119 protein-coding genes, 3 tRNA genes and 2 pseudogenes (1 of these 124 cut by a window edge) are annotated in these 111130 nt (G+C 73.4%); 28 read left to right on the top strand and 96 right to left on the bottom strand.

From position 1 onward, the window contains the following. Together WJX68_RS15160 and WJX68_RS15155 are read right to left on the bottom strand one after the other, a co-directional pair. On the bottom strand, positions 1-319 hold the 5' portion of the coding sequence (locus WJX68_RS15160) for a response regulator transcription factor (RefSeq protein ID WP_010225624.1). The gene continues 278 nt to the left of window position 1, outside the view; 319 of the gene's 597 nt are visible here — the first part of the coding sequence; its start codon is at positions 317-319; its stop codon lies beyond the left edge, outside the window. A 202-nt stretch (positions 320-521) separates the two neighbouring features. Next, positions 522-1559 carry a hypothetical protein gene (locus tag WJX68_RS15155; RefSeq protein WP_340291248.1) on the bottom strand — a complete coding sequence of 346 codons (1038 nt, stop codon included), beginning with the start codon at positions 1557-1559 and terminating at the stop codon, positions 522-524. Between the two features lie 87 nt (positions 1560-1646). Between WJX68_RS15155 and WJX68_RS15150 the strand changes: the two genes are divergently transcribed. Beyond that, complete coding sequence (locus WJX68_RS15150) at positions 1647-1982, top strand: WhiB family transcriptional regulator (RefSeq protein WP_340291369.1); 336 nt, start codon at positions 1647-1649, stop codon at positions 1980-1982. A gap of 127 nt (positions 1983-2109) precedes the next feature. Here WJX68_RS15150 and groL read toward each other — a convergent pair whose 3' ends face one another. Together groL and groES are read right to left on the bottom strand one after the other, a co-directional pair. Continuing rightward, positions 2110-3732 carry a chaperonin GroEL gene (gene groL / locus WJX68_RS15145; RefSeq protein ID WP_340291246.1) on the bottom strand — a complete coding sequence of 541 codons (1623 nt, stop codon included), beginning with the start codon at positions 3730-3732 and terminating at the stop codon, positions 2110-2112. Between the two features lie 107 nt (positions 3733-3839). Further along, a complete protein-coding gene (gene groES / locus WJX68_RS15140) occupies positions 3840-4130 on the bottom strand; it encodes a co-chaperone GroES (RefSeq protein WP_422785708.1) in 291 nt (96 codons plus the stop codon). A gap of 276 nt (positions 4131-4406) precedes the next feature. Between groES and WJX68_RS15135 the strand changes: the two genes are divergently transcribed. Both WJX68_RS15135 and WJX68_RS15130 read left to right on the top strand, forming a co-directional pair. After that, on the top strand, positions 4407-5996 hold the full coding sequence (locus tag WJX68_RS15135) for an alkaline phosphatase D family protein (RefSeq protein ID WP_340291244.1): 1590 nt from the start codon (positions 4407-4409) through the stop codon (positions 5994-5996). A gap of 16 nt (positions 5997-6012) precedes the next feature. Next, the gene (locus WJX68_RS15130; protein ID WP_340291242.1) at positions 6013-6924 is read left to right on the top strand and encodes an aldo/keto reductase; all 912 of its coding nucleotides are present in this window, start codon (positions 6013-6015) and stop codon (positions 6922-6924) included. Here WJX68_RS15130 and rimI read toward each other — a convergent pair. The 8 genes from rimI to glmS all read right to left on the bottom strand — a co-directional run bounded on the left by rimI (position 6903) and on the right by glmS (position 15965). Continuing rightward, complete coding sequence (gene rimI / locus WJX68_RS15125) at positions 6903-7388, bottom strand: ribosomal protein S18-alanine N-acetyltransferase (RefSeq protein WP_340291240.1); 486 nt, start codon at positions 7386-7388, stop codon at positions 6903-6905. The two genes, WJX68_RS15130 and rimI, sit on opposite strands and share 22 nt — an antisense overlap. Then, positions 7385-8104, bottom strand: coding sequence for a tRNA (adenosine(37)-N6)-threonylcarbamoyltransferase complex dimerization subunit type 1 TsaB (tsaB, locus tag WJX68_RS15120; RefSeq protein WP_340291238.1), 720 nt, complete (start codon positions 8102-8104; stop codon positions 7385-7387). The genes rimI and tsaB overlap by 4 nt, the downstream gene beginning before the upstream one ends. Positions 8105-8114: 10 nt before the next feature. Next, positions 8115-8591, bottom strand: a complete 477-nt coding sequence (tsaE, locus tag WJX68_RS15115) for a tRNA (adenosine(37)-N6)-threonylcarbamoyltransferase complex ATPase subunit type 1 TsaE (RefSeq protein WP_340291236.1) — start codon at positions 8589-8591, stop codon at positions 8115-8117. Further along, on the bottom strand, positions 8588-9853 hold the full coding sequence (locus WJX68_RS15110; protein ID WP_340291234.1) for an alpha/beta fold hydrolase: 1266 nt from the start codon (positions 9851-9853) through the stop codon (positions 8588-8590). Before WJX68_RS15110 ends, tsaE begins: the two co-directional genes overlap by 4 nt. After that, complete coding sequence (gene alr / locus WJX68_RS15105; protein ID WP_340291231.1) at positions 9850-11043, bottom strand: alanine racemase; 1194 nt, start codon at positions 11041-11043, stop codon at positions 9850-9852. Before alr ends, WJX68_RS15110 begins: the two co-directional genes overlap by 4 nt. Positions 11044-11083: 40 nt before the next feature. After that, entirely contained in the window at positions 11084-12508 is a 1425-nt protein-coding gene (argG, locus tag WJX68_RS15100; RefSeq protein ID WP_340291229.1) for an argininosuccinate synthase, read from the bottom strand. Between the two features lie 34 nt (positions 12509-12542). Next, entirely contained in the window at positions 12543-14018 is a 1476-nt protein-coding gene (locus tag WJX68_RS15095; RefSeq protein ID WP_340291227.1) for an NAD(P)H-hydrate dehydratase, read from the bottom strand. Positions 14019-14105: 87 nt separating this feature from the next. Continuing rightward, positions 14106-15965, bottom strand: a complete 1860-nt coding sequence (gene glmS / locus WJX68_RS15090; protein ID WP_340291225.1) for a glutamine--fructose-6-phosphate transaminase (isomerizing) — start codon at positions 15963-15965, stop codon at positions 14106-14108. 117 nt (positions 15966-16082) lie between these two features. Here glmS and WJX68_RS15085 point away from each other — a divergent pair, with 117 nt between their 5' ends. Beyond that, positions 16083-16973, top strand: coding sequence for a dienelactone hydrolase family protein (locus tag WJX68_RS15085; RefSeq protein WP_340291223.1), 891 nt, complete (start codon positions 16083-16085; stop codon positions 16971-16973). A gap of 17 nt (positions 16974-16990) precedes the next feature. Here the strand turns inward: WJX68_RS15085 and WJX68_RS15080 are convergent, their stop codons facing one another. Next, positions 16991-18001 (bottom strand): zinc-dependent alcohol dehydrogenase, encoded by a 1011-nt coding sequence (locus WJX68_RS15080; protein ID WP_340291221.1) that lies wholly within the window; start codon positions 17999-18001, stop codon positions 16991-16993. Positions 18002-18030: 29 nt separating this feature from the next. Then, positions 18031-19371 carry a shikimate transporter gene (gene shiA, locus WJX68_RS15075; RefSeq protein WP_340291219.1) on the bottom strand — a complete coding sequence of 447 codons (1341 nt, stop codon included), beginning with the start codon at positions 19369-19371 and terminating at the stop codon, positions 18031-18033. Between the two features lie 149 nt (positions 19372-19520). Between shiA and WJX68_RS15070 the strand changes: the two genes are divergently transcribed. Beyond that, the gene (locus WJX68_RS15070; protein ID WP_340291217.1) at positions 19521-20309 is read left to right on the top strand and encodes an IclR family transcriptional regulator domain-containing protein; all 789 of its coding nucleotides are present in this window, start codon (positions 19521-19523) and stop codon (positions 20307-20309) included. A 16-nt stretch (positions 20310-20325) separates the two neighbouring features. On the opposite strand, the gene WJX68_RS15065 is transcribed toward WJX68_RS15070, so the two are convergent. From WJX68_RS15065 to eccCa, 9 genes are all read right to left on the bottom strand, one after another. After that, the gene (locus WJX68_RS15065) at positions 20326-20742 is read right to left on the bottom strand and encodes a hypothetical protein (protein ID WP_340291215.1); all 417 of its coding nucleotides are present in this window, start codon (positions 20740-20742) and stop codon (positions 20326-20328) included. Then, on the bottom strand, positions 20739-20996 hold the full coding sequence (locus tag WJX68_RS15060) for a hypothetical protein (RefSeq protein WP_340291213.1): 258 nt from the start codon (positions 20994-20996) through the stop codon (positions 20739-20741). The genes WJX68_RS15065 and WJX68_RS15060 overlap by 4 nt, the downstream gene beginning before the upstream one ends. Positions 20997-21143: 147 nt before the next feature. Beyond that, positions 21144-22481 carry a phosphoglucosamine mutase gene (gene glmM / locus WJX68_RS15055; RefSeq protein ID WP_340291211.1) on the bottom strand — a complete coding sequence of 446 codons (1338 nt, stop codon included), beginning with the start codon at positions 22479-22481 and terminating at the stop codon, positions 21144-21146. A gap of 11 nt (positions 22482-22492) precedes the next feature. After that, the gene (gene rpsI, locus WJX68_RS15050; RefSeq protein ID WP_340291209.1) at positions 22493-23044 is read right to left on the bottom strand and encodes a 30S ribosomal protein S9; all 552 of its coding nucleotides are present in this window, start codon (positions 23042-23044) and stop codon (positions 22493-22495) included. Between the two features lie 29 nt (positions 23045-23073). Beyond that, on the bottom strand, positions 23074-23517 hold the full coding sequence (gene rplM, locus WJX68_RS15045) for a 50S ribosomal protein L13 (RefSeq protein WP_340291207.1): 444 nt from the start codon (positions 23515-23517) through the stop codon (positions 23074-23076). Between the two features lie 235 nt (positions 23518-23752). Then, complete coding sequence (locus tag WJX68_RS15040; RefSeq protein ID WP_340291205.1) at positions 23753-24043, bottom strand: WXG100 family type VII secretion target; 291 nt, start codon at positions 24041-24043, stop codon at positions 23753-23755. Positions 24044-24057: 14 nt separating this feature from the next. Beyond that, positions 24058-24360, bottom strand: coding sequence for a WXG100 family type VII secretion target (locus WJX68_RS15035; protein WP_340291203.1), 303 nt, complete (start codon positions 24358-24360; stop codon positions 24058-24060). A gap of 144 nt (positions 24361-24504) precedes the next feature. Next, complete coding sequence (locus tag WJX68_RS15030; protein ID WP_340291201.1) at positions 24505-25635, bottom strand: type VII secretion-associated protein; 1131 nt, start codon at positions 25633-25635, stop codon at positions 24505-24507. Next, the gene (gene eccCa, locus WJX68_RS15025; protein WP_340291200.1) at positions 25632-29501 is read right to left on the bottom strand and encodes a type VII secretion protein EccCa; all 3870 of its coding nucleotides are present in this window, start codon (positions 29499-29501) and stop codon (positions 25632-25634) included. Before eccCa ends, WJX68_RS15030 begins: the two co-directional genes overlap by 4 nt. A gap of 115 nt (positions 29502-29616) precedes the next feature. Here eccCa and eccD point away from each other — a divergent pair, with 115 nt between their 5' ends. Continuing rightward, positions 29617-31005 (top strand): type VII secretion integral membrane protein EccD, encoded by a 1389-nt coding sequence (gene eccD, locus WJX68_RS15020; RefSeq protein ID WP_340291198.1) that lies wholly within the window; start codon positions 29617-29619, stop codon positions 31003-31005. Further along, positions 30999-31904, top strand: a pseudogene (locus WJX68_RS25235) (S8 family serine peptidase); the annotation flags it as partial. The gene eccD and the pseudogene WJX68_RS25235, both read left to right, overlap by 7 nt. On the opposite strand, the gene eccB reads toward WJX68_RS25235, so the two are convergent. After that, positions 31823-33046: a type VII secretion protein EccB gene (gene eccB, locus WJX68_RS15010; protein WP_422785711.1), complete on the bottom strand. Its 1224-nt coding sequence runs from the start codon at positions 33044-33046 to the stop codon at positions 31823-31825. The pseudogene WJX68_RS25235 and the gene eccB overlap by 82 nt on opposite strands. A 155-nt stretch (positions 33047-33201) precedes the next feature. Between eccB and WJX68_RS15005 the strand changes: the two genes are divergently transcribed. Genes WJX68_RS15005 through WJX68_RS14985 form a run of 5 tightly spaced genes read left to right on the top strand, consistent with a single transcriptional unit; the run spans position 33202 to position 38314 of the window. Beyond that, positions 33202-34788: an ABC transporter substrate-binding protein gene (locus WJX68_RS15005; RefSeq protein ID WP_340291192.1), complete on the top strand. Its 1587-nt coding sequence runs from the start codon at positions 33202-33204 to the stop codon at positions 34786-34788. Beyond that, a complete protein-coding gene (locus WJX68_RS15000; protein WP_340291190.1) occupies positions 34785-35804 on the top strand; it encodes an ABC transporter permease in 1020 nt (339 codons plus the stop codon). Before WJX68_RS15005 ends, WJX68_RS15000 begins: the two co-directional genes overlap by 4 nt. Then, the gene (locus WJX68_RS14995; RefSeq protein ID WP_340291188.1) at positions 35797-36717 is read left to right on the top strand and encodes an ABC transporter permease; all 921 of its coding nucleotides are present in this window, start codon (positions 35797-35799) and stop codon (positions 36715-36717) included. Before WJX68_RS15000 ends, WJX68_RS14995 begins: the two co-directional genes overlap by 8 nt. Next, the gene (locus tag WJX68_RS14990) at positions 36714-37670 is read left to right on the top strand and encodes an oligopeptide/dipeptide ABC transporter ATP-binding protein (protein WP_340291186.1); all 957 of its coding nucleotides are present in this window, start codon (positions 36714-36716) and stop codon (positions 37668-37670) included. Before WJX68_RS14995 ends, WJX68_RS14990 begins: the two co-directional genes overlap by 4 nt. After that, positions 37667-38314 carry an ABC transporter ATP-binding protein gene (locus tag WJX68_RS14985; RefSeq protein ID WP_340291184.1) on the top strand — a complete coding sequence of 216 codons (648 nt, stop codon included), beginning with the start codon at positions 37667-37669 and terminating at the stop codon, positions 38312-38314. The genes WJX68_RS14990 and WJX68_RS14985 overlap by 4 nt, the downstream gene beginning before the upstream one ends. On the opposite strand, the gene WJX68_RS14980 is transcribed toward WJX68_RS14985, so the two are convergent. Then, positions 38274-39221, bottom strand: a complete 948-nt coding sequence (locus WJX68_RS14980) for a metal-dependent hydrolase (RefSeq protein ID WP_340291182.1) — start codon at positions 39219-39221, stop codon at positions 38274-38276. The two genes, WJX68_RS14985 and WJX68_RS14980, sit on opposite strands and share 41 nt — an antisense overlap. A 127-nt stretch (positions 39222-39348) precedes the next feature. On the opposite strand from WJX68_RS14980, the gene WJX68_RS14975 reads away from it, so the two are divergent. After that, a complete protein-coding gene (locus WJX68_RS14975) occupies positions 39349-40008 on the top strand; it encodes a TetR/AcrR family transcriptional regulator (protein WP_340291180.1) in 660 nt (219 codons plus the stop codon). Between the two features lie 3 nt (positions 40009-40011). Here WJX68_RS14975 and WJX68_RS14970 read toward each other — a convergent pair whose 3' ends face one another. Beyond that, positions 40012-40455 (bottom strand): nucleoside deaminase, encoded by a 444-nt coding sequence (locus tag WJX68_RS14970; protein WP_340291178.1) that lies wholly within the window; start codon positions 40453-40455, stop codon positions 40012-40014. A gap of 70 nt (positions 40456-40525) precedes the next feature. On the opposite strand from WJX68_RS14970, the gene WJX68_RS14965 reads away from it, so the two are divergent. Next, positions 40526-40987, top strand: a complete 462-nt coding sequence (locus WJX68_RS14965) for a hypothetical protein (protein WP_340291177.1) — start codon at positions 40526-40528, stop codon at positions 40985-40987. Between the two features lies 1 nt (position 40988). Here WJX68_RS14965 and truA read toward each other — a convergent pair whose 3' ends face one another. The 36 genes from truA to rpsL form a co-directional block, all read right to left on the bottom strand. Beyond that, positions 40989-41801: a tRNA pseudouridine(38-40) synthase TruA gene (gene truA / locus WJX68_RS14960; protein WP_340291365.1), complete on the bottom strand. Its 813-nt coding sequence runs from the start codon at positions 41799-41801 to the stop codon at positions 40989-40991. Positions 41802-41875: 74 nt separating this feature from the next. Beyond that, positions 41876-42556 carry a 50S ribosomal protein L17 gene (gene rplQ / locus WJX68_RS14955; RefSeq protein WP_340291175.1) on the bottom strand — a complete coding sequence of 227 codons (681 nt, stop codon included), beginning with the start codon at positions 42554-42556 and terminating at the stop codon, positions 41876-41878. 2 nt (positions 42557-42558) lie between these two features. Next, positions 42559-43611, bottom strand: a complete 1053-nt coding sequence (locus WJX68_RS14950; RefSeq protein WP_340291173.1) for a DNA-directed RNA polymerase subunit alpha — start codon at positions 43609-43611, stop codon at positions 42559-42561. A gap of 89 nt (positions 43612-43700) precedes the next feature. Then, positions 43701-44306, bottom strand: a complete 606-nt coding sequence (rpsD, locus tag WJX68_RS14945; protein ID WP_340291171.1) for a 30S ribosomal protein S4 — start codon at positions 44304-44306, stop codon at positions 43701-43703. 19 nt (positions 44307-44325) lie between these two features. Further along, on the bottom strand, positions 44326-44733 hold the full coding sequence (gene rpsK, locus WJX68_RS14940) for a 30S ribosomal protein S11 (protein WP_340291169.1): 408 nt from the start codon (positions 44731-44733) through the stop codon (positions 44326-44328). Continuing rightward, positions 44733-45113 (bottom strand): 30S ribosomal protein S13, encoded by a 381-nt coding sequence (gene rpsM, locus WJX68_RS14935; protein WP_340291167.1) that lies wholly within the window; start codon positions 45111-45113, stop codon positions 44733-44735. The genes rpsK and rpsM overlap by 1 nt, the downstream gene beginning before the upstream one ends. 175 nt (positions 45114-45288) lie before the next feature. Then, entirely contained in the window at positions 45289-45402 is a 114-nt protein-coding gene (rpmJ, locus tag WJX68_RS14930; protein ID WP_020622917.1) for a 50S ribosomal protein L36, read from the bottom strand. A gap of 58 nt (positions 45403-45460) precedes the next feature. Continuing rightward, positions 45461-45682 carry a translation initiation factor IF-1 gene (infA, locus tag WJX68_RS14925; protein ID WP_010228514.1) on the bottom strand — a complete coding sequence of 74 codons (222 nt, stop codon included), beginning with the start codon at positions 45680-45682 and terminating at the stop codon, positions 45461-45463. A 283-nt stretch (positions 45683-45965) separates the two neighbouring features. Next, positions 45966-46811: a type I methionyl aminopeptidase gene (gene map, locus WJX68_RS14920; RefSeq protein ID WP_340291161.1), complete on the bottom strand. Its 846-nt coding sequence runs from the start codon at positions 46809-46811 to the stop codon at positions 45966-45968. Positions 46812-46866: 55 nt separating this feature from the next. After that, positions 46867-47424, bottom strand: a complete 558-nt coding sequence (locus tag WJX68_RS14915) for an adenylate kinase (protein ID WP_340291159.1) — start codon at positions 47422-47424, stop codon at positions 46867-46869. Between the two features lie 127 nt (positions 47425-47551). Then, positions 47552-48862, bottom strand: a complete 1311-nt coding sequence (secY, locus tag WJX68_RS14910; protein WP_340291157.1) for a preprotein translocase subunit SecY — start codon at positions 48860-48862, stop codon at positions 47552-47554. A 278-nt stretch (positions 48863-49140) separates the two neighbouring features. Beyond that, the gene (rplO, locus tag WJX68_RS14905; protein WP_340291155.1) at positions 49141-49602 is read right to left on the bottom strand and encodes a 50S ribosomal protein L15; all 462 of its coding nucleotides are present in this window, start codon (positions 49600-49602) and stop codon (positions 49141-49143) included. Next, positions 49599-49784, bottom strand: a complete 186-nt coding sequence (gene rpmD, locus WJX68_RS14900) for a 50S ribosomal protein L30 (RefSeq protein ID WP_062403786.1) — start codon at positions 49782-49784, stop codon at positions 49599-49601. Before rpmD ends, rplO begins: the two co-directional genes overlap by 4 nt. 5 nt (positions 49785-49789) lie before the next feature. After that, the gene (gene rpsE / locus WJX68_RS14895; protein ID WP_340291150.1) at positions 49790-50425 is read right to left on the bottom strand and encodes a 30S ribosomal protein S5; all 636 of its coding nucleotides are present in this window, start codon (positions 50423-50425) and stop codon (positions 49790-49792) included. 34 nt (positions 50426-50459) lie between these two features. After that, the gene (gene rplR, locus WJX68_RS14890) at positions 50460-50828 is read right to left on the bottom strand and encodes a 50S ribosomal protein L18 (RefSeq protein WP_422785710.1); all 369 of its coding nucleotides are present in this window, start codon (positions 50826-50828) and stop codon (positions 50460-50462) included. A 44-nt stretch (positions 50829-50872) separates the two neighbouring features. Beyond that, a complete protein-coding gene (rplF, locus tag WJX68_RS14885) occupies positions 50873-51412 on the bottom strand; it encodes a 50S ribosomal protein L6 (protein ID WP_340291146.1) in 540 nt (179 codons plus the stop codon). A gap of 17 nt (positions 51413-51429) precedes the next feature. Next, a complete protein-coding gene (gene rpsH, locus WJX68_RS14880) occupies positions 51430-51828 on the bottom strand; it encodes a 30S ribosomal protein S8 (RefSeq protein ID WP_340291144.1) in 399 nt (132 codons plus the stop codon). A 121-nt stretch (positions 51829-51949) separates the two neighbouring features. Next, complete coding sequence (locus WJX68_RS14875; RefSeq protein ID WP_020622927.1) at positions 51950-52135, bottom strand: type Z 30S ribosomal protein S14; 186 nt, start codon at positions 52133-52135, stop codon at positions 51950-51952. A 4-nt stretch (positions 52136-52139) separates the two neighbouring features. Then, on the bottom strand, positions 52140-52703 hold the full coding sequence (gene rplE, locus WJX68_RS14870; protein WP_340291141.1) for a 50S ribosomal protein L5: 564 nt from the start codon (positions 52701-52703) through the stop codon (positions 52140-52142). Between the two features lies 1 nt (position 52704). Further along, positions 52705-53031 (bottom strand): 50S ribosomal protein L24, encoded by a 327-nt coding sequence (gene rplX / locus WJX68_RS14865; RefSeq protein WP_340291363.1) that lies wholly within the window; start codon positions 53029-53031, stop codon positions 52705-52707. Between the two features lie 13 nt (positions 53032-53044). Then, positions 53045-53413, bottom strand: coding sequence for a 50S ribosomal protein L14 (rplN, locus tag WJX68_RS14860; protein WP_010228481.1), 369 nt, complete (start codon positions 53411-53413; stop codon positions 53045-53047). Positions 53414-53421: 8 nt separating this feature from the next. After that, positions 53422-53697, bottom strand: coding sequence for a 30S ribosomal protein S17 (gene rpsQ / locus WJX68_RS14855; RefSeq protein WP_340291137.1), 276 nt, complete (start codon positions 53695-53697; stop codon positions 53422-53424). Next, positions 53694-53939 (bottom strand): 50S ribosomal protein L29, encoded by a 246-nt coding sequence (gene rpmC / locus WJX68_RS14850; protein ID WP_020622931.1) that lies wholly within the window; start codon positions 53937-53939, stop codon positions 53694-53696. Before rpmC ends, rpsQ begins: the two co-directional genes overlap by 4 nt. After that, on the bottom strand, positions 53939-54358 hold the full coding sequence (gene rplP, locus WJX68_RS14845) for a 50S ribosomal protein L16 (protein WP_020622932.1): 420 nt from the start codon (positions 54356-54358) through the stop codon (positions 53939-53941). Before rplP ends, rpmC begins: the two co-directional genes overlap by 1 nt. A gap of 3 nt (positions 54359-54361) precedes the next feature. After that, positions 54362-55204 carry a 30S ribosomal protein S3 gene (gene rpsC / locus WJX68_RS14840; RefSeq protein WP_340291133.1) on the bottom strand — a complete coding sequence of 281 codons (843 nt, stop codon included), beginning with the start codon at positions 55202-55204 and terminating at the stop codon, positions 54362-54364. Further along, positions 55204-55623, bottom strand: a complete 420-nt coding sequence (gene rplV, locus WJX68_RS14835) for a 50S ribosomal protein L22 (protein ID WP_340291131.1) — start codon at positions 55621-55623, stop codon at positions 55204-55206. The genes rpsC and rplV overlap by 1 nt, the downstream gene beginning before the upstream one ends. Positions 55624-55660: 37 nt before the next feature. After that, on the bottom strand, positions 55661-55942 hold the full coding sequence (gene rpsS / locus WJX68_RS14830; RefSeq protein WP_020622935.1) for a 30S ribosomal protein S19: 282 nt from the start codon (positions 55940-55942) through the stop codon (positions 55661-55663). Between the two features lie 15 nt (positions 55943-55957). Further along, a complete protein-coding gene (gene rplB, locus WJX68_RS14825; RefSeq protein WP_340291128.1) occupies positions 55958-56791 on the bottom strand; it encodes a 50S ribosomal protein L2 in 834 nt (277 codons plus the stop codon). Positions 56792-56807: 16 nt separating this feature from the next. Then, positions 56808-57107, bottom strand: coding sequence for a 50S ribosomal protein L23 (gene rplW, locus WJX68_RS14820; RefSeq protein ID WP_340291126.1), 300 nt, complete (start codon positions 57105-57107; stop codon positions 56808-56810). After that, complete coding sequence (gene rplD, locus WJX68_RS14815) at positions 57104-57778, bottom strand: 50S ribosomal protein L4 (RefSeq protein WP_340291124.1); 675 nt, start codon at positions 57776-57778, stop codon at positions 57104-57106. The genes rplW and rplD overlap by 4 nt, the downstream gene beginning before the upstream one ends. Next, on the bottom strand, positions 57775-58461 hold the full coding sequence (gene rplC, locus WJX68_RS14810; RefSeq protein ID WP_340291122.1) for a 50S ribosomal protein L3: 687 nt from the start codon (positions 58459-58461) through the stop codon (positions 57775-57777). Before rplC ends, rplD begins: the two co-directional genes overlap by 4 nt. Before the next feature lie 16 nt (positions 58462-58477). Beyond that, complete coding sequence (gene rpsJ / locus WJX68_RS14805; protein WP_003938093.1) at positions 58478-58783, bottom strand: 30S ribosomal protein S10; 306 nt, start codon at positions 58781-58783, stop codon at positions 58478-58480. Between the two features lie 489 nt (positions 58784-59272). Next, positions 59273-60466, bottom strand: coding sequence for an elongation factor Tu (gene tuf, locus WJX68_RS14800; protein WP_340291119.1), 1194 nt, complete (start codon positions 60464-60466; stop codon positions 59273-59275). A 144-nt stretch (positions 60467-60610) separates the two neighbouring features. Then, a complete protein-coding gene (gene fusA / locus WJX68_RS14795) occupies positions 60611-62713 on the bottom strand; it encodes an elongation factor G (RefSeq protein WP_340291117.1) in 2103 nt (700 codons plus the stop codon). Between the two features lie 47 nt (positions 62714-62760). Next, a complete protein-coding gene (gene rpsG, locus WJX68_RS14790; RefSeq protein WP_340291115.1) occupies positions 62761-63231 on the bottom strand; it encodes a 30S ribosomal protein S7 in 471 nt (156 codons plus the stop codon). Further along, positions 63231-63605, bottom strand: coding sequence for a 30S ribosomal protein S12 (rpsL, locus tag WJX68_RS14785; RefSeq protein ID WP_020622943.1), 375 nt, complete (start codon positions 63603-63605; stop codon positions 63231-63233). Before rpsL ends, rpsG begins: the two co-directional genes overlap by 1 nt. A 626-nt stretch (positions 63606-64231) precedes the next feature. On the opposite strand from rpsL, the gene WJX68_RS14780 reads away from it, so the two are divergent. Continuing rightward, on the top strand, positions 64232-65128 hold the full coding sequence (locus tag WJX68_RS14780; protein WP_340291111.1) for an alpha/beta hydrolase: 897 nt from the start codon (positions 64232-64234) through the stop codon (positions 65126-65128). 157 nt (positions 65129-65285) lie between these two features. Here WJX68_RS14780 and WJX68_RS14775 read toward each other — a convergent pair whose 3' ends face one another. Then, entirely contained in the window at positions 65286-69197 is a 3912-nt protein-coding gene (locus WJX68_RS14775; protein ID WP_340291109.1) for a DNA-directed RNA polymerase subunit beta', read from the bottom strand. Positions 69198-69244: 47 nt separating this feature from the next. Then, complete coding sequence (gene rpoB, locus WJX68_RS14770) at positions 69245-72754, bottom strand: DNA-directed RNA polymerase subunit beta (protein ID WP_340291107.1); 3510 nt, start codon at positions 72752-72754, stop codon at positions 69245-69247. Positions 72755-73275: 521 nt separating this feature from the next. Between rpoB and WJX68_RS14765 the strand changes: the two genes are divergently transcribed. Together WJX68_RS14765 and WJX68_RS14760 are read left to right on the top strand one after the other, a co-directional pair. Continuing rightward, positions 73276-74247, top strand: coding sequence for a cyclase family protein (locus WJX68_RS14765; protein WP_340291105.1), 972 nt, complete (start codon positions 73276-73278; stop codon positions 74245-74247). A gap of 8 nt (positions 74248-74255) precedes the next feature. Beyond that, a complete protein-coding gene (locus WJX68_RS14760) occupies positions 74256-75920 on the top strand; it encodes an AMP-binding protein (RefSeq protein ID WP_340291103.1) in 1665 nt (554 codons plus the stop codon). A gap of 68 nt (positions 75921-75988) precedes the next feature. Here WJX68_RS14760 and rplL read toward each other — a convergent pair whose 3' ends face one another. The 15 genes and pseudogenes from rplL to WJX68_RS14685 form a co-directional block, all read right to left on the bottom strand. Next, on the bottom strand, positions 75989-76375 hold the full coding sequence (gene rplL / locus WJX68_RS14755; RefSeq protein ID WP_340291101.1) for a 50S ribosomal protein L7/L12: 387 nt from the start codon (positions 76373-76375) through the stop codon (positions 75989-75991). A 42-nt stretch (positions 76376-76417) separates the two neighbouring features. Then, positions 76418-76984, bottom strand: coding sequence for a 50S ribosomal protein L10 (rplJ, locus tag WJX68_RS14750; RefSeq protein ID WP_340291099.1), 567 nt, complete (start codon positions 76982-76984; stop codon positions 76418-76420). 320 nt (positions 76985-77304) lie between these two features. Further along, positions 77305-78087, bottom strand: coding sequence for a nuclear transport factor 2 family protein (locus tag WJX68_RS14745; protein ID WP_340291097.1), 783 nt, complete (start codon positions 78085-78087; stop codon positions 77305-77307). A gap of 73 nt (positions 78088-78160) precedes the next feature. After that, positions 78161-78733 (bottom strand): hypothetical protein, encoded by a 573-nt coding sequence (locus tag WJX68_RS14740; protein WP_340291095.1) that lies wholly within the window; start codon positions 78731-78733, stop codon positions 78161-78163. A gap of 166 nt (positions 78734-78899) precedes the next feature. Then, positions 78900-80180, bottom strand: coding sequence for an MCE family protein (locus WJX68_RS14735; RefSeq protein WP_340291093.1), 1281 nt, complete (start codon positions 80178-80180; stop codon positions 78900-78902). Then, a complete protein-coding gene (locus WJX68_RS14730) occupies positions 80177-81478 on the bottom strand; it encodes an MCE family protein (protein ID WP_340291091.1) in 1302 nt (433 codons plus the stop codon). The genes WJX68_RS14735 and WJX68_RS14730 overlap by 4 nt, the downstream gene beginning before the upstream one ends. After that, positions 81475-82872, bottom strand: a complete 1398-nt coding sequence (locus WJX68_RS14725) for an MCE family protein (RefSeq protein WP_340291089.1) — start codon at positions 82870-82872, stop codon at positions 81475-81477. The genes WJX68_RS14730 and WJX68_RS14725 overlap by 4 nt, the downstream gene beginning before the upstream one ends. Continuing rightward, positions 82869-83837 (bottom strand): MCE family protein, encoded by a 969-nt coding sequence (locus WJX68_RS14720; protein ID WP_340291087.1) that lies wholly within the window; start codon positions 83835-83837, stop codon positions 82869-82871. Before WJX68_RS14720 ends, WJX68_RS14725 begins: the two co-directional genes overlap by 4 nt. Before the next feature lie 272 nt (positions 83838-84109). Then, a pseudogene (locus WJX68_RS14715) lies at positions 84110-85075 on the bottom strand (MCE family protein); the annotation flags it as partial. Between the two features lie 11 nt (positions 85076-85086). Further along, positions 85087-86538 (bottom strand): MCE family protein, encoded by a 1452-nt coding sequence (locus tag WJX68_RS14710; RefSeq protein ID WP_340291083.1) that lies wholly within the window; start codon positions 86536-86538, stop codon positions 85087-85089. Then, complete coding sequence (locus tag WJX68_RS14705; RefSeq protein WP_340291081.1) at positions 86535-87377, bottom strand: MlaE family ABC transporter permease; 843 nt, start codon at positions 87375-87377, stop codon at positions 86535-86537. Before WJX68_RS14705 ends, WJX68_RS14710 begins: the two co-directional genes overlap by 4 nt. A gap of 5 nt (positions 87378-87382) precedes the next feature. After that, positions 87383-88156 (bottom strand): MlaE family ABC transporter permease, encoded by a 774-nt coding sequence (locus WJX68_RS14700; protein ID WP_340291079.1) that lies wholly within the window; start codon positions 88154-88156, stop codon positions 87383-87385. Then, the gene (locus WJX68_RS14695; protein WP_340291077.1) at positions 88153-89265 is read right to left on the bottom strand and encodes an ABC transporter ATP-binding protein; all 1113 of its coding nucleotides are present in this window, start codon (positions 89263-89265) and stop codon (positions 88153-88155) included. The genes WJX68_RS14700 and WJX68_RS14695 overlap by 4 nt, the downstream gene beginning before the upstream one ends. 309 nt (positions 89266-89574) lie before the next feature. Next, positions 89575-90153, bottom strand: coding sequence for a TetR/AcrR family transcriptional regulator (locus WJX68_RS14690; protein ID WP_340291075.1), 579 nt, complete (start codon positions 90151-90153; stop codon positions 89575-89577). A gap of 64 nt (positions 90154-90217) precedes the next feature. Beyond that, positions 90218-91639 carry an aldehyde dehydrogenase family protein gene (locus WJX68_RS14685; protein WP_340291073.1) on the bottom strand — a complete coding sequence of 474 codons (1422 nt, stop codon included), beginning with the start codon at positions 91637-91639 and terminating at the stop codon, positions 90218-90220. A 103-nt stretch (positions 91640-91742) separates the two neighbouring features. Between WJX68_RS14685 and WJX68_RS14680 the strand changes: the two genes are divergently transcribed. From WJX68_RS14680 to WJX68_RS14665, 4 genes are read left to right on the top strand one after another with little or no spacing between them, the layout of a single operon-like run. Then, positions 91743-92159, top strand: a complete 417-nt coding sequence (locus WJX68_RS14680; protein WP_062397883.1) for an SCP2 sterol-binding domain-containing protein — start codon at positions 91743-91745, stop codon at positions 92157-92159. Continuing rightward, positions 92156-92935, top strand: coding sequence for a coniferyl-alcohol dehydrogenase (locus tag WJX68_RS14675; RefSeq protein ID WP_340291069.1), 780 nt, complete (start codon positions 92156-92158; stop codon positions 92933-92935). The genes WJX68_RS14680 and WJX68_RS14675 overlap by 4 nt, the downstream gene beginning before the upstream one ends. Before the next feature lie 37 nt (positions 92936-92972). After that, positions 92973-94247, top strand: a complete 1275-nt coding sequence (locus WJX68_RS14670; RefSeq protein ID WP_340291067.1) for a cytochrome P450 — start codon at positions 92973-92975, stop codon at positions 94245-94247. After that, a complete protein-coding gene (locus WJX68_RS14665) occupies positions 94244-95263 on the top strand; it encodes an LLM class F420-dependent oxidoreductase (protein ID WP_340291065.1) in 1020 nt (339 codons plus the stop codon). The genes WJX68_RS14670 and WJX68_RS14665 overlap by 4 nt, the downstream gene beginning before the upstream one ends. Before the next feature lie 59 nt (positions 95264-95322). Here WJX68_RS14665 and WJX68_RS14660 read toward each other — a convergent pair whose 3' ends face one another. From WJX68_RS14660 to WJX68_RS14650, 3 genes are all read right to left on the bottom strand, one after another. Further along, entirely contained in the window at positions 95323-96306 is a 984-nt protein-coding gene (locus tag WJX68_RS14660; RefSeq protein WP_340291063.1) for a R2-like ligand-binding oxidase, read from the bottom strand. 45 nt (positions 96307-96351) lie between these two features. Beyond that, positions 96352-97458 carry an NDMA-dependent alcohol dehydrogenase gene (locus WJX68_RS14655; RefSeq protein WP_340291061.1) on the bottom strand — a complete coding sequence of 369 codons (1107 nt, stop codon included), beginning with the start codon at positions 97456-97458 and terminating at the stop codon, positions 96352-96354. Between the two features lie 81 nt (positions 97459-97539). Then, the gene (locus tag WJX68_RS14650) at positions 97540-98823 is read right to left on the bottom strand and encodes a sensor histidine kinase (protein WP_340291059.1); all 1284 of its coding nucleotides are present in this window, start codon (positions 98821-98823) and stop codon (positions 97540-97542) included. A gap of 53 nt (positions 98824-98876) precedes the next feature. On the opposite strand from WJX68_RS14650, the gene WJX68_RS14645 reads away from it, so the two are divergent. From WJX68_RS14645 to WJX68_RS14635, 3 genes are all read left to right on the top strand, one after another. Next, complete coding sequence (locus tag WJX68_RS14645) at positions 98877-99551, top strand: response regulator (protein WP_340291057.1); 675 nt, start codon at positions 98877-98879, stop codon at positions 99549-99551. 184 nt (positions 99552-99735) lie between these two features. Next, a complete protein-coding gene (locus WJX68_RS14640) occupies positions 99736-100146 on the top strand; it encodes a sterol carrier protein (RefSeq protein ID WP_340291055.1) in 411 nt (136 codons plus the stop codon). Positions 100147-100241: 95 nt separating this feature from the next. Then, entirely contained in the window at positions 100242-101342 is a 1101-nt protein-coding gene (locus WJX68_RS14635) for a CaiB/BaiF CoA transferase family protein (protein ID WP_340291050.1), read from the top strand. A 66-nt stretch (positions 101343-101408) separates the two neighbouring features. On the opposite strand, the gene rplA is transcribed toward WJX68_RS14635, so the two are convergent. The 14 genes from rplA to rpmG (WJX68_RS14565) form a co-directional block, all read right to left on the bottom strand. Beyond that, a complete protein-coding gene (rplA, locus tag WJX68_RS14630) occupies positions 101409-102134 on the bottom strand; it encodes a 50S ribosomal protein L1 (RefSeq protein ID WP_340291048.1) in 726 nt (241 codons plus the stop codon). Positions 102135-102220: 86 nt separating this feature from the next. Further along, a complete protein-coding gene (rplK, locus tag WJX68_RS14625; RefSeq protein WP_340291046.1) occupies positions 102221-102655 on the bottom strand; it encodes a 50S ribosomal protein L11 in 435 nt (144 codons plus the stop codon). Between the two features lie 71 nt (positions 102656-102726). Beyond that, entirely contained in the window at positions 102727-103680 is a 954-nt protein-coding gene (gene nusG, locus WJX68_RS14620) for a transcription termination/antitermination protein NusG (RefSeq protein ID WP_340291044.1), read from the bottom strand. 61 nt (positions 103681-103741) lie between these two features. Continuing rightward, positions 103742-104089 (bottom strand): preprotein translocase subunit SecE, encoded by a 348-nt coding sequence (secE, locus tag WJX68_RS14615; RefSeq protein ID WP_340291042.1) that lies wholly within the window; start codon positions 104087-104089, stop codon positions 103742-103744. Between the two features lie 132 nt (positions 104090-104221). Continuing rightward, positions 104222-104297 (bottom strand) — tRNA-Trp (locus WJX68_RS14610). Positions 104298-104409: 112 nt separating this feature from the next. Beyond that, entirely contained in the window at positions 104410-104856 is a 447-nt protein-coding gene (locus WJX68_RS14605) for a MaoC/PaaZ C-terminal domain-containing protein (protein ID WP_340291040.1), read from the bottom strand. Continuing rightward, positions 104853-105302, bottom strand: a complete 450-nt coding sequence (locus WJX68_RS14600) for an FAS1-like dehydratase domain-containing protein (protein ID WP_340291038.1) — start codon at positions 105300-105302, stop codon at positions 104853-104855. The genes WJX68_RS14605 and WJX68_RS14600 overlap by 4 nt, the downstream gene beginning before the upstream one ends. Before the next feature lie 2 nt (positions 105303-105304). Continuing rightward, positions 105305-105472 (bottom strand): 50S ribosomal protein L33, encoded by a 168-nt coding sequence (gene rpmG, locus WJX68_RS14595; RefSeq protein WP_340291036.1) that lies wholly within the window; start codon positions 105470-105472, stop codon positions 105305-105307. A 41-nt stretch (positions 105473-105513) separates the two neighbouring features. Next, a tRNA-Met gene (locus tag WJX68_RS14590) sits at positions 105514-105589 on the bottom strand. Positions 105590-105629: 40 nt separating this feature from the next. Then, a tRNA-Thr gene (locus WJX68_RS14585) sits at positions 105630-105702 on the bottom strand. A 126-nt stretch (positions 105703-105828) separates the two neighbouring features. After that, on the bottom strand, positions 105829-106134 hold the full coding sequence (gene rpsN / locus WJX68_RS14580; RefSeq protein WP_340291034.1) for a 30S ribosomal protein S14: 306 nt from the start codon (positions 106132-106134) through the stop codon (positions 105829-105831). After that, a complete protein-coding gene (gene rpmB / locus WJX68_RS14575) occupies positions 106134-106370 on the bottom strand; it encodes a 50S ribosomal protein L28 (protein ID WP_340291032.1) in 237 nt (78 codons plus the stop codon). The genes rpsN and rpmB overlap by 1 nt, the downstream gene beginning before the upstream one ends. A gap of 3 nt (positions 106371-106373) precedes the next feature. Further along, entirely contained in the window at positions 106374-106616 is a 243-nt protein-coding gene (gene rpsR, locus WJX68_RS14570; protein ID WP_340291030.1) for a 30S ribosomal protein S18, read from the bottom strand. Beyond that, positions 106616-106783 carry a 50S ribosomal protein L33 gene (gene rpmG, locus WJX68_RS14565; protein ID WP_340291028.1) on the bottom strand — a complete coding sequence of 56 codons (168 nt, stop codon included), beginning with the start codon at positions 106781-106783 and terminating at the stop codon, positions 106616-106618. The genes rpsR and rpmG (WJX68_RS14565) overlap by 1 nt, the downstream gene beginning before the upstream one ends. 83 nt (positions 106784-106866) lie before the next feature. Here rpmG (WJX68_RS14565) and mrf point away from each other — a divergent pair, with 83 nt between their 5' ends. The 4 genes from mrf to WJX68_RS14545 all read left to right on the top strand — a co-directional run. After that, positions 106867-108111, top strand: coding sequence for a ribosome hibernation factor-recruiting GTPase MRF (gene mrf / locus WJX68_RS14560; protein ID WP_340291026.1), 1245 nt, complete (start codon positions 106867-106869; stop codon positions 108109-108111). Then, positions 108111-108281, top strand: a complete 171-nt coding sequence (gene rpmF, locus WJX68_RS14555) for a 50S ribosomal protein L32 (RefSeq protein ID WP_340291024.1) — start codon at positions 108111-108113, stop codon at positions 108279-108281. Before mrf ends, rpmF begins: the two co-directional genes overlap by 1 nt. A 93-nt stretch (positions 108282-108374) precedes the next feature. After that, positions 108375-108596 (top strand): hypothetical protein, encoded by a 222-nt coding sequence (locus WJX68_RS14550; RefSeq protein ID WP_340291022.1) that lies wholly within the window; start codon positions 108375-108377, stop codon positions 108594-108596. A 73-nt stretch (positions 108597-108669) separates the two neighbouring features. Beyond that, the coding region (locus WJX68_RS14545; RefSeq protein ID WP_340291020.1) for an ATP-binding protein at positions 108670-111130 on the top strand (2461 nt) is incomplete at its 3' end.

Here is a 111130-nt window from a genome sequence, read left to right as displayed (position 1 = left end):
AAGCGTCCCAGCGCAGGTAGCCGCGTGCACCACCGGCGATGGCGGCGGCGATGCTGCCGGCGTCGTCCGGGGCCCCGAAGACGATGACGTTCGCCTGCGGGTGGGCGGCCACCAGGCGGCGCGTGGCCTCCACCCCGGTGGGCACCGCACGCTGCGTCCCGACCAGGACGACGTCGACGGACTGGCGGGCGTAGCGGGCGAGGAGTTCGTCCCCGTGGGCGACGCAGTCGATGCGCTGGACCCCGGGGACCGCGGACATGACGCGGGTCAGACCCTCGCGGACGCTGCGACGATCGTCGCAGATGAGTACCGTCGTCACGACGATTCCTTCCTGCAGCTTCCTGCAGCCGGGTGATTCTTCACCCTCCGAATCGGCGGGTGACCCTCTCACCTTGACACGGTCGGGGCGAATTTGTGCACTCCGTTCGGCGTTCGAGCCCACCTGTCTCAGCGTCATGTGGGTGAAGCGTCGCCGAATGGAGTAGTCCGTACGGTACATCGTCGGAGCGTCGGCCCACGCACTACTCCCGCAGCAGGTCCCGACCGGATCGGTCACTTCGCGTATAGAGGACGCTCACCGTGTGCAACACCGCACTTCGGCGACCCTCCGCGTCCGTTCGGCGACTGCGCGTATCGAAAGGTGACGCTCCGGCGTGTCGCGGTCCGGCGACCGGTGCGGAGGCGGCCGCGGCGGTCGCCCGATCGGCCCCCGGATGCCCGCAGCGTGGCCGGTCCGGTGCGGCATCCGGACCACCCGCGACGGCGTCCGGTGGCCCGTCGGGCACCAGGGCGGCCCGTGCCTGCAGGGCCGCCCGGTACAGCGGCAGGCAGCCGTCGGCCCACGCGGTGCCGGCGACGGCGTCGAGCTCGGCGGCGAGGTCGCCGGCCGGGAGCCCGGCCACCCCGGCGGCGACCGCCGCGACCAGCCTGCTCTTCACCACGTGCCGCGCCGAGCCCAGCGCGACCGCCCCGTGGAGCGCCTCCCGGGCCGCGGCCGTCGCCGCGGCCGGGTCCCCGGCGACCAGCGCGGTCTCCGCGCGCACCCAGCCGTACCGGACGCGGGTGCGGTGCCCGGCCGGCCCGCACCACGGCGCGGCCCGGTCCAGCAGGATCGCGGCGCGGGCGGCGTCGGCCCGGCCCAGGGCGTCCGCGGCGAGCCCGGTCAGCGCGTCGGCGACGGCGGCGTCCGCCCCGGTCCCCCACGGGTCGCCCGGGCCGTCCCCCGCGGCGTGCGGCAGCGCCAGGCGCAGCGCCTCCCCGTCGAGCGCGGCGGCCGCGCGGTGGCCGCCGAGCTGGCGCAGGTGCGAGGCCCGGGTGACCCCCGCGTGCGCCCGCAGCGCCGGAGCGACGGCCCGGTCGCGGCGCAGCCCGTCGAGCAGGGCCGCCGCCGCGGCGTAGTGCCCGGTGCCCCCGAGGGCCACCGCGGCGGCCCAGCGCGCCCCGGTGGGCCCCGCCGGCCGGGCGGCCGCGGTCACCTCCGCGCGGGTCGCGGTCCCACCGACGAGCGCGGTCACGCCGGGCGAGCGCGCGACCCCCGCGACGCCCTCTCGGACGTGCACGATCGTTCACCTCGAATCAGGTTTGCGTGCGCCGGAGCCAGGGAATCTGATCGCTGTCGACATCGATAGCGAAGGCAGGTGACGAACATGGCGGACATCCGGAGGCTTCCCGGGCCGGTCGCCGACATCTACGACTGGCAGATGGAGGGAGCCTGCCGGGGGATGGACAGTGCGTTCTTCTTCCATCCCGAGGGTGAGCGTGGTCCCGCACGGGCCCGACGCGAAACCCGCGCCAAGCAGGTCTGCTCGGAGTGTCCCGTGGTGCAGCAGTGCCGCGAGCACGCCCTGAAGGTCCAGGAGCCGTACGGCATCTGGGGCGGCCTGTCCGAGTCCGAGCGGGACGCGATCATCCGCGGTCCGCGCCGTCAGCTCAAGGTCGCTTCCGAGGCGGCCGCTCAGCCGGTGGAGATCCACACCGCCTGAACGGGCCCCGGCCGCCGGGGGCCTTCCCATCTCCCGCGACCGGCACTCTCACTTCCTGCCCCGCACCGAACGACCGACGGCGGGCGACCACCAGGTCGCCCGCCGTCGTCGTGTGTCCGGTCCGGACTCAGTGCCCGTGGCCGTGGCCGTGGCCACCGGCGGGCGCCGGGTCGGCCTTCTCCGGCTTGTCCACCACGGCGCTCTCGGTGGTGAGCACCATGCGCGCGATGGAGGCCGCGTTCTCGACGGCCGACCGGGTCACCTTGACCGGGTCGATGACGCCGTCGGCGATCAGGTCGCCGTAGCTGCGGGTCGCCGAGTTGTACCCGGTCCCCCAGCCGCCCTCGGCCACCTTGGAGACGACGATCGAGCCCTCGTCGCCACCGTTCTCGGCGATCCAGTACAGCGGGGCCGACAGCGCCTTGCGGACGATCGCGACACCGGTCGCGGCGTCGCCGGACAGGCCCAGGCCGCCGTCGAGCTCGGCCGCGGCGTGCACCAGCGCGGAACCGCCGCCGGGGACGATGCCCTCCTCGACCGCCGCACGGGTCGCCGCGACGGCGTCCTCGATGCGGTGCTTGCGCTCCTTGAGCGCGGTCTCGGTGGCGGCACCGGCCTTGATGACCGCGACGCCGCCGGAGAGCTTGGCCAGGCGCTCCTGGAGCTTCTCCTTGTCCCAGTCGGAGTCGGACTCCTCGATCTCGCGCTTGAGCTGCGCGACGCGGCCCTCGACGTCGGCCTTGGAGCCGCCGCCCTCGACGATCGTGGTGTTGTCCTTGGTCACGACGACCCGCCGGGCGCGGCCCAGCAGCTCGAGACCGGCCTCGTTCAGCTTCAGGCCGACCTCGGGGTTGATGACCTGGCCGCCGGTGGCGATCGCGAGGTCGTCCATGAACGCCTTGCGGCGGTCACCGAAGAACGGCGACTTGACCGCGGCGACCTTGACGGTCTTGCGGATCGAGTTGACGACCAGGGTGGACAGCGCCTCGCCCTCGACGTCCTCGGCGATGATCAGCAGCGGCCGGCCCTCGCCGAGCACCTTCTCCAGCAGCGGGAGCAGGTCCTGGATGGAGCTGATCTTGTCGCGGTGCAGCAGGATGTACGGGTCGTCGAGCGCCGCCTCCATGGACTCGGAGTCGGTGACGAAGTACGGCGACAGGTAGCCCTTGTCGAACTGCAGACCCTCGGTGATCTCCAGCTCGGTCGAGAGGGTCGAGCCCTCCTCGACCGTGATCACGCCGTCGTTGCCGACGGTGTTGATCGCCTGGGCGATCAGGTCGCCGATCTCCTGCTCGCGCGAGGCGATGGCGCCGACCTGCGCGATGTGGCTCTTGGCGTCGACCGGGGTGGCCTTGGACAGCAGCACCTCGGAGACCTTCGCCGACGCGGCGGCGATGCCCTGGCCGAGCGCGAACGGCGCGGCGCCGGCGGCCACGTTGCGCAGGCCCTCCTTGACCAGCGCCTGGGCCAGCACGGTGGCGGTGGTGGTGCCGTCGCCCGCGACGTCGTTGGTCTTGGTCGCGACGGTCTTCGCCAGCTGGGCGCCGAGGTTCTCGTACGGGTCCTCGAGGTCGACCTCGCGGGCGATCGTGACGCCGTCGTTGGTGACGGTCGGGCCGCCGAACTTCTTGTCGATGACGACGTGGCGGCCACGCGGGCCGAGCGTCACCTTGACGGCGTCGGCGAGCTGGTTCACGCCGCGCTCGAGCGCGCGGCGGGTGTCCTCGTCGAAGCTGATCTGCTTCGCCATCTTGTCTCTCTCAACCTCTCGTCATGGGGGAGAAGAACGACCGCCCCGACCGGACCACCGTCCGGTGGACCGCCCGGGGCGGTGCGCTCACGCGATGCGGGCGGTCGTCAGTTGACGACGGCCAGCACGTCGCGGGCGGAGAGGATCAGGTACTCCTCGCCGTTGTACTTGACCTCGGTGCCGCCGTACTTCGAGTAGATGACGACGTCGCCGACGGCCACGTCGAGCGGGATGCGGTTCCCGTTGTCGTCCACCCGGCCCGGGCCGACGGCCAGGACCTTGCCCTCCTGGGGCTTCTCCTTGGCGGTGTCCGGGATGACGATGCCGGAGGCGGTGGTGGTCTCCGCCTCGCTGGCCTGGACGACGAGCTTGTCCTCGAGCGGCTTGATGTTCGCCACGACGATGACCTCCCCTTCCTGGGGTGAATCCGATGTCACGGGGTCTTCCAGCGGTGTGTCACCGCACGCGGGGGGTCCCGCCCCGCCGTCGCGGGTGCCGGGGCGGAGGCCGTCCTCACGTGCGTTGGCACTCTATCCATGAGAGTGCCAGAAGCCGAGCGGGGGCTCAACCGCGTCGTGGCGTGCGTGTCGGAGTTCCCCGTCGACGGCTGTTGTTCACCCGCCCGTCGCCCGGGCGCCGGGTGTCACTCGATCGGGAACGTTGCACTACGACACGTGATCACCACCTCCCGACGCTCCCTGCTGCGTGCCGGCCTCTCGGCCGCCGCCGTCACCGCCGCCGCACCGCTGCTGACCGGCGCGGCCGCCCCCGCACCCGTCCCCGGCCGGCCCGCGGGCGACCCGTTCGGGCTCGGCGTCGCCTCCGGCGAGCCGGACGCGACCTCGGTCGTGCTGTGGACCCGGCTGGCGACCGACCCGGTCGCCGAGGACGGGCTCGGCGGCATCGGGAACCGCGGCACCGACGTCGAGTGGGAGATCGCCGAGGACGAGGGCTTCACCCGCGTCGTGCGCCGCGGGCGCGAGCGCACCGGCCCCGAGCTCGGGCACAGCGTGCACGTCGAGGCGGGCGGGCTGCGTCCCGGCCGCGACTACCACTACCGCTTCCGCGTCGGGCGCACCGTCTCCGACGTCGGCCGCACCCGCACCGCGCCGCCGTTTGCCGCGATGACCCCGGTGCACATGGCCTTCACCTCCTGCTCGCAGTTCGAGCACGGGTACTTCACCGCCTACCGGCGGATGGCCGAGGAGCGCCCGGACGTGCTGCTGCACCTGGGCGACTACATCTACGAGTACCCGGCGAAGAAGTACGTCGCCCCCGGCGGCAACGTCCGCGACCACGCCGGCCCGGAGACGACGACGCTGGCCGGCTACCGCCAGCGCCTGGGCCAGTACCACGCCGACGCCGACCTGCAGGCCGCACACGCCGCCGCGCCGTGGCTGGTCGTGTTCGACGACCACGAGGTCGAGAACAACTGGGCCGGCGACGTCCGCGAGCTCCCGGTCGACCCGCCCGGCGACTTCGCCGCGCGCAAGGCGGCCGCGTTCCGCGCGTACTGGGAGAACATGCCGCTGCGCGCCGCCCAGCGCCCGCGCGGCGCGGCGATGCGGCTCTACCGCCGGGTCGGCTACGGCGGCCTGGTCACCTTCCACATGCTCGACACCCGCCAGTACCGCGGCGACCAGCCCTGTGGCGACACCTTCCGCAGCGACTGCGCCGAGCGCACCGACCCGGCCCGCTCCCTGCCCGGCTCGGCGCAGGAACGCTGGATCGCCGACGGCTTCGCCCGCTCCCGCGCGCGCTGGGACGTCCTGGGCCAGCAGGTGTTCTTCTCCCAGGTCGACTTCACCCCCGGGGCCGGGCGCGGCTTCAACCCCGACGCGTGGGACGGCTACCCCGGCTCGCGCGACCGCGTCGTCGACTCCTGGGTCGAGGCCACGCAGCGGGGCCGGGCCCGCAACCTGGTGGTGCTCACCGGCGACGTGCACGCCCACTGGGGCGCCGACGTCAAGCGCCGGTTCGACGACCCGGCCTCGCCGGTCGTCGGCAGCGAGCTGGTCTCCAGCTCGATCAGCTCGGGCGGCGACGGCTCGGAGAAGCAGAGCGGCTCGGACGCGGTGCTGGCCGAGAACCCGCACGTGCGCTTCCACAACAACCGGCGCGGCTACGTCAGCACCCGGTTCACCGCCGAGCGGATGGAGGCCGAGTTCAAGGTGGTGCCGTTCGTGAAGCAGCCCGGCGCCCCGGTGCAGACGCGCGGGCGGTTCGTGACCGAGGACCGGCGGCCGGGGCTGCGGTCCGCCTGAGGGTAGGTTCGCGCTCGTGGCTGACCTGGTACTCGGCGCGAACGTGTTCGGCTGGACGGCGGACCGCGACACCTCGTTCGCGATCCTCGACGCGTTCGTCGCCGCCGGCGGGCGGAAGATCGACACCGCCGACTCCTACATGTGGCGCGCGCCGGGCAACTCCGGCGGCGAGTCCGAGACGATCCTCGGCGAGTGGATGGCCGCGCGCGGCAACCGCGACGAGCTGCACCTCGCGACGAAGGTCGGCGCCCTGCCCGGCCGCGAGGGCCTGTCCGGGGAGAACATCGCGGCCGCCGCGCGCGACTCCCTGCGCCGGCTGGGCACCGACCGGATCGACCTCTACCACGCCCACCGCGACGACGAGGCGACCGCGCAGGAGGAGACGCTCGACGCGTTCGACGCGCTGGTCCGCGAGGGCCTGGTCCGCGAGATCGGCGCGTCGAACTTCACCGCCGCGCGGATCCGGTCGGCGCTGGAGATCTCCGAGCGCGACGGGCTGACCGCGTTCACCGCGATCCAGCCGCACTACAACCTGATGGAGCGCGACGACTACGAGGCCGCGCTCGCCCCGCTCGCCGAGGCGCAGGGGCTGGCCGTGTACCCGTACTACGGGCTGGCGAAGGGCTTCCTGACCGGCAAATACCGGCCCGACTCCCCCGCACCCGAGGGACCGCGGGCCCAGGGCGCCGCCGCCTACCTGGACTCGCGCGGCCGGGCGGTGCTGGCCGGGCTCGACGAGATCTCCGCCGGCTACGGCGTGCCCGTCCCGGCCGTCGCGCTGACCTGGCTCGCCGCGCAGCCGACGGTGACCGCGCCGCTCGCGAGCGCGCGCACGGTGCAGCAGCTGGAGCAGCTGCTGCCGATGCTCACCCTGGAGCTGACCGACGACGAGCTGCGCCTGCTGTCCTACCTGTCCGCCACGTCCTGACGGGCGGCCCGCTCGCGGCGCATCGTGTAGGCGTCGGCCATGGACGGCCGGTAGTAGCGCCTGCGGGTCCCCACCACGACGAAGCCGGTGCTCTCGTACAGCGTGCGGGCGGGCTCGTTGTCGGTGCGGACCTCCAGGAACACGGTGGCGCGCAGCTCGTCGGCGGCGGCGAGCAGCGCCGCCAGCAGCGCGCGGCCGATGCCGTGGCCCTGCCAGGCCGGGTCGACGCCGATGGTGTGCACCTCGGCCTCGGCCATCGGCGGCCCCGCGACGACGGCGAGACCGGCATAGCCGACCAGCTCGTCCCCGGCGCGGGCGGCGAGGTAGAGCTGCCCGGAGGAGACGGCGTCGCGGAACGACTGGGCGCTCCACGGGTCGTCGCCGGGGAACAGCAGCTCCTCCAGCTCCGCGCAGCGCGGGGCGTCGGCGCGGTAGAGCGGGCCGAGGGTGACCGTGGTGCTCATGCCGTGACGCGCTTGCGCCCCGTCGGCTCGACGGCGTCGGGGCGGCGCAGGTAGAGCGGTTCGACGGGGGCCGGGGCACGCCCGGCGAGCAGGTCGGCCGCGGCCACCCCGACCAGGGCGTCCGGGCCCGGCGCGCCCGGTCCGGCGATCTCGCGGCCGAGCCGGTCCGCGAACGCCGGGTCCCCGATCACGGTCCCGACGGCGAGCTCGTCGAGCCGCGCGGCGAGCGACTCGGGTGCCTCGACCGCGGGCCCGGACAGCCGGCGCACCGAGCGGGCGTCGGCGGGGTCGGCCGCGTCGTAGGCGGCCCAGTACACCTCGCGGCGGCGGGCGTCGGTCACGACCAGCAGGTTCCCGGCGTGCACCCCCCGCGCGGCGTCGGTGCGCGTTCCGCCTGCGCTCCACGCGAGCGCGTCGTGGGTGACGACCCCGTGCACCGGCACGTCGAGGGCGTGCCCGAGCGCGGCGGCCGAGGCGATCCCGACCCGCAGCCCGGTGAACGGCCCCGGCCCGGCGCCGACGACGACCGCGCCGACCCCGGCGAGCCCGTGGCCCGCCTCGGCGCAGAGCGCCCGCACCGCGGGCATCAGCAGCTCGCCGTGCCGGCGGCCGTCGTGCGCGCGGGCGGCGAGGGTGCGCGGCACGCCGGAGTCCGGCAGGTCGACCAGACCTGCGGTGACGACGGTCGTCGCGGTGTCGAGAGCCAGGACCAGCACGTCCGCGAGCCTACGGACGTGCGGTGCGGCGCAGGGTCGCGACCCGGGTGTCGTCGTCGCGGCGCTCCAGCTCGATCGCGACCGCGGAGCCGGTGAGCCGTTCGGCGACCCCGATCCCCCACTCCACGGCGACGACGGCCCGGTCCAGCTCGGTGTCGAGGTCGAGGTCGTCGAGCTCGGCCGCGACGTCGACGCCGCCGTCGGGACCGCCCAGGCGGTAGGCGTCGACGTGCACCAGCGCCGGGCCGTCCCCGGCGGGCGGGTGCTCGCGGGCGATGACGAACGTCGGCGACGCGACGGTGCCGGTCACGCCCAGCCCGCGGGCGAGGCCGCGCACCAGCGCGGTCTTGCCCGCACCGAGCGGCCCGGCGAGCAGCACCACGTCGCCGGCGGCGAGCTCGCGCCCGACCGCCTCGCCGAACTCCTCGGTGTCGGCGACGGTCGGCAGCTCGCGCACCAGCGGGTCCGCCCCGGGCGCGGGGATCACGGCCGGTCCTTCTTCCGGGCGCGCACGCCGCGGGCGGGTGCGCGGCCGCCGCGACGGGCCCGTCCGGCGCCGCGCAGCATCCCGCGCAGGGCGCCGGTGCCGTCGGCGGCGGGCTCCGCTGCCGTCTCGCCGTCCGCGGCGGGCGGGCGGCGCGAGGGCTTCTTCGCGCGCAGCTCGCCGGAGCGGGTGCGCTCGGTGGAGCGCCGGATCAGCTCGCCCAGCTCGGCGTCGACGATCCCGGCCTGCTCCAGCATCGGCATGTGCCCCACCCCGGGCAGCCGCACCAGCCGGGCGGTCGGGATGGCCTCGGCGATGACCTCGCTGTGCCGCCACGGGATGATCCGGTCGCCGTCGCCGGCCAGGACGAGCACCTCGCAGCCGGACAGGCCGGGCAGCGCCGCGAGCCGGTCGTGGGTGCCCAGGGTGTCGACGAAGTCGGTCAGCGCCCCGACGGCGTTCGAGTCGATCATCGTGTCGACGAGGTCCACCATCCGCGGGTCGACCTGCCGGTCACCGTAGGCGAAGCGCTTGGTGAACGCCCAGATGACGTCGCCCAGCGCGCGCCGGCCGGTCTCGACCAGGCCGGGCTGCCAGGCGGCGAGCCCGCCGAGCGTGCGGATGATCGGGTTGCGGCGGGACAGGAACGTGCCCGGCAGCCCGGACGAGGCCATCTCCCCCGCCGACGTCGACACCAGCGCGACCCCGGCGACGCGGTCGTGGAACAGCTCCGGGTGCTGCTCGGCGAGCGCCATCACCGTCATGCCGCCCATCGAGTGCGACACCAGCACCAGCGGGCCCTCCGGTGCCACCGACCGGACGACGGCGTCGAGGTCGCGGCCGAGCTGCTCGATCGTGCAGGACTCGGCGGGCGCCCGCTCGGACCGGCCGTGGCTGCGCTGGTCGTAGAGCACCATCCGCACCGACGGCCCGGTCATCCCGGCCAGGTACGGCCGCTGCTCGGACCAGGTACGACGGTCGAGGGCGAACCCGTGCACCAGCACCACGGTGAGCGCCGGGTCGGAGCCGTCGGCCGGCCCGACCACCTCGCAGGCGAGGCGGACGTCGTCGTCGGCCATGACCGACATCTCCTCGCCGACGGTGCCCGGCGGCGTCCCGGCGTGCTCGGCCATCTCGGTGGCCAGGCTGCGGCGCGCGGCGGCGATCTTGCGGCGCTGGGCGGCCACACCGACCCCGGCGGCGGCGCCCGCGGCACCGACCACACCGCCCGCGATCCCCGCGACCGTCCATCCCCTGCGGCTCATGCGCTCCCCTCGGTCACCGTCCGGCGGACCCGGCCCCGGACCCCCGTGACGATCTCGTAGTGGATCGTGCCGAGCTCGTCGGCCCACTCCTGTGCGGTCGGGCCGCCGGCGTCGCCGGTGCCGAACAGCTCGACCGGGTCGCCGATCGCCACGTCCAGCGCCCCGGGGCGCCCGCAGTCGACGACGAACTGGTCCATGCACACCCGCCCGGCCACCGGGCGCACGGTCCCGGCGATCCGCACGCGCATCCGGCCGCGGTCGTTGAGCCGGCGCGGGACGCCGTCGGCGTAGCCCAGCGGCACCAGCGCCAGCGCCCGCGGCTCGCGGGCGACCCACTCGTGGCCGTAGGACACGCCCTCGCCGGCGGCGACGGTCTTGGTGAGCGCGACCCGCCCGCGCAGCGTCATCGCCGGGCGCAGCGGGCTCTCGGCCGGGGGCACGAGCGGGTCCAGGCCGTAGACGGCGATCCCCGGCCGCACGACGTCGAGGTGCAGGTCGGGGCGGGTCATCAGGCCCGCGGAGTTGCAGAGGTGGCGCTGCGGGGTGAACCCGCGGTCGCGGGCGGCGGCGACGGCGGCGGCCAGCCGCGCAGCCTGGGAGTCGACGGCGGGCTGGCCCGGCTCGTCGGCGGCGGCCAGGTGCGACCAGACCGCGGCGACCTCGCACGCACCGGCGGCGACGCCGTCGGCGACGTCGTCGAGCAGGCCCGGCCACTCGCCGGGCGGGCAGCCGTTGCGCGAGAGCCCGGTGTCGGCCTTGAGGTGCAGGCGGACCGGGCGGCCCGCGGACCGGGCCCCGGCCAGCACCGCGGCCAGGTGCACCCGGCTCGACACCGACAGTTCGACCCCCGCGGCGACGGCGGCGGCGAAGTCGGCGTCGGGCAGGTGCAGCCAGGACAGCAGCGGCGCGCCGACCCCGGCGGAGCGCAGCGCCAGCGCCTCCTCCAGCGTGGCGACGCCGAGCCGGGTCGCCCCCGCCGACAGCGCGGCCCGCGCGACGGCGGCGGCGCCGTGGCCGTAGCCGTCGGCCTTCACCACCACCATCGTCTCGGCGCCCGAGCGGGCGGCGAGGCCGGACAGGTGGCGGGTGTTGTGCCGCACGGCGTCCAGGTCGACGACCGCCTCGGCGGCGGGGGCCGGCGGCGCGTGCCGCGGCCCCGGGCCGGGGGCGGGTTCGGTCGTGGAGGACACGGCCCCGATCATCGCATCCCGCCCCGGCGGCCCGGCGCCGTCAGTCGGTCCCGGCCTCCATCGCGGCCCGGTCGAGGGACTCCTCGGCCTGCTCGGCGTCGGGGTCCGAGGGCGTCGCCGTGATCTCCGCCGCACGTCCGGCCTCGACCTCGCCGACGAACGTGCCGAACTCGCCGCCGAGCATCCCGGTGGCCGAGTACTGCTCCAGCTTGGCGCGGGAGTCGGCCAGGTCCAGGTTGCGCAGGGTGAGCTGGCCGATGCGGTCGCCCGGGGTGAACGGGGCGTCCTCGACGCGCTCCATCGACAGCCGGTCCTCGGCGTAGGCCAGGGCCGGGCCGCGGGTGTCGAGCACCGACCAGTCGTTGCCGCGGCGCAGCCGCAGGGTGACCGAACCGGTGACGGCGTTGCCCACCCACCGGGTCAGGGACTCGCGCAGCATCAGCGACTGCGGCTCCAGCCAGCGGCCCTCGTAGAGCAGGCGGCCGAGCCGGCGGCCCTGCTCCTCGTAGGCCGAGAGCGAGTCGTGGTTGTGGATGGCGGAGACGAGCCGCTCGTAGGTGACGAACAGCAGCGCCATCGCCGGGGCCTCGTAGATGCCGCGGCTCTTGGCCTCGATGATCCGGTTCTCGATCTGGTCGGTCATGCCCAGGCCGTGCCGGCCGCCGATCCGGTTGGCCTCGGTGACCAGCGCGACCGGGTCGTCGTAGCGGACGCCGTTGATCGCGACCGGGCGCCCGGCCTCCCACTCGACGGTGACGTCCTCGGTCCCGACCTCGACGGCCGGGTCCCAGAACCGCAGGCCCATGATCGGCTCGACGATCTCGATCGAGGTGTCGAGGTGCTCGAGGCGCTTGGCCTCGTGGGTGGCGCCCCAGATGTTGGCGTCGGTCGAGTACGCCTTCTCCGCGGAGTCGCGGTAGGGCAGGTCCCGCTCGCCCAGCCAGGCGCTCATCTCGGCGCGGCCGCCGAGCTGGTCGACGAACGCCTCGTCCAGCCAGGGCTTGTAGATCCGCAGGGCCGGGTTGGCGAGCAGCCCGTAGCGGTAGAACCGCTCGATGTCGTTGCCCTTGAACGTCGAGCCGTCGCCCCAGATCGAGACGCCGTCGTCGGCCATCGCCCGGACCAGCAGCGTGCCGGTGACGGCGCGGCCGATCGGGGTGGTGTTGAAGTAGGGCATCCCGCCCGCGCGGATGTGGAACGCGCCGCAGGCGATCGCGGCGATGCCCTCGTCGACCAGCGCGCGGCGGCAGTCGACGACGCGGGCGGCCTCGGCGCCGTACTCCAGGGCGCGCTCGCGGACCGCGACCAGGTCGGGCTCGTCGGGCTGTCCGAGGTCGGCGGTGTAGGCGTAGGGCACCGCGCCGTTCTCGCGCATCCAGGCGACCGCGACGGAGGTGTCGAGGCCACCGGAGAAGGCGATGCCGACGCGCTCGCCGACGGGGAGGCTGGTCAGGATCTTCGGCACGCGCGGAACGCTAACAACCCGCTCCCGGCGCAGGTCAGGCGGTGCCGCCTGCCGCGGCGCGCACGGCGCGCAGCGCGACCGGGATCGCCGCCTGCAGCGCCGACGCGGGCGCGGGCACCGGGGGCAGCCCGTGCTCGCGGGCGGCCGCGGTCGCGGCGCGGGCGTGCACGAGCGTCGCGCAGCCGGCGGCCCACCAGGGGTCGAGCCCGGCGGCGAGCAGCGCGCCGAGCATCCCGGTCAGCACGTCGCCGGAACCCGCGGTCGCGGCCCAGGAGTCGCGCGCCGGGTCGACGAGCACCCGCCCGTCCGGCGCGGCGACGACCGTCGCGTTGCCCTTGAGCAGCACGGTCACCCCCAGGTCCGCGGCGGCCCGGCGGACCGCGCCGACGCGGTCGTCGCCGACCTCCCCGGCGATCCGGGCGAACTCGCCCGCGTGCGGGGTGAGCACCACCGGCTCGCCGTGGATCCGGTCGCGCAGGTGCGGGTGGCGGGCGAGCAGGGTGATCGCGTCGGCGTCGAGGCAGAGCGGGACGTCGCGGTCCAGGGCCTCGGTCAGCACGGCCAGGCCCTGCCCGCCGGTGCCCAGACCGGGCCCGACCGCCCAGGCCTGGGTGCGGCCGGCGTCGGTGATGTCCCCGGTCGCGACGATCTCGGGCCAGTGCCGGCGCACCTCGTCGGCGGCGGAGCCGGCGAAGCGGACCATCCCCGAGGTCGACAGGGCGGCCGCGCCCGCGGCGAGCACCGCCGCGCCCGGGTAGGTCGCCGACCCGGCCGCGATCCCGGCGACGCCCTGGCTGTACTTGTCGTCGTCCGGGCCGGGGACCGGCCAGCGGGCGCCGGCGTCGGCGTCGGACAGCACCCACGCGTGCGGCTCGGCGGGCAGGAACGGCCCGAGGCCGATGTCGACGAGCCGGACCGGGCCGCACAGCGGGGCGGCCAGCGCGTGCACCGGCTTGCGGGTGCCGAAGGTGACCGTGAGCGCGGCGCGCACGTGCGGGCCGACGGTCGCCCCGGTGTCGCAGTCGACGCCCGAGGGCAGGTCGCAGGCCACGACCGGGACCCCGGCCGCGTCGGCGGCGGCGGCGACCAGCTCCGGCGCCGGGTCGCGCAGCGCGCCGCGCCCGGAGATGCCGACGATGCCGTCGTCCACGACGTCGGCCCGCGCGACGGCGGCGAGCGCCGCGCCGAGGTCGTCGGCGGCGACGGTGCGTCCGCGGGCGGCGCGCAGCGCGGCCAGCCCGCCGGGGTGGGCCCGGCCGGGGGCCGTCAGCACCGCCGTGACGTGCGCGCCGCGGCGGCGCAGCCCGGCCCCGGCCCACAGCGCGTCGCCGCCGTTGTCGCCGGCGCCGACGAGCAGGACCACCCGCCGTCCGTAGGTGGCGCCGAGCAGCTCGCCCACGTGGTGGGCGAGTCCCGCCGCGGCCCGGCGCATCAGCGCCCCGTCGGCGACGGTGCGCATCAACGCGGCCTCGGCCGTCCGGACCTGGTCGGCGGTGTGGAGCCCGTGCATGGCCGCGAGGCTAGCGCCGGTCGACCATGATCGACGGTCGCGGAGCGGGGCGCCCGCGTCGCGGACGCCGGACTCCACGACCGGTGATCACTCGACGGTGACCGACTTCGCGAGGTTGCGGGGCTTGTCGACGTCGTAGCCGCGGGCCCGGGCGATCTCGGCCGCGATCACCTGCAGCGGGATCGTCGCGACCAGCGGCTGCAGCAGCGTCGGGACCGCGGGCAGCTCGAAGAGGTGGTCGGCGAACGGGCGGACCGTCTCGTCGCCGGTCTCGGCGATGACGACCGTCCGCGCCCCGCGCGCCTTGATCTCCTGGATGTTGGAGAGCAGCTTCGAGTGCAGCACCGCGCGCCCCTTGGGCGAGGGCATGACCACGACGACCGGCAGGCCGTCCTCGATCAGCGCGATCGGGCCGTGCTTGAGCTCGCCGGCGGCGAACGCCTCGGCGTGCATGTAGGCGAGCTCCTTGAGCTTGAGCGCGCCCTCCAGCGCCACCGGGTAGCCGACGTGACGCCCGAGGAACAGCACCGCCTTCGACGGCGCCAGCTCCTGCCCGAGCGCGCGGGCCTCGCCGAGGGACTCCAGCACCTCGGCGACGGCAGCCGGGGTGGCCTCGAGCTGCTCGAACTCGCGGACGACCTCGTCGGGGTACTTGGTGCCGCGGGCCTGGGCCAGGGCCAGGCCGACCAGGTAGTTCGCGGCGACCTGGGCGGTGAACGTCTTCGTCGCCGCGACGCCGATCTCCGGGCCGGCGTGGGTGTAGATCACCGCGTCGGACTCGCGGGGGATCTGCGCGCCGTTGGTGTTGCAGATGGCCAGCACGCGGGCCTTCTGCTCCTTGGCGTGGCGCAGCGCCTCCAGCGTGTCGGCCGTCTCACCGGACTGGGAGATCGCCACGACCAGCGTGGAGCGGTCCAGCACCGGGTCGCGGTAGCGGAACTCGCTCGCCAGCTCGATCTCCACCGGCAGCCGGGTCCAGTGCTCGATCGCGTACTTCGCGAGCAGGCCGGAGTGGTAGGCGGTGCCGCAGGCGATGACGAAGACCTTGTCGACGTCGCGCAGGTCCTGGTCGGTGAGGCGCTGCTCGTCGAGCACGATGCGGCCGTCGACGAGGTGCCCGCGCAGGGTGTTCGCGATCGCGGTGGGCTGCTCCTCGATCTCCTTGAGCATGAAGTAGTCGTGGCCGCCCTTCTCGGCGGCCGCGAGGTCCCAGGTCACCTCGAACGGGTTCACCGCGACGGGCTCGCCGTGGAAGTCGGTGACGTCGTAGCCGTCCCGGGTGATCGTGACGACCTGGTCCTGGCCGAGCTCGACCGCGGAGCGGGTGAACTCGATGAATGCGGCCACGTCGGACGCGAGGAAGGTCTCGCCGTCGCCGAGGCCGAGCACCAGCGGCGAGTTGCGGCGGGCGGCGACGATCCGGTCCGGCTCGTCGGCGTGGGTCACGACCAGGGTGAACGCGCCCTCCAGACGGCGGGCCACGGCGCGCACCGACGCCGGCAGGTCGCCCGCGGTCGGGCCCTCGGCGTGGGCCAGCGCGACGAGGTGCGCGGCGGTCTCGGTGTCGGTGTCGGAGTCCGCCCAGATCCCGCGGGCCTCCAGCTCGGCGCGCAGCTCCAGGAAGTTCTCGATGATGCCGTTGTGCACGACCGCGACCCGGCCGTCGCTGCTGCGGTGCGGGTGGGCGTTGCGGTCGGTCGGCGGGCCGTGCGTCGCCCAGCGGGTGTGCCCGATGCCCGAGGTGCCGGTGAACCGGTCCCGGCCGACCTCGTCGAGGCGGGCCTCCAGGTTCGCCAGGGCTCCCGCCCGGCGCTCGATCCGCAGCTCACCGCCCTCCGGCAGCGCGACGCCCGCGGAGTCGTACCCGCGGTACTCCAACCGGCGCAGGCCGCCGAGGACGACGTCGAGTGCGGGCCGATGACCGACGTAACCGACGATGCCACACATACGGATGAGCGTATCGACGCCCGGTCGCGGACCGTACGGCGCCGGGTGCGACCGGCGCCACGCCGGGCGCACGCGCGCGGCGGGCATGCGGTGACCTGCACCGGTACGGTGCCGTCCGTGGCCCGGACCAGCGTGACCCGCCCCCCGTCGATGAAGGGGGCCAAGGACGCCCTCGGTGTGCTGTCGCGGCCCGGCCCGAACCCGGTCAAGCACGGCGACCTCGGCCTGATCGGGCTGCCGGGCATCGTCTACACCCCGGCCGAGGGCTACCAGCTGCCCGCCGTGGTGCTCGGCCACGCCTGGCTGCAGCCGGTCCGCCGCTACCACGAGCTGCTGCGCCACCTCGCGACCTGGGGCTTCGTGGCCGCGGCGCCGGACACCCAGCGCGGGCCGGTGCCGAGCACGTCCCGGTTCGCCGCGGACCTGAACACCGTGCTGGACGTGTGCGTCGGCGTCCGGCTGGGCGACGGCCACGTCTCGGTCGACGCCCGCCGGACCGCCCTGGTCGGGCACGGCACCGGCGGCGGGGCCGCGGTGCTGGCCGCCGCGAGCCGGGAGCGCCTCGGGGCCCTGGTGACCCTGGCCGCGTCGGAGGTGCGGCCGTCGGCGATCGAGGCGGCCGCCCGGGTGACGGCGCCGTCGCTGCACCTCGCCGCCGCCATCGACTCGCTCGCGCCGTCGGAGGGCCACGCCGAGAAGATCGCGGCCGCCCAGCACGAGGCGGGCACCGACGTCACCGCGCGCACCATCGACCGGGCCGGGCACCTCGGGTTCTGCGAGGGCCGGCACTGGTCGAGCATCCTGCTGCAGAACCGGCCGCAGCACCGCACCCGCCGGATCACCCGCGCGCTGGTGACCGCGTTCCTCATGCAGGAGCTGCTGAACGAGCGGCGGGTGTCGTCGCTGACCTCCGGCGCGGTCCCCGGCACGCAGCTGGTCGACCTCACCCCGGAGCCGGTCGAGGAGACCGCGGAGCGCCCCTCGGGGCTGCTCGGCATCGGCGGCTGAGGCCGGCGCCGCGCGGCTCAGGGCGCCAGCCACACCTTCCGGTCCGCCGCCGGGACGGCGTCGAACGCCGCCCCGGCCCGGGCGAACGGGTACGGCTGCGGCTCCATGAGACCCAGCAGGGTGTCCGCGACGGCCGGCAGCCCGGCGAGCGCGGCGGCGAAGTCGCCGGGGTGGTCGTAGATCAGCGACCCGGCCACGGTGACCTGCCGCTGCACCAGGTCGTGGGTGTTCACCGGCGACGGGCCGTCGTGCTGGCCGACGAGCAGCAGCGTCCCGGCCCGGTCGACGGCGGCGAGCGCGGCCGGCCACGCGGCGGGCGCGCCGGAGGTCTCGAACACCGTGGCGAAGACCTCGCCCGGCACGTGCTCGCGCGCGCCCAGCTCCAGGGCCCGGCGCCGCCGTCCGGGGTGCGGCTCGGCGACGACCGGGACGTACCCGGCGGCCAGCAGCGTCAGGCACAGCAGGGTGCCCTGGCTGCCCGCGCCGACGACCAGGCAGCGCGACCCCGGCTCGGGCGCCGCACGCCGCAGCGCCGCCCGGGTGACCACCCACGGCTCGACGCAGGCGACGACCCGCTCGGCCGTCGCCGCGTCGAGCCCGGCGGGCAGCGCGTGGGCGTACCCGGCCGGGACGGCGACGGCGCCGGCGAGCAGGCCGGGCGCCGTCACGCCGAGGGCCGCCCGGTCCGGGCACGCCGAGGTCCGCCCGGCGCGGCAGAACCGGCAGCGCCCGCAGGCGATGTTCGGCTCGACGGCGACGACCTCGCCGACCCGGCCCGGGTCGACGCCCGCGCCGACGGCGAGCACCCGCCCGCCGCCCTCGTGCCCCACGGTCCAGGGCAGCGCCGGGACCGGCCGGGCGCCGCTGCGCACGGCCAGGTCGGTGCCGCAGAGCCCGACGGCGGTGATCCCGACGAGGACCTCGCCGGGTCCGGGTCCGGGCGTCGCGACCGGGGTGGGGTCGAGACGGCCGGGGGCGGTGAGCCGCACGGCCACGGTGGTGGCGGGCGCGGCCGAGGTGGTCGGCATGGGGGTCTCCCGGGGTGGTCGGGTGCGGGTCAGACGTGCGACGACGCCGGGGCGGCCGGGGCGTCGGCGCGCTCGGTGTGCGGCTCGTAGCTCATGAAGGCGGCCACGAGCAGCGAGATCAGGCAGCCACCGGCCAGGTAGGCCGCCACGAGGTACCAGCCGCCGCCCGCGAGGGCGACGAGCGCGGTCGCGATGAACGGGGTGAACCCGCCGCCGACGACGCTGGCGAGCTGGTAGCCCAGGCCGGCCCCGCTGTTGCGGTGCCGCGCGCCGAACATCTCGGTGAACAGCGGCTGCTGGACGCTGACGATCGCGTCGTGGCCGATGTTGACCAGCAGGACGGCGCAGACGACGAGCAGCACGGCCGAGCCCTGCTCCATCGCGACGAAGAACGGCACCGAGGCCAGCACCGCGACGACGGCGCCCCCGAGGTAGACGGGGCGGCGGCCGTAGCGGTCGGACAGCCAGCCGAACAGCGGGATCGTCAGGATGCCCAGCCCGCCGACGAGCAGCCCGAGGCCCAGCATGAACCCGCGGGAGAAGCCGTACTGCCCGGTGGCGTAGGCCAGCGCGAAGGTGACGACGATGTACATCGTCAGCAGCTCGGCCAGCCGCAGCGCGATGATCTTCGCGAAGGCGCCGGGGTGGCGGCGCAGGGCCTCGACGACGGGCAGCTTCTGCTTCTCGACCGGCTCGGCGGCCTGGGCGGCGGCGGCCTCGGTGAACGCCTCGGACTCCTCGACGCCGGAGCGGATCCACAGCCCGACCAGGGTGAGCAGGAGCCCGAAGAAGAACGGGACCCGCCAGCCCCAGGTCTGGAACGCGTCCTCGCTGAGCGTCGCGACCAGGATCGCGACGAAGCCGTTCACCAGCAGCAGCGCGACCGAGTACCCGACCTGCACGCCGCTGGAGTACAGCGCCCGCCACCGCTTCGGCGCGTGCTCGACGGCCAGCAGCGCGGCGCTGCCCCACTCCCCGCCGACCGCGAGGCCCTGCACGCAGCGCAGGGTGACCAGCAGGACGGGGGCGAGGTAGCCGACCTGGTCGAAGGTCGGGAGGAGCCCGATCGCGGCCGTGGTCAGGCCCATGATCGCGATCGTCCAGACCAGGGTGCGCTTGCGCCCGATCCGGTCGCCGAGGTGGCCGAACACGATCCCGCCGAGCGGGCGGAACAGGAAGCCGATGCCGAAGGTGGCGAAGGCGGCGAGCGCGCCCGCGGTCGGGCTCTCGCCCGGGAAGAACAGGTGCCCGAAGACGAGCGCGGCGACGACCCCGTAGAGCAGGAAGTCGTACCACTCGACGACGGCGCCCACGAACGAGCCGGCGGCGGCGCGGCGGGCCCCGGGCGGGGCGGATGACGGCTGTGTCATGACCTTCTCCAGTGCGCATCGGTTTGTGCGCTGTGCGCACATCTGTGTGCAGTGCGCACAACGGTACGACGCGCGGCGCGGTGATCGCAAGACCGGGTCGCACGGGTGCCGCCGGTAGGGTCGGTGGTCCGCCGACCGGAGGGGGTTCGATGACCGCGGAGCCGGCCGCGCAGGAGCGGCACTTCGTGCGGGCGGTGGAGCGGGCGTTCCGGGTGGTCCGCGCGTTCGGGCCGGACACGCCGTCGATGACGCTCAGCGAGGTCGCGGCCCGGACCGACCTGGACCGGGCCACCGCGCGCCGGCTGCTGCTGACGCTGGTCGACCTCGGCTACGCCCGTCGCACGGGCCGCGACCGGTTCGAGCTGACCCCGCGGGTGCTGGAGCTCGGCTACGCCTACCTGTCCGGGCTGTCGCTGGTCGACGTGGCGCTGCCGCACCTGCAGGCGATGTCCTACGAGCTGCACGAGACGGCCTCGCTCACCGAGCTCGACGGCACCGACGTCGTCTACCTCGCCCTGGCCCGCAGCGCACGGCTCAGCGGGCTGCGGATCACCGTCGGGACCCGCTACGAGGCGTGGGCGACGTCGATGGGCCGGGTGCTGCTCGCGGGCCTGCCCGACGACGAGCTCGACGCCTTCCTGGCCTCGGTCACCGTGCAGCGGCGGACCGACCACACCGTGCGCGACGTCGAGGCCCTGCGCGACGCCGTCGTCGCGGCCCGGACCCAGGGCTGGGCCCTGGTCGAGCGGGAGCTGGACGACGGCCTGCGCGGCGTCGCGGCCCCCGTGCGCAACCGGGCCGGGCGGGTGATCGCCGCGGTGAACGTGTCGACCCACGTCGGCGTCGCGACCCGCGACGAGCTCACCGACCGGCACCTGCCGCGGCTGCTGCGGGCGGCCGCCGACATCGAGCGGGACCTGGCGGCCTCCGACCTCTGAGCCGCCGGGCCCGGGGTCACCTCGGTGCCCCGTCCGTGAGCGGCGGCAGAGCCGGGGCGACGACGCCGCGCCGCCCGGTCGTGCGGAGTCCCGGGAGCCCGGGGGCGCGCACGCCGCCGGGATCCTGCGGGCCGCCCGCTCCCGGTCCGGCCGCGGGAGCCTCGTCGTGGACCGCCGGTCCCCCGGACGCCCCGTCCCCGGCCGGCCCGTCCCGGTACGCCCGGTCCTGCGCGGCCTCGTCGGCCAGCCGCCGGACCTCGCGCCCCACGAGGTCGAGGCGTCCGGTCCACTCCCGCCCGGCCGCGTCGTCCCAGGCCGCGGTGACGGCGTCGCGGACGCCGGTGAGCAGCCGCGCGGTGTCGTCCAGCTCCCCCACCAGCTCGCGCAGGGCGGCGGCCTGGCGCTGCACGCCGTCGTCGGCCGGCACGGTCACGCCCCCGGACGGGCGGGGTCGTGCAGCCCGGTGAACCCGCGTGCGGCGTCGCCGTCGGCGGCACGGGTCGTGGCGGCGGCGCGGCGGGCGGCCGCGGCGAGCGAGGTCAGCTCCTCGGCGACGCGGCGCAGCCGCAGCGCGCGGTCCGGGTCGGGGACCTCCGCCGCGGCCCGGTCGAGGGCCGCGGCCGGACCGGACAGGGCGTCCGCGGCGCGGTCGAGCGCATCGGGGTCACGCCGCAGGTCCGGTCGCACCGCAGCAGCGTCCCCGGCCGGCACCGGCGGGGACGGAGATCCCGGGGATCCGGTCGCGATCGCGAACCGCCGGCATCGCAGCCCGCCCGGAGACGGGCCGGGGCCGCCACCCGTGACGGGTGACGGCCCCGGGGCACGCCGGTGGGGTCAGTGCGCGGCGGCGACGACCCCGGCCAGCCGCGCGGCGACGGCGTCGGCCTCGCGCTCGGTGGGCGCCTCCACCATCACGCGGACCAGCTGCTCGGTCCCCGACGGGCGCAGCAGCACCCGGCCGGTGTCCCCGAGCTCGGCCTCGGCCTTCGCGACGGCCTCCGCGACCTCCGACGACACCGCGACGGCGTCCTTGTCGGCGACCGAGACGTTGCGCAGCACCTGCGGCAGCACCGTCACGACCGAGGCCAGCTCGGCCAGCGGCGTCCCGGTCTGCGCGACCCGCGCCATCAGCCGCAGCGCGGTCAGCAGGCCGTCGCCGGTGGTGGCGTGGCCGGGCAGCACGACGTGCCCGGACTGCTCGCCGCCCAGCGTGTAGCCGCCCTCGCGCAGCCGCTCCAGCACGTAGCGGTCGCCGACCCTGGTGGTGTCCAGGGTGATGCCGGCCTCGCGCATCGCGAGGTGCAGGCCCAGGTTGCTCATCACCGTGGCGACGAGCGTGTCGTGGGCGAGCTCCCCGGCGTCGCGCATGGCGAGCGCGAGCACCGCCATGATCCGGTCGCCGTCGACGACGGCGCCGGTGGCGTCCACGGCCAGGCAGCGGTCGGCGTCGCCGTCGTGGGCGATGCCGAGGTCCGCGCCGTGCTCGAGCACCGCGGACCGCAGCGGGTCCAGGTGGGTCGAGCCGACGCCGTCGTTGATGTTGAGACCGTCCGGCTCGGCGTGCAGCGCGATCACGTCCGCGCCCGCTTGGCGGTAGGCCTCCGGGGCGGCCAGCGACGCGGCGCCGTGCGCGCAGTCCACGACCACGCGCAGCCCGGACAGCGATCCGGGCGCGGCGTCCAGCAGGTGCGCGACGTAGACGTCGGTGGCGTCCGGCGCGTCCCAGACGCGGCCGATGTCCGCCCCGGTGGGACGGCCGGCCGCGCCGGAGGCGAGCTGCTGCTCGATCGCGTCCTCGACGTCGTCGGGCAGCTTGTGACCGCCCGCGGCGAAGAGCTTGATGCCGTTGTCGGGCATCGGGTTGTGCGACGCGGAGATCATCACGCCGAGGTCGGCGCCGGTCTCGGCGACCAGGTGCGCGACGCCCGGGGTCGGTACGACACCGACCCGGATCGCGTCCGCACCGGCCGAGGTGAGCCCGGCGACGACCGCGGCCTCGAGCATCTCGCCGCTGGCGCGCGGATCACGCCCGACGACCGCGAGGGGCCGCCGGCCGGAGCCGTTCGAGAGCGTGCGTGCGGCCGAGGCACAGACGCCAACGGCGAACTCCGGAGTGAGGAGTTCGCCGTTGGCCAGGCCCCGGACGCCGTCGGTTCCGAAGAGACGAGGCATCCGGTGTGCGATCAGCGCTTGGAGTACTGGGGCGCCTTGCGGGCCTTCTTGAGGCCGTACTTCTTGCGCTCGACGGCGCGGGCGTCCCGGGTCAGCCAGCCGGCCTTCTTCAGCGGCGGGCGGTCCTCGGAGTCCAGCTCGACCAGCGCACGGGCGATGGCCAGGCGCAGCGCGCCGGCCTGACCCGCGGTGCCGCCGCCCTTGAGGTTGGCGAAGATGTCGAAGCGCTCGGTCTTCTCGACGAGGACCAGCGGCTCCTTCACGATCTGCTGGTGCAGCTTGTTCGGGAAGTACACCTCGAGCGGCTTGCCGTTGAGGGTGAACTGGCCGGAGCCCGGCAGCAGCCGGACGCGGACGACGGCCTCCTTGCGGCGGCCGACGGTCTGGACCGGGCGGTCGCCCAGCACGGGGGCCTCGGCGGCGAACCCGTCGGCGTCGAACTCGGCGGCGTCACCGATGGTGTAGTCGACGTCGGCGACCTCGGTCTCGGTCGCCTCGGCGGCCACACCCTCGGTCTCGACCGCGTCGACGACCTCGTCGGGTCCGTTCTCGGGGCTGGTCACGGGCTGTCCCTCTTCGTTGCTCGGGGTGGTCACTGGCTGACCTGCTTGATCTCGAACGGCTGCGGCTTCTGGGCCTCGTGCGGGTGCGACGGGCCGGCGTAGACCTTCAGCTTCTTGGCCATCGCGCGCCCGAGGCGGTTCTTCGGCAGCATGCCCTTGATCGCCTTCTCCACGAGGCGGTCGGGCTGGCTGTCGATCATCTCGCCGACCGAGCGCTGGCGGAGGCCACCCGGGAAGCCGGAGTGGCGGTAGACGAACTTGTCGGTCCGCTTGTTGCCCGACACCGAGATCTTCTCGGCGTTCACGATGACCACGAAGTCGCCGTTGTCGACGTGCGGCGCGTAGGTCGGCTTGTGCTTGCCGCGCAGCAGCGTGGCCGCGTGGGTGGCCAGCCGCCCGAGGCGCACGTCCTCGGCGTCGATCACGTGCCAGGCGTGCTGGATGTCGCCGGGCTTGGGGCTGTACGTGGGCACGGATCTACCTCGTCGTCGTTCTCGGCTGGTGGGCCGTCCGCACGGGTTCCGGCCCACTCTCTAGTCTCTGGTTCCTCAGCGTGCTGCTGGTGGACGCCGGAGGGACGCTCGATCCCGCCGCTGTCGCCGGAGGACGGCGCCCGCGGGTCTCCACCGCTGCACAACGAGTGTCAAGAGTACCCGCCGGTCCCGGGGGCGGACGCGGGGGGTGGTCCGGGCCCCCGGGACGGCGTCCTCAGGCGAACCGCGCCCGGTTCGCCTGCTCGGTGGCCCGGTAGCTCTGACCGGCCTGTCCGACCAGCCGCCCGATCGTGCCCAGGGTGGCGGTCAGGCCCTCCGCGGAGGCGTCCCACTTCTGCTGGGACGCCTGGTAGGTGGCCGCGGCCTCGCCGGTCCAGGTCGAGACCACCGGCGCGAGATCGCGCCGGAGGTCCTCGAGCTGGGCGGTGATGCGCGCGGTCGTCGCGGCGACGTCGGCCGACGCCGTCTCCAGCGCGCTGAAGGTGACCTTGATCTCGGATCCCACGGTGACGCTCCCCCTCACCCGAGCACCGACGAGATGGCGGTGCGGTTGCTGTCCTCCTGCTGCTGGTACGCCGTCGCGGTGCCGCCGAGCTGCTCACCGATCGCGGTCAGCGCCTCGTTCAGCCGGCGCGCCTCGGTGTCCCACCTCGCCATCAGCTGCGCGAACGCCGTCGCCGCGGCCCCGGACCACTGCCCCTGCAGCGGCCCGAGCTGGGACCGCAGCCGGGTGAGCTCGCCGTTCACCGCGTCGCTCACCGCCCGGACCCGGCCCGCGGCCCGGGTCATCTCCTCGGTCGTCGTGCCGAACCCGTCGGCCATCGCCTGCCACCTCGTCCTCCTGGGTGTCCCGGCCGGTCGTGCCCGGGGCCGCGGGGTGTCCCCGGCCCGCGCACGGTGGCAGGGCGGGCGGGGCGGCCGTGGCCGTTCCGGGCGGATCGTTCGCGACCGGGAACGATCCGGGCCTCACCGCACCCGGTGCAGCGACGCGACGACCTCCGCGCACCCCGGCGGGACCGGCTCGCCCGCGGGCCTGCGGCAGCCCGCGACGAGCTCGTCGCCGCCCTCGAACACGACGTGCCAGTCCACGGCGGTGCCGTCGCCGGGGTCCTGGGTCCACCGCAGGACGGGGCGGCCGCCGAAGGTCACCGGCTCCGGCACGGCCCCGCCGAGCTCGGCGGCGAGCTCGCGGCGGGCGCGGGCGGGCTCGCGGGACGCGTCGTAGTCCAGCGGGCTGCGCTCCAGGACGAGCAGGTCGGCCCCGCCGGGGCGGCCGGCCGGGGTGAGCAGCACCCGGCGCCGCCGCGGGTCGCCTCCGGTGTGCTCCCAGCCGGCCGGCAGGGCGGCGGCGTAGCCGTACTGCACGACGACGCCCGCGCCCGGCCCCTGCGGTGCCGCGCCGCCGGGGAGGAGCAGCCCGGCCGCGACGAGGACCAGGCCGAGGACCGCGGCCGCGACGACGAGCGCCGGCCCCCGGTCGCCGCGTTCCGGCTCCGGCGCCTCCCCGCCCGGGACCGCGCCGGACCCCACCGGGCCGGACCCCACCGGGCCGGCCCCCACCGCACCGGACCCCACCGGGCCGGACCCCTGGGCGCCGGCGAGCACCCCCAGCAGCGCGGCCCCGGCCACCGCGGCGGTCCCCGGCCCCCAGGCCCCGTCGGCCGCCCGGACCGGGCACCCCGCGTCCGGCGGGACGCCCGGGCCCGCGGTCACGACCTGCACGACCGCGTGCCGGCGCACCAGCGCCGCCACCTCCCCCGGCCCCGGCCGGACCGGCGCACCGGGCACGCCGTCGCGGACGAGGGTGGCGCCGTCGTCGTCGAGGACGAGGACCGGCCCGCCCGGGAGCCCGGGGCCCAGCACCGCGACCGCCGCGGGGACCACCAGCACCCGGGGCGCGCCGGGGAACGGGCCGCCGGGCGTCGTGCCGACCCGGACCACGACGGCGGGCGGCACGTCCCCGAAGAACGCGGCCACCGCCGCCGCGGGCGGGGTCCCGGCCGGGGCCGCCGCGACCAGGCGCACCCCCTGCGCGTCGGCCGCGGCCAGCAGCACCCGGTCCGGCCGGTCGTGGACGGCGACGGCGTACCCGCTCACCCCGGCTCGGTCCAGGCCAGCTGCATCCGCCGCGCGCCGGCCCGCCGGTCGACCAGCACGCAGCGGCCCGGCGGCAGCGGCGCCGGGCGCACCTTCTCCAGCAGGGCGCCCTCGTCGGGGCTGCCGGACCCGACGAGGCCGGGCGCGCCGAGCTCGCGCAGCCGCCCGAGGACCGGGTCGAACAGGGCCCGCCCGGCGCCACCGGTGCGCCGCGCGAGGACGACGTGCAGGCCCACGTCGCGCGCCTGCGGCAGGTACTCGGCCAGCGCGAGCAGCGGGTGCGCGCCGGACGATCCGGCGGCGGGGACGACGAGGTCGTAGTCGTCGACGAGCAGCCACACGTCCGGGCCGCTCCACCAGGACCGCTCGCGCAGCTGGGCGGGCGTGACGTCCGGGCCGGGCAGCCGCCGTCCCAGCGAGCCCGCGATCTCGGCGCAGGCGTCGGTGGTGGCCTGCGCGGTCGAGGTGTGCGCGAGGACGTGCCCGGCGGGGACCTCGCCGAGCAGGGTCCGGCGGTGGTCGACGACGACGATCCGGGCCTGCTCCGGCGTCCACCGCGCCGCGATCTGGTGCGCGAGCAGCCGCAGCAGCGCGGTCTTTCCGCCGCCGGAGTCGGCGAAGCAGAGCAGGTGCGGCTCGTCCGGATCGAGCTCGACGGTCGCGAGCCGGTCCTCGTCGATGCCGAGCGCGGGGCCGCGGCCGGGGCCGGGCGGCAGCTCGTCGACGGTCACCCGGGCGGGCAGCAGCCGCACCGGCCCGACCACCGGCCCGTCCCAGGCCGACGACAGCGCCGCCGCCGGGTCGGCGCCCGGCACCAGCCACGGCGCGGCCAGCACGGTGGCCTCGCCGTCGGCGGACAGGCCGTGCCCCGGGCGCGGCGGCACCGTCGCGGCGCGGCGGCGGTCGACCTCGGAGTCCGACGGGTCGCCCAGGCGCAGCTCGACGCGGCTGCCCAGCTGGTCCTTCAGCGCCGGGCGGATCTCGGCCCAGCGGGCCGCGGACAGCGCCAGGTGCACGCCGTAGGCCAGCCCGCGGGCGGCGATCGCGGTGATCCTCTCCTCGAGGTCCTCGAACCCGGCGCGCAGCGCCGCCCAGCCGTCGACGACGAGCAGCAGGTCCGTCGCGCCCGCCCCGGCGAACTCGCCGGCGGCGCGACGGGTGCGGAACTCCTCGATCCCGGCGACGCCGTGCGCGGCGAACAGCCGCTCCCGCTCGTCGACCGCGGCGAGCGTCTCGGCCACCACCCGGCGCACCAGGTCGGTGCCGCGCCGGTCGGCGACGGTCCCGACGTGCGGGAGCCCGGCCAGCGGGGCGAGCGTCCCGCCGCCCAGGTCGAGCACGTGCACGCCCAGCTCGGCCGGGGTGTGGGTCAGCGCCAGCGCGGTGACGACCGTGCGCAGCCCCGTCGACTTGCCCGACCGCGGCCCCCCGACGACGGCGAGGTGCCCGGCCGCCCCGGACAGGTCCAGCACCAGCGGGTCGCGCCGCTGCGCGTAGGGCCGGTCGATCAGGCCGACCGGCGCGGCGAGCCGCCCGGCGGGCCCGGGGGCGCAGAGCCCGCGGCCCGCGCGGACGGTGGGCTCCCCCAGCACCACCGGCAGCGGCGGCGGTTCCTCCAGGGGGTCCAGCCACACCCGGTGCGCCCGCGGGCCGGGCCCGCGGACGGCGTCGGCGATCCGGTCCAGCACCGTCCCGGCCGGTGCCTGTTCCGGTTCCGGCGGGGCCGCCGACGCCGTCGCGGGGAGGGCGACCGGGCCCGCCCGGAACGCCACCGCGACCCGCGGTGCGCCGGGCGCGCGACGCCGGGCCGGGCGCGGGCGCTCCGGGCCGGAGACGTAGGCGGCGCGGAAACGGACGAGCTCGTCGGTGCCCGCGGACAGGTAGGCGGCGCCGGGCGTGGGCGGGAGCAGGTGCGCGTCGGGCACGCCGAGCACGGCGCGGGACTCGGCGGCGGAGAACGTGCGCAGCGCGATCCGGTAGGACAGGTGCGACTCCAGGCCGCGCAGCCGTCCCTCCTCCAGCCGCTGCGACGCGAGCAGCAGGTGGATGCCCAGCGACCGGCCGAGCCGGCCGATCGTCACCATCAGGTCGATCATCTCCGGGCGCTGGGCGAGCAGCTCGGAGAACTCGTCGACGACGACCAGCAGCGACGGCAGCGGGGCCAGCGGCGCGCCGCCGCGGCGCAGCGCGTCGTGCTCGGCCAGCGACGAGAGGTTGCCCGCGGCGCGCAGCACCTCCTGGCGGCGGGTGATCTCACCGGCGAGCGCGTCGGCCATCCGGTCGACCAGGGTCAGCTCCTCGGCCAGGTTGGTGATCACCGCGGAGGTGTGCGGAAGCCCGGCGAGACCGAGGAAGGTCGCACCGCCCTTGAAGTCGACGAGCACGAGGTTGAGCTCGTCGGCGGTGTGCGCCGCGACCAGCCCGAGCACCAGGGTGCGCAGCAGCTCGGACTTGCCCGAGCCGGTCGCGCCGATGCACAGCCCGTGCGGCCCGGCCCCGCCCTGCGCGGACTCCTTGAGGTCCAGCAGCACCGGGGCACCGGCCGCGTCGGTGCCCAGCGGGACCCGCAGCCGCGCCCCGGGGGCGCGGCGCGCGCGCAGCGCGGCGATCCCCGCGGCGTCCGTCGTGGACAGTCCGAGCAGTGCGGGCAGGCCGTCACCGCGGGCGTCCACACCGGACTCCACGACGTCGGCCGTGCCGTCCGGGCGGTAGCGCGCGAGGCGCCGGGCCAGTGCGCGGGCCTCGGCGACGGCGAGCCCGTCCGGGGTGCCGACGAGCGTTCCGCCGGGTCCGCCCCGGCGCAGCGTCCGCACGCCGTCCGGGCCGGTGCCCGCGGCCAGGCGCAGTACCGAGGCGGCGGGACGGCGCCCGCCCGCGGGGCCCAGGCGGAGCACGGTCACACCGGGCAGCCCGGCCCACGCGCCGGGGGTGTCGGCCGCCCCGTCCAGCACGACGAGCAGGTGCTGCTGGGCCGCCGACGGTTCGTCGACCCACCACCGCCGGACCCGGTCCGGGTCGTCGGTGATCATCCGGACCGGCCCGGCGGCGTCGTGCCGGCGCGGGTGCGCGACGTGCGGCAGCCACTTCGCCCACTCCCAGCGCTGCGCCGCACCCCCCGGCGCGACGACGGCCAGGCGCGCGTCGTCGGGGCCGTGCCAGGTGACGTACTGCGCGACGAGCGCGCGGGCGAGGTCGAGCACCGGCGCGGCGTCCGGGTCGGGCTCGAGCCACACCGTCGCCGACGCGCGGGTGTCCACCGCCACCGGCAGGTCGTCCACGGTGGACCAGCGGCGCAGGAAGCGGCGCAGCGCCAGCGCGGACACCGGTTCGAGCGTCTCCATCGGACCGGTGTGCGGGGCGGTGAGCCGGGTGGCGAGGCGCTGGGTGCCGCACCCGGCGCGCAGCCGGCCGAAGTCGTCGTCGCCGGGGCGGCGCTCCCAGAGCCGGCCCGCGGCGAGCACGTCGGGCCAGGCGGCCGGGTCGGGGTGCACGGTCCCCAGCGCGTGGCGCTGCTCGTCGGCGATCGCGCGCGCCCGCCCGGCCAGGACGTCGAGGTAGCGCAGGTAGTCGCGGCGGTCCTCGTCCATCGTCGCGGTGCGGGCGCCGGCGCCGCGCCCGCCGCCGGAGACGAGCATCCCCAGCGCCGACAGCGCGAACATGCCGCCGAACAGCCAGGTGCTCGCGTCGCCGCGGCCGAGCACGACGAACAGCAGCGAGCCGCCGACCATCGCCAGCGGGAGCAGCCGCTGCGCGAGACCACCCGGCAGCGGCCGCTCCGGCTCGGGCGGGGGCTCGAGCACGAGCTCGCCGCCGGGCGCCTCCGGCACCGTCCGCCGTGGCCGCCGCACACCGACCGTCCCGGCCATCGCCGCCCCCGTCCCCGATCTCCCCGAACGCCCGCGGCGGCGCCGCGACCGGCGAATACTCGCAGCCGCTCCGGGTCCACCGGGGCCGTTCGCGACGATCCGCCGGGAGCCGCCCGTGACCTCCGTGATGCCCGCACCGGCCACCGCCGGCGACGACGGCGCACCGTCCGGGTCCCCCGCGGGCCCGGTGCCGGGCCGCTGGACGCGCGTCGCCGTGCACACCCCGCGCGGACGGCTGGACGTCGCGCTGCCGGCCGACGTCGCCGTCGCCGAGCTGGTCCCGATGGTCCGTGAGCTGCTGGGACGCGGCACCCCCGGTCTCCCGCAGGCCTGGCGGTTCACCGGCCCGGCCGGGGGCGCGCTGCCACCGGACGCGACGCTCGACGAGCTCGGCGTCCGCGAGGGCGAGCTGCTGCACCTCGGGCCGCCGCGCCCCGCCCCGGCACCCCCCGTCCTCGACGACGCCGCCGAGGCCGTCGCCGGGGTCGTGCGCGAGGCCGGGACGGGTGCCACCGCCCGGGCCGGGAGCGCCGGCGCGGTGCTCACGACGGCGGCGGCCGCGGCCGTGCTGTCCACGGTGGACGGGCCGGGGCGGCCGTGGGCGTGCGCGCTCGCCGCCGTCGCGGCGGGGGTGGCGCTGCTCGTCGCGTACCGCACCGCGCACGACCCGCGCGTCGCGGGCGCGGCGGCCCTCTGCGCGGTGCCGGTCGCGGCGGCCGCCGGGCTCACCGCCCTGCCGGCACCGCCGGGTGCGGGGGCGCTGCTGCTGGCCGCCGCCGGGGCGGGGCTGGCCGCGGCCGCGGGCCAGGCACTGGTCCGGACGGTCTCGCCGGTGCTGCTCGCGGTGGCGCTGACCGCCGGGGCGACGGCGGCCGCGGCCCTGGCCCGCCTGCTGCTCGACGCACCGGTGACCGCCGTCGCCGCCGGGCTCGCCGCTCCCGCGCTGGCCGCGGGCCCGCTGCTGCCCCGGCTCGCGCTGCGGCTGGCGGGGGTGCCCGCCCCGGCCGTCCCGACCGGCGCCGACGGGCTGGCCGACGCCGAGCGCGTCCTGCCCGGCGACGAGCTGCTCGCCCGCGCCGGGCTGGCCCGCGGGCTGTACCTGGGCACCCTCGCCGGGACGGCCGACCCGGCCGCGGGGGCGGCGGCCGTCGCGGCGGCCGGCGGCCCGCCCGGCGGCCTGCTGCTCCTCGAGACGGCGGCGGTGCTGCTGCTGCGGGCCCGCTCCTGCGCCGAACCGGCCGCGGCCCGGGTGCAGGCGGCGGCCGCCGTCGTCGCGGTGGCGGCGGCCGCGGTGCCGGCGGCCCTGACGCTGTCCGCGGCGCTGCGTCCGGCGGTGGCGGCCGGGCTGCTGCTCGCGGTGGCCGGGGGCGCCGCCGCGGTGCGGGCGGCGCCGTCGCCGCCGGCCCGCCGGGCGCTCGACGTCGGCGAGCTGGTGCTGACCGCCGCCGCGATCCCGGCCGCGCTGGCGGCGATGGGACTGTTCGCCCTGGTGCGCGGGTGGTGACCGGACGCGCGACGCTGCGCGGGGCCCTCCGGGGCGGGCTCGCGGGCGTGGTCGTCGCCGGGGTCGCCGCGGGGGTGCCCGCCGCGGCCCCGCCCCCCTCCGTCCCGCTCTCGTCCGCCCCGCTCACCACCGCCGTGTCCGCGGGGCCGGTGCAGGCGGGCGCGAGCGTGTCGGGCGCGGACCCCGGGCCGCCCGGCCCCGCCGACGGCCTGCGCCGGACCCGCGACTGCAGCCCGCCCGGCGACGCCGGACCCGGCGCGGCCCGGGGTGCGGTCGACCCCCCGCCGCCGGACCTCGCGACCGGCGCGGGCCAGGTCGTCGCGGTGATCGACACCGGCGTCGCGCCGCTGCCGCGGCTGGCCGGACGGCTGCGCGGCGGCGGCGACTACCTCACCGGAGGCGACGGCCTCACCGACTGCGACGGCCACGGCAGCGACGTCGCGCTGCTGCTCGCCGGCGCCCCGGACCCGGTCACCGGCGAGGGCGCCGGGCTGGCCCCCGGCGCGACGGTCGTGTCGCTGCGCCAGTCCTCGGGCCGCTACGTCGTGCGCGGCGCGGACGGTGCCGAACGACCGGCCGGGGAGATCCGCACGCTGGCCGCGGCGATCGACCGCGCCGTCGCGCTCGGGGCCGGCGTGATCAACGTGTCGGAGGTCGTGTGCGTGCCGTCGGCCGAGGTCGACGGCGTCGGCGCCCCGCTGCGCGACGCCGTCGCGGCGGCCGGGGCGGCGGGGGTGCTCGTCGTCGCGGCCGCCGGGAACCGCGACGAGAACGGCAGCTGCACCGGCGACCCGGACCTGCGGCCGCTGCCCGCGTCCTACGACGGGGTCCTCGCCGTCGGCGCGGTCGACGGCGACGACCGGCCCGGGGCCTTCTCCGTCCCCGGGCCCTGGGTGGACCTCGCGGCGCCCGGCACGGACCTGCCCGCCCCGTCCGCCCCCGCCAGCCGCACGGCGACGGCACCGGCCGCGAGCGGCAGCGCGTCCGAGGCGACGAGCCCGGTCCGGCCGTCGCGCCAGGTCGCGCACAGCACCGGCTCCCGCCCGCCCGGGCGCACCCGCTCGGCGGGCCAGGCGTCGGCCCCGGGCACCACGGCGACCGCGGCCGCGGCGACCCGGCCCTGCGGCAGCACGGTCGGCGCGTCCTGCCCGGTCGCGGACCGGACCGCGTCGGCCAGGGTCACCGGCACCGGGGCGAGACCGCCCCCGGCCACCAGGTAGTACGACGGCGGCCCGCCGAGCGGCTCGTTCACCACCACGTCGCCGGGGTCGCCGAGGTCCGGCACCGGCGCGCCCGCGGGCGCCGGCAGCCGCAGCGGCGGCCCCTCCGGGACGGCGGAGAGCAGGCCGTCGCCGACCCGCCGGACCGGCGCCCCGAGCAGCCCCAGCCCGGCCAGTGCGTCGCGGTCGGCCGGGTCGAACCGGTGCCGGCGGCCGTCGTGGACCAGGTAGGTCGCGCCGCCGTCCGCGGTCAGCAGCAGCGACGGCGACGGCGCGTCCCCGGCCGCCAGCGCCCCGGCGAGCACCGTGCTCTCGCCGGGCCCGGTCCCCGCGGTCCGGGTGTCGCACACCGCCCAGCCGGACGGCACGGGCGTCCCGTCCAGCGGCACCCCGACGGTGCCCGGCACGTCCGCCGGCGGCAGCCGCGGCGCGGCCGCGAGCTGCGCGTCCGGCACCGCGACCGGGTGCGCGCCCGCCCCGTCGCCGCGGCCCAGCGCGGCCAGCACCAGGCGTCCGGCGACGGCGTCGGGCACCGGGACGAGCCGCGCGGGGTCGCGGCCGACGGAGTAGAGGACCCCGCTGCGCTCCCCGCGCACGAGCGCCTGCGTGCGCCAGTCGGTGGCCGGGTCGACCCGGGCCAGCAGGGCCGTCACCCCGAGCGCGAGCAGCCCGAGCAGCACGCCCGCGAACACCGCACGGCGCTGCGCGCGGATCTGCTCGTGCAGCGGCACCGGGTCGGCACGCACCAGCGCGGCCTCCAGCCGGCGCACGCCGAAGCGGTGGGCGTCGACCTGGTCGCGGGTCGCGGGGGCGCGCTGCACGCGCGCGGGGGCGGGGTCGGTGCGCACCCGCCGGACGGTAGGACGGCGCCACCCCGGCCGGACGCGATCGGCGTTCGCTGAGTGGAACTACCCCACCTGCCCGGACGGTCCGGTCCGTTGCCATCGCTGCGCTAATGCCCATAATGTGCCGTTGCGTGACCGCCCTCCGGAACATCGTCGTCCCGTTGCTGGCCGCCGCCGTCGTCGTCACCGGGTGCTCGGCACCGACCCCCGCCGGGGGCGGCTCCCCGGGCACGACGATGACGCTCGCCGACGGCTACGAGCCCGACGACCTCAACCCGCTGCTCGGCTACGGCACGGAGGGCGCGAGCAAGTTCTACGACGGCCTCTACGCCCGCGACGCCGCGCGCGCCCTGCAGCCCGCGCTCGCGTCCGGCCCGGCGACGGCGTCGCCGGACCGTCTGTCGTGGACGGTCCCGCTGCGCCCGGGCGTCACCTTCCACGACGGCAGCACGTTCGGCCCCGAGGACGTCGTCGCCACCTACGCCGCGGTCCTCGACCCGGACCGGGCGGCCACGATCCGCTCCGGCGTGCCGATGCTGACCGCGGTCGAGCCCGCGGGCGCCGACGCCGTCCGGTTCCGGCTCTCCTATCCCTACGGCGCGTTCCCCGAGCGCCTGACCTCGGGGATCCTGCCGTCGGAGGTGCTGGCGGGCGACGGGCCGGTGTCGGACCTGCCGGTGAACACCGCCGCCGTCGGGACCGGGCCGTACCGGCTCGCCGAGTGGCGTCGCGGGGACACGATGGTGATGGAGGCCAACCCGTCGTACTGGGGCGGGGCGCCCGCCGTGTCCCGGGTGACGGTCGTGTTCGCCACCGACGACAACACCCGCGCCCAGCGCACCGCCGCCGGCGAGTTCGACGGCACCGTCCTGCCCCCGGCGCTGGCCCGCGCCGTCGCGCAGCAGAGCGGGATGACCCTGCGCGAGCACGCCAGCGCCGACTACCGCACCGTCGCGCTGCCGTTCGCGAACCCGGTGACCGCCGACCCGGCGATCCGCGCCGCGCTCAACCGCTCGGTGAACCGCCAGGGCATGATCGACGCCCTGCTCGCCGGGCAGGGCGAGCCCGCGCACCACCCGATCCCCGGCGTGCTGCCCGAGCAGGTCGAACCGTCCGCGGTGTTCCCCCACGACCCGGCGGAGGCCGGCCGGATCCTGGAGCGGGCGGGCTGGATCCCCGGACCGGACGGCGTCCGCGTCCGCGACGGGCGGCCCGCCCGGTTCACGCTCATGTACCCGGCCACCGACACCGTGCGCCGCGACCTCGCGCAGGCCTTCGCCTCCGACGTGCGCGCCGCCGGTGTCGACGTGCGGCTGGAGGGCCTGGGCTGGGAGGCCATCGAGCCGCGGATGGGCAGCGACGCGCTCGTGCTCGGCGGGGGCGACCCGTTCGACCCCGGCTTCAAGGCGTGGCAGCTGCTGCACTCGTCGAACGCCGCGGACGGCTTCAACAACCCGGGCTCCTACCGCGACGCCGCCGTCGACGCGGCGCTCGACGGCGCCCTGCGCGCCCCGGACGAGGCCACCCGCACGGCGCAGCTGCGTGCGTTCCAGCGGGCCTACGTCGCCGACCCCGGCATGGTGTTCCTGGCGTTCCTCGGCCACAGCTACGTCACCCGCGACGCCTGGGACGGCTACACCCCGGTCGTCGAGCCGCACACCCACGGCACCACCTGGGGTCCGTGGTGGAACCTCGAGGACTGGACGCCGCGCTCGTGACCGCGACGGGACCCGCGGCGGCACCGGCGGCACCGCGGCGGCGCGGCCGTGCCGTCGCCCGGCTCGTCGGGTGGCGGGTCGCACTGGGCGTCCCGACGGTGTTCCTGGTCGCCGTCGGGGTGTTCGCGCTGGCCGCGGCGTCGCCGTTCCGGCCGGTGTACCAGTACTTCGGGGTCGGCATCTTCTCCGCGAGCGACGCCGACGTCGCCGCCGCCGAGCGCGCGCTCGGCCTCGACGGCGGGGTGTGGACGCAGCTGGGCCGCTGGCTGGGCGGCCTGCTGACCGGCGATCTCGGGCAGAGCCTGTCGATGCGCCAGCCGGTCGCCCAGGTGGTCGCGGAGCGCCTGCCGTGGACGCTGCTGCTGGTCACCGTGGCCCTGCTCGTGTCGCTGGTGACGGCCCTGGCCGCCGGGACCCTCGCCGCGTGGCGGCAGGGCGGCTGGTTCGACCGCGCGGTCACCGCCGTGGGGCACACACTGGAGGGGCTGCCGCCGTTCGTGCTGGCGCTGGGCGCGATCGCGGTGTTCGCCGTCGCCTGGCCGGTGCTACCCGTCGCCGGGCTCACCGACGCCGGTGCCGCCCCGACCGCGGGCCAGGTGGGCCGCCACCTCGTGCTGCCCGCGCTCGTGCTGGGGATCTCCCAGACGCCGTGGCTGGTGCTGCACGTGCGGGCGTCGCTGCTGTCCGCGCTCGACGACGACCACGTCGCCGGGGCCCGGGCCCGCGGGCTGCCGGAGAGCGTGGTCGTCCTGCGCCACGCCCTGCCCACGGCGCTGCTGCCGTTCGTCACGGTGCTCGGGAACCGGCTGCCCGAGCTGGTCACCGGGGCGGTGCTGGTGGAGACGGTGTTCTCCTGGCCGGGGATCGCCGCCGCGGTGGTGACCGCGGCGCTCGCCGTCGACTTCCCGCTGCTCGCCGCGCTCACCCTGCTGTCGGCCGTCGCGGTGCTGGCGGGCTCCCTGGTCGCCGACCTGACCGTGCTGCTGCTCGACCCGAGGGTGGACGCCGATGTCTGAGCTCGCCGTCACACCCCGCACCGCGGCCGGCCCCGGGCCGTGGCGCCCGGCCGGGCGTCCGCGCCCCGGCTCGCCCCGCGGCCGCCGCCGGTCGGGGCGGTCCCGGCTGGTCGCCGGGGCCGCCGGTCTGGCCGTGCTCGTCGCCGCCGCGGTGCTGGTGCCGTGGCTCGGCGGCCTCGACGAGGGCGCCGTCGACTACACCGCGATCCGGCTGCCCCCCTCGGCCGGGCACCCGTTCGGCACCGACTCGGTCGGCCGCGACGTGCTGCTGCGCTCGTTCGCCGGGCTGGCCGTGTCGCTGCAGGTCGCCGCGGCCTGCGCGGTGCTCTCGACGGTCGTCGGGACCCTGTTCGGGGCGCTCTCGGGGCTGCTCGGCGGCTGGTACGACCGCGTCCTGATGCGGCTCGTCGACGCCGTCAACGCCGTCCCGCACCTGCTGCTCGGCATCGTGATCGTCGCGCTGTACCGCGGCAGCGTGCTCGCGGTGATCGCCTCGATCGGCCTCACCCACTGGACGACGGTGGCCCGCGTCGTGCGGGCGGAGGTCCTCTCGCTGCGGGAGCGCCCGTTCGTCGACGCCGCGGTGTCCGGCGGCGCGTCGCGGCTGCGGGTGCTGCGCCGGCACCTGCTGCCCGCGGTCGCGCCGCAGGCCGTGCTGTCCGCGGTGCTGATCCTGCCGCACGCGGTGTGGCACGAGACCGCGCTGAGCTTCCTCGGCCTGGGCCTGCCGCCGCACCTGGCGAGCCTGGGCACGATCCTCGGCGAGGGCCGCCAGGCCGTGCTGCTGGGCTCCTGGTGGATCGTGGTGTTCCCGAGCGTGCTGCTGGCCGCGACGACGCTGTGCGTGGCCGGGATCGCCGCCTGGTGGCGCGACCGCAGCCTGCCGCGGCGCCGGTCGGAGCAGGCGCTGTGAGCGGCGCCGGGACCGTCCTGTCCGTGCGCGGGCTCGACGTCGCGTTCCGGGTCGGCCGCGGCCCGCGCGCCCGGACCGTCCGCGCGGTCACCGCCGCCGACCTCGACCTGCGCCCCGGACGGCTGACCGCGCTGGTCGGCGAGTCCGGCTGCGGGAAGTCGGTGTTGACCGAGGCCCTGACCGGGCTGCTGCCGGGCACCGCGTCGGTCCGCGGCACCGCCGTGCTGGACACCCCGGACGGCCCGCTGGAGCTGCTCGGCGCGCCGGAGCGCGACCTGCGCGAGCGGGTCCGCGGACGGCTGCTCGGGCTGGTCCCCCAGTCCGCGGCCACCCACCTCACGCCGACCCGCACCCTGGGCGCGCAGCTGCGCGAGACCGTCGCCCGGCTCGGGACGGCCCGCACCGTGGCCGAGCTGCTGGACCGCGCGGCGCTGCCCGCGCACCTCGCGGGGGCCTACCCGCACGAGCTGTCCGGTGGGCAGGCGCAGCGGGCGGGGCTGGCCGCGGCGCTCGCCGGGGACCCGCCGGTGCTGCTGGCCGACGAGCCGACCGCGGGCCTGGACCGGCCGCTGGTCGAGCACGTCACCACGCTGCTCGCCGGTCTCGCGGCGGAGGGCCACGCCGTCCTGCTCATCACGCACGACCTGCGCGCCGCCCGCGACGCCGCCGACGACCTCGCCGTCATGTACGCCTCGCGGCTGGTCGAGACCGGCCCGGCGGACGCCGTGTTCGCCACGCCGTGGCACCCCTACACCGCCGGGCTGCTCGGCGCGCTGCCCGACGCCGGGTTCACCCCGGTCCCGGGGCACCCGCCGGAGCTGTCGGCGCTGCCCGGCGGCTGCGCGTTCGCCCCGCGCTGCCCGGTCGCCGCGGAGTGCTCCGGCGACCCCGCCCCCGTCCGGTACGGCGACCGTGCGGTCTCCTGCCACGTCCCCGAGGAGGTCCGGGCGTGACCCTGCGCGCGGAGGGGGTGACGGCCGGCTGGCGGGCCGGGCACCCCGTCGTCGACGGCGTGGACCTGGCCGTGGAGCCGGGCGCGGTGCTCGGTCTCGCCGGCCCGTCCGGCTGCGGGAAGTCGACCCTGACCCGGGTGCTGGCGCTGCTGCACACGCCCTGGTCGGGCCGGGTCAGCGTCGACGGCGAGCAGGTGCGCCGCTTCCGGTTCGGCGCGCCCGCCCCGCTGCGCCGCCGGATCGGGGTGGTGTTCCAGTCGCCGCGCGCCTCGGCCGACCCCCGCCTGACCTGCGAGCAGATCGTCGCCGAGCCGCTGCGGGCGGCCCGGGCGGCCGGGGTCGCCGCGCGGGTCGACGAGGTCTGCGCGCAGGTCGGGCTGGCCGCCGAGCTGCGCGGGCGCCGCCCGCACGAGGTGTCCGACGGCCAGCTGCAGCGCGCCTGCCTCGCCCGCGCGCTCGCGGGCCGCCCGGACTACCTGCTGTGCGACGAGATGACCGCGATGCTCGACGCGTCCACCACCGCGGCCCTGGTGTCGGTCGTGGCCGCCGAGGTCGACGGCCGCGGGCTCGGGGTGCTCGCCGTCAGCCACGACGAGCCGCTGCTCACGGCGTGGGCCGGGCGGGTCCTGCGTCCCTGGGGCTGAGGTCCTGCGTCTCGCGCAGCGGGCGGCGCAGCTGCCCGGCCAGCGCGCCGTCGTCGCCGAAGAGGGTCTCGCGCCAGCGCGCCTCCAGCTCCCGGGTGTCGTGCCGGTCGGGGTGGAAGCGCGGGTGCCCGAACACCGGCATCCGGCGCAGCACCCGGCGGACGAACTGCCCGGGACCGAACAGCAGCCGGTAGCCCTCGCGCAGGTCCGCGGGGCGCCGCCAGACGCCCTGCTGCACCAGCAGGTAGGCCCAGCCGAACAGGACGGCGGGCAGCACGGTGGCGACCACCAGCGGGGCGGCGCGGCGGCGCTCGGGGCCGTCGGTGCCGATGAGCTCGTAGACGTCCCAGGTCACCGACTTGTGCTCGAGCTCCTCCAGCGCGTGCCAGTGCCACAGCTCGCGGATGTCGGTGTGCACCCGCCGCGCGAACTCGTCGCTGCCCAGGATGTCCTCGGCCATGACGGCGGTGAAGTGCTCCATCAGCGCGGTGCAGGCCAGCTGCTGGCGCGGCGAGGTGCGGTCGAGCACCGTCAGCGCGAGCGCGACGGCGCGCTCCGGCACGTGCACGGGGAAGCCGCGGGCGGTGAACGCCTCGTTCAGACGGTCGTGCTCCCGGCTGTGGATGACCTCCTGTGCGGTGAACCCGGCGACGCGGGCGCGCAGCTCCTCCTCGCGCACCCGGTCCCGGAAGTGGACCACCGAGCGGACGAAGAAGTCCTCGCCCGGCGGGAAGATCGCCGAGAGCATCGCGAGGAACAGGGTGGCGGTGGCGTTGTCGGCGTAGGCCCACCGGACCATCTCGGTGGGGAGCCGGAAGTCGAGGTGGCGCGGCGGGATGCCGACGTCGCCGCCGGTCAGCCTGCGCGGGCGCGGCCCGGTCGGATTGCTGGTCGCCGTCTCGGTCACGGTCGGGTCCCCTCGGTCGTCGTCGACTCCTGGCGAACACGATGTATCCCGTACAGCGTGTATCACCTAGTTCCGGATCATGGGTGCTGCCCGGCGCCGTGTCAATGCCGCGCGGGATGATGGGCCGATGAGCGGACCCGCGACCCCCGGCGACGGCCGCGCCCGCCGCTGGGCCGGGCAGCGGGCCGCCCGCCGCGCCGAGGTCGTCGACGCCGCGATGGCCGCCATCGCCGAGCACGGCCCGGAGGCGACGACCGAGCAGATCGCCGCCCGCGCCGGCGTGCCGCGTCCCGCGCTCTACCGGCACTTCGACGGCCTGGACGACCTGCAGGGCGCCATCGCCGAGGCCGCCCTGCTGCGCTACGCCGCGGCGCTCGCCCCCGTGTGGAGCCCGCGCGGCACGCCGCGGGAGATGCTCGTCGCTGCCGTCGAGGCGCACGTGCGCTGGCTCGCCGGGCACACCGACCTCTACCGCTACGTGCTGCGCGCGGCCCGGGTGACGACGGCCGTCACCGACATCCGGCACCGGATCGCCGACCGGGTGGTCGCACTGCTGGGCGCGGAGTTCCCCGGGACCGGGCTGCCGGTGCCCGTCGCCGGCCCGCTCGCCGCCGGCGCGGTCGGCCTGGTCGACGCGGCCACCGAGCGCTGGCTCGAGTCCGCCGACCCGCTGCCGGTCCCCGAGCTGGCCGAGCACCTCGCACGCTGGGTGTGGTCGGTCCTCGACGCGGCCCTGCGCGGCGCCTCGATCGTCATCGACCCGGACGTCCCGCTCACCGCGCGGTGAGCACTACTCGGCGACGCCGATGTCCTCGTTCCACAGCGCCGGGTGCTCCGCGACGAACGCGGTCATCAGCTGCACGCAGCGCTCGTCGTCGAGCACTCGCACCCGCACCCCGTGCTCGGCGAGCCAGTCGTGCCCGCCGTGGAACGTGCGGGCCTCCCCCACCAGCACGGACCCGATGCCGAACTGGCGGATCAGGCCGGAGCAGTACCAGCACGGCGAGAGCGTGGTGACCATCGTCGTGGCCCGGTAGTCGCGCAGCCGCCCGGCCCGGCGGAAGGCGTCGGTCTCGCCGTGCACGGTCGGGTCGTCGTCCTGCACCCGCCGGTTGTGGCCGCGGCCCAACACCTCGCCGTCCGGCCCGAGCAGGGCCGCGCCGATCGGGATGCCGCCCTCGGCGAGGCCGGCCCGCGCCTCGGCCACCGCCACGTCCAGCCAGCCGGGATCCATGCGTCGCACAGTAGCGGCGGCCGTAGTCGTACGGATCCGGTGCGACCGCCCGGGCCGCAGACTCGCAGCCATGCGGACGAGCGTGAACGTGGCCGTGCAGGCCGGGGCCCTGACCGCCTTCGTGGTGCTGCGGTTCACCGCGCCGGGCTGGCTGCTGATCATCCTGATCCTGACCGTCGCCGGGCCGGTGGTGCTCGCGGTGCCGACCGTGCTGTCGCTGGCGACGCTGCGCCGCCGCGAGCTGTCCGGCCTCGTGACCGCGCCGTTCCTCGCCTGCGCCGGCTTCCTGCTGCTGGGCGGGGCGACGATGCCCGACTTCGGCGACACCGAGGACTCCGTGCGCGCACCGGTGCAGGTGCTGCTGGAGGGCGCGGGCCTCGGCGCCGGTCCGGTGGAGCCGCTGTACGTGCTCGGCTCGCTCGCCGTGGCCGGCTGGGCGGCCTCGCTGGTGTGGCTGGTCGTCGCGCTGGTCGTCGACACCCGGCGTGCGCACCGCGTCGCGGGTCCGCCGCACCCGGCGTGGGCGGTCTGACTCAGACCTCGCCGGGGACCCGGATCCGCCGGGTCCGCTCGGCGCGGGCGGCCAGCTCGTCGTCGCCGGGGTAGTCGACGCCCACCAGCGACAGCCCGTGCGGCGGTGCGACGGTCACCTCCGACGCCCGGAGCCCGCGGGTCAGCAGCCCGGCCGGCCAGTCCACCGGACGGCGGCCGCGGCCGACCTCGAACACCGCCCCGACCAGGCTGCGGACCATCGAGTGGCAGAACGCGTCGGCGGAGACCGCGGCGACCAGCACACCGGGCTCGCCCGGGGCGGGCGCCCAGTCGAAGCGCTGCAGGGCCCGGACGGTGGTGGCGCCCTCGCGGCGCTTGCAGAAGGCGGCGAAGTCGTGCTCGCCGAGCAGCAGCGCGGACGCGGTGTTCATCGGCGCCGGGTCCAGCGGGTACGGCCACGCCACGGTCTCGCGGGCCCGCAGCGGCTCCGCCCCGAACGGCGCGGTCGTGACCCGGTAGCGGTAGTGCCGGCGCAGCGCGGAGAAGCGCGCGTCGAAGTCCGCGGGCACCTCGGCCGCGGCACGGACGCGGACGTCGGGCGGCAGGAACCGGTTGAGCCGCCGCACCAGCGACCCGGTCTGCTCGCGCAGCGTCTCCGGGAGGTCGACGTGGCACACCTGTCCCGACGCGTGCACCCCGGCGTCGGTCCGGCCCGCCACGGTCAGCTGCACCGGGAGGCGCAGTACGGTCGACAGCGCCTCGGTGAGCACGCCCTGCACGGTGCGCCGGGTGGGCTGGCGGGCCCACCCGGAGAAGTCGGTGCCGTCGTAGGCGACGTCCAGGCGCAGCCGCAGCGCCGCGGGGCCCCCGGAAACGCCGACGAGCCCGCCGTCGGGGACGGCGGGCTCGTCGGTGTGGTGCGGACGGCTCAGGAGCCGGACTCCTTGGTCGAGTCCTTCTCGCCGGCGGCCTCGGCCGCCTCGTCGGCGGCCTCCTCCGCGGCGGCCGCGGCGTCGAGCGCCTTGTCGGCGGCCTCGGAACCCGGGGCGGCCTCCTCGGCCTCGACGGCGGCGTCGACCGCCTTCTCGGCGGCCTCCTGCGCCTCGTCGGCCGCGGAGACCTCGGCCTCGGTGGCCTCGGTCGACTCGGCCGTGGTGTCCTCGTCCGCGGCGGCCGGAGCGGCGGCAGCGGCCGGGGCGGCGGCCTGCGAGGCGGCCGCGCGGCGGGCGCGGTTGGCCTCGTCGGTCACCGTCTTCTGCTGGACCAGCTCGATGACCGCCATCGGGGCGTTGTCGCCCTTGCGCGGCATCGTCTTGGTGATCCGGGTGTAACCACCGTTACGGTCCGCGAAGAACGGGCCGATCTCGGTGATCAGGCGGTGCACGACCGACTTGTCGCGGATCACCTTCATGATCTCGCGACGGTTGTGCAGGTCACCGGCCTTGGCCTTGGTGATCAGCCGCTCCGCGTAGGGACGGAGCCGCCGGGCCTTGGCCTCGGTGGTGGTGATCCGGCCGTGCTCGAACAGCGAGGTCGCCAGGTTGGCCAGGATCAGCCGCTGGTGCGCGGGAGACCCGCCGAGGCGGGCACCCTTGGTGGGCTGGGGCATGGCTACAACTGCTCCGTTTCTGCGTAGTCCTGACCGTCGTCACCGAAGGTGTCCGGGTCGAACCCGCTGCCACCGTCGACGCCGTAGTCGCTCGCGGCCGCCGACGGGTCGAACCCGGGCGGGCTGTCCTTGAGGGCCAGGCCGAGACCGACGAGCTTCATCTTGACCTCGTCGATCGACTTGGCGCCGAAGTTGCGGATGTCGAGCAGGTCCGCCTCGCTGCGGCCGACGAGCTCGCCGACCGTGTGGATGCCCTCACGCTTGAGGCAGTTGTAGGACCGGACGGTGAGGTCCAGCTCCTCGATCGGCATCGCGAACGCCGCGATGGTGTCCGCCTCCTGCGGGGAGGGGCCGATCTCGATGCCCTCGGCGTCCACGTTCAGCTCGCGGGCCAGGCCGAACAGCTCGACCAGGGTCTTGCCGGCCGAGGCCAGCGCGTCCCGCGGGGTGATGGACGGCTTCGACTCGACGTCGAGGATGAGCTTGTCGAAGTCGGTGCGCTGCTCGACTCGCGTGGCCTCGACCTTGTAGGTCACCTTCAGCACCGGCGAGTAGATCGAGTCGACCGGGATGCGGCCGATCTCGGCACCGGTGGCCTTGTTCTGCATGGCCGGGACGTACCCGCGGCCGCGCTCGACGACGAGCTCGACCTCGAGCCGGCCCTTGTCGTTGAGCGAGGCGATGTGCAGGTCCGGGTTGTGCACGGTGACACCGGCCGGCGGGACGATGTCCCCCGCGGTGACCGCGCCCGGGCCCTGCTTGCGCAGGTACATCGTCACCGGCTCGTCCTCCTCGGAGCTCACGACGAGCTCCTTGAGGTTGAGGATGATGTCGGTGACGTCCTCCTTGACCCCCGGTACGGTGGTGAACTCGTGCAGGACGCCGTCGATCCGGATGGACGTGACGGCGGCACCGGGGATCGACGACAGCAGCGTCCGGCGCAGGGAGTTCCCGAGGGTGTAGCCGAAGCCCGGCTCCAGCGGCTCGATGACGAACCGGGAGCGGGTCTCGGTGACGACGTCCTCGGAGAGAGTGGGTCGCTGAGAGATCAGCATGGGTGTGTGCCTCCTTCGCACCCGCGACAACCGCTATTTGATGCCGCGGTGACCCGCCGCCCCTCCCTGCGGGGCGGCGGGGTGTCGAGCTACTTCGAGTAGAACTCGACGATGAGCTGCTCGGTGACCTGCGTGTCGATCTGAGCGCGCTCGGGCAGCTGGTGGACCAGGATGCGCAGGGTCGACGGGACGACCTGCAGCCACGCCGGGACCGGGCGGTCGCCCTGGGTCTCCTTGGCGATGACGAACGGGTCCATGTTCCGCGACTTGTCCCGCACGTCGATGATGTCGTAGCGCGACACCCGGAAGCTGGGGATGTCGACCTTCTTCCCGTTGACCAGGAAGTGGCCGTGGTTCACCAGCTGACGCGCCATGCGCCGGGTGCGGGCCAGGCCCGCGCGGTACACGACGTTGTCCAGGCGCGACTCGAGGATCTGCAGCAGCTCGTCGCCGGTCTTGCCCTCGCGACGGTGCGCCTCCTCGTAGTAGGCGCGGAGCTGCTTCTCCTGCAGGCCGTAGCCGAAGCGGGCCTTCTGCTTCTCCTGCAGCTGCAGGAGGTACTCGGTCTCCTTGATCCGGATCCGGCCGTGCTGGCCGGGCGGGTAGGGACGACGCTCGAACGCCTGGTCGCCGCCGACGAGGTCGGTCTTCAGTCGGCGGGACTTGCGGGTCATGGGGCCGGTGTAGCGAGCCATGAGTGGTTCTCCCTTCCCCTTAGACCCGGCGCCGCTTGGGCGGACGGCAGCCGTTGTGCGGCTGCGGGGTGACGTCGGAAATGGTGCCGACCTCGAGGCCGGCTGCCTGCAGCGAGCGGATCGCCGTCTCGCGGCCCGAGCCCGGGCCCTTGACGAAGACGTCGCACTTCTTCATGCCGTGGTCCATCGCCTTGCGGGCGGCGTTCTCGGCGGCGAGCTGCGCGGCGAACGGCGTCGACTTCCGGGAGCCCTTCAGGCCGACGTGCCCGGAGCTGGCCCAGGCGATGACGGCACCGGTCGGGTCGGTGATCGACACGATCGTGTTGTTGAACGTGGACTTGATGTGGGCGTGACCGTGCGCGACGTTCTTCTTCTCGCGACGGCGGACCTTCTTGGGTCCGGAGCCCTGACGTGCGCGGGGCGGCATTACTTCTTACCTGCCTTCTTCTTACCGGCGACGGTCTTCTTCGGGCCCTTGCGGCCGCGCGCGTTGGTCTTCGTGCGCTGGCCGCGGACCGGAAGGCCGCGACGGTGACGGATGCCCTGGTACGAGCCGATCTCGATCTTGCGGCGGATGTCCGCCTGGATCTCACGGCGGAGGTCACCCTCGACCTGGAGGTGCTCCTCGATGTAGTCGCGGAGCTTGGTGACGTCCTCGTCGGTCAGGTCCTTCGACCGGAGGTCCGGGCTGATCGCCGTCGCCTCGAGGATCTCCTTCGACCGGGTCCGTCCGACCCCGAAGATGTAGGTGAGCGCGATCTCCATCCGCTTCTCGCGGGGGAGGTCGACGCCGGCAACACGTGCCATGCGGCGTGTTCTCCTTGTTGTCGTTCCCAGGTCTGCCCGACGTCCGTCCCGTTCCGCCGCGAAGCGAACGGGCCCCGGCCTGGGTGCCGGGGGTGCTACCGGGCCCGTGTGGCCCGGCAGGTGCGTCGGGGGCTTCTGCTGCGCGATCAGAGGATCGCGACGAGCACCGTGCGGATCAGCCCTGGCGCTGCTTGTGGCGCAGGTTCGAGCAGATCACGATGATCCGGCCGTGACGGCGGATCACCTGGCACTTGTCGCAGATCTTCTTGACGCTCGGCTTGACCTTCACGTCGTCTGCCTCTGTGTGTCGTTCTTCTGGGGCGTGCGACCGACCGTGGTGCTGGTCGTCACTTGTAGCGGTAGACGATGCGGCCGCGGCTGAGGTCGTAGGGCGACAGCTCGACGACCACCCGGTCCTCCGGAAGGATCCGGATGTAGTGCTGGCGCATCTTCCCGCTGATGTGCGCGAGAACCCGGTGGCCGTTCTCCAGCTCCACCCGGAACATCGCGTTCGGCAGGGGTTCGACGACCCGGCCCTCGACCTCGATCGCCCCGTCCTTCTTGGCCATGTCCTCCGCTATCCGTGACAGGTGTCGGTTGCCCCGGCCGACGGCGGTGCCGACGGCCGGATCGACGCGCGCGGGAGGGCCCGGACCGGGAACACGTGGGATGCACGACGCACACGGACGGGCGCGACACGGCGCGCCGATGGTCCAGTGTACGGAGCCCGCCCGGAGTCGCTGCAGGCGGGGGTGAGGGGCGTCCGGGACGCCCGCCGGCGACGGTAACGGACCGACCCCGGTGCCGACCAGTGTCCGCGCCGGGGAGCCGTGCCGTGGCGTGCGGCCGGGCTCAGGCCCCGGGCCGGTCCGGCGCCCCGGCGGGGGCGGTGAGGAGCCACGGGCCGTCCTCGGTGACGGCGACGGTGTGCTCCCAGTGCACGGCGCGGCCGCCGGCGGCGGTGACGACGGTCCAGCCGTCGTCGAGCTCCAGGGTCTCCGGGTCGCCCGCCACGAGCATCGGCTCGACGGCCAGGGCCATCCCCGGGCGCAGCCGCGGGCCCTTGCCCGGCTCGCCGTGGTTGGGCAGGAACGGGTCCATGTGCATCGACGTGCCGATGCCGTGCCCGCCGTACTCGGCGACGATGCCGTAGTCGGCCCGGTCGGCGTGCGCGGCGGCACGGCAGGCCTCCTGGATCGCGTGCGAGACGTCGGTCAGCCGCGCGCCGTCGCGGACGGCGAGGATGCCGGCCTCCATCGCGCCGCGGCAGGCGGCGGACAGGGCCAGGTCGGCCGGGTCGACGTCGCCGACCGGGATGGTCACCGCGGAGTCGCCGTGCCACCCCTCGAGGATCGCGCCGCAGTCGACCGAGAGGAGGTCCCCGTCGGCGAGGACCTGCTTCGGCGACGGGATCCCGTGCACGATCTGCTCGTTCACCGACGCGCAGATGCTCGCCGGGAACCCGTGGTAGCCGAGGAACGAGGGGACGCCTCCGCCGTCGCGGATGGTCTGCTCGGCCAGCGCGTCCAGCTCACCGGTGCTCACGCCGGGCTTGGCGTGCTCGGTGACGGCCGCCAGGGTGGCCGCCACCAGGGCGCCCGCCGCCCGCATGGCCTCGAGCTGGCCGTGCGTCTTGAGCTCGATGTCCCGGCCCCGGTAGCGGGCGATGGCTCCGCGGATACCGCCGCGACCGTTCATGTGCACTTCCCTCGGTTCCCCGCCGTGGCGCCGGACGGATCCGGCGCCTCCCGGGTCATCGGTCGTCGCGGGTGTGCAACGCCGTGAAGACCCGGTCGGTGATCTCGTCGATCTCACCGACGGCGTCGATCGTGACCAGCCGGTCACGGTAGTGGTCCAGCAGCGGAGCGGTCTCCTCGCGGTAGACCCGCTGCCGGTTGCGGATGGTGTCCTCGTTGTCGTCGCTGCGGCCGCGGCCGAGCAGCCGCTGCACGACGACCTCGTCGTCGACGTCGAACTGCACGACGGCGTCGAGCTGCAGGCCCTTCTCCGACAGGATCTCCTCGAGGGAGCCCGCCTGGGCCACGTTGCGCGGGAAGCCGTCGAGGATGAAGCCCTCCGCGGTGTCGGGGTCGCCGAGGCGGTCCTTGACCATCGCGACGGTCACCTCGTCGGGGACCAGGTCGCCGGCGTCCATGTACCGCTTCGCCTCGCGGCCGAGCTCGGTCTCGTCACGCAGGTTCGCCCGGAACAGGTCCCCGGTCGAGATGTGCGGGACGTCGAGCCGCTTGGCCATCTGTTCGGCCTGCGTGCCCTTGCCCGCGCCGGGCGGGCCCACCAGAACGAGTCGCACGAACCCGACCTCCTGAAGTCTCGGTGTCACTGCACCGGCGTCCTCGCCGGCGCACCATGCCTGCGGCGCCGGTCCCCGGGGCCGGGGCCCCGGACCGGGGTTCCCGCACGGCCACGTTACGGCGAGCCTAACGCAGGAAACCCTCGTAGTTCCGCTGCATGAGCTGGCTCTCGATCTGCTTCAGGGTGTCGAGGCCCACGGTCACCATGATCAGCACGGCCGTACCGCCGAACGGGAAGTTCTGGTTCTGGCCGCTGCCGGTGACGCCGAGGAAGAAGTTCGGCAGCACGGCGATGATGCCGAGGTAGAGCGATCCCGGCAGCGTGATGCGGCTGAGCACGAAGTTCAGGTACTCCGCGGTGGGCCGGCCGGGGCGGATGCCCGGGATGAAGCCGCCGTACTTCTTCATGTCCTCGGCACGCTCGTCGGGGTTGAACGTGATCCCGACGTAGAAGTACGTGAAGAAGATGATCAGTGCCATGTACAACACGATGTGCACGGGGTTGGACTGATCGACCAGATAGGTCGCGACGAACTGCTGGAACCAGCCGCCGTCGTTCCCGGCGAGCCGGGCGACGAGGTCGGGCAGGTACAGCAGCGAGCTGCCGAAGATCACCGGCACGACACCGGCCTGGTTGACCTTCAGCGGCAGGTACGTCGACGTGCCGCCGTACATCCGGCGCCCGACCATCCGCTTGGCGTACTGGACGGGGATCCGGCGCTGGCCGTTCTCCACGAACACGACGCTGGCGATGATGGCCAGACCGAAGACGCAGACGCCGGCGAAGACCAGGCCGCCCGAGTTCTCCAGGATGAGCCGGCCCTCGGCGGGGATGCGGTGCGCGATCGAGGCGAAGATCAGCAGGGACATGCCGTTGCCGATGCCGCGCTCGGTGACCTGCTCGCCCAGCCACATGACCAGCGTGGTGCCGGCGACCATCACGATGACGATGACGATCAGCGTGAACACCGACGAGTCCGGGATGATCGGCAGCGCGCAGCCCTGGAACAGCTGCCCGCGCTCGGCCAGCGCCACGAAGCCGGTGGCCTGCAGCACGGCGATGCCGATCGTCAGGTACCGCGTGTACTGCGTCAGCTTGGCCTGGCCGGACTGGCCTTCCTTCTTCAGCTGCTCGAACCGCGGGATGACGACCTGCAGCAGCTGCACGATGATGCTCGCGGTGATGTAGGGCATGATGCCCAGCGCGAAGATCGACAGCTGGAGCAGCGCCCCGCCGGAGAACAGGTTGATCAGGGAGTAGACGGAGGCGTTGTCCCCGCCCTCGACCTGACGGACGCACTCCTGGATGTTCGGGTACGAGACCCCCGGCGAGGGGATGTTCGCCCCGAGCCGGTACACCGCAACGATCGCCAGCGTGAAGAGGATCTTCTTGCGGAGATCCGGCGTGGTCAGGGCCGCCCGGAACGCGCTGAGCACTCGGTGATCCTCCTACGACGTCGGCGGCCCGACACCGCCTGCGCCGGCCCCTGGGGGGTCGGCCGGGTTGGTGGACGCGCGCTGCGCGCCTCGCGTGGCACCCGGGCCGGTACGTACCGGCGGGGGCTGCGCGCCCACGGCGCGCCAGTATTCGGTGGACACGAGGTCCGGTGGTGACTGTAACAGCGGCCCGGAAACGCCTCGGCGCCGCCCACGAGCCCGTCCCACCGGTGGTGGGGCGGACGCCGTGGACGGCGCCGGAGGACGTGCGCGGTGGCTTACAGCTCGGAGACCGAGCCGCCCGCCGCCGAGATCTTCTCGCGCGCGGACGCGGAGAACTTGTGGGCCTTGACGGTCAGGGTGATGCCCGAGAGCTCACCCTCGCCGAGGACCTTGACGAGCTGGTTCTTGCGGACGGCGCCCGCCTCCACCAGCTCCTCCGGGCCGATCTCGCCACCCTGCGGGAACAGGGCGGCCAGGTCGCCGACGTTCACGACCTGGTACTCGACGCGGAACCGGTTCTTGAAGCCCTTGAGCTTGGGGAGCCGCATGTGCAGCGGCATCTGCCCGCCCTCGAAGCGCGGCGACACCGTCTTGCGGGCCTTGGTGCCCTTGGTGCCGCGGCCGGCGGTCTTGCCCTTCGAGCCCTCACCACGACCCACACGGGTCCTGGCCTTCTTCGAGCCCGGGGCCGGACGCAGGTCGTGGAGCTTGATGACGGGGTTCTCGTTCTCGCTCACGACTGCACCTCCTCCACGGTCACGAGGTGGCGCACGGTGTGGACGTAGCCGCGGGTCTGCGGGTCCGCCTCACGCACCACCGACTGCCGGATCTTGCGCAGGCCGAGCGAGCGCAGCGTGTCGCGCTGGTTCTGCTTGCAGCCGATCCGGCTCTTCACCTGGGTGATCTTCCACGTGGCCATGTCGCTCACACCTTCGCCGCGTCGGCCTCGGCGCGCTGCCGCATCATGCTGTGCGGGGCGACGTCCTCCAGCGGCAGGCCGCGGCGGGCCGCGACCTCCTCCGGACGCTGCACCGACTTCAGCGCGGCCACCGTGGCGTGCACGATGTTGATGGCGTTGTCGGAGCCGAGGGACTTGGACAGGATGTCCGAGATCCCCGCGCACTCCAGCACCGCACGGACCGGGCCGCCGGCGATGACACCGGTACCCGGGGAGGCCGGGCGCAGCATGACGACGCCGGCGGCGTCCTCACCCTGCACGCGGTGCACGATCGTGCCGCCGATGCGCGGGACGCGGAAGAAGTTCTTCTTCGCCTCCTCGACGCCCTTGGCGATCGCGGCCGGCACCTCCTTGGCCTTGCCGTAACCGACGCCCACCAGGCCGTCACCGTCGCCGACGATCATCAGCGCGGTGAAGCTGAACCGGCGGCCGCCCTTGACGACCTTGGCCACGCGGTTGATCGTGACCAGCCGCTCGATGTACGGGGTCTTGTCCTGGGCCGCCCCGCCACGGCCACCGTCCCGGCGGTCCCGGCGGTCGCGGTTGTCGTTCCCACCGCTGCCGCCCGGGGCTCCGCCGTCACGCCGCGTACGTCCCGGCATCAGACAGTCCCTTCGATCTTCTCGGTCTGGTTCATCAGAACTCCAGGCCCCCCTCGCGGGCGGCGTCGGCCAGGGCCGCGATGCGGCCGTGGTAGGAGAGGCCGCCGCGGTCGAACACGACCGCGGAGATGCCCGCCTCCTTGGCCCGGGCGGCGATGAGCTCGCCGACCTTGGCCGCCTTGGCCTTCTTGTCGCCCTCGACGCCACGGACCTCGGCGTCCAGCGAGGACGCGTGGGCCAGGGTGTGACCGGCGAGGTCGTCGATCAGCTGGACGGTGATGTGCCGCGAGGAGCGGTTGACCGCCAGCCGCGGACGCAGCGGCGTCCCGGAGATCTTCTTGCGGAGCCGGGCGTGCCGGCGGATGCGCGAGTCGCGGCGCTTGCGCGCGACCTGCGACGCCATCCGGCGACGAGCGGCCCCGGAAACGGTCTCGTTCGTCTCGGCCATCACTTACCCGTCTTCCCGACCTTGCGGCGGACCTGCTCGCCGGCGTAGCGGACGCCCTTGCCCTTGTAGGGGTCGGGACGACGCAGCTTCCGGATGTTGGCGGCGGTCTCGCCCACCAGCTGCTTGTCGATGCCGGAGACCGAGAACCGGGTCGGCGACTCGACCGCGAAGGTGATGCCCTCCGCCGGCTCGATGACGACCGGGTGCGAGAAGCCCAGGGCGAACTCCAGGTTCTTGCCCTTGAGCGCGACCCGGTAACCCACGCCGTGGATCTCCAGCTTCTTCTCGTAGCCGGCGCTGACGCCGACCACGATGTTGTTGACGAGCGAGCGGGTCAGGCCGTGGAAGGCCCGGGTCTCGCGCTCCTCGTTCGGGCGCTTCACCAGCACCGCGCCATCGTCGTCGCGCTCGATCGTGATCGGCTCGACGGCGGTGTGCGACAGGGTGCCCTTGGGGCCCTTCGCGGTGACCGTGCGGCCGTCGATGGTGATCTCCACGCCCGACGGGACGGTGATGGGCAGCTTTCCGATGCGGGACATCGTTCGTTACCCCTCTCTCACCAGACGTAGGCGAGGACTTCCCCGCCCACGCCGCTCCGGTAGGCCTGCTGGTCGGTCATCAGACCCTGCGAGGTCGAGATGATCGCGATGCCGAGGCCACCCAGGACCCGCGGCAGGTTCGTCGACTTCGCGTACACGCGCAGACCGGGCTTGGAGACCCGGCGCAGACCGGCGACGCTGCGCTCGCGGTTGCGGCCGTACTTCAGCTCGACGACCAGGGACTTGCCGACCTCGGCGTCCTCGGTGTGGTGCGACGCGATGTAACCCTCCTTCTGGAGGATCTCCGCGATGGCGACCTTCAGCTTGGAGTGCGGCATCGTGACGCGGTCGTGGTATGCCGAGTTCGCGTTCCGCAGACGGGTCAACATGTCTGCGATCGGATCGGTCATCGTCATGGTGTCTGTCTCTTTCCCGCCGTGGTTCCTCGTGCCGGCACGGCGCCCCTGTCCGGGGCGCCGCGCCGGTGCGGGCCTGCGGCGATCGGATCCGCTGCCCCGCGGGTGCGGGGCGGTCGGATCACCAGCTGGACTTGCTCACACCCGGCAGCTCGCCGGCGTGCGCCATGTCGCGCAGGCACACGCGGCAGAGGCCGAACTTGCGGAACACGGCACGCGGCCGGCCGCACTTGTTGCAGCGGGTGTACCCCCGCACGGCGAACTTCGGCTTCGCGTTCGCCTTGTTGATGAGCGCCTTCTTCGCCATTCGCTCAGCTCTCCTTGAACGGGAAGCCCAGGTGGCGCAGCAGCGCCCGGCCCTCGGCGTTCGTCGTCGCGGTGGTCACGACCGTGATGTCCATGCCCCGCGGACGGTCGATGGTGTCCGGGTCGATCTCGTGGAACATCGACTGCTCGTTCAGGCCGAACGTGTAGTTGCCACGCCCGTCGAACTGGTTGCCCTCGAGCCCGCGGAAGTCGCGGATACGGGGCAGCGCGATGGTCAGCAGCCGGTCGAGGAACTCCCACATCCGGTCGTTGCGGAGGGTGACCTTCGCGCCGATCGGCATGCCCTCGCGCAGCTTGAACTGCGCGATGGACTTGGTGGCGCGGCGCAGCTGCGGCTTCTGGCCGGTGATGGTGGCCAGGTCGCGCAGCGCGCCGTCGATGAGCTTCGAGTCGCGCGCGGCGTCACCGACACCCATGTTCACCACGACCTTGGTCAGGCCGGGGATCTGCATGACGTTGGTGTAGCCGAACTCCTCGCGCATCTTGTCGAGGATCTCGTCGCGGTAGCGCTGCTTGAGCCGCGGCAGGGTCTTCTCAGCCGTGGTCATCTCAGATCTCCTTCCCGTTGCGCTTGGAGATCCGGACGCGGCGGACGGTGCCGTCCTCGCCCTCGACGGTCTTCTTGCCGATACGGGTCGGCTTGCCGTCGGAGTCGACGACCATCACGTTCGAGACGTGGATGGCCGCCTCCTGCGTGACGATCCCGCCGCTCTCGGCGCCACGCTGGTTCTGGCTGATCCGGGTGTGCTTCTTGATCCGGTTCACGCCCTCGACCAGCACGCGCTGGCGGTCCGGGTAGGCCGCGATGACCTTGCCCCTGGCGCCCTTGTCCTTGCCGGCGATCACCAGAACGGTGTCGCCCTTCTTCACCTTCATCTTCGCCTTCATGTCAGAGCACCTCCGGAGCGAGGGAGATGATCCTCATGAACTTGCGGTCGCGCAGCTCGCGCCCGACCGGGCCGAAGATTCGGGTCCCCCGAGGTCCGTTGTCCGCCTTGATCAGGACGGCGGCGTTCTCGTCGAAACGGATGTAGCTGCCGTCGGGACGGCGCTTCTCCTTCTTGGTGCGCACGATGACCGCCTTGACGACGTCACCACGCTTCACGCCGGCGCCGGGGATGGCCTCCTTGACCGTGGCGACGATGACGTCGCCGATCCCGGCGTAGCGCCGCGCGGAGCCGCCCAGCACCCGGATGCACAGGATCTCCTTGGCACCGGTGTTGTCGGCGACGCGCAGCCGCGACTCCTGCTGGATCACTTCGACTCCTACTTGGCCTTCTCGAGGATCTCCACCAGCCGCCAGCGCTTGGTCGCCGACAGCGGACGGGTCTCCATGAGGCGGACACGGTCGCCGATGCCGGCGGTGTTCCCCTCGTCGTGCGCCTTGACCTTGCTGGTCCGGCGGATGACCTTGCCGTACAGGGGGTGCTTCACCCGGTCCTCGAGGGAGACGACGATCGTCTTCTCCATCTTGTCGGACACGACCAGGCCCTCGCGGACCTTGCGCTCCCCGCGCTCGGTGGTGTTCTGCTCGTCGCTCACGCCGCGCCCTCGCTCTCGGTCGGGGCGGCGGACAGGCCGAGCTCACGCTCGCGCATCACGGTGTAGCACCGCGCGATGTCGTGACGGACGGCCCGCAGCCGCCGGTTGTTGTCCAGCTGCCCGGTGGCCATCTGGAAGCGGAGGTTGAACAGCTCCTCCTTGGCCTCCCGGACGCGCACGACCAGCTCCTCGTCGGAGAGCTCGCGCAGCTCGGCGGCCTTGGTGTTGCCACTGCTCGCCATCAGATGTCACCACCCTCACGGGACACGATCCGGCACTTCATGGGCAGCTTGTGGATCGCACGGGTCAGGGCCTCGTGCGCCACCTCGCGGTTCGGGAAGCTCATCTCGAACAGCACGCGACCCGGCTTGACGTTCGTGACCCACTTCTCCGGCGAGCCCTTACCGGAACCCATGCGGACCTCGGCGGGCTTCTTCGTCATCGGGATGTCGGGGAAGACGTTGATCCAGATCTTCCCGCCACGGCGGATGTGCCGGTTGATCGCGATACGAGCCGACTCGATCTGCCGGTTCGACACGTAGGCCGGCTCCAGCGCCTGGATGCCCCAGTCGCCGAAGGTGACCGCGGTACCACCGCTGGCCATGCCCTTGCGCTTGGGACGGTGCTGCTTGCGGTGCTTGACCTTGCGTGGGATCAGCATCGGTCAGCTCTCCCCACCGTTGCTCTGGTTCTCACCGGAGGCCGGGGCCTCGGCGGTCGCCGTCGCGGCGCCGCCGGCCTGGCCCGCGCTCTGCGCGGCACGCCCGGCCTCGGTGCTGGTCGCAGTGGTGCCCGAGGCACCCGAGCGGCGACGCGCCGGACGCTCGCGGCGCGGGCCACGGCCCGGCGCCTCGGCGGCGGGCACGCCCTCACGGCGGCCACCCACGACGTCGCCCTTGTAGATCCAGACCTTCACGCCGATGCGGCCGAAGGAGGTCCGGGCCTCGAACAGGCCGTAGTCGATGTCCGCGCGCAGCGTGTGCAGCGGGACGCGACCCTCGCGGTAGAACTCCGACCGCGACATCTCGGCACCGCCGAGGCGGCCCGAGCACTGGACCCGGATGCCCTTGACCTGCGGGCTGCGCATGGCCGACTGGATGGCCTTGCGCATCGCACGCCGGAAGGCGACACGGTTCGACAGCTGCTCGGCGACGCCCTGGGCGACGAGCTGCGCGTCCGACTCCGAGGCCTTGACCTCGAGGATGTTCAGCTGGACCTGCTTCTTGGTCAGCTTCTCGAGGTTGCCGCGGATGCGGTCGGCCTCGGCGCCACGCCGGCCGATCACGATGCCCGGGCGCGCGGTGTGGATGTCCACCCGCACGCGGTCCCGGGTGCGCTCGATCTCGACCTTGGAGATGCCGGCCCGCTCCATGCCCTTGGAGAGCATGCGGCGGATCTCGACGTCCTCCTTGACGTACTCGGAGTACTGCTTGTCGGCGTACCAGCGCGACTTCCAGTCCGTGGTGATGCCCAGGCGGAAGCCGTGCGGGTTGATCTTCTGCCCCATCAGCGGGCCCTCCCCTTCGCACCACGACGGCCGGCCTTGCTCGGAACCGACTCGACCTCGATGGTGATGTGGCTCGTCCGCTTGCGGATGCGGTACGCACGCCCCTGGGCGCGCGGCCGGATCCGCTTCAGCGTCGGGCCCTCGTCGACCATCGCCACGGCGACCACGAGGGTCTCGGGGTTCAGGTCCAGGTTGTTCTCGGCGTTGGCCGCGGCGCTCGCCACGACCTTCGCGACCGGCTCGGCCGCAGCCTGCGGCGAGAACCGCAGGATCGCCAGCGCCTCGTCGACCGGCAGGCCGCGGACCAGGTCCACGACGCGGCGGGTCTTCATCGGCGAGCTGCGGACGAACCGCGCCACGGCGCGCGCACGAGTCGGCTCGAGCGCAGCGCCGGTGGTCTCGGCAGTGGTGTCTGCCATTGTCTCCACCTCTCCTTGTCGCTACTCGGGCCGGCTACTAGCGCCGACGCGCCTTGCGGTCGTCCTTGATGTGGCCCCGGAAGGTCCGGGTCGGGGCGAACTCGCCCAGCTTGTGCCCGACCATCGAGTCGGACACGAAGACCGGGACGTGCTTGCGGCCGTCGTGCACGGCGATGGTGTGACCGATCATGTCCGGGATGATCGTGGACCGACGGGACCACGTGCGGATGACGGTCTTCTTGCCGGACTCGTTGAGGGCGTCCACCTTCTTGAGCAGGTGGTCGTCCACGAAGGGGCCCTTCTTCAGGCTGCGCGGCATCTCTTACCTCCCTGCTCAGCGCTTCTTGCCGGTACGGCGCCGGCGGACGATCAACTTGTCGGACGGCTTGTTGCGGCGGGTACGGCCCTCGGGCGTACCGGCCGGGTTCACCGGGTGGCGGCCACCGGAGGTCTTGCCCTCACCACCACCGTGCGGGTGGTCCACCGGGTTCATGACGACACCACGGACGGTCGGGCGCTTGCCCTTCCACCGCATGCGGCCGGCCTTGCCCCAGTTGATGTTGGCGTGCTCCGAGTTGCCCACCTCGCCGATCGTGGCGCGGCAGCGCACGTCGACGTTGCGGATCTCGCCGGAGGGCATCCGCAGCTGCGCGTAGGGCCCGTCCTTGGCGACCAGCTGGACGCCGGCACCGGCCGAGCGCGCGATCTTGGCGCCGCCACCGGGGCGGAGCTCGATCGCGTGCACCACGGTGCCCGTCGGGATGTTGCGCAGCGGCAGGTTGTTGCCCACCTTGATGTCGGCCCGGGGACCGTTCTCGATCTTGTCGCCCTGCTTGAGCTTCGCCGGCGCGATGATGTAGCGCTTCTCGCCGTCGGCGTAGTGCAGCAGTGCGATCCGCGAGGTGCGGTTCGGGTCGTACTCGATGTGCGCGACCTTCGCCGGCACGCCGTCCTTGTCGTTACGACGGAAGTCGATCAGACGGTAGGCGCGCTTGTGCCCGCCACCCTGGTGACGGGTGGTGATACGCCCGTGCGCGTTGCGGCCGCCCTTGTTGTGCAGCGGGCGCAGCAGCGACTTCTCGGGGGTGTCCCGGGTGATCTCGGCGAAGTCCGACACGCTCGAGCCACGACGGCCCGGGGTGGTCGGCTTGTACTTACGAATGGCCATGGTTCAGCTCGCTCCCTCAGCCCGCCTGGCCACCGAACACGTCGATCGCCTTGCTCTCCTCGGAGAGCGTGACGATGGCGCGCTTGGTGTCCTTGCGCTTGCCGTAGCCGGTGCGGGAGCGCTTGCGCTTGCCCGGGCGGTTCAGCGTGTTCACGCTGGTCACCTTGACCCCGAACACCTTCTCCACGGCGATCTTGATCTGGGTCTTGTTCGCGTCCGGCGCCACGACGAAGGTGTACTGGCGCTCGTCGAGCAGCCCGTAGCTCTTCTCCGAGACGACCGGCGCGAGCAGCACGTCCCGCGGGTCCGTGATCACTTGTCGGCCTCCTCAGCGCGGCGGCCGGCAGCCTTCGGCTTCGCGATCGGGCCGGCCAGGAACTCGTCCAGCGCCGCCTGCGTGAACAGCACGACGTCGTTGACGAGCACGTCGTGGGTGTTCAGCTGGTCGGGCGCGATCAGGTGGACCTGCGGCAGGTTGCGCAGGCTCAGCAGCGCGTTCTCCGCGGACCGCTCGACGACGGCGAGCACCCGGCGGGCGTCGGGCACGAGGGCCTCGATCGCCTTGCGGGCGGCCTTGGTCGACGGCGCGTCGCCCTCGGCGAAGGCCGAGACGACGTGCACGCGGCCGGCGCGGGCCCGGTCGGAGAGGGCGCCACGCAGGGCGGCGGCCTTCATCTTCTTCGGGGTCCGCTGCGAGTAGTCACGCGGCGTCGGGCCGTGGACGATGCCACCGCCCGCGAACTGCGGCGCGCGGACCGAGCCCTGACGGGCGCGGCCGGTGCCCTTCTGGCGGTAGGGCTTCCTGCCACCGCCGCGGACCTCGCCGCGGCCCTTGGTGTCGTGCGAGCCCTGGCGCGCGGCGTTGAGCTGCGCGGTCACCACCTGGTGCATGAGGGCGATGTTCGCCGTCACGTCGAAGACGTGGTCGGGCAGCTCGACGCTGCCACCGGCGGAACCCTCGGGGGTCTTGATCTGCACGGTGCTCACTTGCCATCACCCTTCGCGGGGGTCTTCACCACGACGAGGCCACCGCGCGGACCGGGGACGGCGCCCTTGACGAGCAGCAGCCCGCGCTCGGCGTCCACCCGGTGGACCTTCAGGTTCTGCGTGGTCTGGCGGTCGGAACCCATCCGGCCGGCCATCCGCACACCCTTGAACACGCGGCCCGGGGTGGCGCAGCCGCCGATGGAGCCCGGCGAACGGTGCTTGCGCTGGGTGCCGTGCGAGGCGCCCAGGCCCTTGAAGCCGTGACGCTTCATGACACCGGCGAAGCCCTTGCCCTTGGTCACGCCCACCACGTCGACCTCGGCCACCTCGGCGAACGCCTCGACGGTGACCTCCTGGCCGGTGGTGTACTCGGCGGCGTCGGAGGTGCGGAGCTCCAGGAGGTGGCGACGGGGGGTGACGCCGGCCTTGGCGAAGTGGCCGGTCTCCGGCTTGTTCACCTTGCGCGGGTCGATGGCCCCGTAGGCCAGCTGGACGGCGGTGTAGCCGTCGGTCTCCTGCGAGCGCACCTGCGTCACGACGTTCGGTCCGAGCTGGACCACGGTGACCGGCACGACGCGGTTGTTCTCGTCGAACATCTGGGTCATCCCGAGCTTGGTGCCCAGGAGGCCGGTGACCTTCTTCGTCTGCTTGGTGGCAGTCGTCTTCTTGAATGCTGCAGTCATCGTCTCCACCCCGCCGTCACTGAATGTTGACGTCGACGCTCGCCGGCAGGTCGATGCGCATGAGCGCGTCGACCGTCTTCGGCGTCGGGTCGAGGATGTCGATCAGCCGCTTGTGCGTGCGCATCTCGAAGTGCTCGCGCGAGTCCTTGTACTTGTGCGGCGAGCGGATGACGCAGTACACGTTCTTCTCGGTCGGCAGCGGCACGGGGCCGACGACCCGGGCACCGGTACGCGTCACGGTCTCCACGATCTTGCGAGCAGACGCGTCGATTGCCTCGTGGTCATAGGCCTTGAGCCTGATGCGGATCTTCTGTCCCGCCATGGTCGTCGGTCGTCCTCTTCTTCCTGCCGCGGGGGTGTCGCGGTGTCGGCCCCGTAAGAACTCGCGCCGTGCTGCCACCGGTGTCCGGTGGGCCGGCTGCGGCCCGTGCTCTGTTCAGGTCTCTGTCGGCCCGGAGTCGCGCATCCAGTTCCCTGGAGCACTCGTCCTGCCGGGGCTCTCCGGTCCACGAGGTCGGGCGTGTCGCGCCCTACCCGCATGGATCTGCCCGGGTCACCGCGTCCCACCCCCATCTGGGGCGGGCATGTCGTTGGGTCTCCCCGTCACACGGAACGAGCCGCGTACCGGGGTCTCACAACGAACATGGCGCGTGGGACGCGACACCTGGACTACCGGGGATCCGGGAACAGGAGCGGCGCTTCCACGCGCCATGCTCATCGTGCAACCCGTCAAGGATGACACACCGCTGTGCGGCACCCTCGACCGGGGGGTGGGTAGCGGGGCTGGTCGTGTCGGACCAGCCCCACCACCTCACGCGTTGATCTTGGTGACCTGGCCGGCGCCCACGGTGCGGCCACCCTCGCGGATGGCGAACTGCAGGCCCTCCTCCATGGCGATCGGCTGGATCAGCTGAACGCTCATGGTGGTGTTGTCACCCGGCATGACCATCTCGGTGCCCTGCGGGAGGGTCACGACGCCGGTCACGTCGGTCGTCCGGAAGTAGAACTGCGGACGGTAGTTATTGAAGAACGGGGTGTGACGGCCGCCCTCGTCCTTGCCCAGGATGTACACCTGGCCCTCGAACTCGGTGTGCGGGGTGATCGAACCCGGCTTCACGACGACCTGGCCGCGCTCCACGTCCTCGCGCTTGATGCCGCGGAGGAGCAGGCCGACGTTCTCGCCGGCACGACCCTCGTCGAGGATCTTGCGGAACATCTCGACACCGGTGACGGTGGTCGAGGTCTTGTTCGGCCGGATGCCGACGATGTCGACGGTCTCGTTGACCTTCACGATGCCGCGCTCGATACGGCCGGTGACGACCGTGCCGCGACCGGTGATCGTGAAGACGTCCTCGACCGGCATCAGGAACGGCTTGTCGGTGTCGCGCTCCGGCTCCGGGATCGCCTCGTCCACCGCGTCCATCAGCTGGACGATGGCCTCGGCCCACTCGGCGTCGCCCTCGAGGGCCTTGAGCGCCGAGACGCGGACGATCGGGAGGTCGTCACCCGGGTAGTCCTGGTCCGAGAGGAGCTCACGGACCTCCATCTCGACGAGCTCCATGATCTCCTCGTCGTCGACCATGTCCGCCTTGTTCAGGGCGACGACGATGTACGGCACGCCGACCTGACGCGCGAGCAGCACGTGCTCACGAGTCTGGGGCATCGGGCCGTCGGTCGCGGCGACCACCAGGATCGCGCCGTCCATCTGGGCGGCACCGGTGATCATGTTCTTCACGTAGTCGGCGTGCCCGGGGCAGTCGACGTGCGCGTAGTGCCGCTTCTCGGTCTGGTACTCGACGTGCGCGATGGAGATCGTGATACCGCGCTGGCGCTCCTCGGGCGCCTTGTCGATCATGTCGAACGCCGAAGCCTCGTTGAGGTTCGGGAACTTGTCGTGCAGAACCTTGGTGATGGCCGCCGTCAGCGTGGTCTTGCCGTGGTCGATGTGACCGATGGTGCCGATGTTGACGTGCGGCTTGGTCCGCTCGAACTTCGCCTTCGCCACTGCTGGGTCCTCCTGGACTCGTGTCTGTACTCCGCCGTGCTGACGGCAGGTCTGTGGGGTGTGGGGGTGCGGGCCGCGGACCTTACCGATCCGCGGACCGCACCCTCCGGGCAGGTCGGGCACAGGGCCCGCCCCGGGGAGCTCTTACTCGCCCGTGGCCTTCGCGATGATCTCCTTCGCCACGTTCGCCGGAACCTCGGCGTAGGAGTCGAAGACCATCGTGTAGTTCGCCCGGCCCTGGGTCCGCGACCGCAGGTCGCCGACGTAGCCGAACATCTCGGACAGCGGCACGGTCGCCTTGACGACACGGGCACCGGCCCGCTCCTCCATGGCCTGGATCTGGCCGCGGCGGGAGTTCAGGTCGCCGATGACGTCACCCATGTAGTCCTCGGGGGTGGTGACCTCGACGGCCATCATCGGCTCGAGGATGGCGGGACCCGCCTTGCGGGCCGCCTCCTTGAACGCCATCGAACCGGCGACCTTGAAGGCCATCTCCGAGGAGTCGACCTCGTGGTACTGCCCGTCCAGCAGCGTGAGCTTGACGCCGACCACCGGGTAGCCGGCCTGGATGCCGTACTGCATGGCGTCCTGGGCACCGGCGTCCACCGACGGGATGTACTCCCGCGGGATGCGGCCACCGGTGACCTTGTTCTCAAACTCGTACAGCGCACCGTCACCGCTGGTGAGCGGCTCGAGCGAGATGATGACGCGGGCGAACTGGCCCGAACCACCGGTCTGCTTCTTGTGCGTGTACTCGAACTTGTCGACAGCCTTCTTGATGGTCTCCCGGTAGGCGACCTGCGGCTTGCCGATGTTGGCCTCGACCTTGAAGTCGGACTTCATCCGGTTGACGAGCACCTCGAGGTGGAGCTCGCCCATGCCGGCGATGATCGTCTGACCGGTCTCGTCGTCCAGGGAGACCTGGAACGTCGGGTCCTCCTCGGCCAGCTTCTGGATCGCCGTGCCGAGCTTCTCCTGGTCCGCCTTCGACTTGGGCTCGACGGCGACCTGGATGACCGGGTCCGGGAAGGTCATCGACTCGAGGACGATCGGGTTCTGCGGGTCGCAGAGCGTGTCGCCCGTGGTCGTGTCCTTCAGACCGATCACCGCGTAGATGTGGCCGGCGATGGCCTCGTCGACCGGGTTCTCCTTGTTGGAGTGCATCTGGAAGAGCTTCCCGATGCGCTCCTTCCGGTCCTTGGTCGAGTTGATGACCTGGGAACCGGCGGCGACGCGGCCCGAGTAGACCCGGACGTAGGTCAGCTTGCCGAAGAACGGGTGCGCGGCGATCTTGAACGCCAGGGCCGAGAACGGCTCGTCCTTCGACGGCTTGCGGCTCGCCGGGGTCTCGCCGTCGGTGAGGAAGCCCTCGACCGGCGGGACGTCGTACGGCGACGGCAGGTAGTCGATGACCGCGTCCAGCATCGGCTGGACACCCTTGTTCTTGAACGCCGAGCCGCACAGGACGGGGTAGGCGGCGCGGTCGGTGACCAGCTTGCGCACACCCGTCTTGATCTGCTCGACGGTCAGCTCCTCGCCACCGAGGTAGAGCTCCATGAGCTCGTCGTCGGTCTCGGCGACGGCCTCGACGAGGGCCGTGCGGTACTCCTCGGCCTTCTCGCGCAGGTCGGCCGGGATCTCCTCGACGGCGTAGTCCTCGCCCTTCTTCGGCTCGCCGCGCCAGGTGAGCGCGCGCATGCCGACCAGGTCGACGACACCGATGAAGTCGTTCTCGGAGCCGATCGGGATCTGCAGCGGGAGCGGGGTCGCGTTCAGGCGGTCCTTGATCGTCTGAACGGTGAAGTAGAAGTCCGCGCCCAGCTTGTCCATCTTGTTGACGAAGCAGATGCGGGGGACGTCGTACTTGGTGGCCTGCCGCCAGACCTGCTCGGACTGCGGCTCGACCCCCTCCTTGCCGTCGAAGACCGCGACCGCGCCGTCGAGCACCCGCAGCGAACGCTCCACCTCGACAGTGAAGTCGACGTGCCCGGGGGTGTCGATGATGTTGATCTGGTGGTCGTTCCAGAAGCAGGTCGTCGCGGCCGACGTGATCGTGATGCCGCGCTTCTGCTCCTCCTCCATCCAGTCCATGGTGGCGGCGCCGTCGTGCACCTCGCCGAGCTTGTAGTTGATCCCGGTGTAGTACAGGATCCGCTCGGTCGTGGTGGTCTTACCGGCGTCGATGTGGGCCATGATGCCGATGTTGCGGACCTTGGTCAGGTCCGTCAGCACGTCCTGTGCTGCCACTGCTCAGCTCTCCCTCGATCGCGAGTCGGCGTCCGACGGTCGGCCGGTCACCAGCGGTAGTGGGCGAAGGCGCGGTTCGACTCCGCCATCTTGTGCATGTCCTCGCGCCGCTTGACGCTGGCGCCGAGGCCGTTGCTCGCGTCGAGCAGCTCGTTCATGAGGCGCTCGACCATGGTCTTCTCGCGGCGCTGGCCGGAGTAGGTGACCAGCCAGCGCAGACCCAGGGTGGTCTGCCGGGAGGCACGGACCTCGACCGGGACCTGGTAGGTCGCGCCACCGACACGGCGGCTGCGGACCTCGAGGGCCGGCTTCACGTTGTCCAGAGCGCGCTTCAGCGTGACGACCGGGTCGGTGCCGGTCTTGTCACGGGTGCCCTCGAGGGCGGCGTACACGATGCGCTCGGCCAGGGAGCGCTTGCCGTCCTTGAGAACCTTGTTCACCAGCTGGGTGACCAGCGGCGAGCCGTAGACCGGGTCCGAGACCAGCGGACGCTTCGGGGCGGGGCCCTTGCGGGGCATCAGCTCTTCTCCTTCTTCGCGCCGTAGCGGCTGCGGGACTGCTTGCGGTTCTTGACGCCCTGGGTGTCCAGCGACCCGCGGATCACCTTGTAGCGCACGCCCGGGAGGTCCTTCACACGACCGCCGCGCACGAGCACGATGCTGTGCTCCTGCAGGTTGTGGCCCTCACCGGGGATGTAGGCGGTGACCTCGATGCCGCTGGACAGGCGCACACGGGCGACCTTGCGCAGCGCCGAGTTCGGCTTCTTCGGCGTGGTGGTGTACACGCGGGTGCAGACCCCGCGGCGCTGGGGGCTTCCCTTCAGCGCGGCGGTCTTGGTCTTGGAGACCTTGTCCTCGCGGCCCTTGCGGACCAGCTGCTGGATCGTGGGCATGAACCGTCTACTTCTTCCCGTCGACGTGGCTCGACTGTCTCGCTCGCCGTGACACTGGTGTTCTTCGTTCGGTGTCCCGGGCTCCGGGCGCCGGCGTGGCCGCCGGCTCTCGCCGGACTCCGCCACCGTCGCGCCGGACCCCGAGGTCGGGCGTGTCGTCCCGTGCACGCTCGAGGCCGGAAGGGCCCCGCGGAGGCTGTCGGGACGTCCGGCGTGCCCCTCGTCGGGGCGCATCCACAGACCTCGCCGGCCGGAACCGGCAGATCGGTGCACCACGGGACACGCGGACTGGCCCGACCGGAGTCGAGCGCAAGACATAAGGATACTCGGCCCTCTTCGACACGGTCAAAGCGGGTCCGTTCCGGGCGTTCGCCGCGGACCTGCTTCCCGGACCGTCGGGGGCTTCGACGGTCCTCGGATCCCCCGGGACGACGCCCGGAGGAGACCTGTGATGACCCGACGATGCCGGAACGGGCCGTCCCTGGCAAGCGGACTCACCCGCTCGTCGCAGATCGACGGCCGCTCGGCGCGGTCGGATCGGTACTGGACGACGACGCCGCCACCGGCTGTCCACGCTGTGGATCACCCTGTGGACGGTGCGGACGTGGCGGCGGTTACGGTCCGGTATGCACCTGCCGACGGCCGTGAACCGCCTCGCCACGCGCGCGCTCATCGCGCCACTGCTCGCACCCACACTACCCGTCGCCGTCCGGCGCCGTGGACTCGACCTCGTCGGCTCGTCGCTGCCGCTCCCCCGCGGCACCCGCCGTGCCCACGGGACGCTGGGCGGGGTGCCGACCGCGGTCGTCGCACCCCCCGGCCGGCTCGCCCCGCACCGGGTGCTCTACCTGCACGGCGGCGGCTACCTCGTGGGCTCCTCGGCGTCGCACCGCCCGCTGCTCGCGGGGCTGGCCCACGCCACCGGTACGGCCGTGTTCGCGCCGCACTACCGGCTGGCGCCCGAGCACCCCTTCCCCGCGGCGCTCGACGACGCCCTCGCCGCCTGGCGCGCCCTGCGCGACGCCGGCTTCCCGGCGCGGCGGATCGCGGTCGCCGGCGACTCCGCGGGCGGCGGGCTCACGATGTCGCTGCTGCTGCGCCTGCGCGAGACCGGTGAGGACCTGCCCGGCTCGATCGGGCTCGTGTCCCCCTGGCTGGACCTCACCTGCACCGCGGACGCACTGGGCCGCAACGTGGCCACCGACGCGATGCTCGACCCGTCCTGGCTGCCGGACGCGGTCGCCGACTACGCGGGCCCGCACACCGCGGCCCCCGAGCTGAACCCGCTCGACGCGGACCTGACCGGCCTGCCGCCGCTGCGCGTGGTCGCCGGTGCGGGCGAGATCCTCGTCGACGACGCCGACGCCCTCGTCGAGCGCGCCCGCGCGGCCGGCGCACCGGTCTCCTACGACCGGGTCGAGGGCATGTGGCACGCCTTCCCCACGCTCGCCGGGGTCCTCGCCGAGGCCGACGCGTCGCTGCGCACCCTCGGCCGGGCGATGCGCACGGACTGCACCGCCTGACCCCGCCGGCGGGCCCGCGTCGCAGGGCCCGGCGCACCGGGGCCGGACACACGGACGGGGCCGGACACCGCCACGGGAGTGCGGTGTCCGGCCCCGTCCGGGACCTCTCCGGTCCGCCCCGGCCGGCCGTCGCCGGCCGGGGCGGTGCGCTACCGCGTCAGCGGTAGTCGCGACCGAAGTCGTAGTCGTCCAGCGGCACCGCGGCACCGGTGCCCGTGCCGAAGACGTCCGGGCTGTAGTACCCGTCGTCGTAGCTCGGCAGCGCGTAGGCGGCCGCGCGGGCCTCCTCGGTGGGCTGGACCTGGATGTTGCGGTACCGGTTGATGCCGGTACCGGCCGGGATCAGCTTACCGATGATCACGTTCTCCTTGAGCCCGACGAGCTTGTCGCGCTTCCCGTTGATCGCGGCATCGGTGAGGATGCGGGTGGTCTCCTGGAACGACGCCGCGGACAGCCACGACTCCGTCGCCAGCGAGGCCTTGGTGATCCCCATCAGGACCGGACGGCCCGAGGCCGGCTCCAGACCCTCGGCGACGACCCGGCGGTTCTCGGACTCGAACTCGCCCCGCTCGGCCAGCGCGCCGGGCAGGAACTCGGTCGCACCCGAGTCGATGATCGTGACCCGGCGCAGCATCTGCCGGACGATGACCTCGATGTGCTTGTCGTGGATGTCCACGCTCTGCGTGCGGTACACCTTCTGCACCTCACGCACCAGGTGCAGCTGCACCTCGCGCGGGCCCATGACGCGCAGCACCTCGTGCGGGTCCGCCGTGCCCTCGAGGAGCAGCTGGCCGACCGTCACGTGGTCGCCGTCCGCGAGCGGACGCTCGACGCCGTCGACGGTGGTCATCCCGAGCCACTGCCGCTTGGACAGCTTCTCGTAGATGATCTCCTCGCCGCCGTCGTCCGGGATCAGCGTGATCTTCCAGAAGCGGTCGCCGTCCTCGATGCGGATGCGGCCGTCGACGTCGGCGATCGGCGCCTTGCCGCGCGGGACCCGGGCCTCGAAGAGCTCGGTGACACGCGGCAGACCGGTCGTGATGTCGTCGCCCGCCACACCACCGATGTGGAAGGTACGCATCGTCAGCTGCGTACCCGGCTCACCGATCGACTGGGCGGCGACGATGCCGACGGCCTCGCCGACGTCCACCAGCTTGCCGGTGGCCATCGAGCGGCCGTAGCACATGCCGCAGATGCCGGTGGCCGAGGCACAGGTCAGCGCGGAGCGGACCCGGACCGTCTTGACGCCGGCCGCGACCAGCGCGTCGAGCGCCGGGTCGCCGAGGTCGTCGCCCTTGCGGACGATCACCGTGCCGTCGGGCGCGGTGACCTCCTCGCCGGAGGTCCGGGCGTACACCGAGGTGCGCAGGTAACGGTGCGGGATGACCCGGCCGTCGCTGGTCTCCTCGGTGACCGCCATCGGGATGGCGCGCTCGGTGCCGCAGTCGACCTCGCGGACGATGACGTCCTGCGACACGTCGACCAGACGACGGGTCAGGTAGCCCGAGTCGGCGGTCCGCAGCGCGGTGTCCGCCAGACCCTTCCGGGTGCCGTGCGTGGAGATGAAGTACTCCAGCACGGACAGTCCCTCGCGGAAGTTCGACTTGATCGGGCGCGGGATGTACTCGCCCTTCGGGTTCGCGACCAGGCCCTTCATGCCCGCCAGCTGGCGGACCTGGGCCATGTTGCCCGCGGCACCGGACTGCACGATCGTCGGGATCGGGTTGTCCTGGGGGAAGTTCTCCTCCATCGCCCGCGCGACCTCCTCCGAGGCCTGCGACCAGATCTTGACCATCTCGTCGTTGCGCTCCTGGTGCGACAGGGCGCCGCGCTGGTAGCGCTTGTTGATCTGGTCGGCCTTCGCCTCGTAGGAGTCGAGGATCTCCTGCTTCCTGGGCGGGACCACGACGTCGTCGATGGCGAGGGTGACGCCCGAGCGGGTCGCCCAGTAGAAGCCGGCGTCCTTCAGGCGGTCCAGGACCTGCGCGACCTCGGTCATCGAGTAGCGCTCGGCCAGGTCGTTGATGATCGCGGCCTGGCGCTTCTTCGGCAGCGGCTCGTTGACGAACGGGTAGTCCGCCGGCAGGAGCTCGTTGAAGAGCACCCGGCCGAGCGTGGTCTCCGCCGTCCACACGCCGTCCTCGGTCACGGTCTCGGCCGCGGCACCGGGGGTGGGCGCGACCTGCGGGAGCCGGATCTTGATCGGCGCCTGCAGGTGGAGCACCTTGCGGTCGTAGGCCATGATCGCCTCGGCGACCGTGCCGTAGTGGTTGCCGTGGCCCTGGGCCTCGTCGCGCTGGCGGGTCAGGTGGAACAGACCCGTCACCATGTCCAGGCGCGGCATCGCCAGCGGGCGGCCGGACGCCGGGGACAGGATGTTGTTCGACGACAGCATCAGCACGCGGGCCTCGGACTGCGCCTCGGCCGACAGTGGCAGGTGCACCGCCATCTGGTCACCGTCGAAGTCCGCGTTGAACGCCTCGCAGACCAGCGGGTGCAGCTGGATGGCCTTGCCCTCCACCAGCTGCGGCTCGAAGGCCTGGATGCCGAGGCGGTGCAGCGTGGGCGCACGGTTCAGCAGCACCGGGTGCTCGGAGATGACCTCCTCGAGCACGTCCCACACCTGGGACCGGCCCCGCTCGACCATCCGCTTGGCCGACTTGATGTTCTGCGCGTGGTTGAGGTCCACCAGGCGCTTCATCACGAACGGCTTGAACAGCTCCAGCGCCATCTGCTTGGGCAGACCGCACTGGTGCAGCTTCAGCTGCGGGCCGACGACGATGACCGAACGGCCCGAGTAGTCGACGCGCTTGCCGAGCAGGTTCTGACGGAACCGGCCCTGCTTGCCCTTGAGCAGGTCGGACAGCGACTTGAGCGGGCGGTTGCCCGGCCCGGTCACCGGCCGGCCGCGACGGCCGTTGTCGAACAGCGCGTCGACGGACTCCTGGAGCATCCGCTTCTCGTTGTTGACGATGATCTCGGGCGCGCCGAGGTCGATCAGTCGCTTGAGGCGGTTGTTCCGGTTGATGACCCGGCGGTACAGGTCGTTCAGGTCCGAGGTCGCGAAGCGGCCACCGTCGAGCTGCACCATCGGGCGCAGGTCCGGCGGGATGACCGGGACGCAGTCGAGCACCATGCCCATCGGCGAGTTGCCGGTGGACTGGAACGCCGCGACGACCTTGAGCCGCTTGAGCGCACGCAGCTTCTTCTGGCCCTTGCCGGACCGGATGATCTCGCGCAGCTTCTCGGCCTCGGCCTCGATGTCGAAGTTCTCCAGCAGCTTCTGGATCGCCTCGGCACCCATGGCACCGGTGAAGTAGTCGCCGTAGCGGTCGTACAGCTCGCGGTAGATGGACTCGTCCGCGATGAGCTGCTGGACGTCGAGCTTGGTGAACGTCGTCCAGATCTCGTCGAGCCGGTCCAGCTCGCGCTGGGCGCGGTCGCGCAGCTGACGCATCTCGCGCTCGCCGCCGTCCTTGACCTTGCGGCGGACGTCGCCCTTGGCGCCCTCGGCCTCGAGCTCGGCGATGTCGGACTCGAGCTTCTGCGCGCGGGCCTCGAGGTCCGCGTCGCGGGTCTGCTCGATCCGCCGGCGCTCCACGCTCATCTCGTTCTCGAGCGTGGACATGTCGTTGTGCCGCAGCTCGGTGTTCACCGAGGTGATCACGTAGGCCGCGAAGTAGATGATCTTCTCGAGGTCCTTGGGAGCCAGGTCGAGCAGGTAGCCCAGCCGGCTCGGGACGCCCTTGAAGTACCAGATGTGCGTGACCGGCGCGGCAAGCTCGATGTGGCCCATCCGCTCACGACGCACCTTGGCGCGCGTGACCTCCACGCCGCAGCGCTCGCAGATGATGCCCTTGAAGCGGACGCGCTTGTACTTGCCGCAGTAGCACTCCCAGTCCCGGGTCGGACCGAAGATCTTCTCGCAGAAGAGCCCGTCCTTCTCCGGCTTCAGGGTGCGGTAGTTGATGGTCTCCGGCTTCTTGACCTCACCGTGCGACCACTGGCGGATGCCCTCGGCGGTGGCCAGGCCGATGCGCAGTTCGTCGAAGAAGTTGACGTCGAGCACGTATGTCCTCTGTTTCTTCGTTTAAGTGGCGGCTGGTCGGACGGGGGTCAGTTGACGACGTCGTCGACGGTCATCGACTCCGAGCCCGGGCGGCTGGACAGGTTGATGCCCAGGTTCGCCGCGGCGCGCTCGAGGTCCTCGTCGTCGGCGTCCCGCATCTCGATCGCCGCACCGTCGCTGGAGAGCACCTCGACGTTCAGGCAGAGCGACTGCAGCTCCTTGAGGAGCACCTTGAACGACTCGGGGATCCCCGGCTCCGGGATGTTCTCGCCCTTGACGATCGCCTCGTAGACCTTCACGCGGCCCACGACGTCGTCGGACTTGATCGTCAGCAGCTCCTGCAGGGTGTAGGCCGCGCCGTACGCCTGCATCGCCCAGCACTCCATCTCACCGAAGCGCTGGCCACCGAACTGCGCCTTACCGCCCAGCGGCTGCTGGGTGATCATCGAGTAGGGGCCGGTCGACCGGGCGTGGATCTTGTCGTCCACCAGGTGGGCCAGCTTCAGGATGTACATGTAGCCGACCGCGACCGGGAACGGGTACGGCTCACCGGAGCGCCCGTCCAGCAGCTGGGCCTTGCCGTCGGGCTGGACCATCCGCTCGCCGTCCCGGTTGGGGCGGGTCGAGCCGAGCAGCCCGGTGATCTCGTGCTCGCGCGCGCCGTCGAAGACCGGCGTCGCGGTCTTCGTGTCGGCCGGCACGGAGTAGAGCTCCTCCGGCATCCGCGACGCCCACTCGGGCGTGCCCTCGATCTCCCAGCCGGACTTGGCGATCCACCCGAGGTGGGTCTCCAGGATCTGGCCGATGTTCATACGACGCGGCACACCGTGGGTGTTCAGGATGATGTCGACCGGCGTGCCGTCCGCGAGGAACGGCATGTCCTCCTGCGGGAGGATCTTGCCGATGACGCCCTTGTTGCCGTGCCGGCCGGCGAGCTTGTCGCCGTCGGAGATCTTGCGCTTCTGGGCCACGTAGACCCGGACCAGCTCGTTCACGCCCGGCGCCAGCTCGTCGTCGTCGTCGCGGGAGAAGACCCGGATGCCGATGACCTTGCCGTTCTCGCCGTGCGGGACCTTCAGCGAGGTGTCGCGGACCTCGCGCGCCTTCTCACCGAAGATCGCGCGGAGCAGGCGCTCCTCCGGGGTCAGCTCGGTCTCGCCCTTCGGCGTGACCTTGCCGACCAGGATGTCGCCGGGCTGGACCTCGGCGCCGATCCGGATGATGCCGCGCTCGTCGAGGTCGGCGAGCACGTCCTCGGAGACGTTCGGGATGTCCCGGGTGATCTCCTCGGCACCGAGCTTGGTGTCGCGCGCGTCGATCTCGTGCTCCTCGATGTGGATCGAGGTGAGCACGTCGTCCTGCACGAGGCGCTGCGACAGGATGATCGCGTCCTCGTAGTTGTGGCCCTCCCACGGCATGATCGCCACGAGCAGGTTCTTGCCCAGCGCCATCTCACCGTTCTCGGTGCAGGGACCGTCGGCGAGCACCTGGCCCACCTCGACCCGCTGCCCCTCGTCGACGATGGGCTTCTGGTTGTTGCAGGTGCCCTGGTTCGAGCGGCGGAACTTGTTCAGACGGTAGGTCTGACGCTGCCCCTCGTCGTCCATGACGGTGATGTAGTCGGCGCACAGCTCCTCGACCACACCGGCGGCCTCGGCGGTGACGACATCACCGGCGTCGACGGCGGCACGCAGCTCCATGCCGGTGCCGACCAGCGGCGACTCCGAGCGCAGCAGCGGCACGGACTGGCGCTGCATGTTCGCGCCCATCAGCGCGCGGTTCGCGTCGTCGTGCTCGAGGAACGGGATCATCGCCGTCGCGACCGACACCATCTGGCGCGGCGAGACGTCGATGTACTCCACGCCGGTGGGCGAGATCAGGTCGACCTCGCCGCCCTTGCGTCGGACCAGGATCCGGTCCTCGGCGAAGGAGCCGTCCTCGTTGAGCCGGGCGTTGGCCTGCGCGACGACGAAGCGGTCCTCCTCGTCGGCGGTCAGGTAGTCGATCTGCTCGGTGACGACACCCTCGACGACCTTGCGGTACGGGGTCTCGATGAAACCGAACGGGTTGACCCGCGCGTAGGACGCCAGCGAGCCGATGAGGCCGATGTTCGGACCCTCGGGGGTCTCGATCGGGCACATCCGGCCGTAGTGCGACGGGTGGACGTCACGGACCTCCATGCCCGCCCGCTCCCGGGACAGACCGCCCGGGCCGAGCGCCGACAGGCGGCGCTTGTGGGTCAGGCCGGCCAGCGGGTTGTGCTGGTCCATGAACTGCGACAGCTGCGAGGTACCGAAGAACTCCCGGATCGCGGCCGTGATCGGCCGGGTGTTGATCAGGGTCTGCGGCGTGATGGCCTCGACGTCCTGGGTGGTCATCCGCTCGCGGACGACCCGCTCGGTGCGGGACAGACCCACCCGGACCTGGTTCTGGATCAGCTCGCCGACGGTGCGCAGACGCCGGTTGCCGAAGTGGTCGATGTCGTCGGTCTCGACCGGGATCTCCTTCGCGGAGTCCCCGGTGCCCGCCGTCATCGAGGTCTCGCCGGCGTGCAGCCGGACGAGGTACTCGATGGTGGTCGCCACGTCCTCCTCGGTCAGCGTGCCGACCGAGTTGTCGATGTCGAGACCGAGCTTCTTGTTGGCCTTGTAGCGCCCGACCTTGGCCATGTCGTAGCGCTTGTCCTTGAAGAACAGGTTCTCCAGGAGGGCCTGCGCGGACTCGCGGGTCGGCGGCTCACCCGGGCGCAGCTTGCGGTAGATGTCGAGCAGCGCCTCGTCCTGGCCCGCGGTGTTGTCCTTCTCGAGCGTCGTCATGATCGTCTCGGAGAACCCGAAACGCTCACCGATCTGCTCGGCGGTCCAGCCCAGCGCCTTCAGCAGCACGGTGACCGGCTGGCGGCGCTTGCGGTCGATGCGGACACCGACGGTGTCGCGCTTGTCGACGTCGAACTCCAGCCACGCACCCCGGCTCGGGATGATCTTGACCGAGTAGACGTCCTTCTCGGTCGTCTTGTCGATCGAGTGGTCGAAGTAGACACCCGGCGACCGGACGAGCTGCGACACGACGACGCGCTCGGTGCCGTTGATGATGAACGTGCCCTTGTCGGTCATCACGGGGAACTCGCCCATGAAGACCGTCTGGGACTTGATCTCACCGGTGGTGTTGTTCGTGAACTCCGCCGTGACGAACAGCGGGGCACCGTAGGTCATGTCCTTGTCCCGGCACTCCTCGACGGAGGCCTTGACCTCGTCGAAGCGGGGGTCGGAGAACGACAGGGACATGGACCCGGAGAAGTCCTCGATCGGGGAGATCTCGGTGAGGATCTCCTCCAGACCACTGACCGGGAGTTCGTCGCCGGCCTCGATCCGGCGCTGGAACCAGGCCTCGCTGCCCACCAGCCACTCGTAGGACTGGATCTGCAGGTCGAGGAGGTCGGGGACCTCCAGCGGCTCGGCGATCTTCGCGAAGGTGACCCGGGTGGGTGCGCCGGGGTAGTTCGGGTTCGCCGAAGCGGAGAGGGTCGAGGTGGTCGCGGCGGCGCGGGAGACAGCCAAGATGCGTCCTTCCGAGAACTGCGCTTCTCGTCTGGCGTGCGCCGGTGGCGGGCGCTACCGTCTCCCACGATCCGTTCGGGGTCCCCCCGGATCGCGGGCCGGCAGCCGGCCACGTCGCACGCCGTCTGTTGTCAGGCGCTGACGGGCGACCCATACTCCACGCACCCACATCCGCCGGACCCTCTCCGGCGGCCGACGGATCGGTCCGGAAGTCTTCCCCGGTCATGGGCGCGCAGCGTCTGGACGCAGACAGCGCAAAGAATGACTATAGACGCTGCGAGCGCAGCTGTCGAGACAGGTCGCCGATTCCAGCATCCAGGCAACCATCGTTGCCCAAGAGTGACCTGCCCGGCGCACCGAGTCAAGTCCCAGTCTGTCGACGAACGGTCATCCAGCAGGGACGACCGGTCCGTAAGAGCCCGTTCGGACGCGTCTCCGTGACGGTTGACACGACGGGGTCGCCGCGCCACGGTTCCGTCACAGGTCGGTGACGACCGGTGGCGGACGACGAGAGGACGACGATGTCCGACAGCACCCCCTCCATGCGCGAGGTCCTCGGGGACGACGCCCCCAGCAACTGGGGCAAGTGGGGACCCGACGACGAGCTCGGCTGCCTGAACTACCTCGACGCGGGCGAGGTCCTGCGCGGCGTGCAGCACGTCCGCTCGGGAGAGGTGTTCACCCTGCAGATCCACATGGGCCGCACGGAGTCGCCCGGGGACCCGCTGTGGCCCGGCCGCGAGGGCATCAAGCGGCAGAACGTCATGGACGAGGGCACCTGGGACGGCGACGGCGCCCCCCAGTTCCCGGGCGGCCTGCACTACGCCGACGACACCGCCCTGATCTTCCTGCAGGGCTCCACGCAGTACGACGCCCTGGGCCACGTCTGGTACGACGGCAAGCTCTGGAACGGCTACGACGCCCGCTCCACCGTCGAGAAGATGGACAAGGCCTCGGTGCTGCCGATCGCCGAGAAGGGCGTCGTCGGGCGCGGCGTGCTCATCGACATCGCCCGCCACCGCGGCAAGGAGTACCTGGCCAAGGGCGAGACCTTCGACCACACCGACCTCGAGGCCGCGGCACGGGCGCAGGGCGTGACGATCGAGCCGCACGACGTGCTCGTCATCCGCACCGGGTGGATGAAGTACTGGTACGAGCTCGACGACCCGGAGACCTTCTACACCGACTTCAAGGAGCCGGGGCTCACCTACTCGCGCGAGCTCGTCGAGTGGTTCCAGCGGATGGAGGTGCCCAACCTGGTCACCGACACCATCGCCAACGAGGTCACCACCGAGCCGCACTCCGGGGTCGCGCTGCCGCTGCACTGCGCGCTGATGCGCAACCTCGGCGTCGCCCTGACCGAGATCGCCTGGCTCGACGACCTCGCCGACGCCTGCGCCGCCGACGGCCGCTGGAGCTTCCTCTACGCCGCCGCCCCGCTCAAGGTCGTCAACGGGACCGGTGCGCCGGTCAACCCCATCGTGATCCGCTGAGGAGCACCGTGTCCTACGCCGACCGCCCGTGGCTGGCCCGGTACGCGCCGGGCCAGCCGCACGACCTCACCCCGGACTTCACCGACGCGCTGTCGATGTTCCGTGCCGCGGTGGAGCGCAACCCCGACGGCGACGCCGTCCGCTACTTCGACGGTGCCGTCACCTACCGCGAGCTCGACGCGCTGTCCGACGCCTTCGCCGTCGGGCTGCTGGCCCGGGGCTTCGCCGCGGGCGAGCGGGTCGCCATGTACCTGCAGAACGTGCCGCAGTTCGTGATCGGCCTGGTCGGGACCTGGAAGGCCGGCGGGATCGCCGTGTCGGTCAACCCGATGAACCGCGAACGGGAGCTGGAGCTGCTGCTGCGCGACTCCGGCGCCGTGGTGCTGGTGTGCCTGGAGTCGCTCTACGACGACGTCGCCCGGTCCGTCCTGCCCGGCTCCGGGGTGCGCACGGTGCTCACCACGTCCGAGCGGGAGCACCAGACCCGCGACGACCCGCGGGCGTTCGGCGGGACGTCGCGGCCCGACCTGTCCGGCGACGACGTCACCGACCTGGCGGCCTTCCTGGAGCAGCACCGGGGCTCCGCTCCCCCGCCGGTGTCGTTCGACGCCTCCGACACCGCGTTCCTCACCTACACCTCCGGGACGACCGGGCCGCCCAAGGGCGCGATGAACACCCACGGCAACGTGGTGTTCAACAGCCAGGCCTACGCGGTGTGGTGCGGCCTCGGCGACGACGAGGTCGTGCTCGGCGTCGCGCCGCTGTTCCACATCACCGGGCTCATCGCGCACGTGACGGTCGCGCAGTACCTGGCCGCGCCGCTGGTGCTCTTCCACCGGTTCGAGCCGTCGCTCGGGATCGACGTGCTGCGCGAGCACCGGCCGACGTTCACCGTCGGGGCGATCACCGTGTTCATCGCGCTGATGAACGCGCCGAACGCGGAGCGCTCCGCCCTGGAGTCGCTGCGCACGATCGCCTCGGGCGGGGCGCCCATCCCGCCGTCGACGGTGACCGCGTTCCACGAGTTCTGCGGGCACTGGATCCACAACATCTATGGGCTGACCGAGACGACCTCGCCGTCGCACGGGACGCCGATCGGCACCCAGGGCCCGGTCGACGCGGCGTCCGGGGCGCTCTCGGTGGGCGTGCCGATCTACGGCACGGTCGTCCGGATCGTCGGCGACGACGGCGAGGAGCTCCCGCCCGGGGAGGTCGGCGAGATCTGCACGTCGGGGCCGCAGGTCGTCCCGGGGTACTGGAACAAGCCCGAGGAGACGGCGTCCGCCCTGCCCGGCGGCGAGCTGCACACCGGCGACGTCGGCTACATGGACGCCGAGGGCTGGTTCTACATCGTCGACCGCAAGAAGGACCAGATCAACGCGGGCGGCTACAAGGTCTGGCCGCGGGAGGTGGAGGACATCCTCTACGAGCACCCGGCGGTGCGGGAGGCGGCCGTCGTCGGGGTGCCCGACGAGTACCGGGGCGAGACGGTGAAGGCGTTCGTGTCGCTGCGCGAGGGGGCGTCGGTCACCCCCGAGGAGCTGATCGCCTTCACCAAGGAGCGGATGGCCGCCTACAAGTACCCGCGGCAGGTGGAGCTGCTCGACGAGGTGCCGAAGACGGTCACCGGCAAGGTCCTGCGCCGCGAGCTGCGGGCCCGCGAACGGTCCTGACCCCGCGGACGACGAAGGGGCGCCGACCCGTGGCGGGTCGGCGCCCCTTCGCAGGCGTCAGGCGCAGGTCACTTGAGCGAGACCTTGGCGCCGGCCTCCTCGAGCTTGGTCTTGGCGGCCTCGGCGGCGTCCTTGGCGACACCCTCGAGCAGCGGCTTCGGGGCCGACTCGACGAGGTCCTTGGCCTCCTTCAGACCCAGGCCCGAGACGACCTCGCGGACGACCTTGATGACCTGGATCTTCTTGTCGCCGGCGGCCTCGAGGACGACGTCGAACTCGTCCTTCTCCTCCTCGACCGGGGCGCCGGCGGCGGGCGCACCCGCGGCGGCGACGGCGACCGGGGCGGCCGCGGTGACCTCGAAGGTCTCCTCGAACTTCTTCACGAAGTCCGAGAGCTCCAGGAGGGTGAGCTCCTTGAAGGCGTCGAGCAGCTCGTCGGTGGACAGCTTCGCCATGGTGGCGGTCCTTTCTCTACGAAAGTTCGGTGGGGGTGGTGATCAGCTCTCGGCGGAGTCGCCGTCGGCCTCGGCCGGAGCGGCGGACTCGCCGGACTCGGCCTTCTTGTCGGCCAGCGCCTGCGCGAGGCGGGCGACCTGCGAGGCCGGGGCGTTGAACAGCCCGGCGGCCTTGGACAGGTTGGCCTTCATCGCGCCGGCCAGCTTGGCCAGCAGGACCTCACGGGTCTCGAGGTCCGCGAGCTGCTCGATCTCGGCGGAGGACAGGGCGCGCCCGTCCATGTACCCGCCCTTGATCGTCAGACCGGGGTTGTCCTTCGCGAACTGCTTGATCGCCTTCGCGGCCACGACGGGCTCACCCTTGATGAAGGTGATGGCCGTCGGGCCGGCGAGCAGGTCGTCCAGGCCCTGGACCCCGGCCTCCTCGGCCGCGCGCTTGACCAGGGTGTTCTTCGCGACGCGGAAGTTCGCGTCCGCACCCAGGTCCCGGCGCAGCTGGGTCAGCTTGGCGACGCTGAGCCCGCGGTACTCGGTGACGACCGAGGCGTCCGACTCGCGGAAGCGGTTGGTGATCTCCTCGACCGCTGCGACCTTGTCAGGTGCTGCCATCGCTGCCCTCCTCTCGGGGGTCGGTCTCGTGCACGTGGGACGTGCCTGGGAGTGCCACCGACGCAGTTCCCACGCCGACCCCGGAGACGACGAACGCCCCGTGCGCAGGGCACGGGGCGTGGGAAGTCCATGGGGCGCTCGCGCGCCCGGTGTCGCCTCGTCCTCCTGCGCGGGCCGCCCGGGAGTCCCGGAACCTTCGTGCGCCCGGAACCCGGGCGCGGACCTGCGGTCTTCGGTGGATCGGTGACCACCATACGCGGGTGCCCCGCGCCCCCGGTCACCGGGGGGCGGGGCACCGTCGTGCGGGCGCGTCGCCGTCGTCAGGCCGGCGTCATCGCGGCGATCTTCCAGGTGCCGTCGACCCGCTCGGCGTCGACCCGGAGCCGGGCCGCGGCGGCACCCTCCTGGGGCGTGCCGGTGTCGGCCTGGCGGCGGATGACCTGGTTGACGAACACGTAGACCGTGGCGCGGTCACCGTCGATGCTCGCGACCGCCGACTTCGGGATGGTCGCGGTGACGACCGCCTTCTGCTGCGGCGCGAGGTCCTTCACGCTGCCGAAGATGCGGTCGAACTCGGGCTGGAACTGCGGGGTGATCACGGCACGGGCGTCGTCCTCGGCCTGCTGCAGGCGGGCGTAGTCGAAGGAGTAGACCTTCGTGACGGCCGCACCGACCTGCTCCGAGACCGCGGCCGTGGTGCCGACGTCGGACAGCGCGGTGTTGCCGGCCGATCCGCCGAACTCCGTGGTCGCCCACTGGAAGCCGAAGAACGCGGCCGCCCCGAGCAGCAGCACGGTCAGGACGGCGAGGACCGTCGTCCCGTTCCGGCCGGACGGCGCCGGCGGGAGCGGGAGCCGGCGACGGGCGCGCGGCGCGTCGCCGTCGGTCCCGTCGGCGTCGGGGGCACCGGCGGTCCGGACCGGGGCCGCGACCGGATGGGCCTGCTCGGTGGCCGGATCCGGGTCGTCGCCGGAACGCTCGTCGAGGGCGAGACCACCGGTCCCGGTCTCCTCCTCGGTCTCGGCGTCGGACCGGGTGCGGGGACGACCGGCGACCTGGGGCCTGCGGATGCCGCCCGTGGGGCGGCGGCGGGGGGTGGACATGCGGTGACCTCCTGGGGTGGTCGACCTGGGTGCGGGGCGGGTCGGGGGCGGCCCGCCGGGGAGGGCGGTGGGGTCAGCCGTTCGTGCCGGGGGTGAGCAGCGGCTCGAGCGCGTCGACCTTCCAGCCGTCGTCGGTGCGGACCATGCCCAGCTCGATCCGCTGGCGGGTCACGGCGGGCTGCTGGCCCTCGGGGGTGACGGTGACGTCGACGCCCGCCAGCACGCGCGCGGTCCCGGCCCGGGGGTCGACCTCGGAGACCGCGGCGTCGGTCACGGTCGCCGTGGTGGTCCGCTTCTGGTCGGTGACGAGCTTGGCGTAGGCGTCGCGGTTCTTCACGAACTCGTCGCGGACGGACCCCGCGGACGACTGGATCCAGAGGTCGAGGCCCTTCTGGGCGTCCTTGTGGTCCAGCGTGTTCAGGTTGATCACGGCCTGGCGGGCGTCGCGCAGGGCCTCGTCGCGGGCCTGGGCGACCTGCACGGCGTCGCTGTTCAGCGAGTACAGCCACAGGCCGCCGGTCACGAGCGCCAGCACCGCCGCGACCACGGCGACGACCGGCAGCAGCCGGGCGAACCGGCCGGGCTCGTTCACGGACTGTCCGGGCTCGCCGGCCGCGGCCGGGCGCTCGTCGAGATCGGTGGTCATCGGGGAGCGTTCCTCCTCCCGGCTGCGGGGGCACAGCCGCTCGGTGGCCGCTCGGCGTCCGGGCGACCGGTCAACCGGCCGGGGATCCACCGCGGGCGGCCGGGCCGCCCGCGGTCCTCGCGACCGTCGTGCCGGCCGTGCCACGGGGGCGGCACGGCCGTCGTGCTCACCCGCCCATGAGGATCTGGGCGGCGTCGGAGACCAGGCCCGGGCTCGCGACCCGCTCGGCGGGTTCGCCGCCGGGGTGCGGGCCCTCGCCGGACCCGTGGTCGGGTCCGTCGTGGTGGGACCCGCCGCCGTGGTACCCGGAGTTGCCCGAGTAGTCCTGGACCTCGGCAGGCCCCTGCACGGGCACATTCTGCATTCCGCGGACGTTGGTCGGGCTACCGGGGGGTTCGGTGCAGCGGGCGTCGCCGTTCACCGGTACCTCGGTCACGTCCAGCGCACCGCGCTGGTTCGTCCCGCCGTAGCCCGCGGTGCACGGCGGCGGGTCGAACACGTTGATCACGAGCCCGAGGTGCGCCGTGCCGTCGCCGGGCACCACCATCGGGGCGACCGCGACCAGGCCCGGGTAGGTCACCAGCAGCTGGCGCAGACCCGCCTGGCGGGGGGCGAGCAGCTCGGTGATCGTGCGCAGGTTCGCGATCGACTCGCCCAGGCCCGGGCCGCTCTCCCGCAGCAGCGCGCTGAGCTCGTCGCCGGCGCGGGGGCCGTCGTCGATGATCCGGCGGATGTCGCCGTCGGACTCCTTCAGCTGCTCGGTGACCTCGCGCAGGCCGCGGCTGAACTCCTGGAACTGCGGGGCGACGTCGTTCTGGGTGGTGAGCACCGGGCGCGCGTCGCGGATCAGCGCCGTGGTCTGCGGCAGCGCCTCGGTCGCGGCCCGGGTGAACTGCCCGGTCGTGTCGAGCAGCTGCTGCAGCGGCTGGGCGGTGTCCTGGAAGCCCTGGCCCAGCTCGGAGACCACCGTGCGCAGGGAGTCCTTCGGGACCGTCGAGACCAGGTTGTCCAGCTCGGTCAGGAAGGTGTTGATCTGCACCGGGGTGCGGGTGCGCTCCTGCGGGATGACCGCGCCACCGGCGAGCATCTCGCCGCCGTCGGCGACGGGCTGCAGGTCGACGTACTGCTCACCGATCGGCGACAGGTTCCCGACGACGGCCTGGGCGTCGGCCGGGATGTCCGGTGCGGTGTTCTCGATGTCGAGCTGGACGTCGACCCCGCGCGAGGTCAGCGACAGCGGGCCGACCCGGCCCACGCTGACACCGCGGTAGGTGACGTCGGCACCGGTGAAGATGCCGCCGGAGTCGGCCAGCTGCACCGTCACCGGGTACGTGGTCGCCCCGAAGATCCGGTCGAGGCCGGCGTAGCGGAATCCCGCGTAGCCCACGGCGACGATCGTGACGACCGCGAGCGCGATGAGCTGCCAGCGGACGGTCCTGGTGATCACGATCCACCTCCGAAGAGTCCGCCGAAGAGTCCGCCACCGGAGTTCTCACCGGACTCCGGCGCCGGGGTCGGCGTCGGGGTCGCCGACGCCGGCGGGGTCGTCCCGTCCGCGGGCGGCGCCGGGGTCGGCGTCGCCTGCTCGGGCCCGAGCAACGGCAGCTGCGGGCCGCTGGGGGCCGGGACGGGCGGCTGCCCCCCGGCACCGAGCAGCGGCGTCAGCAGCTGCGCGTTCGGCGGCAGCTTCAGCAGCTGGTCCACCGGCAGTCCGCCGATCCCGTTGGTCGCCAACAGGTTCTCGATGATCACCCGCAGGTCGAGATCGACGTTGACGTAGAGGTTCGCGTAGTCGCCGGCGACCGCGTCGGTGGCGGCGTCGGTGAACGGGATGCTCAGCAGCAGCTGCAGCGAGTTCGGCAGGTTCTGACCGGAGTCGGCCAGGTTGCGCAGCACCGGCCGCAGCGCCTGCAGGTCGGCGACGAGGTCGTCGCGCGAGCGGTTGATCACGTTCGTCGCGACCCCGGAGAGCCGGTCGAGGGCCTGCAGCATCCCGACGAGCTGGCGTCGCTGGGACTCCAGCTCGCGCAGCCCGGGGCTGATGTTCTGCAGCGCGTTCGCGATCTGCGGGCGCCGCTCGGCCAGCGTGGCGGAGAGCCGGTTGAGGCCGTCGAGCGCCCGGTTGATGTCGTCCTTGCTGTCGTCCAGCGACCCGACGAGCGTGTTCAGGTTGTCGAGCAGCTCGCGGATCTGCGGCTCGCGTCCGGACAGCGCGTTGTTCAGCTCGGTCGAGATCGTCCGGATCTGCGCGACACCGCCGCCGTTCAGCAGCAGCGACAGCGCACCCAGCACCTCCTCGACCTCGGCGGAGCGGCCCGCGGCCTGCAGCGGGATGCGCCCGGCCTGGGCCAGCGACCCCTCCGCCGGGCCGGCCGGCTGCTCGAGCGCCACGAACTTCTCACCGAGCAGCGAGGTCGTGCGGACCAGCGCCGTCGCGTTGGCCGGGAGCTTCACGTCGCGGTTCACCCGGACGGTGACCAGGGCGTTCCAGCTCTTCGGCTCCACCTCGACGGACTCGACCGCGCCGACCGGCACGTCACCGACGCGCACGATCGACTGCGGGACGAGGTCGACGACGTCGGGGAACTCGATCTGCACCGCGTAGGGGTCGTCACCCAGGTTGGCGCCACCGGGGAGCGGGACGCCCCGCAGACCGCCGTCGACGGCCCCGCACCCGGTCGCGGCGACCGCGACCGCGGTCATCAGCGCGGCCACGCGGCCGATCCGGCTCGTCGTGCCGATCACGATCCACCTCCGAACAGGCCGCCGAGGAGCCCGCCGCCGCCGTTCTCCGGTTCGGGGACCGGGGTCGGTGTGGCCTGCGGGGCCGACGACGGCGCGGGTGTCGCCGACGCGCCTCCGGCCGGCGTGCCGGGTGCCGGGGTGGCACCGGCCCCGCCCGGGGCGGGGGCGCCCGGGGCGCGCAGCTGCGAGCCCGGGTCGGTCAGGGCCAGCGGGCTGCCGGGCATGAGCATCGGGGCGGTCGCGGCGGCCGGGTTGCCGCCGGCCTGCAGCTGGCTCAGCACCTGCTGCGGGGTCGGCAGCGGCACCGCGCCGGTCACGAGACCGCCGAGGCTGTCGCAGAGCTGGCCGATGGCGGCGTCCGGGCCCTCGGTGGGCAGCGGGGTCGGCAGCCGCTGCAGCAGCGAGCAGACCAGGACCGGCAGCGGCAGCGACAGCTCGTTGATGTTGGCGCGGGTGTCGAGGGTCTCGGTCGCGCCGTTGTAGATGTTGGCGAGGTTGCCCAGCGCCGCGGGCGCGGAGTCGGAGATCTCGGCCAGCGCGCGCTGGTGGTCCACGACCTCCTGGGTCACGTTCGCCAGCTTGTCCACGTTGGAGCGCAGCGTGGACCGGTTGTCGCGGACGAACGAGGCCACGTCACCGAGGGCGTAGGAGAGCTGGTTGAGCGCTCCGCCGAGCTCGCCGCGCTGGCTCGCGAGGAACCCGGTGACGTCGGCGAGCTTGCCGTTCAGCTCGCGGACCCCGGGGTCGTTCTCCCGCAGGGTGCTCACGAACTTCTGCAGCTCGGTGATCGTGCCGAACAGGTCCTCGCTGGACCCGTTGAGCGTGGAGGACAGTCCGCCGAGGTTGCGGATGGTGTCGTTGAGCGCCTTGCCGTTCCCGTCCAGGTTCCGGGCGGTCACGTTCAGCACGTCGTTCAGCGCGCCGTCCTTGTTGGCGCCCTGCGGGCCGAGGGCCCGGGACAGCTCGGTCGCGGTGCGGGTCAGGTCGTCGACGCCGAGCGGGAACGCGGTGCGCTCCAGCGGGATCGCCTCGCCGTTCCACTCCGGTCCCCCGGTCCACACCGGGGTCAGCTGCACGTAGCGGCCGGTGACCAGGCTGGGCGACACCACCGCCGCCTTGACGTCGGCGGGGAGCCGGACGTCGTCGTCGGTGATGGTCATGTCGACCCGCACCCGGTCGCCCTCGGGGGTGATCCGGTCGATCTTGCCGACCGGGACGCCGAGGACGCGGACGTCGTTGTCCTGGAACAACGCCGCCGAGCTGGTGAAGTAGGCGGTGACCTGGCGGCCGCCGCCGGAGGTGATCAACCAGATCGCGCTCGCCACCAGGACGGCGACGACCGCGATGAGGGCGCCGAGCTGGAGCTGGCGCCGGTCGTTGGCCCAGCCGCTCACACGCAGTCACCCCCGAGCGGGATCGCCGGCGGGATCAGACCGCAGACGTAGTTGTCGAACCAGCGCCCGTTGCCGAGGGCGTTGCCGAACACGCGCACGAAGACCGCTTCCTTGTCCAGGATCTCGCCCAGGTTGTCGCGGTTCTGCTCGAGCACCGCGAGGACCCGGTCCAGGGTCTCCAGGGCCGGCCGCAGCTGGGCCTGGTTGTCGGCGACGAGACCGCGCAGCTGGATCGACAGGCGCTGCACGCCGTCGAGGAGGTTGGCGATCGCGTCCTTGCGCCGCTGCAGCTCACCGAGCAGCAGGTTCCCGTCGTCGATCAGCTTCACGACGTCGCCGCGCCGGTCCGCCAGCGTGGTGGACAGCTGGCGGGTGTTGGCCAGCAGCCGCTTCAGCTCCGCGTCCCGGCTCGAGATGGTGTTCGACAGGCGGGACAGGCCGTCCAGCGCGCCGCGCACCTCCGGCGGGGTGTCGCGGAAGGTGTCCGAGAGCGTCGTGAGGCTGGTCGCGAGCTGCCGGGTGTCGAGCTGGTCGATGGTCCCGGACAGCCCGTTGAAGGCGTCGACGACGTCGAACGGGGACTTGGTGCGGTCCCGTCCGATCGCCTGCGACGGGTCCTGCTCGGCGTCGCCGCGCGGGTCCAGTGCCAGGTACTTCGACCCCAGCAGGGTCGCGATCTCGATCGAGGCCGTCGTGCGGTTGCCCACCCAGGCGTCGTCGACGGTGAACTCGACCTTCACGTGGTCGCCGTCGAGCTCGACGGTCTGCACCCGGCCCGCCTCCACGCCGGCCACGGTGACGCGGTCGTTGGACTGCAGGCCGGCGGCCTCGGGGAACTCCGCGGTGTACCGCGTCGCGCCGGAGAAGATCGCCTCGTAGTTGAACGCGGCCAGTGTCAGCGCCGCGATCAGCACGATGCCGACCACCGCCGTCAGGACGGGGCGCTTCTGCCCTGCCTGTGCCATCAGTTGCCTCCCGGCTGCAGTGCCGCGGTCGGGTCACCGCTGGAGTCCACGCCCGGGCGGGCCTGCGGGTTCGCCAGCTGCTCGAGCGAGGCGGTGTTCGGGTCGCGCAGGGCGGGGTTGCCCTCGGGCTTCTGCGCACGGTTGTCCGGACCCGGCTGCGAGCCGTCGGTCGGCACCGTGTTGCCCGCGCCGATCCCCGACGGGTCGGCGCCGCAGCGCCGCTCGGGGTTGCGGCCGATGAAGTCCAGCCCGAGGTCCTCGAGGTTGGTCCGGGGCAGGATCGGGTCCAGCGCCACCGTGCCGTCGAGCCCGCACAGGTAGAAGTTGAACCAGCTGCCGTAGGAGCCGACCCGGGCGATCCGGTTCAGCTTGAACGGCGTGTACTGCAGGAACCGCTCGATCGCGGGGCGCCCCTGGTCGAGCTGGGTCGCGAGGTCACCCAGGTTGCGGATGTCGTCGCGCAGCGGCGGCCGGGCGTCCTCCAGGAAGGAGCCGGTGACCTGGGTGAGGTCGCCGATCGACTGGATCGCGTTGCCGATCGGCTCGCGGTCCTGCGCCAGCCCCGACACGAGTGCCTGCAGCGAGCTGATCAGCTCGTTGAGCCCCTGGTCGTTGTCGTTGACCGTCTGCAGGGTCAGGTTCAGGTTGTCGATGACCTGCCCGATGACCTGGTCGCGGTCGGCGATCGAGTTCGTCAGCGACGACGTCGAGGCCAGCAGGCTCTGCACCGTGCCGCCCTCGCCCTGCAGGACCTGGACGATCTCCATCGACAGCTTGTTGATCTGGTCCGGGTCGAGGCCCTGGAACAGCGGCTGGAAGCCGTTGAAGAGCACGGTCAGGTTGACCGCGGGCCGGGTCCGGTCGATCGGGATCTGGCCGCCCGCGGGCAGGTTCTCCCCGGTCGGCCCGGCGCCCTGACCGAGGGCGAGGTAGCGCTGCCCGATCAGGTTCTTGTACTTGAGCTGGGCGGTCGCGGTGGCCGGCAGCGGGGTCGAGGAGTCGACGTCGAAGGCGACCTCGGCGACCCGCTGGTCGACGATCCGCACCTCCTTGATCGAGCCCACGACGACGCCGGCGATGCGCACGTCGTCGCCGGCCAGCAGACCGGTCGCGTCGGTGAACCGCGCGGTGTACTCCGTGACGTCACCGCCACGGGCGTTCGCGATCGTCAGGCCCAGCACCGTGGTGCCCAGCGCCGTGATCAGCGCGAACACCAGGAACTTGACCAGCGCGGAGATCGGGAGCCTGCTCACGTCAGCGTCACCTCCGTGCCGCGCAGCAGCGGGCCGACCATGGTGCTGCTCCAGGCCGGGACGGCCTCCGGGGAGCTGCCCTGGTGGGCGGCCAGCAGCTGGGCGACGACCTGCTGCTCACCGGGGGAGTTCGCGACACCCATGTCGGTCGAGCCGCGGTAGGACGACGGCTGGACCTGGCTTCCGCCGACGGTGTCGCCGCCGATGGTGCCCAGGATGGGCGGCAGCGTGCCCGCAGCGTTGCCCGGGCTCTGGTCCCGGATCAGGTCGAAGCTGTTGGTGCCGTCGTAGGTGCCGTAGGTGTCGACCCCGAAGTCCTCGGGGTTGCCCATCGGCTGGCCGGGCGGGGCCGGCGGCGGCACGGAGCCGTCGCGGAACGGGCCGTCCGGCGGGTACTGGGTGCCCGTGGGGACCGGGATCGGGTAGCAGCGCGGACCGCGGTCGTCCTCGTAGCGCGGCTCGTCCTGGTTGGGCAGGTACTTCGGCTTGAAACCCGCGATCTCGAGCGTGATGTTCACGCCGACCCGGTCGGTGCCCGGCCGGATCGCGTTGTTGATCTTCGGGATCAGGTCGACCAGCTGCCGGGTCAGGCAGGGGAACTCGGGCGAGTACCGGGCGAGGGTCTCCAGGGTCGGCCGGCTCGCGGCCGACACCCCGATGATGTTCTCGCCGTTGGCGTCCAGGAAGGCCCGCAGGTCGTCGGAGGCGCCGGTGATCGACCGGTAGAGGTTCCGCAGCCCCTCGCGCTTCTCGACGATGGTGCGGCTGGTGACCGTGAGGTTGTCCAGCGCGTCGAGCAGGTCCGGCGCGGCCTGGTTCAGGTTGTCGGAGAACGTCGCCAGCTGGCGGATGTCCTCCTGCAGGTCCGGCACGGCCGGGTTCAGGCCCGCGACCAGCGTGTTCAGCTGGGTGAGCGTGTCGCCCAGCTGGTTGCCGCGGCCCTGCAGCGCCTGGGAGAGCGAGCCGAGGGTGGTCGCCAGGTCCTGCGGGCGGACGGTCTGCAGCAGCGGGAGCAGCTCGTCGAGCACCCGCTCGACCTCGAGCGCCGCCTGGCTGCGGTCCTCGGGGATGACGTCGCCCGCGGCGAGGCGGGCCGTCGACGGCGCGGCCGGCGGGACCAGCGACACGAACTTCTCGCCGAACAGCGTCTTGGGCAGCAGCTGCGCGGTGACGTTCTCCGGGATCTGGTCGAGCATCGCCGGGTTCATCGACATCTGGATGCTCGTGGTCGTGCCGTCGGAGACGACGTCGTCGACCTGGCCGACGATCAGGCCGTTGACCTTGACGTCGGAGCGCTCCTGCATCTGCGTGCCGACCCGGGCCACGTTCAGCGTGACCGGGACCCCGGAGGAGAACACCCCGGCGTACTGGGCGACGGCCAGGCCGAGCAGGACGACGATGACGGTGACGAAGGCCAGTCCCTGCAGCACCCGCTTGGTGGACCTCATCCGGCCACCCGCACCGAGGTCGAGGTGCCGAACATGACCAGCGTGAGGAAGAAGTCGAGGACCGCGGTGCTCACGATGGACAGCCGCACCGCGCGGCCGACCGCGACGCCGACGCCGGCCGGGCCGCCCTTGGCCGAGTAGCCGTAGTGGCAGTGGATCAGGATGATCACCGTCGCGAACACGATCACTTTGAGATAGGACAGCAACACGTCGCTGACCGGCAGGAACAGGTCGAAGTAGTGGTCGTACGTACCGCCGGGCAGCCCGTTGATCAGCGTGACGTTGATCCGCGAGGCGGCGTAGCTGGCGAGCAGGCCGAGCGTGTAGATCGGGATGATCGCGACGATGCCGGCGACGACGCGGGTGGTGACCAGGTAGGGCACCGACGGCACCGCCATGACCTCCAGCGCGTCGATCTCCTCGGAGATCCGCATCGCGCCGAGCTGGGCGGTGAAGCCCGCGCCGAGTGTCGCGGTCAGCGCCGAGGCGGCGACCAGCGGGGCGATCGAGCGGGTGTTGAAGTAGGCGGTGATGAAGCCGGTCAGGGCCTCGACGCCGAGGGCGTCCAGGGCCCGGAAGCCCTGCAGGCCGACCAGCGAGCCGACGAACAGCGACAGCGACGCCATGACGCCGACCGTGCCCAGGATGACGATGAGGGCACCGGAGCCGAAGGACACCTCGGCCAGCAGCCGGGCGACCTCCTTCTTGTACCGGGTCAGCGTCTTGGGGATCCAGAGGATCGACCGGACGTACAGCGAGAGCTGGTCGCCCAGTTCCTCGAGCTGGTTGAGCGGCGCCTGGGCGGCCCGGCGGGCACGCGCACCGAGTGGGGTGGCCATGTGGATCAGAAGCCCTTCGGCGGGACGAGCTCGAGGTACAGGGCGGTGAGCACGAGGTTGATCAGGAACACGAGCACGAAGGAGATGACGACGGCCTGGTTGACCGCGTCACCGACGCCCTTCGCGCCGGGCGGCGGGTTGAGCCCGCGGAAGGCGGCCACGACACCGGCGACGATGCCGAACAGGAACGCCTTCATCTCGGAGACGACGATGTCGCTGACCTGCGCGATCGCCGAGAAGCTGTTGATGTAGGCACCGGGCGAGCCGCCCTGGATGATGACGTTGAAGAAGTAGCCGCCCGCGACGCCGACGCAGGTCGCGAGCCCGTTCAGCACGACCGCGGTGATGCCCATCGCGAGCACCCGCGGCACGACGAGGCGCTGGATCGGCGAGATGCCGAGCACCTCCATCGCGGCGATCTCCTCGCGGATGGTGCGGGCGCCGAGGTCGGCGCAGACGGCGCTGCCGCCGGCACCGGAGATCAGCAGCGCGGTGACGATCGGCGCCGCCTGCTGCACGATCGCGAGGACCGAGCCGGCGCCGGTCTGGGACTGGGCGCCGAACTGGCGGGTGAGCTCACCGAGGAGCAGGGCGATCGTCGCGCCGAAGGGGATGGTGAACAGCGCGGTCGGCAGCGCCGAGACCTTGGTGACGAACCAGGTCTGCTCGACGAGCTCGCGCCACTGGAACGGCCGGCGCAGGCCCTGGCGGCCGATCTCGGCGAAGAGGCCGAAGAACTTGCCGACCGGGGTGAGCGCCCGCGTGACGGGGCTGCTCACCGGTCACCGCCGGAGAGCTGGTGCCGTCCGCGCGGGTCGGGGGTGTCCTCGGTGATGCGGGGGTGGACGTCGGTCGGGTGCTCGTCGCGGGGCTCCTGGCGGGTGTTCCCGTCCCGCGCCGGACGAGCGAACTCCGAGGTCGCGTCGGACTCGGCGTGCTGCTCACGGATCGCCTCCTGCGCCGACTCCGGGAGCTCGTGCATCATCGCCTCCACCCGCTCCCGACGACGGTGCACCGCCTGCCGGTCCGGCATCCCCGTCGACGCCACCAACTGCGGCTTCATCGGCGGACGCCCCTCCAGCTCACCCGCCTCCTCCATCTCCCGCGCCGCCTGCGCCGCGTCCTTCTCCTCCGACATCCCGATCGGCCCCTCACGACGCCCGTTGAGGAACTGCGCCACCACCGGCTCGTCCGAGGTCAGCAACACCTCCCGCGGACCGAACATCGCCAGATGCTTGCGATACAACAACCCGATGTTGTCCGGCACCGTCTGCGCCGAATTGATGTCATGGGTCACGATCAGGAACGTCGAGTCCGTCATCGCGTTCAGATCGATGATCAACTGATTCAGGTACGCCGTCCGCACCGGATCCAGACCCGAGTCCGGCTCGTCGAACAGAATGATCTTCGGATCCAGCACCAACGCCCGCGCCAGCCCCGCACGCTTGCGCATCCCACCCGAGATCTCCCCCGGCAGCTTGCCCTCCGCACCCACCAGACCGACCATGTCGATCTTCTCCATCACGATGTCGCGGATCGCCGACTCCGACTTACGCGTGTGCTCCCGCAACGGGAACGCGATGTTGTCGAACAGATTCATCGACCCGAACAACGCACCGTCCTGGAACAGCACCCCGAACAGCTTGCGGATCTCATACAGCTCGGACTCCGAGCACCGGCACAGGTCGACGCCCTCGATGACGATCGAGCCCTTCTCCGGCTTCAACAGCCCGATCAGCGACTTCAGGAACACCGACTTCCCCGTACCCGACGGGCCCAGCAGCACCGACACCTCGCCCGGGGGCAGGGTCAGCGTCACGTCCGACCAGATGTTGGCCCGACCGAAGGACTTCGTCAGCCCCTCGACCTTCACCTCGACACCGGCCACGTGTCGCCTCCTCGCGCAATCGACCGATCGATCCGCACCGGGGCCCGGGAACGCTGGGGAGCGGGGGCCAGTCTTCGGTGCTGAACGGAACAACGAGGGCGGGAGGCCGGAGTTACTGGCCGGTGGGAGTGGAAGCCGGATCTTGACCATAACGTCGTCTACGTTATGGTGACCGTCCGTCATCACCTGGAGCGGAATGTCGCGGACCGTGGGTAACAGTGCTCCCCACCGGGGAGCAGGGCTGGTCCGAACGGCGCGATTGCTGCGGTACGACCGAATCGGCGGCCACGCCCCCACCCGCTCGGAGGATCACCCGATCGGCGGCGTCACGTGCGGGGCGTGCGACAGGATGAGGTCCTGGTAGTCGTCGAACAGGGCACGCAGGAGATCCCGGTCGCGGGGGTCGCAGGTCTGCTGGTAACCGGCCATCAGCGAGATGCCGAAGATGGCGAGCCTGCGGGCGGCGTCCGGGTCGGGCACGACGTCGGCCACCACCTGCTCCAGCGCGATCCGGCGCTGCACGTCCACCCGCGCCTGGGCGCGGCCGACCTCGGGGTCGATCTGGGCCCACGCCCGGATCGCGGCCTCGGCGTCGTGCCGCAGGGCCACCGTGAGCTGCTTGACCACGTCGATCCGCTCGACCGGGTCCGCGGTCGCCCGGGCCAGCTCGACGACCCGGTCGGTCTGCTCGGCCTCCCAGTAGCGCAGCAGGCCACGGACGAAGCCGGCCCAGCCGCCGAAGTGGTGGTAGAAGGACCCACTGGTCACGCCGAGCGACCGGCACAACGGACCGATCTTGAGCCCGGCGGCGCCCTCGCGCGCGAGGATCGACATCGCGGCGTCGTAGTACTGCTCGGCAGCGATCTGCCGACCCGCTCTCCTGGCCACCCCGCCCGCCTCTCTCCACGACCCGTGCCGACCCACCAGGGTGCCACGCCGGGCGCGTGTCCGATCAGAAGATCCTGCGCAGCAGGCGCTCGGTCCGCCCGTCGTAGGGCGGGTAGACGATGCCGGGGTCGGGCCGGGCCGGCTTGCGCAGCACCGCCCGCCGGTGCGAGAAGGTCTCGAACCCGAACCGCCCGTGGTAGGCCCCGGAGCCGCTGCGCCCCACTCCCCCGAAGGGCAGCTGGGGCACCAGCACGTGGAACATCAGGTGGTTGACCACGGTCGCTCCGGCGGGGACCTCGCGGGTGACCCGCTCCGCGGTGCGCGACGAGCCGGTGAACACGTAGGCGGCCAGGGGCTTCGGACCGGCGTTGACGTGCGCGATCGCGGCGTCGACACCGTCGACGGTCAGCACCGGCAGGATCGGGCCGAAGATCTCCTCGGTCATCAGCCGGGACCCCGGCCGCGGGTCGAGCACGACCGTCGGGTCCCCGGTGCGGGTCTCCGGGTCGATCGTCCCGCCGGCCACCACGGTGCCCCCGTGGTCGTCGGCGAGCAGGCCCGCGAGCCGCGCCGCCTGCCGGGCGTCGACGATCCGCACGCCCCCGCCCTCACCGGCGCGCATCCGCGCGGTCTCGGCGACGAGCCGCTCGACCAGCTCGTCGCGGACGGCGGAGTCGACGAGCAGGTAGTCCGGGGCGACGCAGGTCTGGCCGGAGTTCATGAGCTTGGTCCAGGCGATCCGGCGCGCGGCGACCTCGACGTCGGCGTCCGCGGCCACGATCACCGGGCTCTTCCCGCCCAGCTCGAGGGTGACCGGGGTCAGGTGCGGTGCCGCGGCGGCCATCACCTTCGCCCCGACCTCCGGGCTGCCGGTGAAGAACGCGTGGTCCAGGCCCTGGGCGAGCAGCTCCTGGGTCTCCCCCGGCCCCCCGGTGACGACGGCGACGGCGTCCGGATCGGTGTAGCGCGGCAGCAGCCGGGCGAGCACCTCGGCGGTCGCGGGCGCGTACTCCGACGGCTTCACCACGGCGCAGTTCCCGGCCGCGAACGCGGCCACCAGCGGCGCGAGCGTGAGGTACGCCGGGTAGTTCCACGGCCCGATGACCAGCACGACCCCGAGCGGCTCGTGCACCCAGCGCGCCGACCCCGGTTGCACCGACAGGGGCAGACCGACCCGGTGCGGGCGCATCCAGCGGCGCAGGTGCCTCCGGGCGTGGCGGGACTCCGCGACGGTCGGGGCCAGGTCGGCCATCCATGCCTCGACGCGGGGACGGCCGAGGTCCGCGGCCAGGGCCGCGACGAACTCGTCCTCGGCCTCGGTGAGCATCCGCTCCAGACCGCCCAGCTGGCGCAGCCGCCAGCTCCGGTCACGGGTCCGGCCACCACGGAACGTGGCGCGCAGCCGGGCCACCTGCTCGGCGACGGACGGCCCGCCGGCGTCCGCTCCCACGGCCCCGGTGGGCCCACCGGTCTCGGTCACGCTCATCGGCGGCTCTCCCACGTCGTCGGGGTCGGGTACTTCCCCAGTAACATAATCTACGTTACGTTCCGGGTACAAGGTCACACACTCACGACGACGTGGAGGAACCGTGCCCGGATTCGCCGACGAGGACGAGCTGTACCGCTACATCGGTGGCATCTTCGAGGCCGCACTGGCCGACCCCGAACTGGAGCCCAAGCTCCGCGGCACCGGACTGGTCCTGCGCCAGCAGTGCACCGACCCCGACTCCGCCCTGATCATCGACCTGCCCGGTGCGAAGGTCTGGAAGGGCTCCGATGCCGGCGCCCCCGAGCCGCAGGCCACGATGACCATGTCCACCGAGACCGCGAACGCCTACTGGCAGGGCACCGTCAACCTGACCTTCGCCATGGCCAAGGGCAAGGTGAAGGTCGACGGCACCGTCACCAAGCTCCTGCAGCTCGCGCCGCTGTCCAAGCGCCTGTTCCCGACCTACGTCGAGCGTCTCAAGGCCGACGGCCGCGAGGACCTCCTGGTCACCACGTGAGCCGCCGGGTGCTGGTGACCGGTGCCGCGTCCGGGATCGGCGCCGAGGTCGCACACCGGTTCGTCGACGCCGGCGACGAGGTCGTCTCGCTGGACCTGAAGGACACCCCCGTCGGCGTCGCGCGGCACGTGCACTGCGACCTGTCCGACGTCGCGTCGATCGACGCCGCCGTCGCCGCCCTGGACGGGGAGTTCGACGCCCTCTGCAACGTGGCGGGGGTGCCCGGCACCGCGCCCGCGGAGCTCGTGCTGCGGGTGAACCTGCTCGGGCTCCGTCACCTGACCGAGTCGGTCGTCGAACGGATCCGCCCCGGTGGCGCGATCGTGAACGTCGCCTCCATCGCCGGCTACGGCTGGGCCGACCGGCTGACCGCACTGCGCGAGCTGCTCGCCACCGACACCGTCGACGAGGGGCTCGCCTGGTTCGCCGAGCACCCGCAGGCGGGCAACGCCTACAACTTCTCGAAGGAGGCCCTGATCGTCTACACGATGCTCATGGCCCCCGTGTTCGGCGAGAACGGGGTGCGGATGAACGCCGTCTGCCCCGGACCGGTCGAGACGCCCATCCTCGGCGACTTCGAGGAGTCGATGGGCAAGGAGAACCTCGACGCGCTCTCCGCGTTCCTCGGCAGGCACGCGACCCCCGCCGACATCGCCGGACCGGTGCTGTTCCTGGCCGGCCCGGAGTCCGCCTGGATCAACGGGCACGCGCTCGTCGCCGACGGCGGCATCAGCGGTGCCGTGCTGACAGGCATGATCCCCCCACCCGAGATCTGATCCGGTTCCGACGACGCAACCGCGAGGAGGCAACCCCGTGACCACGACGGAGAAGCGCCCGTACGACCCGCTCGACATCTCCACCCAGGCGTTCTGGGCACAGACCCCGGACGTCCGCGAGGAGCGGTTCGCCGAGCTGCGCCGCGAGCGCCCGCTGTCCTGGCACCCGCCGGCCGAGACCGATCTGCTGCCCGACCCGGACGCCCCCGGGTTCTGGGCGCTGGTCACCCACGCCGACATCCAGGCCGTCAGCCGCGACGCCGAGACCTTCGCGTCCGGCCAGCAGTACGGCGGCGTGATGCTGGAGGACGTGCCCGAGGACATGCTGGAGGCCGCGCACTCCATCCTCGCGATGGACGCACCGCGCCACCACCGCCAGCGCAAGGTCATCAGCTCGGTGTTCACCCCGCGCCGGGTCCGGCAGATCGAGGAGCAGATCGCCGAGCAGGCCCGGCTCATCGTCGACGACCTGCTCGCCGGCGACGGCTCGGCGGACTTCGTGACCGCGGTCGCGGCGCGGCTGCCGATGTGGACGATCTCGCAGATGATCGGCATCCCGCCGGAGAAGCGGCAGGAGGTCGCCGACGCCGCCAACGCCATGGTCGGCTGGAACGACCCGGACTACATCGGCGAGGGCGACCCGATGGCGGTGCTGCTCAACGGGCTGATGACGCTGCACACGGCGTCGTTCGAGCTGTCCGCGCTGCGCCGCGAGTCCCCCGCGGACGACCTGATGACCGCCCTGGTGCAGGCCGAGGTCGACGGCGACGCGTTGACCGACGAGGAGATCGCGGCGTTCTTCGTCCTGCTGTGCGTCGCGGGCAACGACACCACCCGGCAGACCTCCAGCCACGCGATCCTCGCGCTGGACCGCAACCCCGAGCAGAAGCGGCTGCTGACCGAGGAGTTCGACGACCGGATCACTCCGGCCGTCGAGGAGTTCGTCCGCTGGGCCAGCCCCGTGCTGACCTTCCGGCGCACCGCGACCCGGGACACGGAGATCCGCGGGCAGAGGATCGCCGAGGGCGAGCGGGTCGTGCTGTTCTACCACTCCGGCAACCGCGACGACGCCGTGTTCGCCGACCCGCACGACTTCGACATCACCCGCGCCGAGAACCCGCACGTCGGCTTCGGCGGCGGCGGCCCGCACTTCTGCCTGGGCCACCACCTGGCCAAGACCCAGCTGCGGGCGCTGTTCCACCAGCTGCTCACCCGCGTCCCGGACCTGTCGGTCGGCGAGCCGGAGTGGCTGACCGGCAACTTCATCAACGGCATCAAGCGGCTGCCGGTCACCTTCGGGACGGGCTCGTGAAGCTCGGTCTGGCACTCGGCTACTGGGGTGCCGGGCCGCCGCCGGGGACCGTGGAGAAGGTCGACGCCGCCGAGGACCTCGGCTTCGACTCGATGTGGACGGCCGAGGCCTACGGCTCGGACGCGTTCACCCCGCTGTCCTGGCTCGGTTCCCGGACCACGCGGATGCGCCTGGGCACCTCGGTGGCGCAGATGTCGGCCCGCACCCCCACGGCGACGGCGATGGCCGCCATGACGCTGGACCACCTGTCCGGCGGGCGGATGGTGCTGGGCATCGGGGCGTCCGGGCCCCAGGTCGTCGAGGGCTGGTACGGGCAGCCGTACCCGAAGCCGCTCGCACGCACCCGCGAGTACGTCGGGATCCTGCGCGACACCATCGCGCGGGAGAAGGTGGTCTCCGGCGGACCGCACCACCCGATCCCGTACCCGGGCGGCACCGGGCTGGGCAAGCCGCTGCGCTCGACGCTGCACCCGTACCGGACCGACCTGCCGATCCTGCTCGCGGCCGAGGGCCCGAAGAACGTCGCGCTGGCCGCCGAGATCGCCGACGGCTGGCAGCCGCTGTTCTACGCGCCCCGCCACGACGCGCACTACCGCGCGTCGCTCGACGCCGGGTTCGCCGCCCGCGGCGGCCGGCCCGGGGGCTTCGAGGTCGTCTGCATGGTGCAGGTCGTCCTCGACGACGACGTCGAGGCCGCCGCGGACCGGCTGCGCCCGTTCCTCGCGCTCTACATCGGCGGGATGGGCGCGAAGGGCGCGAACTTCCACTACGAGGTCTTCGCCCGCATGGGCTACGAGGACGAGTGCGCCCGCATCCAGGAGCTCTACCTCGGCGGGGACAAGCAGGCCGCGGCGACGGCCGTCCCCACCTCGATGGTCGAGCAGGTGGCGCTGGTCGGCCCGGCGGCGAAGATCGCCGAGGAGCTGCCGGTGTTCCGCGACTCGCTGATCACGACGATGGTCGTCGACGGCAGCCCGGAGCACCTGCGCGCCGTGCGCGAACTCGTCGACGGCTGAGCCCGCCGCAGGACCGCGGGCCCCGGCCCGCCGCGTGCGGGACCGGGGCCGTCGGCGTCCTAGGACGCGGCCGCCGCGGCCAGGACCTTCTGGTCCTCGGCGTGGAAGCGCTCCTCCAGCTGCTCGGGCTCCGCGTCGGCGTCGATGGTGCGCACGTCCGCCCCGCGGGCGGACTCGATCGCGCCGAGCCGGCGGCCGACCTTGTCCATCGCGTACTCGGCGAGCTCGTTCAGGTCGATCCCGAAGGGCGCCTGCCCCTCCGGCCACCGGTCGACGGTCCCGGTGACGACGCCCATGGCCGGCACCATCAGCTCCTGCATGCGCTCGTCGACGACCGCCCACAGCCCGTCGTCGGCCGCGACGTGACGGCGGCAGGTGAAGGTGCCCCAGGCCATGTGGCGACGCTCGTCGTCGCCGATGTGCTTGATGACCTTCTGCATCCCGGGCAGGATCCCGCGCTCGGCGCAGATCTTGTGCCAGGCGAAGTAGCCGGTGAGCGCGAGCGTGCCCTCGACGACGTGGTTGTAGGTGACCGAGGCCCGGATCTGGTTCGCCGGCGACGGGTCGTCGGCCAGCGCGTACAGGCTCTGCGGCAGCGCCCGGGTGAAGATCTCCAGGTAGTGCTCGTTGTGCTCGATGTAGGAGTGCAGGTCCTCGGTCATCCCGACCGCGTCGAACCACAGCCGGAAGGCCTGGGTGTGCTTGGCCTCCTCGTAGACGAACTGGGTCAGGTACATCTCGTCGCCCAGCCGGCCCTCGGCCGCCATCGCCGCGACGAACGGCTGGAGGTCCTGGGTGACCGACTCCTCGCCCGCCATGAACTGGGCGGCCAGCGCGCAGGTCTGCCAGCGCTCGTCGTCGGTCATCGCGGCGAAGTCCGCCGCGTCCCGGGTGAAGTCGATCGACGACGGGTCCCAGTGCCGCCCGTTGCCCTTCGCGAACAGCCGCATCGGGAACGAGTCCTGACGCAGCCGTCCGGGTGACAGGCTGGCGAACCCGTCCCGCTTGCCGTGCTCGATGGTGCGCGTGGTGGTGACGCTCAACGTGCGGCTCCTTTGCCGTCGCTCGAGACCCGGACCGCCGGACGGTCAGTACCGGATGAGACCCCTGATGTTGCGCCCGGAGCGCATGTCCTCGTAACCCTCGTTGACCTGGTCGAGGGAGTACTCGCGGGTGATCAGCTCGCGCAGCTTGAGCTGACCGAGGTTGTGCATCTCCAGCAGGCGCGGGATGTCGAACTGCGCCGCCGAGCTGCCGAACAGCGCGCCGCGGATCTGCTTCTCGTACAGCGTGAGGTCGAGCAGCGACAGCGACGCCGTCTCCTCCTCGGCCCGCGCCAGCGCGGTGACGACGACGCGGCCGCGCTTGCCGACCAGCTGCAGCGCGGGCTGCAGGTCCTCCCCCATCGCGACACCGGTGCACAGGATGGCGGCCTCGGCCATCTGGCCGCGGGTCACCTCGCTGACGATCTCCCACGCCTCGTCGATGCTCGCGGCGACGTGGGTGGCGCCCAGCTCGCGCGCACGCTCGCGCTTGTGCTCGACCGGGTCGGCGGCGACGACGTAGCGGCAGCCGGCCGCCCGGGCGCCCTGCACCGCGTTCGCGCCGATGCCACCGACGCCGATGACGACGGCGGTGTCGCCGGCCCGCAGGTCCGCGGTGCGCACCGCGGAGCCGAAGCCGGTGGTGACGCCGCAGCCGACCAGCGCGGCCAGGTCCAGCGGGAAGCCCTCGTCGATCTTCACCGTGGACTTCACCGGGACGACGGTGTGCCGGGCGAACGTGCCCAGCAGGCACATCTGGCCCAGGTCCTCGCCGCGGGCGTGGAAACGGTAGGTGCCGTCGAGCTGCGGGCCGAGGGTGGCGCCGGCGCCGTCGTTGCACAGGTTCGGCCGGCCCGTGTTGCAGTACGGGCACCGCCCGCAGGACGGGAGGAAGGTCATCACGACCGGGTCGCCGACCTCCAGCTCGGTGACACCGGGCCCGACCTCGATCACCCGGCCGGCGCCCTCGTGCCCGCCGACCATCGGGAGCACCGCGGGCAGGTCCCCGGTGACCAGGTGCTCGTCGGAGTGGCACAGCCCCGACGCGGTCAGCTCGACCATCACCTCACCGGCGTTCGGGGAGTCGAGCTCGACCTCCTCGATCTCCCACTTGCCGCCCGGTTCCCACAGCACCGCTGCCGTCGTCCGCATGGCGGTCGATCCTGGCCGGACGGCCGGGCGGGTCACACCCGCCGCCCGCGCCAGTGCTGGCCCCCGGGTGCCAGGCGGGGCTCAGGCGGGTGGCAGCGGCAGGCTGAGGCGGGCGACGAGCCCGCCGCCCTCGCGCGGGAGCAGGCTCAGCTCGCCGTCCATCGCCGACGCCAGCGCCTCGGCGATCCACAGGCCGAGACCCGCGGTGCCGCGCCGCTCCCCCAGCGCGACCCCCTTGGCCGTCACCACGCCCTCCTGGCCGGGCGGCAGGCCCGGGCCGCGGTCGCGGACCTCGGCGACGAGGACGGCGCCGTCGTGGGCCAGGTGCAGGTCGACCGGCTCGTCACCGGAGTGGCGGGCGGCGTTCTCGGCGAGGTTCGTGAGCAGGCGCCGCAGCCGCTGCGGGTCGCAGAGCACCGCGGCGTCCGGCGGCTCGACGGTCGCGCGGCGGCGCGGCGCGCTGATCCCGGCCGCGTCCCCGACGGCGTCGGCCAGCTCGGCGAGCACGACCCGGCGCGGCCGGTTGCGGCCGAGCGGGCTGCCGTCGGCGACGGCGAGGTCGGCCAGCCCGTCGAGCATCTCCTGCAGGTGCGCGGCGTGGTCGGCGAGCAGCCGCGACGCCGTCCGGGCCGGTTCCCCGGTGAGCCGGCCCGCGGCGAGGTCGGCCGACAGCGCGGTCAGCGACGCCACCGGGGTGCGGAACTCGTGCAGCACCACCCGCGCCCCGTCGAGCCGGGCCCGGCTCTGGGAGACGATCCGGTCGCGCAGCGCCCGCTCGGACAGGTAGCGCTCGTGCTCGCTCTCGGCCCGCGCGCGGGTGGTCGCGATGTCGGCGAGCTGGCGCTCCAGCAGCCGCACGAGCACCCCGGTGAGCACGGCCGTGGCGAACAGGAAGCCGGTCCACCACACCCCGGCGGTCAGCGCGTCGGCCGCGGTGACGCCCGGGCCCGACCCGAGCAGCGCCGCGACGGTGTAGCCGACGCCGAGACCGAGCGCGGCCGCCCGGCCCACCCGGTGGCCGCCGCGCAGCGCGATCGCGATGACGACCAGCGGCAGCGCCGCCACCATCGGGCTCGCGACGCCGCCGGTGAGCCCGCAGGCGAGCAGCGCGAGCACCCCGTCCACCCCGGTCAGCACCGCGGGCCGGACGGGCAACCTGCCGCGCAGCACCGAGATCGCCGCCAGCGCCGCGGCGTACACCGCGGTCAGCCCGATCAGGACCGCCGCGACCGCCGGCCGCTGCGCGGCCAGGTCCGGGCGGAGCACCAGGAGGGCGACCGCGGCGAGCACGACGCACAGGCGCAGCACGACGGCCTGGCGCTCCTCGCGGGTGCGCTCGGGGAGCTCGTCGGGCTGGGTACTCACGGCGGCGGCCTCTCCGACGGGGGCGGGGTCGGCCGTCACACTAGGCTCGCGCCATGTCCACCGCGCCGACCGCGCCGCACGTGGTCGTCATCGTCGACGACCACGCCCTGTTCGCGCAGGGGCTGGCGCTGCTGCTGGAGTCCCGGGCCGGGGACACGTTCCGGGTCGCCGGGTCGACGACCGTGGGCGAGGAGGCCGTCGCGCTGGTCGGGAAGCACCGGGCGGGGATCGCGATCGTCGACCTCGCGCTGCCCCCGCTGGGCGGGGTGGAGACGATCCGCCGGATCCGCGCCGCCTACCCGGCCACCCGGGTGCTGGCGTTGTCGGGCACCGAGGACCTCGACCTGGCCGCCGCCGCGATGCGCGCCGGCGCCGACGGCTACCTGGGCAAGTCCGCCGACCCGGAGGTGCTGGTCGCGCCGCTGCTGTCGATCGCGGCCGGGGTGCGGGTGCTGCGTGCGGAGCTGCTCGACGCGTTGCTCGTCGCGGCCGACCGCACCGCCGACGGCCTGCTCGACCGGCTCGGCGAGCGCGACATCGAGCTGTGGACGCTGCTGGCGCGGGGTCTGGAGACCGCCGACATCGCCCGCCCGATGCTGGTCAGCGAGCGCACCGCCAAGCGCATGATCGCCTCGCTGCTGCACAAGCTGGGCGCGGCGAACCGGATCGAGGCGGCCGCGCTGGCCGGGCGGTGCGGGCTGCTCGACGAGCACCCGGCCGGCCGCTGAGGTCCGACCGGCCGGCGCGGACCCGGGCAGCGCGGCCACGGCCCGGCAGGCTCGTCCTGCTGCACGGCCCGGACGGGCCAAGCCTGGCCCGGTGATCGGCTGCGCTCCCCGGACGGCGCGGGTCAGACTCCCCGCGACGTGCCGGGCGGCATCGTGCCCGGCCACATCTCGCGAGGAGGCGCTGATGGCCGTGTTCGCCGACGAGGCCGAGGTCTACGAGTACCTGGGCGGGGTGTTCCGGATCGGCATGGCCGACCCGGACCTGGTCGCGAAGCTGCAGCCGTCCGGGGTCGTCCTGCGGATCACCTACACGAACCCGGACGCGGTGATCACCGTCGACATGCCGAACTCGGAGATCCACACCGGGGCCGGCGCGGGGCCCGACCCGAACATCGAGCTGTTCATGTCCGCCGACACCGGCAACCGCTTCTGGCTGGGCAAGGTCATCCTCCCGGTGGCGCTGGCCAAGGGCGACGTCCGCGCGAAGGGGCCGGTCTCCAAGGTCCTCAAGCTGCTGCCGATCGCCAAGCAGCTGTTCGGGCCGTACAAGGCCAAGCTCGAGGCCGACGGCCGCGACGACCTGCTGAAGGCCTGACTCCCACTACCACGAGCCGGCCGGGGACCCGACCGGCCGGCCGCCGCCGGTCGCTACCGTCGCCGGGACACGACCACGCGACGAGGAGGTCCACGGTGACACGGGGCAGGGGTCCGCTGGCCGGACTGAAGGTGATCGAGCTGGCCGGGATCGGGCCGGGACCGCACGCGGCGATGATCCTCGGGGATCTCGGTGCGGACGTGGTCCGGATCGACCGGCCGTCGGGCGGGCTGAAGCTCGGCTCCGACGACGTGCCGGACCCGACGACACGCGGCCGGCGCACGGTCACCGCCGACCTGAAGGACCCGGCGGGCCGCGAGACGGTCCTGCGCCTGGTCGAGCGGGCCGACGTGCTGCTGGAGGGCTACCGCCCGGGCGTGACCGAGCGGCTCGGCGTCGGTCCGCAGGACTGCGCGGCCCGCAACCCGCGCCTGGTCTACGGCCGGATGACCGGCTGGGGGCAGGACGGTCCGATGGCGCCGCGCGCCGGACACGACATCAACTACATCTCCCTCACCGGCGCGCTGCACGCGATCGGCCGCTCCGGCGAGCGCCCGGTCCCGCCCCTGAACCTGGTCGGTGACTTCGGCGGCGGGTCGATGCTGCTGGTCATCGGGGTGCTGGCGGCGCTGTGGGAGGCCAGGGCGTCCGGGCAGGGCCAGGTCGTCGACGCGGCGATGGTCGACGGCGTCAGCGTCCTGAACCAGATGTTCTGGGGCTTCCTGTCGCAGAACGCCTGGACCGACGAGCGCGACTCCAACCTGCTCGACGGGCACGCGCCGTTCTACGACACCTACACCTGCGCCGACGGCGGGCACATGGCGGTCGGGGCGCTGGAGCCGCAGTTCTACGCCCAGCTGATCGCCGGGCTGGGGCTGACCGAGGACGAGCTGGGCCACCAGTACGACCGCGCCGGCTGGCCGGCGATGCGGGCCCGCTTCACCGAGGTGTTCGCCTCCAAGCCGCGCGACGAGTGGGCCGCGGTCTTCGACGGCACCGACGCCTGCACCACCCCGGTGCTGTCGTTCGCCGAGGCCCGCGAGGACGCCCACCTGAGCGCCCGCGGCACGATCGTCACCTCCGAGGGCGTCCCGCAGGCCGCCCCGGCGCCGCGGTTCTCCCGCACGGTCACGGAGACCGCCACCCGCGCGACCGGGCCCGAGGACGTCGACGACGTCCTGCGCGACTGGGCCTGAGGGCGCACACGACGACGCCCCCGGTTCCGTCCGGAACCGGGGGCGTCGTCGTGTCGTGCAGGGAGATCAGTCGGTCTCCTCCGCGTCCGCGACCAGGAGGTTGCGGGTGCGGTTCGGGTCCACCTGGATGCCCGGTCCGGTGGTGGTGGAGACGGTGATCTTCTTGACGTAGCGGCCCTTGGCGGCCGACGGCTTGAGCCGCAGGATCTCGTCGTAGGCGGCGCCGTAGTTCTCCACCAGCTTCTCGGTGTCGAACGAGGCCTTGCCGATGACGAGGTGCAGGTTGGCCTGCTTGTCGACCCGGAAGTTGACCTTGCCGCCCTTGATCTCGTTGATGGCCTTCGTGACGTCCGGCGTCACGGTGCCCGTCTTCGGGTTCGGCATCAGGCCACGCGGGCCGAGGATGCGGGCGATGCGGCCGACCTTGGCCATCTGGTCCGGGGTCGCGATGGCGGCGTCGAAGTCGAGCCACCCGCCCTGGATCCGCTCGATGAGGTCCTCGGCGCCGACGGCGTCGGCCCCGGCGGCCTCGGCCTCGGTGGCCTTGTCACCGGTGGCGAACACGATCACCCGGGCGGTCTTGCCGGTACCGTGCGGCAGGTTCACGGTGCCGCGGACCATCTGGTCCGCCTTGCGGGGGTCGACGCCCAGCCGCATCGCGACCTCGACGGTCGCGTCGGTGTTCTTGCTGGACGTGTCCTGGGCCAGCTTCGCCGCGGCGAGCGGCGAGTAGAGGCGGTCCGCGTCGATCTTCGCGGCGGCCTCGCGGTAGGCCTTGCTGCGCTGTGCCATCTGTCCTCGTCTCCTTCGGAGGTCAGGTCGTGGTAGGAGCCGCGCCCGGCTCTCCCACGCTTACGGAAAGGTCTGTGTGGACCGGGTCAGCCGTCGACCGTGATGCCCATCGACCGGGCGGTGCCGGCGATGATCTTGGCGGCCTGGTCGAGGTCGTTGGCGTTGAGGTCGGCCATCTTGGTCTGGGCGATCTCGCGCACCTGGTCCATGGTCACCGAGGCGACCTTGGTCTTGTGCGGCTCACCGGAGCCCTTCTCGACACCGGCCGCCTTGAGCAGCAGCCGCGCCGCCGGCGGGGTCTTGAGCTCGAAGGTGAACGAGCGGTCCTCGTACACCGAGATCTCGACCGGCACGACGTTGCCGCGCTGCGACTCGGTCGCGGCGTTGTACGCCTTGCAGAACTCCATGATGTTGACGCCGTGCTGACCCAGCGCGGGGCCGACCGGCGGGGCCGGGTTCGCGGCACCGGCCTGGATCTGGAGCTTGATGATCGCGGAGAGCTTCCGCTTCTTGGGGGGCATGTCCGTTCCTCAGTGATCGATGTGCACGCCGCGCGGCCCTGCCTCGCCACGGACGTTCCTCACGGGCGCTCTCAGATCTTCGAGACCTGGTTGAACCCGAGCTCGACCGGGGTCTCCCGGCCGAAGATCGAGACGAGCACCTTGAGCTTCTGGGCGTCGACGTTGACCTCGGAGATGCTCGCCGGGAGCGTGGCGAACGGCCCGTCCATGACGGTGACCGACTCGCCGACCTCGAAGTCGACCTCGATGGTGGGGGCACCGCCGGACGAGGCGGCACCACCGGTGGACGCGGCCCTGCCGGCCTCGGCCTCCTTCTTGGGGGCCTCGGTCTTCGGCAGCAGGAACTTCACGACCTCGTTCAGGGCCAGCGGCGACGGCTTGTTCGTGGCACCCACGAAGCCGGTCACGCCCGGGGTGTTCCGGACGGCGCCCCAGGACTGGTCGTTGAGCTCCATCCGCACCAGGATGTAGCCGGGCAGCACCTTGCGCTGGACCTTCTTGCGCTGCCCGTTCTTGATCTCGGTGACCTCCTCGGTGGGCACCTCGACCTGGAAGATGTAGTCCTCGACGTCCAGGGTCTGGGCCCGGGTCTCGAGGTTGGACTTCACCTTGTTCTCGTAGCCGGCGTAGGAGTGCACGACGTACCAGTCGCCGGGGGCGCGGCGCAGCGCGGCGCGCAGCTCCTCCTCCGGGTCGACGTCCTCGTCGGGCTCCTCGGCCTCGGCGGCCGTGTCACCGTCCGTCTCGGCGCTCGCGTCGTCGCCGGCCGCGTCCTCGGCGGCCGCGTCCTCGGCGGTCGGGACGGCCTCGCCGTCGCCCGCCAGGGTCTCGGCCTCGGCGCCGGGGGTGGAGTGGTCGTCGGCGTCGGTGTAGTCACCGGAGACGACGTCCTCGCCGTGCGCCGCCTCGACGTCGGCGTCCTGGACGGACTGCTCGGGCAGCGTCTCGTCGGCCGCGTTCTCGGCGACGGCGTCGATCGCGGCCTCGTCGGCCGCCTCGTCGTACGCCTTGCTGTCGGAGGTCACGTCCTACTCGCTTCCATGTTCGGTGTCGTCGGTCGGCGCCGGTACGGCGTTCGTGCTCGCGTCAGTTGCCGAACAGCAGGGAGACGCCCTCGGCGAAGGCCGAGTCGAGCACGAACACGAGCGCCACCATGAACGACACGAAGACCAGGACCGCGATCGTGTACTTCACCATCTGGCCGCGGTCGGGCCAGATGACCTTGCGGAGCTCGGCGACGACCTCGCGCAGGAACCGGGCGATCCGCGCGAACGGGGAGGGCTTCTTCTCCTTCGTCGCGGCGGCGGCCCGGGTCGGCGTGGCGCGCCCCTTGCCGGGGGTGTTCGCGGAGCCGGCGGCCCGTCGGCCCCGACGGTCGGCGGCGTTGCTCGGGCGCTCCCGCCCGGGCCGCTCCGACTCGTGCTCGTCGCTCACGCCTGTCGCCCTCCGCACGTGGCGGGCGTCCGCCCGCCCTCGGTCACGTCCTCCGTCTCGGGAGAACCCTCGTCGCTTCGCCGTCCGTGCCGTCGGCCGCGCCACCGTGAACTCCGGTGACCTGCGGCGTCGTGGCAGGGGTGACAGGACTTGAACCTGCAACCTGCGGTTTTGGAGACCGCTGCTCTGCCAATTGAGCTACACCCCTTTGCCCCGATCCGCCCTGCTGGGCGGCGGGGCGGGCGCGACCGATCATCCGGTGCGCCCGGCTGTTCCGAGTGTACGCACCCGCTCCGGCGGGTCCGTACCCCGGGGTCGGCTCAGCCCGGGAGGACGACCTCGGCCCGTGCGCGTCCGAGCACCGCCTTCCCCTCGAAGGTGGCCTTGAGGTCGACGACGGCGATCCGCTCACCGCCCTCGTCGCGGACCTCGGCGACGGCACCGGACAGCTCGACGGTGGCGCCGGCGTCGTCGTCGGGGACGACCACGGGGCGCGTGAAGCGGGTGCCGTAGCTGCGGATCGCGGCGGGATCGCCGGTCCAGGCGGTGAGCACCCGCCCGGCCAGTGCCATCGAGAGCATCCCGTGCGCGATCACCCCGGGCAGGCCCGCGGAGCCGGCGACGCGGTCGCTCCAGTGGATCGGGTTGAGGTCACCGGAGGCGCCGGCGTAGCGGACCAGGTCGGCGCGGGTGACCTGCACCGACAGCGAGGGCAGCGCGTCGCCCTTCGCGACCGAGGCGGCGGTGTCCGGGGTCAGCGCGGTCATGCGTCCTCCCCCGCCGGGCTCACCAGCATCGAGTGCGTCGTCGCGACGGCGGCGCCCGAGGCGTCGGTCACCTCGCAGCGCAGGGTGAGCATGTGGTTGCCCGCCCGCGTCCGGAGTTCGTCGACGTGCAGCACGGTCGTCAGCTCGTCACCGGCGACGACCGGGCGGCGGAACACGATCCGCTGGTCGCCGTGGACCATGCGGGTGTAGTCCCAGCCCAGCGCCGGGTCCCTCAGGAACTCCTCGATGACCGGCATCGTGAAGCACGTGGGGAACGTGGGCGGAGCGACGAGGTCGCGGTGGCCGGCCGCCCGCGCGGCGTCCGGGTCCCGAAACAGCGGATCGCCGTCACCGATGGCGACGGCGAACTCGCGGATCTTCTCGCGACCGACCTGGTACGGCCCGACCGGGTCGGTGCTGTGACCGACCCAGGACTGGTCGACCACGCTCAGCGGGTCTCGCGGTGGGCCCGGTGGGTGCCGCAGTTCGGGCAGAACTTCTTGACCTCGAGCCGGTCGGGGTCGTTCCGCCGGTTCTTCTTGGTGATGTAGTTGCGGTGCTTGCACTCCTCGCAGGCCAGAGTGATCTTCGGCCGCACGTCCGTGGCCTTGGCCATCGCGGGTGCCTCCCAGCTGTCTCGGTGATGGTGCGCCAGTGTGGTGACGATGGCCGGACTTGAACCGGCGACACAGCGATTATGAGCCGCTTGCTCTACCAACTGAGCTACACCGTCATGCAAGAAGCCCCGCCGCATGCGACGAGGCCCCTTGTAGAGCCCCCTTACGGAATCGAACCGTAGACCTTCTCCTTACCATGGAGACGCTCTGCCGACTGAGCTAAGGGGGCGGCAGCGCCGGTGGCCCGCGCGGCCGTGGGCCGCGCTCTCACCGACGAAAAGAACTCTACACGGGGGTCCCGGGCCCCCGAACGGGGGGTCCCGGAACCCGATCCGTGCAGGTCAACCGCTGTTCGTCACCAGCTCGACTTGCGGACACCCGGAAGTGCCCCGTCGTGCGCGAGCTCGCGCAGGCGGACCCGGGACACCCCGAACTTGCGCAGGTGCCCGCGCGGCCGGCCGTCGACCGAGTCGCGGTTGCGGACCCGGGTGGCGCTCGCGTCACGCGGCTGGCGGCGCAGCTCGGCCACGGCGGCCTCGCGTTCGGCGTCCGGCGTCGAGGGACGGGCGATGAGCGCCTTGAGCTCGGCGCGCCGCTCGGCGTAGCGGGCGACGATCCGCTTGCGCCGCTCGTTCTTCGCGATCTGTCCGGTCGTGGCCATCAGACCTTCACCCCGTTCGCCCGGATCTTCGCCACCGCGGCGGAGACGCCGATCCGGTCCACCGTCCTGATCCCCTTCACCGACAGCGTCAGCCGCACCCAGCGGTTCTCCTCGGCCAGCCAGTAGCGGCGGGTCTGCACGTTGGGGTCCCAGCGCCGGCTGGTGCGACGGTGGGAGTGCGAGACCGACTTGCCGAACCCCGGCTCGCGGCCGGTGAGGTCACATCGCTTCGACATCGCTCACCGCCCCGCGTGCGGGTAGGGCAGCAGGGCCATCTCGCGCGCGTTGCGGATCGCGACGGCGACCTGGCGCTGCTGCTGGCCGGTCAGCCCGGTCACGCGGCGGGCGCGGATCTTGCCGCGGTCGGAGATGAACGTGCGCAGCAGCGCGGCGTCCTTCCAGTCCACGTGCTCGATCCCGCGGGCCTTCAGCGGGTTGGCCTTGCGGCGGGGCGCCCGGGTGGGCCTGGCGCGGGCGGGCATCAGCGCTCCTCCTTGAACTCGACGTGGCGACGCAGCTTGGGGTCGTACTTGCGCAGGACCAGCCGGTCCGGGTCGTTGCGCCGGTTCTTGCGGGTCACGTAGGTCGTGCCGGTACCCGCGGTCGAGCGCAGCTTGACGATCGGCCGGACGTCGGTCGACTTGGCCATCGCGAACCCCTCCTCTCAACATGGGAATCGTTTTCGTTTAAGCTACACCCGACCGTGACCACGTCGGACTCCGGGAGGACGTCATGACCGAGCTGGTGGTCCTGTGCGGGACCGAGCGCGACGGGGTGGAGCGCACGATCGCCCGGATGCGCGAGCTCGACCCGGGCGTCGTCGTGCTGCACCACGACCTGCACGACCTGGGCCGTGGGCTGGTGCACCGCCGGCTGCGCGACCACGACCGCGACGAGCGCACCGTCCTGGAGCTCGCCCACGGCTGCGTGAGCTGCACCATCCGCGAGGACGTGCTGCCGACCCTGGCCGAACTGGCCGGGACCGTGGGGCGGGTGGTGCTGCACCTCGACCCGCGCCTGGAGCCCGAGCCGGTGTGCTGGGCACTCGGGTCGGTGCTGTTCGAGCCGGGCGACGGGCGGGAGGCCTGCACCGCCGTCGACCTCGTCGACCTGCGCGGCGTGGTCGCCGTGCTGGACCCGGACTCCTGGCTGGAGGACGCGACCGGGGACGCGACGCTGCCCGAGCGCGGCCTGTCGACCCTGCCCGAGGACGAGCGGACGGTCGCGCAGCTCGCCGTCGGCCAGGCCGAGTTCGCCGACGTCCTGGTCCTGACCCGGTCGGTCGGGCCGGCCGGGGCGGACCGCACCGCCGCCGTCCTGGACCGGCTGTGCCCCACCGCACCCCGGCTGCTCGCCGGCCGCGCCGACCACCGGGTGTTCTGCGACGGCCTGGGCCCCGAGGCCCGCCGCGGCGTCCCCGGCGGCGTGCACGACCCGCTGCTGCGCGGCGCGCCCCCGCTGGAGGCCGACAGCGGCGTGCGCACCCTGCTGTTCTCCGCCCGCCGCCCGTTCCATCCCGACCGGCTGCACGAGGCGATCGACTCGCTGCTCGACGGCGTCGTGCGCGCCCGCGGCCGGATCTGGCTCGCCACCCGGCCCGACGCCGTCCTGTGGGTCGAGAGCGCCGGCGGCGGCATGCGGATCGGGCACGCCGGCGACTGGCTCGCCGGTGCCGACGACTCGGCCTGGGCCGAGGCGGGCGACCAGCGCCGGGCGCTGGCCGCGCTGGCCTGGCACCCGCGCTGGGGCGACCGCGCCCAGGACCTCGTCGCGATCTGCCACGACGCCGACCCCGACGAGATCGACGCCGCGCTGCGCGCCGCCCTGCTCACCGACGCCGAGATCGCCGCCGGCGAGGACGCGTGGACCGCGCTGCCCGACCCGTTCGGCTGGGCGCACGACGAGCCCTGCGAGGACCCCGCACCGGTGTCCCTGCAGGACCCCACCCTGCGAGACGACCCCCGAGGAGAGATCTGATGGCCGTACCCAAGCGGCGCATGTCGCGCGCCAACACCCGCCACCGCCGGTCGCAGTGGAAGGCGACCACGCCGGACCTGGTCCCGGTCACGCTCCAGGGGCGCCGGCACCTCGTGCCCCGCTCGCTCGTGCCGGCCTACCGGCGCGGCCTGCTGCCGCCGCCGGCGTAAGGGACCGGCCCTTACCCGGACCGGGCCCGGGCGGTCCGGGGCGACGTGATCGCCCGATGCCCGGGCCGTCCCCTCAGCGGCAGGGTCGGTCCCATGCTGATGACCACCGTCCCGATGGACCACCTCGTCGCCCTGGCCCGGGAGCGGCAGTGCCTGCTCCGCGCCGAGGCCGACCGCGAGCGTCTCGCCCGCGCGGTGCGCGGCCCCGCGCCGCACGGCCGGCTGCGGGCCCTGCTCGCGGGCTGGTGGCGGCGGCGCCCGCTGCCCGACCCGGCCGGGCATCCGGGCCGGGCGGTGCTGCGGCCCCGTGCCTGACCGGGCCGTCACCGGTCCCCGGCGCGGCGCGATCGCGCCGGGGGCGTCGGTGTCCCGTGCCACCATGCGTCGCATGACGGGTGGGGCGGCGGGTCCGGCGCACGAGGTGTCCGTCGGCCCGGAACCGGCCGGCGGACTCGTCGGCCGCGACAGCGAGCTGGCCGACCTGGGCCGCGCCCTGGACACGGCACGGTCGGGCCGGGCCTGCGCCGTGCTGCTGGCCGGCGAGGCGGGGATCGGCAAGACCCGTCTCGCCACCGCCCTCGCCGCCCGGGCCGCCGACGCCGGGGTGCGGGTCGTGCTGGGCCGCTGCCTGGACTCGGGCGGCGCCGCACTGCCCTACCTGCCCTTCTCCGAGGTCCTCGCCGCGCTGGCCGAGTCGGGGACCGTGCTCCGCCCGGTGCTGGCCGGGCTGCTCCCCGGTGCCCCGGTCACCGGTGGCCCCGCCGGCGCCGGCGACGACTCGGGGCGGCTGCAGCTGTTCGACGCGGTGGCCGGGGCCGTGCGGGACGCCGCGGCGGAGGCCCCGCTGCTCGTCGTGCTGGAGGACCTGCACTGGGCGGACCGCTCCACCCGCGAGCTGCTCGCCTACCTGCTGGCCCGGCTCGGGTCCCAGCGCCTGCTCGTGCTGGCGACCTACCGCTCCGACGACCTGCACCGGCGCCATCCGCTGCGTCCGGCGCTGGCCGAGCTGGTGCGGCTGCCCGCCGTGCGCCGCCTGGAGCTGGGTCCGCTCGACCCCGAGGCCGTGCTCGCACTCGTGCGCGGACGGGCCGTGCCCGGCCGGGAACCGGACGAGGCGACGATGCGGCGGATCGCGGCCCGCAGCGAGGGCAACGCCTTCTACGCCGAGGAGCTGCTCGCCGCGGGGTCCGGCGGCCTGCCGGGCGGGCTGGCCGACGTCCTGCTGACCCGGCTGGACCGCCTCGGCGAACCGGCCCGCGCGGTCCTGCGGGTCGCGTCGCTGGCCGAGCGGCGGATCCCGCACGACCTGCTGCGCGACGCGTCGGGGCTTCCGGCCGCGGAGCTGGCCGAGGGCCTGCGCGAGGCCGTGTCGCACCACCTGCTCGTCCCCGACCCGGCGCCGGGCGCCGAGTACTACGCGTTCCGGCACGCGCTGCTGCGCGAGGCCGTGCACGACGACCTGCTCCCCGGCGAGCGGGTCACGCTGCACGCGCGCCTCGCCGAGCTGCTCGCCCCGCGGGAGGGCGAACCGGGGGTCGCCGCCGAGCTCGCCCGGCACGCGCTGGCCGCGCACGACCTGCCGCGAGCGCTCGCGGCGTCGGTGGTGGCCGCCCGCGAGGCGGACCGCCGGCACGGTCCGGCCGAGATGCTGGTCCACGCCGAGCGGGCGCTGGAGCTGTGGTCCGCGGTCGCCGACCCCGAGCGCGTCTCGGGGATCGCGGAGAGTGTGCTCACCCGGGAGGCCGCCTGGGCCGCCAGCGCCTCCGGCGACCCGGTCCGCGGCACCGCGCTCGGTGCCCGCGCGGTGCGGGTCGCCGACCTGCACGAGGGCCCGCGGGCGCGCGCCGACGCCCGGCGCCGGTACGCGATGCGCCTGCTCGACGACGGCTCCCGGATCGAGGAGGCGATCACGGTGGCGTCCGCCGCCGTCGCGCTGCAGGAGCACGAGCCGCCGGGGACCGTCCTGGCGTGGTCGCACGCCGTCCTGGCGCGGGCGCTGCTGAACGCCGACCGTGCCGAACCCGCCTGGACCCACGCCCGGGCGTCGCTGGCGGTGGCGCGCGCGCTGCACGAGACGGCGCCGCCGCCCGAGGGCTCGCCGGAGTACCTCGACCTCGGCGCGGTCTGCGCCGACGCCCTGATCACGCTGGCCTTCTGCGCCCGGATGGAGGGCGACCCGCAGGCCGCCCGGGACCGGCTCGCGGGCGCCGCCGCGCTGGCCGCGGCCTCGGGCAACCGCGTCGTGGAGCTGCGGACGGTGTGGAACCGCGGGGTCTCCTTCATCGAGGACGGGCTGCTCGACGCCGCCGCCGACGAGCTCGCCGAGGGCGTGCGCCGGGCCCGGGAGCACGGGCTGCACCGCGGCGGCTACGGCTTCGAGTTCCGCGTGGCCCAGGTGCGGGTCGACTTCCAGCGCGGCGCCTGGGACGAGGCCGTGCGGATCGCCGCCGACGTCGACCCCGCGCTGCCGTTGCGGGTGACCGGCCAGCTCGCGGTGGCGGGCGCGCAGGTGACCGTCGCCCGCGGCGAGCTCGACGCCGCGGAGGAGCTGCTCACCGCCCTGTCGGCCGAACCGCCGCCGCACGACCAGGCCGCCCTGTTGCAGGGCGTCGTGGGGGCCGAGGCCGCCCTGTGGCGCGGGGACCCCGGCCGGGCCGCCGACCGGGTCGCCGCCGCGCTGGCCGTGCTGCGGGCGGAGTACCCGCACCACCTCGGGGAGCTGGCGCTGTGCGCGCTGGGCGCCGCCGCGGCGGCCGACCTGGCCGTCGCCGCGCGGGGGGCGGGCGACGGCCGCGCCGGGGAGCACGCCGCGGCGGCCGCGGAGCTCGCGTCCGCCGCCGCGGTGACCG

Source organism: Pseudonocardia spirodelae, assembly GCF_037727765.1.
Taxonomy (GTDB): Bacteria; Actinomycetota; Actinomycetes; order Mycobacteriales; family Pseudonocardiaceae; genus Pseudonocardia; species Pseudonocardia spirodelae.
The sequence above is the reverse complement of the archived record's forward strand: the minus strand, read 5'-3'. Positions and strand labels throughout refer to the sequence as shown.

Excerpts from the sequence above, each read along its gene's own strand:
- WJX68_RS15150 (WP_340291369.1), top strand. The coding sequence starts at position 1,647 with ATGGCGGACATCCGGAGGCTTCCCGGGCCGGTCGCCGACATCTACGAC.
- groL (WP_340291246.1), bottom strand. The coding sequence starts at position 3,732 with ATGGCGAAGCAGATCAGCTTCGACGAGGACACCCGCCGCGCGCTCGAG.
- rimI (WP_340291240.1), bottom strand. The coding sequence starts at position 7,388 with ATGAGCACCACGGTCACCCTCGGCCCGCTCTACCGCGCCGACGCCCCG.
- WJX68_RS15110 (WP_340291234.1), bottom strand. The coding sequence starts at position 9,853 with ATGAGCCGCAGGGGATGGACGGTCGCGGGGATCGCGGGCGGTGTGGTC.
- WJX68_RS15095 (WP_340291227.1), bottom strand. The coding sequence starts at position 14,018 with ATGCACGGGCTCCACACCGCCGACCAGGTCCGGACGGCCGAGGCCGCG.
- glmS (WP_340291225.1), bottom strand. The coding sequence starts at position 15,965 with ATGTGTGGCATCGTCGGTTACGTCGGTCATCGGCCCGCACTCGACGTC.
- WJX68_RS15080 (WP_340291221.1), bottom strand. The coding sequence starts at position 18,001 with ATGCCGACCACCTCGGCCGCGCCCGCCACCACCGTGGCCGTGCGGCTC.
- shiA (WP_340291219.1), bottom strand. The coding sequence starts at position 19,371 with ATGACACAGCCGTCATCCGCCCCGCCCGGGGCCCGCCGCGCCGCCGCC.
- WJX68_RS15070 (WP_340291217.1), top strand. The coding sequence starts at position 19,521 with ATGACCGCGGAGCCGGCCGCGCAGGAGCGGCACTTCGTGCGGGCGGTG.
- glmM (WP_340291211.1), bottom strand. The coding sequence starts at position 22,481 with ATGCCTCGTCTCTTCGGAACCGACGGCGTCCGGGGCCTGGCCAACGGC.
- WJX68_RS15035 (WP_340291203.1), bottom strand. The coding sequence starts at position 24,360 with ATGGCCGACGGGTTCGGCACGACGACCGAGGAGATGACCCGGGCCGCG.
- eccCa (WP_340291200.1), bottom strand. The coding sequence starts at position 29,501 with ATGGCCGGGACGGTCGGTGTGCGGCGGCCACGGCGGACGGTGCCGGAG.
- WJX68_RS14995 (WP_340291188.1), top strand. The coding sequence starts at position 35,797 with ATGTCTGAGCTCGCCGTCACACCCCGCACCGCGGCCGGCCCCGGGCCG.
- WJX68_RS14975 (WP_340291180.1), top strand. The coding sequence starts at position 39,349 with ATGAGCGGACCCGCGACCCCCGGCGACGGCCGCGCCCGCCGCTGGGCC.
- WJX68_RS14970 (WP_340291178.1), bottom strand. The coding sequence starts at position 40,455 with ATGGATCCCGGCTGGCTGGACGTGGCGGTGGCCGAGGCGCGGGCCGGC.
- WJX68_RS14965 (WP_340291177.1), top strand. The coding sequence starts at position 40,526 with ATGCGGACGAGCGTGAACGTGGCCGTGCAGGCCGGGGCCCTGACCGCC.
- rplQ (WP_340291175.1), bottom strand. The coding sequence starts at position 42,556 with ATGCCCCAGCCCACCAAGGGTGCCCGCCTCGGCGGGTCTCCCGCGCAC.
- WJX68_RS14950 (WP_340291173.1), bottom strand. The coding sequence starts at position 43,611 with ATGCTGATCTCTCAGCGACCCACTCTCTCCGAGGACGTCGTCACCGAG.
- rpsD (WP_340291171.1), bottom strand. The coding sequence starts at position 44,306 with ATGGCTCGCTACACCGGCCCCATGACCCGCAAGTCCCGCCGACTGAAG.
- rpsK (WP_340291169.1), bottom strand. The coding sequence starts at position 44,733 with ATGCCGCCCCGCGCACGTCAGGGCTCCGGACCCAAGAAGGTCCGCCGT.
- rpsM (WP_340291167.1), bottom strand. The coding sequence starts at position 45,113 with ATGGCACGTGTTGCCGGCGTCGACCTCCCCCGCGAGAAGCGGATGGAG.
- infA (WP_010228514.1), bottom strand. The coding sequence starts at position 45,682 with ATGGCCAAGAAGGACGGGGCGATCGAGGTCGAGGGCCGGGTCGTCGAA.
- map (WP_340291161.1), bottom strand. The coding sequence starts at position 46,811 with ATGAACGGTCGCGGCGGTATCCGCGGAGCCATCGCCCGCTACCGGGGC.
- rpmD (WP_062403786.1), bottom strand. The coding sequence starts at position 49,784 with ATGGCCACGTGGAAGATCACCCAGGTGAAGAGCCGGATCGGCTGCAAG.
- rpsE (WP_340291150.1), bottom strand. The coding sequence starts at position 50,425 with ATGCCGGGACGTACGCGGCGTGACGGCGGAGCCCCGGGCGGCAGCGGT.
- rplR (WP_422785710.1), bottom strand. The coding sequence starts at position 50,828 with ATGGCGTCGCAGGTCGCGCGCAAGCGCCGCGACTCGCGCATCCGCCGG.
- rplF (WP_340291146.1), bottom strand. The coding sequence starts at position 51,412 with ATGTCCCGCATCGGAAAGCTGCCCATCACCGTCCCGTCGGGCGTGGAG.
- rpsH (WP_340291144.1), bottom strand. The coding sequence starts at position 51,828 with ATGACGATGACCGATCCGATCGCAGACATGTTGACCCGTCTGCGGAAC.
- WJX68_RS14875 (WP_020622927.1), bottom strand. The coding sequence starts at position 52,135 with ATGGCGAAGAAGGCGCTCATCAACAAGGCGAACGCGAAGCCGAAGTTC.
- rplE (WP_340291141.1), bottom strand. The coding sequence starts at position 52,703 with ATGACCACGGCTGAGAAGACCCTGCCGCGGCTCAAGCAGCGCTACCGC.
- rplX (WP_340291363.1), bottom strand. The coding sequence starts at position 53,031 with ATGAAGGTGAAGAAGGGCGACACCGTTCTGGTGATCGCCGGCAAGGAC.
- rpmC (WP_020622931.1), bottom strand. The coding sequence starts at position 53,939 with ATGGCGAGCAGTGGCAACACCAAGGCCGCCGAGCTGCGCGAGCTCTCC.
- rplP (WP_020622932.1), bottom strand. The coding sequence starts at position 54,358 with ATGCTGATCCCACGCAAGGTCAAGCACCGCAAGCAGCACCGTCCCAAG.
- rpsC (WP_340291133.1), bottom strand. The coding sequence starts at position 55,204 with ATGGGGCAGAAGATCAACCCGCACGGCTTCCGCCTGGGCATCACCACG.
- rplV (WP_340291131.1), bottom strand. The coding sequence starts at position 55,623 with ATGGCAGACACCACTGCCGAGACCACCGGCGCTGCGCTCGAGCCGACT.
- rpsS (WP_020622935.1), bottom strand. The coding sequence starts at position 55,942 with ATGCCGCGCAGCCTGAAGAAGGGCCCCTTCGTGGACGACCACCTGCTC.
- rplB (WP_340291128.1), bottom strand. The coding sequence starts at position 56,791 with ATGGCCATTCGTAAGTACAAGCCGACCACCCCGGGCCGTCGTGGCTCG.
- rplC (WP_340291122.1), bottom strand. The coding sequence starts at position 58,461 with ATGACTGCAGCATTCAAGAAGACGACTGCCACCAAGCAGACGAAGAAG.
- rpsJ (WP_003938093.1), bottom strand. The coding sequence starts at position 58,783 with ATGGCGGGACAGAAGATCCGCATCAGGCTCAAGGCCTATGACCACGAG.
- rpsG (WP_340291115.1), bottom strand. The coding sequence starts at position 63,231 with ATGCCCCGCAAGGGCCCCGCCCCGAAGCGTCCGCTGGTCTCGGACCCG.
- rpsL (WP_020622943.1), bottom strand. The coding sequence starts at position 63,605 with ATGCCCACGATCCAGCAGCTGGTCCGCAAGGGCCGCGAGGACAAGGTC.
- WJX68_RS14780 (WP_340291111.1), top strand. The coding sequence starts at position 64,232 with ATGCACCTGCCGACGGCCGTGAACCGCCTCGCCACGCGCGCGCTCATC.
- WJX68_RS14765 (WP_340291105.1), top strand. The coding sequence starts at position 73,276 with ATGTCCGACAGCACCCCCTCCATGCGCGAGGTCCTCGGGGACGACGCC.
- rplL (WP_340291101.1), bottom strand. The coding sequence starts at position 76,375 with ATGGCGAAGCTGTCCACCGACGAGCTGCTCGACGCCTTCAAGGAGCTC.
- rplJ (WP_340291099.1), bottom strand. The coding sequence starts at position 76,984 with ATGGCAGCACCTGACAAGGTCGCAGCGGTCGAGGAGATCACCAACCGC.
- WJX68_RS14745 (WP_340291097.1), bottom strand. The coding sequence starts at position 78,087 with ATGTCCACCCCCCGCCGCCGCCCCACGGGCGGCATCCGCAGGCCCCAG.
- WJX68_RS14740 (WP_340291095.1), bottom strand. The coding sequence starts at position 78,733 with ATGACCACCGATCTCGACGAGCGCCCGGCCGCGGCCGGCGAGCCCGGA.
- WJX68_RS14720 (WP_340291087.1), bottom strand. The coding sequence starts at position 83,837 with ATGGCACAGGCAGGGCAGAAGCGCCCCGTCCTGACGGCGGTGGTCGGC.
- WJX68_RS14710 (WP_340291083.1), bottom strand. The coding sequence starts at position 86,538 with ATGAGGTCCACCAAGCGGGTGCTGCAGGGACTGGCCTTCGTCACCGTC.
- WJX68_RS14705 (WP_340291081.1), bottom strand. The coding sequence starts at position 87,377 with ATGGCCACCCCACTCGGTGCGCGTGCCCGCCGGGCCGCCCAGGCGCCG.
- WJX68_RS14685 (WP_340291073.1), bottom strand. The coding sequence starts at position 91,639 with ATGAGCGTGACCGAGACCGGTGGGCCCACCGGGGCCGTGGGAGCGGAC.
- WJX68_RS14655 (WP_340291061.1), bottom strand. The coding sequence starts at position 97,458 with ATGCGGACGACGGCAGCGGTGCTGTGGGAACCGGGCGGCAAGTGGGAG.
- WJX68_RS14645 (WP_340291057.1), top strand. The coding sequence starts at position 98,877 with ATGTCCACCGCGCCGACCGCGCCGCACGTGGTCGTCATCGTCGACGAC.
- WJX68_RS14640 (WP_340291055.1), top strand. The coding sequence starts at position 99,736 with ATGGCCGTGTTCGCCGACGAGGCCGAGGTCTACGAGTACCTGGGCGGG.
- rplA (WP_340291048.1), bottom strand. The coding sequence starts at position 102,134 with ATGGCACAGCGCAGCAAGGCCTACCGCGAGGCCGCCGCGAAGATCGAC.
- rplK (WP_340291046.1), bottom strand. The coding sequence starts at position 102,655 with ATGCCCCCCAAGAAGCGGAAGCTCTCCGCGATCATCAAGCTCCAGATC.
- WJX68_RS14605 (WP_340291040.1), bottom strand. The coding sequence starts at position 104,856 with ATGACCGCGCTGACCCCGGACACCGCCGCCTCGGTCGCGAAGGGCGAC.
- rpmG (WP_340291036.1), bottom strand. The coding sequence starts at position 105,472 with ATGGCCAAGGCCACGGACGTGCGGCCGAAGATCACTCTGGCCTGCGAG.
- rpsN (WP_340291034.1), bottom strand. The coding sequence starts at position 106,134 with ATGGCCACGACCGGACAGATCGCGAAGAACGAGCGGCGCAAGCGGATC.
- rpmB (WP_340291032.1), bottom strand. The coding sequence starts at position 106,370 with ATGTCGAAGCGATGTGACCTCACCGGCCGCGAGCCGGGGTTCGGCAAG.
- rpsR (WP_340291030.1), bottom strand. The coding sequence starts at position 106,616 with ATGCCCGCCCGCGCCAGGCCCACCCGGGCGCCCCGCCGCAAGGCCAAC.
- rpmG (WP_340291028.1), bottom strand. The coding sequence starts at position 106,783 with ATGGCCAAGTCGACCGACGTCCGGCCGATCGTCAAGCTGCGCTCGACC.
- mrf (WP_340291026.1), top strand. The coding sequence starts at position 106,867 with ATGACCGAGCTGGTGGTCCTGTGCGGGACCGAGCGCGACGGGGTGGAG.
- rpmF (WP_340291024.1), top strand. The coding sequence starts at position 108,111 with ATGGCCGTACCCAAGCGGCGCATGTCGCGCGCCAACACCCGCCACCGC.
- WJX68_RS14550 (WP_340291022.1), top strand. The coding sequence starts at position 108,375 with ATGCTGATGACCACCGTCCCGATGGACCACCTCGTCGCCCTGGCCCGG.